We start from the raw sequence: 113,457 nt of genomic DNA on the forward strand, positions 1-113,457 counted from the left end.
GCGCGGCTGGCCCCGGTTGTACGCCGACCACGTCCTGCAGGCCGACCAGGGCGCCGACCTCGACTTCCTGATCGCACCGACCCCGGCACACCGCCGATTCGTCGACCCCGTGGTCGGCCGGTCCTGATGACCACCGACCTCACCACGCACCACGAAGGAGACACCATGACCGCTCCACGGCCCCTCGCGGGCGTCCTGCCGGTCGTCCAGACCCCGTTCACCGCCGACGGGTCCATCGACGCGGCAGTCCTCGGCCAGGAGATCGACTGGGTGCTCGACCAGGGCGCCCACGGCATCACCACCGGCATGGTCAGCGAGATCCTGCGGATGTCCGCACTCGAACGCGACCAGCTCGCCGCCCTGGTCTGTGAGCGCACCACCGCCCGGGGCGCGCAGAGCGTGATCAGCGTCGGCGCCGAGTCGACCTACGGGGCGGTCGCCGCCGCCCGCCATGCCCAGTCGGTGGGCGCCGACGGCCTGATGGCCATCCCGCCGATCACCGTGCAGCTCGACGACGACGCGCTGTTCGGCTACTACTCGGCGATCATCGAGGCCACCGACATCGGGGTCGTGGTCCAGGACGCCTCCGGGTACGTCGGCCGGTCGCTGTCGATCGACCTGCAGATGCGTCTGCTGGACAGCTACGGCGAGCGGGTGTTCTTCAAGCCGGAGGCCGCCCCGATCGGTCAGCGCCTGACCCTGCTGCGCGAGGCCACGGACGGTCGGGCACGGGTGTTCGAGGGCACCGGCGGCGCGGCGCTGATCGACTCCTACCGGCGCGGCATCGTCGGCACCATGCCCGGCTCCGAGGTGGTGTGGGCGATCGTCCGGCTGTGGGACCTGGTCAGCACCGGCCGCTGGGACGCCGCCTACGAGATCAGTGGACCGCTGTCGTCACTGGTCGCGCTGCAGACCTCCATCGACGTGTTCGTCGCGATCGAGAAGCACCTGCTGGTCCGCCAGGGCGTGCTGCCCACCGCCCACACCCGGCCGCCGCACGGCTTCGTGCTGGACCCGGAGACCCGGGCCGAGGTCGACCGGCTGTTCGACCTGCTGCGTGAGCGCACGGTGATCGCCGCTAGCGTCTGAGACATGGCCCCGTTCGATCTGCGGGACGCCGCCGTCCCCGCCGTCCGCCACGACCTGCACCGGCTGCTCGCCACCCTGCCCTCCGTCGACGTCGATCCGGTTCCGCTCGGTTCGGTGCGCGCGCGGCTCGGCGAGCGCCCGGTGCGGGACCCGGCCACCGGGACGCTGCTCTGGGTCGACGTCGAGGCCGGTCGGGTGCACCGCTGGCCGCGAGCCGACCCGGTGCTGGCGCTCGACCCGTGGCAGGCGGACTCGCCGGTCGGGATCGCCTGGCCGACCGAGTCCGGTGGTGTCCTGGTCGCGGCGGCGTCCGGGCTGCGGGTGCTCGGCGGCGGTCGGGATGCGGGGTCCGTCGGCACGGACACCGGTGAACCGCACGCCGGGCACACCCCCACGCGGTCCGTCTGGCAGCATGCGGCACCCGCTCCTGGCCACCGCTGGAACGACGGCGCGACCGACCCGGCGGGCCGACTCTGGCTGGTCGCCATGCCCATCGAGGACGCCACCGCCCCCGGCACCGTGCACCGGATCACCGCGACCGCCGACGATGTGGTCCTCACCCAGGTGACCTGCGGCAACGGGATCCAGTTCAGCCCCGACGGCCGCTGGCTGTACCTCACCGACTCGGTGCGCCGGGTCCTGTACCGCCTGCCCTTCGATCCGGACACCGGCGAACCCGGCACCCCCGAACCGTTCTTCGCCACCGCCCAGGACGGCCCGATCCCGGACGGCACCACCGTCGACGCCGACGGAGCGCTCTGGGTCCCGTACTGGGCGGCGGGCGCGGTGCTGCGCCTGGACCCCGCCGGGCACCCGGTCGACGCGTTCAGGATGCCGGTGCCGCTCGTCACCTGTCTGGGCATCGGCCCGGACGGCGACGGGTGGGTCAGCACCGCGGGCGACCCCCATCCGCGCCTCGGCGACCCGGGGGCCGCAGCGGACGGGGGAGCGGTGTTCCGGGTCCGGCTGCCCGACGGGGTACGGGCGGGGGCGATCCGGCCGGTGCGCGGCCTCTGATCGCACCGACTCAGCGCAGCACGACACCCAGCTCGTCGACCTCGCCCTCCGGCGACACCGGCCCGGCCGCCCGGCCCGACAGCCAGATCACCGCCGCCCCGGACGCCACCACCAGCACGATCCCGCCCAGCATCCACCCGGTCAGCCGGTCACCGAGCAGCGTCGCCCCGACCAGCGCCCCCATTACCGGATCGATCGCGAACAGCGTCCCGGCCACCCGCGGCGACGTCAGCCGCACCGCCAGGAAGTCCAGGCTGAACGCCATCGCCACCCCGAGCAGCCCCGAGGCGACCAGCGGCAGCACGTCCCCGCCCTCGATCAGCGGCACCGACGGCACCGAGAACGGGGCCAGCAGCACCGCACCCACCGCCACCGACAGCGCGAGCCCACCCAGCCCGGAGTCGTCGTCACCGACCCGCCCCGCCAGCACCGTGTACCCGCCGAACGCCGCCGCCGCACCCAGCCCCGCCAGCACGCCCACCGGGTCCAGATCACCCTGCGGCCCCGCGACCAGTGCCACCCCGACCAGCGTGAGCACCGGCAGCAGCCGCTGCGCCCCCCGCGCCCCGACCGCCGCCACCGCCAGCGGTCCGCAGAACTCCAGCGTCACCGCCACCCCCAGCGGGATGCGCTGCACCGCGTGGTAGAACAGCACGTTCATCGCGGCCATCGCCACGCCGTAGAGCACGATGCCCAGCCACGCCGAGCGTGACCTGCCGCGCAGTCGCGGCCGGGTCAGTAGGAGCAGCACCACCGCCGCCACCGCCATCCGGAACCCGGAGACCGCCGGGATCGGCAACCTCCCGAACAGGCCCTCGGCCAGGGCGGCGGACACCTGGATGCCGGCGGAGCCGAACAGCACGCAGACGGTGGCGATCAGGGCAGAACGATGCGAGCGCATGGGGATTTCCTCACGATGAGCGAGCGGCTGGGTCTGAGGGCAGCACTCGGACCCCGCACCAGGTGCGGGTCGGGAGTGCGGCGGTCAGACCGCCGACGGGCCGCGGCGTGCCGCGCAGCCGAGGAAGCTCATCGGATCCATGGGCGCGACTGTAGACACGCCGCCGACCGGCGCGGACCCGTGTCTCACGCTTCGAGGTACACCAAGGTGACCGGGGTGTCCTGCCCGGGCCAGGTGCCGGTCAGTGCCCCGGTCGACCGCTGCTCGGTCCCCGGACGCCGCACCACGACGACCGTCGACCCCGCACCGTCACCACTGCCCCGCACCAGCAGCCACGGCTCGCGCTCCACCACGCCGTCCGCCGTCTCGACCATCACCCGCGCCTGGGAGTCGGCCTCCCGGATCACCCGGCTCACCTCCGCGCGGTACACCGGGTCGCCGACCGCGTCATACGCCCACCGCGTCCCCAGCACCGAGTGCTCCATCGTCCCCAGCAGCCACGGCTCGGCCTCCGGCAGCGGAGCACCCCGGTAGGTGAGCGGCACGTGCACCAGCTCACCGTCCACCTCGAACAGGTGCGACTCGATCCCCACCTCGCCCGCCGGGTCGTCGAACCGATACGCGGCGATCGGCTTCAGCTCGGTCACAGCGCGGTCGAACCAGGGTTGAGCGGGCAACCAGGCGGCGACCAGTTCGGCCTTGGTGGGGGACAGGGTCGCGCGGTGGATGAGGGCCATGCAGGCAATGTACCCGCCCTGGTGGGACCTTCGTCTTCACCCGTTCGGTCGCTATTCTGGACTATCACTGAGGACCTATTTTCCTCACAGATCGCGCACAGCCGACATTGTGCTAGCTGGCCGCGATTTCGGCACGGCATTCGCCGCGTCGTTGTCGCACCCGCCAGCCGGGTCTTCCAGGGGGAGCCGCACGTCGTGCCCAGTCGTGCCCGGAATCGTCGATCCGCGATCATCGCAGCCGTCGTGAGCAGCGGATTGTTGCTACCGACCTCGGCCGCCATGGCCACCGACCCGGACCCGGCTGCCGCGGCGAGCGCCCCCGATCCGGCTGCCGTCAGCTGCGTCGACGAGACCGCCGACAGCGCCACCGCGAGCACCGTCGCCGTGGCCTGCGACCAGGACGTCGAGGTGGTCGGCGAGCGCACCGAGTGGAACACCGTGTACGCGCAGGCCGACGGCACCATGCGACTCGACGTGTCCGCACTGGCCGTCCGCACCCAGGTCGACGGCGACTGGGGCGCGGTCGACGCCACCGTGGTCGCGGCCCCGGAGGGCATCGCCGTGGCCGCTCCGGTCCGACCGATGACCTTCAGCGACGGATCCGACGGCATGCCGCTGGCCCGGATCGAACGCGAGGGACACGAGCTGACCTTCGACGTCCCCTTCGACCTCCCGGCACCCCGGCTGGACGGCGACCAGTTGACCTACGACCAGGTCCTGCCCGGCGTGGACCTGGTGGTGTCGGTGAACGACGACGCGACCGGCTTCTCCGAGGTGTTCCGGGTGGACAGCCCCGAGGCGGCGGCGAACCCGCAGCTCAGCCAGCTGACGTTCCCGGTGCAGACCACCGAGGGCCTGGAGCTGCAGGCCGACCAGGGCGGCTTCGTCGCGGTGGACGACGCGGGCACCGAGATCTTCACCAGCCCGACGCCGGCGATGTGGGACTCCCGCGAGGCGACCCCGATGCCCCAGGTCCGTGCCCGCAGCAGCCTGCTCGGCCAGGCCGACCCGGCGGTGTCGGCCGCTGAGGCCTTCGGCGATGAGGTGGTGGACCTGGAGCGTTCGCCGTCGCTGGCGAGCACCGTCGCCGACATGCCGGCCTCGGTCGTCGACGATCAGGTCAGCATCACCCCGGACCCGGCGATGATCGAGGACGACTCGACGGTGTGGCCGATCTACATCGACCCGGCGATCAGCGGGTCCTTGAACGACTGGACGGCCGTCCGCGACGCCTTCGGTCAGTCCTACCGGTTCAACCCGGACGAGGGCGTCGGCCTGTGCAACCGGGCCACGTCCAGCACGTGCTCGGCGACCTTCCGCAGCCGCATCCTGTGGAAGTTCGGCGGCTTGGAGGCCATCGGCGCGATGAACGGCGCCGACATCAACGGGACCACCTTCGCCGTGGTCGGCACGCATTCCTACGACTGCACGCCGCGGCCGATCAACCTCTACCGGGTGGACAACTGGAACTCGGCGACCGCCTGGCCCGCGAACAACTACTACTTCCAGAGTTCGCTCACGGTCGCGCACAAGTCGAGCTGCGCCGGTCAGCCGGTGCGGTGGCTGGAATTCCCCGCGCTCGAGGCGGGTCAAGCGGTCGCGGTCGCGAATTCCAACCAGCTGACAATGGGTCTGGCCACGGACGAGTCGAGCATGGCCTACTGGAAGCGGTACCGGAACGACGCCGGGCTGTCGATCTCCTACAACCGGGCGCCGACCATCCCCACCGGCGTGAAGTTCAGCAACCCGGCCGCAGCCTGCGTCACCGGTGCCGGACGCCCGGTGCTGCGGACCACCACCCCCGTGCTCTACGCCGTGCTCAGCGACCCCGACGGCCAGGCGGTACAGGCCAACGTGGACGTGTACGCGGTGAACACCAACACGCCGATCCTGTGGCACGCCCGACCGGCCGCCCAGGCATCGGGCGTCGGCCAGACGGTCCAGCTCGGCGGGATGAGCGGCGGCAAGATCTACCGGGTCCAGATCAACGGCGTCGATCCCAACGTGGTCGGTGGGCCAGCGGTCGCCTGTGAGATGGAGATCGACCTGACGCCCCCGGCGCCCCCCACCGTCGCGCCAGCACCGGTCACCGGGCAGCCGCTGTACACCAGCGCCTCCCCGGCCGGCGGGATCGGGCAGACCGGGTCGTTCCGGTTCGGCAACGGCGGATCGACCGACGTGGTCTCGTACAAGTACTCCTTCGGCAGTTCGGCGCTGAACCAGACCACCACCGCCGCGGCCCCGACCATCACGTTCGCACCGAAGCAGGCGGGCTTCCAGACGCTCTACTACCAGTCGGTGGACCGGGCGGGCTGGACCAGCCCGATGCAGACCTACACCTTCTCGGTCGCTTTCCCGGAGACCACCGTCTGGCGGCTGGACGAGACGACCGGCGCCGCAGCCGCCAGCTCAGGAGACCCGGCCAACGGTCTGCCGATCATCTGGACGGGCCCGGTGACCCGGGTCGACGGCCCGTTCGCCGAGGCCGGGATCGACCCGGCCGACCGCGCCGTGCTGATCGGCCCGAATGCCGCCAGCGGTGCCACAGCTGTACCGGTGATGCGCACCTCGGACAGCTTCGCGGTGCAGGCGATCGTCCGGGCGGATGCGGTGGACGGCACCGCGGCGGTGGCCTACCAGAGCGGCACCTACCGCGCGGGCTACACCCTGGGCTACCGGCCGTGCGCCGACGGGCAGAGCAGTTGCTGGTCCTTCGCGATGCCGGGCACCGACGCCTACGAGACCTCGATGGACGAGGCGATCTCGCCCATCAAGGTCGAGCCGGGACAGTGGACGCTGATCAGCGGCGTGCACGACGCAGGCCAGGACCGGATCTCGATCTGGGTCTGCACCATCGGGGACGAGCCCGGCGACTTGGAGCCCACCGGCAACGTGACGGTGCCGCACGCCAATGCCTGGTCGGCGACCGGACCGCTCCGGCTCGGCCTGACGCCCTTCGTCGGTGCTGTCAGTGAGCTGCGCACCCTGACCGGCGCCATCGACGACACCACCGTCAACCGGGCCTGCAACCAGCCCGCCGCCTGACCCGCACAGCATCAGGGAGCAGCAGATGAACGCATGGGGTCCGGGCGTCAGGGCCGTGGGGTTGGTGGTCACCACCGCCCTCGCCGTGACACTGTCCGTCACGACGTCTCAGGTGGCGGCGGCGATCGACCAGCGCCCGATCCCGGACGCCGAGCGGCTGGCACACGGAGCCGAGGTGGCGCCCGACCTCCCGGAGACGGCACCCCTGCCCAGCCGGGACGGTGCGGTCGCCGAGCCCGAACCCCTGCCCGTGATGCCGCCCTCGACCGCCGATCCCGCCTCCTGGCCGACCGCCGACGATGTGGCGTTGACCGCCGAGCAACCGCAGGCCGAGGGCTCTGTGGTGAGCCTGGCGTGGGCACCCGGGTCGGAGGAACGCCGCGCGGAGCTGGTCGCCGATCCCGCTCCCACCGCTGTCTGGTCGGACGCCACCTCCGCCGCAGCGGCACCCGCCCCGACGCCCGCGGACACTCCGACGGCGGAGCCGACAGCCACCCCCGAACCGACACCCACTCCGACCACGCCCGCCGTCCCGGCACCCACCGCACCGGCCGTCAGTACCGACAGCCCGGATTCGGTGAGCGTCGAGGTGCTGGACCGGGCGTCCGCCACCGCGCTCGGTGTCGACGGCGTGCTCATGGCGGTGCGCAGCGACGACGCCATTGCGGACATCCCGGTCGACGTCACGGTGGACTACTCCGGCTTCGCTGAGGCGTTCGGCGGCGACTGGGCGAACCGGCTCCAGCTGACCACCCTGCCCGAGTGCGCGCTCACCGACCCGGAGTCGGACGACTGCCGGACCCGGACCCCGGTGGACAGCAGCAACGACGCCGCGGCGGGCACCGTCACCGCCACCGTCGCGCCCCGTGCGGCGCGGGTGATGGCCCTGGCGGCCTCCGCCTCCGGGTCCACCGGGAACTGGTCGGCGACCCCGCTCTCGCCGTCGGCGACCTGGCAGGTCTCCGGGCAGACGGGTGACTTCAGCTGGTCCTACCCCATGCGGGTCGCCCCGGTCTCCGGTGGGCCGACCCCTGAGCTGGGCTTCTCCTACTCCTCCGGGTCGCTGGACGGCCGGGTCGCCTCCACCAACAACCAGACCTCGTGGGTCGGCGACGGATGGAACCTGGACTCCGGGTATGTCGAGCGCAAGTACCAGTCCTGCTCGGACGACATGGGCGGCAACGCGAACAACGCGGGCCGTCGAACCGGCGACCTGTGCTGGTACAGCGACAACGCCGTGCTGTCGTTCGGCGGGTCGACCACCGAGCTGGTCAAGGACGCCGCCACCGGGACCTGGCGCGCCCAGTCCGACGACGGTTCCCGGATCGAGCACCTCACCGGCGGCTGGAACGACGACAACGACGGCGAGTACTGGCGGGTCACCACCGGTGACGGCACCCAGTACTACTTCGGCCGAGGCAAGCGGGCGGCGAACGACCCGCTGGAACTGAACTCCGCGTGGTCGGTGCCGGTCTACGGCAACCACCCCGGTGACCCCTGCTACGCCGGTGACTACGCCTCCTCGGTCTGCACCCAGACCTGGCGCTGGAACCTGGAGTACGTCGTCGACACCTCCGGCAACACGTTGACCTACGTCTACGACAAGGAGACGAACAACTACGGCCGGAATCTGAACCAGGCGGTCTCCAGCTACGTGCGCGGCGGCTACCTGAACCGGATCGAGTACGGGCAGCGGGCTGGTTCTGAATCCGCGTCCCCGGCACCGGCTCGGGTCGACTTCACCGTCGCCGAACGCTGCCTGCCCTCCGGTGCGATCACCTGCGACCCGGCCCAGCTCACCGAGGCCAACGCCAAGTCGTGGCCGGACGTGCCCTTCGACCTGATCTGCACCTCCAGCACCAGCTGCCCGGAGCAGACCTCACCCTCCTTCTTCACCCGCAAGCGCCTCACCAGTGTGAAGACCCGCGTGCTGGTCGGCTCGGCCTACCAGGACATCGACGCCTGGAACCTGCGGCACACATTCCCGGACACCGGCGACCGCACCAACTCCGCGCTCTGGTTGGACGGGATCACGCACCAAGGGCTGGTGGGCTCCACCATCACGCTGCCGGAGGTCACCTTCCGCGGTGAGCAGATGGCCAACCGGGTCGACACCCTGGGCGACGCCGGACCGCCGATGAACCGTTACCGGGTGACGGCGATCAGCTCCGAGGCCGGCGCCACCACGACGATCAACTACTCCGCGCCGGACTGCACCTCCGGTGACCTGCCTGCGGCTGCCGACAGCAACACCCGGCGTTGTTTCCCGGTGTCCTGGCAGCCGGAGGGCACGGGCCCGGAGATCCAGGAGTACTTCCACAAGTACGTGGTCGACACCGTGGTCGAGAACCCGAACGACGAGGTGAGCGCGGCGGTCGAGACCGCGTACCGCTACCTCGGCGACCCTGCGTGGCACTACGACGACAGCCCGTTCACCTCGGCCGCGCACCGCACCTGGAGCGAGTTCCGGGGCTACGCGGCGGTCGACGTCATCACCGGATCGGCCATGCAGCAGCGGTCCCAGGTGCGGACCCGGTACTTCCGCGGGATGGACGGTGACCGACTCGCCTCCGGCGGCACCCGTCAGGTCGCGGTGGACGGCATCACGGACACCGAGCGCCTGAACGGCTTCGCCCGGGAGGAGATCACCTACAACGGCCTCGACGGGCCGGAGATCGGCGGGACCGTCACCACCCCGTGGATCTCGGCCGCCACCGCGACCGGTGCCGACGGGACCCGGGCCGCCTTCCTGCGCCCAGCCACCGTCGAGGAGCGCACCGTCGCCCCGTCGTTGCCCGGCGGGGTCCGCACGACCCGGACCGTCACCAGCTACGAGACCGCGTACGGCCTGCCCACCCAGATCGACGACCAGGGCGACATCAGCACGGCCGCCGACGACCGGTGCATCCGGACCGAGTACGCCCAGAACCCGAGCGTCGGCATCGTCTCCACCGCGAAGCGGGTCGAGACGGTGTCGGTGAACTGCGCGACCGCACCCACCCGGCCACGTGACGTGATCTCCGACGAGCGCACCTTCTACGACGGAGGCGCCTTCGGAACCGCCCCGACCCGTGGCCTGCCCACCACCGCCCAGGTCGTCTCCGGGTTCTCCGGCACCACGCCGACCTACGTCACCACCAGCACCACGAGCTACGACGCCCTCGGCCGCCCGACCGTCGCGACCGACGCGATGGGACGCGCCTCCACCACCGCCTACACCGGCACCGGCGGCGTGGTCACCGGCACCACGGTCACCGCCCCCGACCCGGACGGGAGCGGCCCGATCGCCGCCGGTGTCACCACCGCGGTGCTCAACCCGGCCTGGGGGTCGATGGTCAAGACGACCGACCCGAACGGCAAGGTCACCTCGGCCACCTTCGACGCCCTCGGCCGGACCACCGCGGTGTGGAACCCGGGCCGTGCGCAGGGCAGCGCCAGTGCGCACACGCTCTACGAGTACACGATCTCGAAGACGGCACCCAACACGGTCACCACCAAGACCCTCGCCGCCGACGAGACCTACCTGACCAGCGTCGCCCTGTTCGACGGCATGCTCCGGCCCCGCCAGACGCAGTCGCCGTCGGCCGCCCGGGACACCCCGGGCCGGATCATCACCGACACCTTCTACGACAGCCGCGGCAGCGTGGCCTGGTCCAACGGGTCGTGGTTCGCCAACGGTGCCGTGAGCACCACCCTGGTGGTCCCGACCACCGCCGTGCCCAGCCGGACCCGGTACCTCTACGACGGCGCGGGCCGCGGCACCGTCACCATCACCGACGTCGGTGAGCAGGAGCGCTGGCGGACCACCACCAGCTACGGCGGCGACCGGGTCACCGTCGATCCGCCGCAGGGAGGCACGGCGCAGACCACCATCACCGACGCCCGCGGCAACACCACCGAACTGCGCCAGTACCTCGGGGGACACCCCACCGGCGACTTCCGCACCGTCAGCTACGGCTACGACCCCGCCGGGAACCTCACCTCGGTCAAGGACTCGGCGGGCAACACGTGGTCGTACACCTACGACCTGCGCGGGCGGCAGCTCACCGCCACCGACCCGGACAAGGGCGCGACCACCACCACCTACGACGAGGCAGGACTGATCCGCACCACCACGGACGCGCGCGGCGTCACCCTGTACACCGTCCGCGACCAGCTCGGCCGTCAGACCGAACTCCGGGACGGCAGCGCCACCGGTGCCCTCCGGGCCAAGTGGACCTACGACACCCTGCTCAAGGGTCAGCTCACCTCCTCCACCCGGTACAGCGGCAGCAACGCCTACGTCACCGCGGTCACCGGTTACGACGAGGCAGGTCGCCCGCTCGGGGCCTCGGTCACCGTGCCGGCAGCCGAGGGCGCACTCGCCGGGACCTACACCACCGGCTACACCTACACCGCCGACGGCCAGGTCAAGGCGACCAAGCTCCCCTCCGCGGGCGGACTGGGTGCCGAGACCGTCACCACCCGCTTCGACGGACTGTCCCGCCCGGAATGGATGTCCGGTGGGCTCGGCTGGGGTGTCTACGTCGCCGACGCCACGTACGACGTCTACGGCGAACCGCTGCGCTACGACCTCGGCAACACCTACGCGTTCTTCCTCAACTACTCCTACGAGGAGGGCACGCGTCGACTCCAGAAGACCTGGGTCGAGCGTGAGGGCGTCGGCGGTCTCGACATGGACCTCACCTACACCTACGACGCGGCGGGCAACCCGACCTCCATCGTGGACCGCCCCACCGGCAAGCCCGTCGACGCCCAGTGCTTCGGCTACGACGGCCTGCGGCAGCTGACCTCGGCCTGGACCCCGGCCAACGCCAACTGCACCAGCCCCAAGGCGGCGACGGCACTCGGCGGACCGGCACCGTACTGGACCGACTACACCCTCGACGCCTCCGGCAACCGGTCCAGCGAGACCACCCACACCACCGCCGGTGACACCACCCGCACCTACGCCTATCCGGCCACCGGGGCCGCCCGCCCGCACGCGGTGTCGACCGTCAAGCAGACCGGTGCCGCAGGCGCCGCCACCAGCTCCTACGCCTACGACGCAGCGGGCAACACCACCACCCGCAACGTCGCCGGCAAGACCGGTCAGACCCTCAAGTGGGACGCCGAGGGTCGCCTCGAATCGATCACCCAAGGCACCAGCACCACCACGCAGGCGCTATACACCGCCGACGGCGACCGGCTGATCCGGCGCGAGAACGGTGTTGTCACCCTCTACCTGCCCGGTGGCCAGGAGCTCGCCCTCACCACCGCCACCAAGGTGGTCAAGGCGACCCGCTACTACGGCTTCAACGGCCAGCAGGTCGCGATGCGCACCGGCGTCTCCGGCGCCACCGTCAGCTCGCTGATCTCCGACCCGCACCAGACCGCCACCATGGCGATCGCCAACACCACCAAGGCCATCACCCAGCGCCGCACCGACCCCTACGGGAACGCCCGCGGCGCGGCCACCGCCTGGCCCGGTGACCACGGCTTCATGAACAAGGTGCAGGACGCCAGCGGCCTCACCCAGGTCGGCGCCCGCTACTACGACGCCCTGATCGGCCGTTTCATCTCCGTCGACCCGGTGTTCGACCAGAGCGCGCCGCAGTCGTGGGGGTCGTACTCGTACGCGGACAACAACCCGGTCGCCTACTGGGACCCGACCGGTATGTGGTCGTGGAAGAACGCCTGGAACAAGGTCAAGCGCACCGCCAGCTCGGCCGCCCATGGGGTGAACCGGTTCGTCCACAAGTACCAGGCGGAGATCGTCGGAGCGGTGGTCGGCGGCGTCGTCACCTTCGGATGTCTCGCTGCCACCGCGGGGACGGGATCGGTCGGCTGCGCAGCACTCGGGGGCGCCGCAGGCGGCGCTGCCACAAACCTCTGGCGCTCGAAGGTCCAGAAGACCCAACCGTTCTCCTGGCGGTCACTGGTCAGGGACACGGTCGTCGGTGGTGTCGTCGGGGCGGTGGCCGGACCGGTGTCCGGTGCGGCTCGAACGGTGACCTCCGCGGTGGTCAGCAGAGTCGCTCCAACGGTGGCAGCTCGGATCGCCGCCCAGCGAGCGGCGAGCACGGTCCTCACGGGGCAGGTGAGTCGAACCGCTTTGAACGCCGGCGCCCGGACATCGATCACGAGTGCGGGAGCGGGTGGGGCGTCCCGGAGCGAGGTGTCGCAGGTCGCGCAAGGCGCGGCGCAGCGGGCCACTGGCGCAGAGTCCGCCACCGCTGGGCGCGACCTCGCGCGGCGGCTTGCCAGCGAACAGCAGATGGGCGAGGAAGGAGTCGTGATCGCTGGCCGCGGGCATCGTCGATCGATCGACGTCGCGGACCGCTTGGTAGATCGCTACGGTGGTGAAGCCAGCGACTGGATGAAGATGTCGAGCTCCTCGTATACCGGCGCGGATGGGCTGAAGCAGCAAACGCACTGGTACGAGAGCGCGGCGACGGGCGAACGTGTCGAGTTCAAGACCAAGTTGGAGTGGACCTCGAGTGCTCCCCTGCAGTGATCTTCCGTACGAGGCAGCAGTGATGAGGGCATTGCGCTACTTCGACCTGATCGACCCGATAGCGGTGATGCGCTGGGCGGAGCTATGGGCGTCGCGCGATGAGGGCACCGGGGCTGTGATCGATCTCGCCGCCATGTCGGCGCCGCTGGCCCAGGAGGTCGACAGCGCGCTGGAGGATCTGTGCGAGCAGCTCGGCCTGCCACCGGTGTCGACAGAGGCTGCGGCGATGACCGCAGCGGTTGATGCGGCTCGAGACTTGGTGGAAGGTCGCGTGGACCCGACCGAGGCCGCACACCGGATCTGGACCATCGCGGACCTGGGGCCGATCGCAGCACCGCGATTGCGCGTCTTCATTGGTCTAGCCAGCGAGTGGGACGACAACCCCGAGTTTCGCGACTCCTACGACGCCCAGATCAGGCATGAGGCGGCGCTGCTGGCAGGCGAATCGTGATCGTGGGTCGCTACCGAGTCATTGCCACCACCGGGCACCCCACCAGGTGATCGTCCACCATCCCGCACGCCTGCATCGCCGCATACGCCGTCGTCGGCCCCACGAACCGGAACCCGGCCTTCTTCAGCTCCTTCGCCAACGCGGTCGACGCCGGGGTGACTGCCGGGACCTCGGCGAACGCCCGCGGCCGCACCCGCTCGGCCTCCGGGGTCGCGTGTGCCCAGAAGATCGCGTCCAGGCTCCCGCCCACCGCCTGCAACGCCAGCAGTGCCTGCGCATTGGCGATGGTGGCGAGGATCTTGGCCCGGTTCCGGATGATCCCCGCGTCGGCCATCAGGCGTTCGACGTCGTGCTCGTCGTATCCGGCGACCACCTCGGGGTCGAAGTCGGCGAACGCCGTCCGGAACCCGTCGCGCTTGCGCAGCACCGTGATCCAGGCGAGTCCGGACTGGAACGCCTCCAGCGACATCCGCTCGTAGAGCGCGCGGTCGCCGTGCACCGGGACGCCCCACTCCTCGTCGTGGTAGCGCTCGTACAGCGGGTCGCCGTCGCCGAAGCAGCGCGCACCGGCGGGGTGGCCGTCAGTGGTCGCGGCGGAGACGGGGTGCTGGACGGCGTCGCTGGTCATGGACTCAGCCTGCCCTAGGCCCCTGACATTCCATATGGTGGACAGAAGCGGTCTGTCAGTTGAGACGCGACCGCTCCGGGGCTACTGTCGCAAGCCGCGCACGACACCGTTCCACGCCGCCCCCGCGGACCCGCCCGGTAGGACCTGCGATGCCGGTGCGCGAACCGTCCACGACCCGGGAGCCGCCCCGCATGTCCGCCACAGCCACCTCCGACCGTCCCGCCTCGACCCCGGTGAACTCACCCGGGCGCGTCATCGCGGCGAGCCTGGTCGGCACAACGATCGAGTTCTACGACTTCTACGTCTACGCGACCGCCGCGGTGCTCGTCTTCCCGAAGCTGTTCTTCACCGCCGCCGACTCCAGCACGGCGCTGCTGCTGTCCTTCGCCACCTTCGGTGCGGCGATGGTCGCCCGGCCGATCGGTGCGATCTTCTTCGGTCACCTCGGCGACCGCAACGGCCGGAAGTCGACGCTGGTCGCGTCGCTGCTGACCATGGGCGTGGCGACGTTCCTGATCGGGGTGCTGCCCACCTACGGCAGCGTCGGTCTGCTCGCGCCGATCCTGCTGCTCGTCATGCGCCTGGCGCAGGGCTTCGCGCTCGGCGGTGAGTGGTCCGGTGCGGCGCTGGTCGCCACCGAGAACGCCCCGGCGGGCAAGCGCGCCTGGTACGGCACCTTCCCGCAGGCGGGTGCGCCGATCGGCTTCATCATCGCCAACACCCTGTTCCTGATCATCAACGGGATCCTCGGCTCGGACTCGCCGGAGTTCCTGAGCTGGGGCTGGCGGATCCCGTTCCTGTTCTCCGCGGTGATGGTGATCGTGGGCCTGTGGGTCCGGCTGAAGCTGGTCGAGTCCGCGTCGTTCAAGGCCGCCGAGAAGACCGGCAAGATCACCAAGCTGCCGCTGGGCACCACGCTGCGGCACCACTGGCGTGCGGTCATCCTCGGCACCTTCATCATGCTGGCGACCTACGTGCTGTTCTACCTGATGACCACGTTCGCGCTGACCTACGGCACCGCGGCCACCGAGACCTCCGACGCCGGGACGCACGGCCTGGGCATCCCCTACGTGCACTTCGTCCTGATGCAGGTCATCGGTGTGATCTTCTTCGGCATCTTCACCCTGCTGTCCGGCCCGCTCGCCGACCAGATCGGTCGCCGCAAGCTGCTGATCTGGGTGACGTCACTCATCGCGGTCTTCGGTCTGACCTTCGACGTGTTCCTGATGGTCCGCGACGACATCGCCTTCACCGGTGCGCTCGCGCAGGCGTTCCTGGTCATCGGCTTCACGTTGATGGGCGCCACCTTCGGCCCGATGGGCGCGATCCTGCCGGAGCTGTTCCCGACCAACGTCCGGTACACCGGCTCCGCGATCGCCTACAACGTCTCCTCGATCCTCGGCGCGGCACTCGCCCCGATCATCGCGCTGGAGCTGTGGAAGATCGCCGATGGTTCCACGTGGATCGTCGGGGTGTACCTGACCGGTGCGGCGGTGCTCACGCTGATCGCGCTGGTGTTGTCGAAGGAGACCAAGGACCAGGACTACTCCCGGGTCTCGCACGACTGAGGTGGCGGGTCAGCTGACCATGCGGTGCAGTGAGCTCGTCACGGTGGCGGTGTCGTGCTGCACATCCCGGGAGCGGCGGGCGAGCGCGCGGACCATCGCCCCGGCGTTGCCGGACAGCTGGAAGTCGGCCTCCCCGAACGTGAGTGCCGTGCGTTCGTAGAGGTTGCGGCACATGGTCAGCGCGTCGTACACCTGCTCGATCTGCTCGTCGCCGAAGATCCACGATTCGATCTGCGGTTGCAGCGACATCACCAGGGACGGCAACTCCTCGACAGCGCGCAGCACCGCCTGAATGCCCTCGATCCCGAGGTCGAATCCACGGGTGCAGGTCATGCGCAGCTCCTCCAGCTGGGTGAGGAACGCGCGCGCGTCGTCGGAGACCAGTGCTGCCAGACCGACGACCGCCTCCGCCTTGGTGGTCACGCCGGTGAATGTGCGGTCGATCAGCTCCAGGGCGAGCCGGATCTGCGTGAGCGGCGGCACGATGCCTCCGGCAAGCGCCGAGGAGAGACCGCCGGCGAGGAGGGTCAGCGCGGTGCTCGCCCCGTCGGTGCGCAGGGTCATCACTGTCTGCGCGATGTGCTGGCTGAACTGCTCGTCCGCGACCTGCACCGTGCCGGCCGGCCATGCGGGCATGGTGGGTGGGAGCGGGTTCTTCAGGCCCCGGCCGGTGACCCCTGCTGCCATCGCCTGATCGACCTGGATCATCCCCACCGCGACCCTGGTGGACATCTCGATGACGGTGCGCCACTTGTCGTCCACGAGCCTCGCGTCGTCGTCGAGGGCGTCGACCTGATCCAGGAGGCCGCTGATGATGTCGTGCGAGGCGCGCAGGAAGACGTCCTGGTAGATCGACCAGGTGGCCTCCGCCGCCGCCCGACTCTGGTACCCGGCGATCACCTGCAGGCCGTCGACGATCGTGTTCACGGCGTCCAGGACCACGGTGGCGATCGCACCCCAGAACGGCCGCAGCGGCAGCGGGACACTGATCCGTCGCAGCGCCGGACGGAGGGTGTCCACGAACTCCTGCACCTGATCCACCGCGCGGCAGGCCCGGGCATACTCTTGCGCGAACCACTCGACGATGGCTTCGTGCACCGCCCGCTCGCGCGCGGCGAGCGTCCCCGCGTACGCGTCCAGCGACAGCGCCGTCTCCCGCAGCTTCGAGCGCGCCACACACCGCACGTCCCGGCGTTCGCTCTCCAGGCCCACCGCCATCAGAATGAGAGTCTCGGTCCGGATGTCGACCGGTTCGCCGAAGGCCCCGGCGCTGACCACGGCGTCGTCGTGGAACAGGGAGAACGGCACCACCATGCTGGCGTCGTACCCGCCCTCGACCCGCTCGCTGCCGATGTGGTTCGGACCGAAGATGTCGTTGACGTACGTCCCGTTGACGGTGCGCGTCTCGCCGATGATCCGATCGCTCAACCCACCGGCGACCACCAGCTGGTGCAGCATGTCGTTGTCGACGATGTAGTTGCGCACGTTGTCGACGTTCCTGCCCGCCACCTCCGCCGGGACCGGCGCCGGATTCACCGTGACCGCCCGGACGTTCGGGTTCTTTGCCGCCACATCCGCCGCGAGACCGCCGCCGAGGGAGTTGCCGCACACGAAGTCGACCCGTGGCTGGCTGGCGACGTAGTTCTCCGCGGCGGTGAACTGCGCGGGGGTCAGCGAGGTGATCAGCACGGCGTTGTTCTGCCAGTCGGTGCTGCCCTGCGAGCCCTGGAAGGCGACGGTGACCTCGTGGCTGGCGGTGTTCTCGAGGGTGAAGGCGTCGAGGCCGGTGACGGTGTCGTGGACGAAGTCGGTGACCTGGTATTTCACGCCGTTGACCTTGACGATCTCCCACCGGTCGAGGACCTGGTAGGCGATCCGGCTAGCGAGGTCCATCAGATCGTCATCGGTGGTGTCACGTTGTGTGCTCATAGCGTGCCACCGTCCCGCCACTCATTGACGTCCCATCCGACGTCCCCGTCGTCCAGGTGGTACGAGATGTCGAACTGACGGTGGAAGCCGTTCTTCTCGCGGAGCACCAAGTTCGTGTGGGTGAAGATGGCCCACCCATTGAAATCGAGAGGAAGCGTTGCATTTTTGACGTCTTCGGCGATGCGAACGGAGACAGACTCCTCGATGTCATGATCAGGATCGGCGAGGACCAAGTGAACGCTGACTTGAAACTTCCGGCCGCCCGCAGCCTGGTCGAAGATCGCCCGCCATTCGGCGTCCGTGCGCTTGGGCTGTTCGAGGTAAGCCGCGTAGAGCGCGTCCTCTGCAGCCGCGTCGGCCTCGGCCTTCTCCCACGGCCCGCTGTTGAAGTTCACCGTGAACACCGGGTCGGCCATCTGGTGCGCGGCGACGTAGCGCTCCGGCAGCACGGTGAACTCCGGGTACGTGGCGAGCAGCGTGTCGCGCAGCTGGTCGAGCTCGGTGCGGTAGGCGATGCGCAGCAGGCTCTGCACGGTGCGCAGCTCGGTCTGCTCGTCCATGTAGACCCTCGCCCCGGCGACCGGTGCCCCGTCGGCGTCGATGGCGATGTCGGCCGCGTCGGCGATGATCGGTTCGTCGACGGTGCGGTAGGTGACGGTGATGGTCTGGGTCGGGTAGGTGGCGTCGAGTTCGATGAGGTCGACCTCGCGTCCGAGTGCCTTCTCGACCTGGGGTTTCACGGCGGCGAAGATCTCGTCCTGGTGTCGGAGGGCGAGTTTCTGCCGGGCGGGGAAGTTGGTCTCGGAGGGTTGGTCGTAGCCGAGCAGCTCCTTCTCGGCGATGGGGATGAGGTCCGGCCCGGTGCTGGTGGTCAGGGTGTCCGGGCGGTGGTTCGGGGGTGTGGGCACGGCGCAGCCTCCGAGCGCGATGGTGGCGAGAAGGGCTGCCATGAGGGCATGCGCGGGTAGGCGGCGAGCGGATGACACGGTTCCCCCTGCTGGCGCGACATGTGAAAGTGTCGCGAAACTAGCAAGGCCGAACGGCGTCAGTGAATTCTGTGGTTTACGCGTTTACAGCGCTTTCGGCGGTTTGGGGGATCAGCCGATTCCTGCCAGCGCCTTGCGCACCCGCTTGTCGCTCACCGGCACCGGCGTCCCCACCTGCTGGGCGAACAGCGACACCCGCAGCTCCTGGATCAGCCACCGCACCTCGTCCAGCGCGGCGAGGTCGGCGGGCACCGGGGTGCGGGAGGTGACCCGGGCGCGGGTCTGGCCGAGCAGCTGCTCCAGGTCGTGCACCTGCCAGGCGAGCTGCTCGTCACGGGACGGGTTGTCGCCGGCCTTGTCCAGTCGCACCGTGGCGGCGCGCAGGTAGCGCGGCAGATGGGGCAGCCGGGTGGCGCCGACCTCGCTGACGAACCCGGGGTGCACCAGGTCGGCGAGCTGGTCTTTGACGTCCTGGACGGTGCCGAGCAGGGCGAGGGACCGGGTGCCGCGGATCGCGGTGTCGAGCTCGCGGGCGGCGGTGAGCACCTGGACCAGGGTGCCGACGAGGGTGTGCACGGTGTCCTCGAGTCGGTCGCGGACGAATGACCGCAGTGCCGCGTAGCTGTCGGCGGTGTGGATCGTCGTGGCCGGTCGCCCGGCGAGGTGGTCGTCCAGCAGGTGGTCGGCGGCGGCGAGCTGGATGTCGGTGACCAGGGCGTCGGTGTTCGGGTATGGGCTGGCGGCGAGTGCCAGTGCCTGCTGCCCGGTCCAGCGGGAGGTGATCCGCCCGGCCGCCAGCCCGATGTCGAGGACCAGGAGCCGTCGCAGGCCACGGCGGTGCGCGGCGGCCTGTTCTCCGGCGTCGGCGAGCACCTGGACCCGGACGCTGCCGGCGGGCTGCTCGACCAGTGCCGGGTAGCCGCGCACGGTGAGGCCCTCGGCCGCCTGGGCCTCGACCCGCTCGGGCAGCGCGCCGTCGGGCAGCCCAGCCGGCCAGGTGGTCAGGTCGGTGTCGGTGACACCGGGGACCACCGGCAGGTTCGCGCTGGGGGCGGTCGGCGTCGTCGGTCGGCGGTTGCCCGGTCGGCCCGATGCGGGCCGCTGATCCGGCGCACCCACCGCATCCGCCATCGCCGAACGCACAGCGCTGCGCACGGCGGTCGACACCGCGTCCTGGGTGCGGGCGGCGAGTCGTCGCTGCAGCACGGCGAGGTCCTTGCCCTCGTCGACCACCCGTCCCCGGTCGTCCTCCACCCGGAAGGTGACGCGCAGGTGGCTGGGCAGCCGGTCGTCGTCGAAGGCGTCCTCGGGCACGACGACGTCCCGCAGCGCCCGCACCGCCTGGCGGAAGCTGGTGCGGAAGGACGGTGCGGCGTCCCCGGCCCGCACGGTGTCCTCCCAGGAGGCGCTGTGCCCGTCGATCCAGGCGACCACGTCCCGGGCGACATCGGGCGCGGGCACCAGCTGCACCCGGACCGGCTTCGGCAGCGCGCGGATCGTCGCGGTGGCGAGCTCCTCGCGCAGGCCGGGCACCAGCCAGTCGAAGCCGTCGGGCTGCGCCCGGGCGAGCGCGACCAGCGGGACGTGCACGGTGATGCCGTCGGCGTCGGCGCCGGGCTGGAACTGGTAGGTCAGCGGCAGCGACAGGTCGCCCTGCGGCCAGCTGGACGGGAAGTCCGACTCGTCGACTCCGGCATCCTCGGCGACCAGGAGCTCCCGGGTGAAGGTCAGCAACTCGGGTCGGTCGCGGCGGGCGGTCTTCCACCACTGGTCGAAGTGCCGCGCGGAGACCACCGAATCCGGGATGCGCTCGTCGTAGAAGTCGAAGAGCGCGTCGTCGTCGATCACCAGACCGCGTCGCCGCGACCGGGCCTCCAGGTCCTCGGCCTCTCGGAGCAGCCGCCGGTTCTCGGCGAAGAACGCGTGGTGGGTGGTCCAGTCGCCCTCGACCAGGGCGTGCCGGATGAACAGCTCGCGGGCCTGCTCCGGGTCGACCTTGCTGAACAGCACGCGCCGACCGGTCACGATCGGGATGCCGTACAGGGTCACCCGCTCCACGGCCATCGCCGCGCCCTGCTTGCTGGACCAGGACGGCTCGGAGTACGACCGCTTGACCAGGTGCGACGCCAGGTCCTCGGCCCACTCCGGTTGGATGCGTGCCACGTCCCGGCCCCACAACCGCGAGGTCTCGACCAGTTCGCCGGCCATCACCCAGGCCGGTGGCTTCTTGGCCAGCGCCGACCCGGGGAAGATCGCGAACCGGGCGCCGCGGGCACCCAGGTACTCGTTGCGCGGACGGTTCCGGTCCGGGCGGGTGTCCTTGCGGGCACCGGTGCTGCGCACTTCGGTGATCTCCTGCATCCCGAGCTGGGACAGCAGCCCGGCGAGCAGGGCGACATGGATCCGGTCGCCGTCCCAGTCCAGGCGCAGCGACCCCTTGGCCAGGTCCCCACGAGCGGATGCGGGCCCTGTGAGGGTGTCGGCGTCCCGGTCGGACCGGCGCGGCGGGGCCAGGGTGATGCCCAGCGGCTTGGCGAGCTCCTTGAGCTGGGTGACCACGTCCTGCCACTCGCGCAGCCGGAGGAAGTTCAGGTGCTCGGCCTTGCACAGCCGTCGGAACGCGGAACTGGAGAGTTCCCGCTGGGCGTCCCGGACGTACTGCCACAGGTTCAGGTACGACAGGAAGTCCGAGCTGGGGTCGGCGAACCGCCCGTGCATCGCATCCGCCTGCGGCCGGAACTCCACCGGTCGTTCCCGGGGGTCCTGGATCGACAGCGCGGCGGCGATGATCATCACCTCGCGGGCGACGTTGCGACGACCGCCCTCGACGATCATCCGGGCCAGCCGCGGGTCCATCGGCAACTGGGCCAGCGCCCGGCCGGTGTCGGTCAGCCGCGTGCCGCGGGCCGTCGATTCCAGTGCGTTCAGCTCGGTCAGCAGTTGCACGCCGTCGCGCACCGCCCGCACGTCCGGCGGATCGACGAACGGGAACTGTGCGACATCCTCCGGTCCGGCGGCGACCCCGACCGCGACCATCTGCAGGATCACCGACGCCAGCGAGGTGCGCAGGATCTCCGGCTCGGTGAACCGGGGCCGGGACTCGAAGTCGTCCTCGGAGTACAACCGGATCGCGATGCCGTCGGCCACGCGCCCGCACCGGCCGGAACGCTGGTTGGCCGACGCCTGGGAGATCGGCTCGATCGGCAGCCGCTGGACCTTGGTGGCCTTGGAGTAGCGCGAGATGCGCGCGGTGCCCGGGTCCACCACGTACCGGATGCCCGGCACCGTCAGCGAGGTCTCGGCGACGTTGGTGGCGAGCACCACGCGCCGGGTGCTGTGCGCCTGGAACACCCGGTGCTGCTCCGCCGCCGACAACCGGCCGTAGAGCGGCATCAGCTCGACGGCATCGGGTCGCCGCAGGTCGGTGGCCCGAGCACCCAGGTGGCTGCGCAGCGCGTCCTCGGCGTCCCGGATCTCCCGCTCACCGGACAGGAAGACCAGCACGTCGCCCGGTCCCTCGGCGGCGAGCTCGTCCACCGCCTCGCAGATGCCGGTCATCAGGTCCCGGTCCTCACGCGGCGGCCGGGCCGGGCCCTTGGCGGTGGGCCGCTCGTCCGGGTCGTCGCTCGGGTCGTCGGGGGACAGCGGGCGGTAGCGCACCTCGACCGGGTAGGTCCGCCCCGTCACCTCGACCACCGGCGCCGGCTCGCCCGACGCATCGGCGAAGTGCTCCGCGAACCGGGCCGAGTCGATGGTCGCCGAGGTGATGATCAGCTTCAGATCCGGTCGCCGCGGCAGCAGCCGAGCGAGGTACCCGAGAATGAAGTCGATGTTCAGCGACCGCTCGTGCGCCTCGTCGATGATCAGCGTGTCATAGGCGCGCAGCTCCGGGTCGCGCTGGATCTGGGCCAGCAGGATGCCGTCGGTCATCACCTTGACCAGCGTGCGTTCCGAGGACTCGTCGGTGAACCGGACCTGGTAGCCGACCAGCTCGCCGATGCTGGTGCCCAGCTCGTCGGCGATCCGCTCCGCCACCGTGCGGGCCGCGATCCGGCGCGGCTGGGTGTGCCCGATCTGCCCGTCCCGGCCCCGGCCGAGCTCCAGCACGATCTTGGGCAGCTGGGTGGTCTTCCCCGAGCCGGTCTCACCGGCGACGATGACGACCTGATGGTCGCGGATGGCGTCGGCGATCTCGGACCGGCGCGCGGAGACCGGGAGCTGCTCGGGGTAGACGATCGGCGGTACGGCGACGGCGCGACGGGCGTCGGCCAGGGCGGTCATGCGGCGGGTGCGGGCTTCGGCGCCGCGGGCCCCGGGCGCGGTGGAGTCGGAACGGTCGCGGCGGGTGCTCGGCCGTCCGGATCGAGTGCGCTCGTCGTCCCCTCGCCCGGTCGCGCGGGTGGAGCCGTCAGCTGCGCCGCGCGCGTTCTGGCCCCCGCGGGAGCGACCACCACGACGCCGACGGCCCTGCCGGCCACTGCCAGCCGAATCCGGCTGGGCGTCGTTCGCGGAGCCGGGGGCGACGCCCGGTGTCGAGAGGTCGCCGATGGGACCACCGGGGGCGGCGGTCGACGGAGTGGGATCGGCGGGGGTCACGACATCCCATTGTCACCGCTGCCGCGCACCGCACGCGAACGGATTCGCGCGCGGCGGAAGCGTTCCGGCCTCGCTCCCGACCGGCACGGGCCTGAGCATGCTCAAGCCCCACCGCAGCCCGGTACGCCATCGGTCGGTTCCGGACGCCGAGTGTCAGCTGAGGCCGATGACCGCCTTGTCGCCGTCGCGGTTGATGTCACCGCTGGGGTGTTCAGCCCACAAGGAGGCGTAGGGCGGCGGCCGCGTGCTCACGTGCCTCGGACATCGAAGGAGCCGGTGCCAGCCCCAGCAGCCGACGGCGGTGCGGTTCGCCCAGGAGCAGGCTGTACAGGGCCTCGGCGCGAAGCTCGGCGTCGGGCAGGCCGTCGGCGGTCAGAACTCTCGCCAAGGCGGTGATCGAGCTCTGCGGTCCGCGGGCGTAGAACGTCGCTGCCAGTTCAGGGAACTGACGGGCTTCGGCCACCACCAGACCGTGCAGGGTCACGGCGTCGTCACCGTGCAGCGTGTGAACGATCTGAGTCGCCACCGTCTCGAGGTCCTCGTCGCCGCCGGCGCGCTCGACCTCGTGGGCGTGCAGGCGGTCGATCGCCGCGGCGAAGAGCCCGGCCTTGTCGGTGAAGTGGGCGTAGATGGTCCGCTTGCTCACGCCCGCCTCGACGGCCACGGCGTCGATGGTCGTCGAGGCGTACCCCCGGGCGGCGAACAGCCGCACCGCCGCATCGAGCAGTGCGTTGTGGCGAGCCTCCCGCTCGTCGCGGCGGGGGCGGCCGGGGCGGCGTGGACGTGTCGTCGCGGCGTCGTGGGCGGCGTTGTCGGTGGCGTCGTCTGTCACGAGCGTAATGATACGGTGCAGTTTCATTTTTGGGTGAAGGAGAAGTCGGTGGGTGGAAGCAGGGTGCTGCACGTGGCGTTCAGCGATGACTGGGAGGCCTGCCAGCGGTTCGGGGAGTACGACGTCGCCACCCGCAACACGCTGTACGAGACGCTCGGGTACATCCACGCCACGACCCGGCAGGGCGTGGCGGATGTGTTGGCCGACGTCTACCGCGACGCATCGGAGCCGCTGGTCCTCGCGGTCATCGACGAGGAAGCGCTGGCCGACAACGGTGTGCCGCTCGTGTGGGAGGCGACCGCCCCCGATCGGCCGGTCACCCCGCGCATCATGGGGCCGCTGCCGATGGACGATCGCACGATCGTCGCGGTCCTCCAGGTGCCGCGAGACGGTGACCACTGGGGCGTCCCGGAGCTCTCCGGGCTCCAGGTCCGGGACCACGCTCCCAGCTCGTCGTAGGTGCATCCGTCTCCTGGAGGCCGTCAGCGGAGTCGGGCGCGAAAATGACCTCGACACCGCCGCGATCCCGGCCCTACCGTCGTCCCCATGTGGAACTGACCGGCCCCGAGTCCCTGTCCTGACTCTCGCCGACCCCCTGTGTGCGGGTCGGCAGCCGGTGGTGATCCCATGTCTCAGCCTTCTTCCGCGACCGCACCCGTTCTCCGCGCCTCCGGGCTGTCCCGCGCCTACGGCGACCGCCGGGTGCTGACCGACCTGTCCTTCGCCGTCGATCCGGGGCACCGGCTCGGCCTGGTCGGGGAGAACGGCATCGGCAAGTCCACCCTGCTGCGGCTGCTGGCCGGGGTCGAGGAACCGGACACCGGCGACGTCGCCCGGCCCGCCGACCTCGCCTATCTGGCGCAGGAGCCGCCGTTCGGTGCCGAGGCGACGATCGCCGAGGTGATCGGTGACGCGCTCGCGGAGGTGCGTGGCATCGCCGCCGCACTCGAATCGGCCGCGGAGGCCCTCGCGGATGGCACGCCGGAAGCGGCGACCCGGTACGACCAGGCGCTCGCCCACGCGGAGGCGGCCGAGGTGTGGGATGCCGATGCCCGAGCACAGCGAGTGCTGGCGGGTCTGGGGCTGGGGGACCTGGAACCGGGTCGACGGTCGGGTGCGATGTCCGGCGGGCAGCGGTCCCGGTTGGCGCTCGCGGCGGTGCTGGTCCGGCGACCCCGCGCGGTGTTGCTGGACGAGCCGACGAACCATCTGGACGATGACGCGGCGGACTTCCTGGCGGCGGCGCTGGCCGAACTGCCGGGAGCGGTGGTGCTGGCCAGTCACGACCGGGTGTTCCTGGACGAGGTGGTCACCGAGATCCTGGATCTCGATCCGGGACTCGACGGGCCACGGGTGATCGGCGGGACGTACACCGATTTCCGGGCGGCCAAGCGGATCGCCCGGGAGCAGTGGCAGCAGCGGTGGTTGGCCGAACGGGAGGAACTGGCGGCGTTGCGTGCGGCCGTGGCCCCCGACGGCAAGGCTCGCCAGGTGGTGCACGGTCGCCCGATGAAGGACCGGAACAAGATGTCCTACGGCATCCACGGCGACTCGGTGCAGCAGCAGGCCGGGCGCCGGGTGCGCAACGCCCAGCGCCGGCTCGACGAGCTGGAACGCGAGCAGGTGCGCCGCCCACCCCGGGAGTTGCGGTTCGCCTCCGCGCTGACCGGCCGGGTGCAGCACGACGGCACGCTGATCTCGGTGCGGGACGCGGTGGTGCCGGGCCGGATCAGTGTGCCAGCGCTGGACGTGCACCCCGACACGGCGCTGCTGGTCACCGGGCCGAACGGGTCCGGCAAGTCCACCCTGCTGCACCTGCTGGTCGGTGATCTGGCCCCGGCCACCGGCACCGCCTGGCGGGCGAAGGGGGTCACGGTCGCGCTGCTGGAACAGGACGTCGGGCTCGCCACCGACGACCGCACCCCGCGCGCCGTCTACGACCTGGTCACGGAGCGCCTCACCGCTGCGGTGCCGTTGCAGGAACTCGGCCTGGTGGCGCCGCGTGACCTGGATCGGCCGCTGCGTGACCTGTCGGTGGGGCAGCGCCGCCGGGTGGTGCTGGCACTGCTGGTGGCGCAGACCCCGGACGTGCTGCTGCTCGACGAACCGACCAACCACATCTCCCTGGCGCTCGCGGACGAACTCGGGGAGGCGCTGCGCACGACGCCCGGTGCGGTGGTGGTCGCCTCGCACGACCGGTGGCTGCGTCGCCGGTGGCACGGCGATCAGATCGAGGTGGTCGACGGGCGGCTGCGGGCGGTGCCTACCCTGGGCGCATGAGCGAGGAGCGCGCAGCGCAGGCACTGGCCGAGTCGGGGATCGCCTACACCATCACCCGGCACGGCCCGGTCGGTTCGCTGGCCGAGGCGGCGGCGGCCCGGGGCGTGCGACCGGAGGACATCGTCAAGACCCTGGTCGTGCGCCGGGGCGAGGACGACTACCTGTTCGTCCTGGTGCCCGGCGGCCGGGCGATCTCCTGGCCCAAGCTCCGCGAACTGCTGGGCGTGAAGCGGATGTCCATGCCGGACGCCGCCACTGCCAAGGAGGTCACCGGGTACGAGCGCGGGACCATCACCCCGTTCGGCTCGTTGACCGCCTGGCCGGTGATCGCCGACGCCACGGTGCCCGGTCGGACGGTGTCGATCGGCGGTGGGGCGCACGGGGTCGGCGCCACCCTGGACGCCGACGACATGATCCGGGTGCTCGGTGCGACGGTCGCGGATGTGACGGAGCCGGAACCCGAGCACTGACGGTCCGACCAGGTCGGTCATCCGCCCGTCTGGTCGCCGCGCCAGTCATCCCGCCGTGAGCGCAGCGATCTCGTCCGCGAAATCGTCGGCGACGACCGCCTGTGCCGCCCACAGTTCCTGGTCGTAGCGGTGGTCGTACGAGGTCGACGCTCGGCAGTCGAGGTCGGCCACCGCCAGCGCGACCTCCTGGGTGCGCAATGCGGTCAGATCCACCGTGTCGGTCAGTTGCGTCTGGATCGACGCGCGGGCAGCTGCCGGTGAGGCCAGCTCGGGGAACTGCGCATCCGCCATGCAATCGGCCCACTCGGCCTGGAGTGCCAGGACGGCATCCGACCCGTCGACCTCGGCCTGAGCCGATTCGACCGCTGCGAACAGCGCGGTGAACCGCTCATCCCGCATCACCTCGTCGGCGCCCTGCGTCGCCTGGTGATACGCCGAGCCGAGGCAGCCCTCCTGCTCCCAGTCGTAACTGCCCTCTTCGGAGCCGGTGCCGTACAACGCCTGGTCGTACGCGGTCTGTTCGGCCGCTGACCGGTGGCTGGTCGCCTCCGAGGGTTCGACTACGGTCAGCGTGCTCAGGCCATAGCCGTACTGGGCCGCCCAATCCCTCGGGTCGGTCTCGGCGTCCACCACCGGCTCGTCGGCGACGTAGGGCAGCTCGTAGTCGAAGCCCTGCTCCTTCAGGCAGACAGCGATCAGCCGGGCGGCTTCACGATCGATCTCGGCCTGTGCCGCCTCGCCGAGCGAGAGCAGCGGGACGGCGTCGCCGAGTGGGCTGGCGGTGTAGGTCGTCGGTGTGGGGGTGGGGTCGGCGGCGATGTCGTCCTCGGCGCCGCATGCGGTGAGCAGCAGTGCGGCGGCCATGGCGGCTGCGACGGGCAGCAGGGGGCGGGTCATTCGGTTGCTCCGTCCGTGCCGGGCCAGGGGGCGAGCGGGTCATCCATCACCGGGTTGTCGTGCTCGTCAAGGGCGTACGCCATCCGGTAGTGCATCTGCCATGCCTCGTCGGACATGTCGATCTCGGGTCCGCCGGCCTCGAAGACGCACTGGCCATAGGCGCGCATCCACCGCTGGCTCTCCCATTCGTCCGCTGCGTCGCGTGGCGGTTCGGCGGCCAGATCGGCATCGACCCAGGCCTGGGTGAGCTCCCGGCCGAGCTTCTCGGACGAACAGAGTCGCAACGCCTCATCCATCACCCAGGGCGTCTCCGACGGCGTCGGTTGATCGGCGTGGGGTTCCGGCCCGGTGCCGCAGCCCGTGCAGATCGACAGGGCCACCACGAAGAGCGATGCTCGGCGGATCGGGACTCTCAACAGTTCACCGGGTTGGAGTTGGTGTGCTGGTACTCGGTCTTGCCGGGCGTCATGGACGCTCGTCGCCCGAGGAAGTTGTCGGTCCGCTTCCACCACAACGCCCCGTGGGTGTGGCTCGCGGTGCTGCATCGCGAGTCCGCGGTTGCCGCTGGCGCGAGGGCGACGAATCCGCCGGTCAGCAGGGCTCCAGCGAGGGTGACAGCGGTGAGTCGGCTGGTCAGATGGGTGCGCACAGTTCTTCCTCCGGTCGGTCACGCCCGTGATGTGGCGTCACGACGACCCTGACAGGCGGCCTCGCCGCACGGTGGGGGAACGGGCGAAGTTGAGTGCCGACCGGGCGCGATTGAGGGTCACCGATCCTGAGGTTGAGTAGGCCTGGACTACAGATGAGTAGCGTCGGTGATCGACCGTGTGGCTCTCCCTCAGCGCTCGTGATGTTCATGTGCAGGTCAACGATTGGTTTGGCGAGCGGGGAACGTTCGCGCGGTCGGACGCGTTTGGCTGGGTGTGTCAACGGCGGCCGCCTGGGTCTCCGGGGCGGCAGGGCCAGCGGATGCGGCTCGACCGTGTCGGGGGCATGATCCTCCGGCCGCACCTTCCGAAAGAGCCGAGGACCGATGGACCCGAATGACGACCCCACCCGTGTCGGTGGGATCGACGTGAGCACTTCGAAGGGGTGCACGCTGGTCCGCTTGTGGGGCGAAGTGGACGGGGCGCTGCGGGCGGATGCGAGCACGTCGATGGCGCAGGCGCTGGTCGCCGATCAGCCGATCCTGGTGGACGCGAGTGGTCTGAGCTTCATCGACTCCTCCGGTCTCGCCTTCCTGCTGCAACTGCACCTGGCGGCGGCCGAGACCGGACTGCACGTGACCCTGCGTGACCCCGAGCGGCAGGTCGTCGACCGGTTGGCCCTGATCGGGATGGATCGGGAGTTCGAGCTGGAGAACACCGTGGCCACCCCGGAGCTGCGGTCCGGTGTCGTCTCCGGTGCGATGTCGGTGGTCCCCGCTCCCTGACGAGTGCGGCGTCTTCGACTGTCCACAGTGAGCCGGCGCGCGACTGGTCCCCAGGCCAGGGTGCGGCGCATCGATGGTGTCGGTGCCGACCGCTAACTTCGGGGCATGCAGCTCTTGCACACCTCCGACTGGCACCTCGGGCGCACCCTGCACGGGGTGGACCTGACGGCGCACCAGGCGGCGTTCTGCGAGCACCTCATCCAGGTGGTCGCGCAGGAGCGGATCGACGCGGTGCTGATCGCGGGGGACGTCTACGACCGCGCGATCCCACCGGTCGAGTCGGTGGAGCTGCTGTCCGGCACGCTGCGGCGGCTGGCGGAGCTGACCACGGTGATCCTCACCCCGGGCAACCACGACTCGGCGGTGCGGCTGGGCTTCGGTGCCGATCTGCTCGCCGACCGGGTCCGCATCCTGGCCGATCAGCACCGGATCGACCGGCCCGTGCTGCTGACCGGGGCCGAGGGCGAGCGGCTGGCCGTCTACGGCCTGCCCTACCTCGACCCGGATGTCGCCCGGCACACCCTGGCGGCGGACGGCGAGGTGCTGGCCCGGTCACACGCGGCGGTGCTGGCTGCCGCGATGGAGCGGGTGCGGGCCGATCTGGCCGGACGCGAGGGCGTGCGGTCGGTGGTGCTGGCGCACGCCTTCGTGGTCGGCGGTGAGGCGAGCGAATCCGAGCGGGACATCCGGGTGGGCGGAGTCGACCACGCACCGGCTGGGACGTTCGACGGCATCGACTACGTGGCGCTCGGTCATCTGCACGGGCCGCAGCGGATCGCCGAGCACATCCGGTACTCCGGGTCTCCGCTCGCCTACTCCTTCTCCGAGGCGCGGCACACCAAGTCGCTCACCCTGGTGGACCTGGACGCATCCGGTCCCGCCCGCATCCACCTGCTGCCGACGCCGGTGCCCCGCCGCATGACCGATCTGACCGGAACGCTGGACGGCGTGCTGGCGACGGAGGGCCACGACGACGACTGGTTGCGCGTGACCATCACCGATCCGGCCCGACCGGAGGATCTGTACCGGCGGGTCAAGGCCCGGTTCCCGCATGCCCTCGTGATCCAGTACCAGCCGCCCGTCACCGCCCTGACCCGGCGGAGCGCGGAGGTGGGGCCGGGCCGTGATCCGCTGGACGTGGTGGCGGACTTCCTCACCCACGTGGGCGGTACCCCGCCGACCGAGGCGGAGGCGGCGGTGCTCCGCGCCGCGTACGAGCAGGTCGTCGCCGCGGATCGGAGCGCCTGATGCGGCTGCACTCCCTCACCCTGCAGGCGATCGGCCCGTTCGCCGAGCGGTACACGGTGGACTTCGCCGCGCTGTCGGCGGGTGGGCTGTTCCTGCTGGAGGGGCCGACCGGCGCCGGGAAGTCGACGCTGATCGACGCTGTGGTCTTCGCGCTGTACGGCAAGGTGGCCGCGGCCTCGGCGAGTGAGGACCGACTGCGCAGCGCCTTCGCGTCGGAGGACACCGAATCGGTCGTGGACCTGTGCTTCGAGACCGCGCACGGGGTCTACCGGGTGCGTCGCACCCCGGCCTACGACCGGGCGAAGAAGCGCGGTTCCGGCACCGTGCGGCAGAACAGCACCGTCAAGCTCTGGCGGCTGACCGCGGTGCCGGACGACCCCGAGCTGGAGCCGGTGGGGGAGATCGTCTCGACCCGACTGGACGAGGCCGGCGCCGAGCTGACCGCGATCATCGGGCTGGACCGCACCCAGTTCGTGCAGACGATGGTGCTGCCACAGGGCGAGTTCGCCGGGTTCCTGCGGGCCGAGCCGGAGCACCGACGTGTCCTGTTGCAGCGGATCTTCGGCACCGAGGTCTACGACCGGCTCGAGCACCGGCTGGACGAGGAGCGCAAGATCGCACAGCGCGCCGTCGAGTCGGGTCGACAGGCGGTGCAAGGCGCTGTCGACCGCTTCACCGGTGCCGCCGGGACCGAGGCCGAGGCGGCGACGGCCCTGCGCGAGTTGGTCGACACCGACGTGTCCGCCGCGGTCGACCGGGTGGTCGAGTGGGTCGCCGAGGTCGAGGCGTGTGCCGACGAGGCCGCGGCGGAGGCAGTCCGGGCGGGTGCGCGTGCTCAGCGGTCCGGCGAGCGCGCTGAGGCGGCGGCCGAGCGGGTCCGGCGGGTGGAACGATGGTCGGCGCTGATCGCCGAACGCGAGCTGCTGGACGGTCTGGCGGACCAGGCGGCCCAGGACCGGGAACGGTTGAGCCTCGCACAGCGGTCAGCGGCGGTGGCACCGCTGCTCACCGGATGGGACGAAGCGCGCGAACGGCTGGCCGCCGCGCTCAAGGACCGTGACGCGGTGCTGGACCGGGCACCGGATGAGCTGCCGTCCGCCGCCGACGAGGTGCTCGCCTGGCGTGACCGGGCACGCGAGACGGTGGCGACCCTGACCCGGGCGGTCGACCTGGAGTCCGGGCTGGACCGTCGCGCCGTGACGTTGGACGGCCTGCACACGGAGCTGGTGACCTGCCGGGCCACGGTCACCGAACTCGACCTGCTGCTCGCGGCCCGGCCGGAGGAACGGCAGCTGCTGGTCGCCGAGCTGGCGCGACTGACCGAGCTCGCGCACACGGTCGGATTGCGAGAACACGCCTGGCAGGCGGCGTCCGCGGTGCTGGACGCGGTGCGGGAGGCGGCCCGGATCGACGCCGAGCGAGGACAGGTTGAGGCGGATCGCTCCGCCGCGGCCCGGGACGCGCTCGGTGCCGCGGAACGGGAGTCCGCGCTGCGGGAGGCCCGGCTGCGTGGGATCTCGGGCGAACTGGCGGGTGCGCTGGAGCCCGGTGAGCCGTGTCCGGTGTGCGGGTCGGTCGAGCATCCGCAGCCCCGGGAGCTGACCGACGGGCACGTCACCCCCGAGCAGGTCCAGGTGGCCGAGCAGGCGCGGATCGACGCGGAGCTCCGGCTGCGGGAGGTCGAGGCGACACTCAGCGCCCTGGTCAGTCGCGCGGAGGCGGTGGCGGAGCGCACCGGGGGCCGGCAGCTCGCCGACGCCGAGCAGGAGGTGACCGCGGCGGGGCTGGCGCTGGACGAGGCTCGGTCGGCCCGGACGGACCAGGAGGCATGCGCCGAGCGGGTGCGGGAGCACGACCGCGCCACCCAGGCGCTGGACGACCGGCGCGCGGCGGCTGTGGAGGCGGCCCGTGCGGCGGAGCAGGCGGTCGATCACGCGGCACGTGAGCTGGATCGGGACCGCGCGGAGGTGGCGGCAGCCCGTGCCGGCCACCCGACCGTGGCGGCACGGCAGAGCGTCGAACGAGCGCGGGCGGAGGCGGCCGACGCGGTGCTGGACGCGCGGGCCCGGGTGCGCGCCGCCGACGACAGCGCCCGCGACTGGCAGGACCGGGCGGCGGCGGCGCTGGTGGAACACGGCTTCCTCACCGACAGCGACACCGACGACCACCTGACAGCCGCCGTGGAGCGCGCGCGGGCAGGGCAGCTCGGCGCCGGGGCACTTGCCACGTTGGAGGCGACCGTCCGGGCACGGCAGACAGCCGTCGACCGGGTGGCCACCGGGCTCGCGGACCCCGAGCTGGCCGACCTCGACGTCGGCACGGTGAGCCTGGCCGCCGATCGGGACCGACTCGCCGCCGCCCGGGCCGAGGCCGCCGAGCACCGGCAGCTCGCCGACGCCGCGACCGGTCGGGCCGCAGCGGATCGTCGTCGGGCCGAGCAGTGCCTCGCCGCGCAGACCCAGGTGGTGCAGGCGGCCGCCCGGGCCGGCGATCTGCTGCGGGAGGCTGCGCCGATCACCCGGGTCGCCCGGCTCGCGTCCGGCCAGGGCGAGCAGGGGCTGTCCCTCGGCACCTACGTGTTGCAGCGCCGGTTCGAGGACGTGGTGGCAGCGGCGAACGACCGGTTGCGGCAGATGTCCGACGGGCGGTTCGAGCTGGTCAGCTCCGAGGAACGCGAGTCGCGCAGTCGACGACTGGGCCTGGCGCTGAAGGTGATCGACCACCAGAGCGGAGATGCCCGCAACCCCAAGACGCTCTCCGGGGGCGAGACCTTCTACGTCTCACTCTGCCTGGCTCTGGGCCTGGCCGACGTGGTGACGGCGGAGGCGGGCGGCATCGAACTGGGCACGCTGTTCATCGACGAGGGCTTCGGCAGCCTGGACCCGCACACCCTGGACGCGGTGCTCACCGAACTGGGCCACCTACGGGCGGGCGGCCGAGTGGTCGGCCTGGTCTCGCACGTCGAGGCGATGAAGTCGGCCATCGCGGAGCGGATCGCGGTGCGGCGCCGTGCGGACGGGTCGTCGATGCTGACGGTGGTGGCCGGATGAGCTCACCAGGTCCAGCCGCGGGCCGTCAGTTCGACCTCCTCCCGCAGCCGCTCCCACGGATCACCCTTCGCCCGGGGCAGCACCTCCACCCCCGCGAGACGGCACGCCTCGGCCAACAGGGCGTCGTAGGCGAGCTGACCCGCGATGATCCGCTCGGCCCGGGCCCAGGCGCGCGGATCGTCCTCCAACCGGCGCAGGTGGTCGGCGACGATTGACAGCCGGGTCTGCACCAGCAGCGCATCGAACGGGTCGGGAAATCGAGCCCGAGCGCGGTCGGTCCGTCGCCGGTGTCGGCGCACGCCGAGCAGACCGCTGGCCACCGTCAGCGGGACGAGCGTCAGGAGCAGCCAGGACCACGTCATCGTCAGACCCCGGCTTCAGGGTAGGTCCGGGTCGGAGCGGAGGCGCGACGAGCGTGACGTCGCAGGTCAGCGAAGTACCAGGGTGCTCTCGGGGTCGACTCGGGGGGTTCCCTGATGGGCTGGCTGGGAGGCGGCTGAGTAGCGTCGGTGTGACCTGCTCCACCCGGTGAGAGAGAGACGTTGATGACCACGACAGAGGCGATCGCGACAGCGCGCGGCTTGGTGAAGACCTACGGTGCCGGTGAGGCCGCCGTGCGCGCCCTCGACGGCGTGGACGTCGACTTCGAGCGCGGGCGGATGACCGCGATCATGGGACCGAGCGGTTCGGGCAAGTCGACCCTGATGCACTGCATGGCGGGCCTGGACCGAGTGGACGCCGGTGAGGTGATCGTCGACGGCGAACCGGTGTCCCGGATGCGGGAGCGCGAGCTGACCAAGCTGCGGCGCACCCGGCTCGGCTTCGTGTTCCAGGCGTTCAACCTGGTGCCGACCCTGACGGCGCTGGAGAACATCACGCTGCCGCTGGACATCGCCCGCCGACCGGTGGACAAGGACCTGCTCGCGCAGGTGGTCGAGGCGGTGGGTCTGTCCGACCGGTTGTCGCACAAGCCGGGGCAGCTCTCCGGTGGTCAGCAGCAGCGGGTCGCGTGCGCCCGCGCTCTGGTCACCCGCCCCGCCGTGGTCTTCGCCGACGAGCCGACCGGCAACCTGGATTCCACCTCCTCCGGTGAGGTGCTCGGCTTCCTGCGTCGCTCGGTGGAGGACCTCGGACAGTCGGTGGTGATGGTCACCCACGACCCCACCGCTGCCTCCTACGCGCACCGGGTGCTCTTCCTCGCGGACGGTCGACTGGTCGCCGAGGTCGTGGACCCGACGCCGGAGACCGTGCTGCACACCCTCGGTTCGCTCACCTCGCAGCGCACCGCGACCGAGATCGCCCTCTGATGCTCCGGGTGGGCTGGCGGTCGGTGCGATCGCATGTCGGCCGGTTCCTGCTGTCGCTGCTGGCGGTGGCACTGGGGGTGGCATTCGTCGCCGGGACGTTCTCGCTGCGGTCGATGATGTCCGGCTCCTTCTCCGGGATCGTGGACTCCTCCGCACCGGGTGACGCCTATCTGCAGCCGCCGCCGGAGGAGAACGCCTCCGCGATCACCGGCAGTGCGGCGACGGTGCCGCTGTCCCTGGTGGACGAGGCGGCGGCGATCGACGGGGTGGCGGTGGCCCTGCCGACGCTCAGCGCGCCGGTGGTGCTGGTCGGCGCGGACGGCACCGCGGTGCAGAGCACCCAGGCGCCGAGCATGGCGATGCTCTGGAGCGAGGACGACCCGAAGTGGGGCACCGTCACCGAGGGCCGCGGACCGCGTGACGCCTCGGAGATCGCGCTGGAGCAGGCGACCCTGGAGGCATCCGGTCTGCAGATCGGCGACCCGACCACGATCGTGCTCGCCGGGCAGCTCACCGACGTCACCGTGGTGGGCGCCATCGACCCGGAGGCCGCGATGCTGGGCGCCACCATCGTGATGCTGGACGCGGACAGCGGTCTCGCCCGGCTGGCCCCGGACGGTCGGATCGGCAGCGTGGAGATCTACGGCGAGGACGGGGTGGACCCGGACACGCTGGTGGCGCATCTCGCGCCGCTGACCGGCGACGATGTGCAGGCGGTCACCGGCGACACGCTGCGTGCCGACGCCAAGGCCCAGATCGACGACATGCTCGGCTTCGTCGTCACCTTCCTGCTCGTGTTCGCCGGGATCGCCCTGTTCGTCGGGGCGTTCATCATCTCGAACACCTTCGCGATGGCGGTGCGGCAGCGGATGCGCGAGTTCGCGCTGCTGCGGGCGGTCGGCGCCTCGCCGGCGCAGGTCTTCGCCTCGATCCTGGGGCAGGCGGCGATCGTGGGTCTGGCCGGGTCGGCGCTGGGCATCCTCGGCGGCCTGGGCCTGGTGCAGCTGCTGCGCGGCATCCTCGGCTCGGTCGGCATGGAGCTGGCCGGGGACCTGCCGGTGGACACCCTGACCATCGTGGTGTCGGTGCTGGTCGGCACCGTGGTGAGCGTGCTCGCCGCGGCGATCCCGGCCCGGCGCGCGGCCCTGGTGCCGCCGGTCGAGGCGATGCGGGACGAGGTCGTCACCCCCGAACGCTCGCTGCGGCCGCGTGCCATCGGTGGTCTGGTGCTGGTCGCGCTCGGGTTGGCGGCGGTCGGCGGTGCCCTGGCACGGTCGGAGGCCGACTGGGCGCTGACCGCCGACGGGATCGGTGCCGGTGCGGTGCTGATCGGCGTGCTCATGCTGTCCCCGGTGCTGGCCCGGGCCGTGATCGGGGTGTTGGCCTGGCCGGTGGTCCGGGTGCTGCGGCCGGTGGGTCGGTTGGCCCGCGGCAACGTGGTCCGCAATCCGCGGCGCACCGCCAACACCGCTGGTGCGCTGATGATCGGGATGGCGCTGGTCGGTGCGGTCTCGGTGATCGCGCTGTCGGCCAAGAGCTCGGTCGGGTCGATCATCGAGCAGCAGACCGACGGCGACTTCGTGCTCAGCGAGATCTCCGGTGCGATCCCGAACGACCTGATCGCCGAGGTCGACGGCCTGCCCGACGTCTCGGCGGTGGACCCGGTGCGGTTCGGCATGGTCCCGGTCGACGGGAGCACGAACTACCTGATCGGACTGCCGGACGGGGTGTTCGGCCGGTCGATCGACGTCGAGGTCGTGTCCGGGTCGTTGGCGGCGCTGGGCGAGGGCGAGCTGGTGCTCAAGCGGGAGACCGCCGAGGCCGACGGATGGCAGGTCGGTGACCGGGTGACGGTCGGTGACCGGGAGCTGACCGTCGGGGCGATCATCTCCACCGAGGTGCTCGGCCAGCCGTGGATGGTGCAGCAGTCGATCCTCGACCAGCTGGTGCCGACCGTGCAGCAGGGGTCGGATCTGGTGATCGTCCATGCGACCCCTGGCGCGGACCTGGACGCGGTGCGGACCGAGCTGACCGACGCCGCCCGCCCGTTCGTGGTGGTCGCGGTGATGTCGGCGCAGGAGTGGACCTCGTCGATGGCGGACCGGGTCGATCAGATCCTGGTCATCATGTACGCGCTGCTCGGCCTGTCGGTGGTGATCGCGGTGCTCGGCATCGTGAACACCCTCGCGCTGTCGGTCATCGAACGAACCCGGGAGATCGGCCTGCTGCGGGCGGTGGGGCTGGGCCGGTTGCAGCTGTCCGGGACCGTGGTGGTCGAATCGGTGCTGACCGCCGTCTTCGGCACCGTGGTCGGCCTGGTGATCGGCGTCGGCCTGGCGGCCACCCTGCCCAGCCTGCTCGAGGACCAGGGCTTCAGTTCGCTGTCGATCCCGTGGGGTGACCTGGCCGGGATGATCGTGCTCGCCCTGGTGGTCGGGGTGGTCGCGGCGCTGTGGCCCGCCGCCCGGGCGGCCCGGATGAAGGTGCTGGACTCGATCGGTTACGAGTGACCCCGATGGGAGGGCCGCGAGAAAAACGGCCGGTGTCGGCTGATGCGCCCTGAGTGACGCGTCGCAGCGGCCACACGGGGCGGGACCGGCTACCCCAGCCGGCCCCGCCCCGCTTCGTCAGTCCTCCGGGTGCGGGTTCGACCGGTCGCCCAGCACCCAGCCGTCCGGCCCGGCGAGCCGGTCGGCCGCCGCCGGACCCCAGCCGCCCGGCGCGTACTCCTCCGGTGCTGGGCGGCCCGGCCCCTGCAACGGGGCGAAGGCCCGCCAGGCGGAGCGCAGCCCTTCCGGGGTGGTGAAGAGCGACCGGTCGCCGACCAACACGTCGTGCAGCAGCGACGCATACGCCGTCAACGGGTGACCGTCGACGTCGTCCAGGGCGAGCGAGGCGGTGCCGGTCGCCAGTCGCAGCTCGGGTCCGGGCCGCTTGACGGTGGTGGTCACCTCGATCGCGCCGTCGCCGGCCAGTGACAGGCTGATCCGCCCAGGACCGGCCGGTTCGCCGAACAGCTCGTCCGGCGTCCGCAGCACCAGCGTGACCTGCTGCGCCGAGCGGGCCATCTTCTTGCCGGTGCGCAGCAGGAAGGGCACCCCGCGCCACCGGTCGTTGTCCACCCACAGGCGGGCGGCCACGAAGGTGTCGGTCTGCGAGTCGTCGGCCACCTCGTCGATGTCCCGGTAGCCGCGGAACTGCCCGAGCACCACGTCCTGCTCCGGGTCCAGCGGCCGGAAACAGGCGATCACGTCCTCCCGCGCTGCCGCCAGGTGCTCGGCGTCGAACCGGGCCGGCGGCTCCATCGCGACCTCGGCGGCGACCTGGAACAGATGGGTGACCAGCATGTCGAGGGCGGCACCGGTGGCGTCGTAGAACTCGGCGCGGTCGGCGACGTCCAGCGTCTCCGGCAGGTCGATCTGCACCTCGGTGACGTGCCGGTTGTTCCACATCCCGCCGAAGAGCTCGTTGCCGAACCGCAGCACGTGCAGGTTCTGGGTCGCCTCCTTGCCGAGGAAGTGGTCGATCCGGAACACCTGCTCCTCGTCCAGCACCTCGTGCACCAGGGTGTCGAGCTCCTCGAAGGACTCCGGCGAGGTGCCGTAGGGCTTCTCGTAGACCACGCGGATGCCGTCGGTCAGGTCGTGGGTTCGTAGACCGCGGGTGGTGGGCTCGAAGGCACTCGGCGGGACCGCGAGGTAGTGCACGACGGTCGGGGCCGGGTCGCCGTCCAGGTCCGCGGTGGCCTGGGCGATGGCGTCCACCAGCTCGCCCGGGTCGTCGCCGTCGAAGCTGCGCGCGTAGCGCAGGTGTCCGTCCAGGGCGTGCGGGTCGGTGTCGTCCGACCCGAACTCGCGCAGGGCGTCCTGCACCAGCGCGGTGAAGTCGTCGTCGCTGACGTCCCGGCGGCCGGTGCCGAGCAGCAGCCATCGGTCGGACAGCAGCCCGGCGGACGCCAGGTCGGCCAGGGCCGGGAGCACCAGCCGCTTGGCGAGGTCCCCGCGGGCGCCGTGCAGCACCAGCAGGACCGGAGGCAGCGGATCGGGTGCGGGGGTGGTCGAGGTGGACGTGCTGGTCTCCGCGTGCTGGTGCTGCACGGGGCCTCCGTTCAGGTCAGTGCGTGGTGCCGGGACGGTCGGTGTCCGTGCTGTCGGCGTGACGGCCGGGCGTGGGCGGTGTGGGGCCCGGGTTCGCGTGCGGGTGGGTGGCGCCGGGCGCGTCGTCGGGCGTGCTGTGCGTGCCGTGCGCGCCGGTCTGATTGGGCGCACCGGTCTGGTTGGGCGTCGCGGCGTCCCGGTGACCGTCGGCCTGCTTGCTCAGGAAGTCCTTGGCCTTGTCGACGGCGGAGTCGATCTTGCGATCGGTCCCCGGCGAGGTGCGGGACTTCACCGCGTCCGCTGCCTTGTCCAGCGCCCCGGCGACCTGCTCCTCCCGGCCCGCGAGCGCGTGCTTCGCCTTGTCCACGTAGTCGCCGATGCCCATGACCTGCTCCTCACTGGTGGGGAACGCCGGCTCGGCGCCGACGTGGATCGAGTCAACGCGTGGGCGGCGACACCCGCAACCGCTGTCAGGACCGGCTGGGGACCACCGGTCGGGGAGGTCGGATGGGGACAGGTGAACGTCCCGGGAAGATCACCCCTGGGGATCGGACGCCCCGTACGCTCGGGGCCGTGTCTGCCGAACGTCGCCGCCGTCGCGGGTGCCTGGTCACCTTCGTGCTCGCCCTGCTGCTGCTCGGCGGGGGAACGCTGCTCGCCGAGTACGCCAGTCGGTCGCTGGTCCAGAGCGTGGCCACCGATGCGCTGCGCAACGGCCTGCACACCGACACCAGCATCGATGTGGAGGTGCCGGAACACCCGGTGCTGCCGCAACTGATCCGCGGCGAGCTGACCGACGTCCGGGTGCAGGCCGACACCGCGCGGATCCGAGGCATCGACATCGTCGACCTGCAGGCGCAGGCGTCCGGGGTACGGATCCGCGGGGAGCGTGGGGCCGACGACGTGACCGTCACCGGGACGTTGCCGACGGACACCCTGCAGTCGTTGCTCGCCGAGCGCACCGGATGGGATCTCGACCTGGCCGAGCAGGACGGGCAACTGGTGCTCTCCGGCGAGGCGCTGGGCGTGCCGGTCACCGCGTCGTTGCAGGTCGGCGCCGTCGACGGCGCCCTGTCCGCCACCATCACCCAGGCCACGCTCGGCGGGTTCACCATCGACGCGTTGCAGCTGCCGCTCGGGCTGAACGACCAGCTGGGCGACCTGGCAGGGATCACCGATCAGCTCGCGGCGCAGGCGACCATCACCGACGCACAGGTCGTGGCCGGTGGCCTGCGGGTGACCCTGACCCTGCACGACGTCCTGCTGGCCGACCTGTGACGGTGGCCCACCCTGACGACTCCGTGCGCCAGGGGTCGACCGTGCCGGAGCCTGCCCGTGTGCCGCCGACTCCGCCGTCGGGCGAGCGACGGTGACCGACCTGCTGGCCGAGATCTGGCGCCGGGCGACCACGGTGCAGCCCACCGCCGACCCCGCCGTGGTGCTCGGCACCTTGGCCGTCGTGCTGGTCGCGCTGCTGCTGCCCCGGGCATGGCATCTGACCCGGCATCTGCTGACGATCGTGCACGAGGCGTCGCATGCGCTGGTCGCCGTGCTGTCGGGTCGTCGCCTGGCCGGGGTGCGCCTGCACTCGGACACCTCGGGGCTCACGGTGTCGGTGGGCAGACCGCGGGGACCGGGCATGGTGGCGACCGCCTTCGCCGGGTACCCGGGTCCGGCGGTGCTCGGGCTGGGGGCCGCGTGGCTGCTGGGTCGGGGCTACGCGGTCGGGCTGCTCTGGCTGCTGCTGATCGCACTCGCGCTGCTGCTGGTGCAGATCCGGAACTGGTACGGGCTGTGGGCGGTGCTGGTCACCGGTGTGCTGCTGGTCGCGGTGAGCTGGTGGGGGACGGCGGCGGTGCAGGTGGGGGTCGCCTACGCGGTGACCTGGTTCCTGCTGCTCGGTGCGCCACGGGCGGTGCTGGAGATGCAGGCGGGGCGCCGACGGGGTGGGCGCGGCGCCGGAGGATCGGATGCCGACGTGCTGGCCCGGATCACGCCGTTGCCCGGCGGATTCTGGGTGGTCGCGCTGCTGATGGTGTGTCTGGCGGCGCTGGCGGTGGGCGGCTGGTGGCTGCTCACCGGCACGGTGCTGCCCTGACCGGACCGAGCCTCAGTCCACGGTGACGCAGGAGTCCAGCTGCCGGTCCATCGCGTCCGCCTCGGCCTGGGTGACCCACAGGCCGTAGGCGGCCTTCACCCGGATCTGCTGCACGACGTAGGCGCACCGGAAGCCGGTGCTGGGCGGCAGCCAGGTCGCGGCGTCACCGGCCCCCTTGGCCTGGTTGATCGGGCCGTCCACCGCGAGCAGGTTGGCCGGGTCGTTCGCGAACCGGGTGCGGGTCGCGGTGTCCCACTGCTGGGCGCCCTTCTGCCACGCGTCGGAGAGGGCGACCACGTGGTCGATCTGCACCCGGGCGCTGTCGGGTCCGCGCTCGAAGTCGATGGTGTCTCCGCCGTAGGGGTCGTCCAGCGTCCCGGTGAGGACCACGCAGTCGTGGGTGCCGTCCTCGAAGGTCAGGTCGGTGAGGTCGCGGGCCAGGATGTCGTTGCGGGTGTCGCAGCCGTTGTGGTCGACATCCGCCCACGCGGCGCCGAAGGCGTCCCGGCTGTACCCGGTGCTGGGTGCCCGGCCCTTGATCGCGAGCCCGGCGAGTTCCTGCTCCGCCCGGTGGAGGTCGGCGGCGGCGATCGGGAACCGCGCGGAGTCCTGATGCTCCTGCCAGGCGGGCACCCCGGCGCCGGCGGCGACCGCCACGACCAAGAGGAACAGCAGCCAGCCGAGGCGGGTTCGGGAACGGGCGGGCCGGGGACGCGGAGCACGGGTGGAGCGAGGCACCGGCGAACCCTGACACACGTCGCCCACATCCCCGTACGCGCATCCGGTCGGCGCACTCACCCCGCGCCCCCGCCAGGACCGGCGCGCGCCGACCGGCTCCGAGCGACGCGGGTCGACCGCTCGGGGTGCCCCCACACCGCATCTGCACCGCGACGGCCCAGGAGGCGCACCCGTGGCCGTATCCGCCTCCGTAGGGTCCTGGCCATGACACCACCGCCGCGCGGCCGCGCTGTTCGACAGCGGACCGCTGTGGCGCTGCTGCTCGTGGTCGGACTCGGACTCGCCGTCAGCCGCGTGCCCGGGGCCGGATTCGCCGGTGACGCGCTGTACGCGGTGATGGCGGTCGTGCTCGCCCGCTTGCTGCTGCCGGGCCGGTCGTGGCGCTGGCACGCGGCGCTGGGGTGGGGGTGGTGTGTGGCGGTGGAGTTCCTGCAGGCGACCGGGATCCCGGCGACGATCGCGGCCGCGGTCCCGGCCGCGCGCCTGGTGCTGGGCACCACCTTCGTCCCGGTGGACCTGGTGGCGTACACGGTGGGCGCTCTGGGGTGTGCCGCGGTCATCGTGCGGTCCTCCCGGTGGTCGTCGGTCCCGAGAGCGTGGCGGCGGTCAGCCGAGCAGGTCGACCCCCGGCACTGACAGCCTGGGGACGACGGCCGCTCGGCCGCACCGGTGGACAACGGCTCGATCGCTACCGCCGCGACCCCGCCCCGGTCACCGCAGCAGCCAGTCCGGTGTCCGCAGGTACCGCTCCGCGACCAGCACCGCCCCGTCGCCGACCGCTGCCCCGCGCCCCAGCAACTGGAGCTGCCGCATCACCACCAGCGCACACGCCACTTCGATGTCACCTCCGGTCAGGGGCCGGACCCGCTGGTACCCGGTCGCCCACGCCTGGGCGAGATCGGTCGCCGACCCCGACGCCGCGAGGCCCGACAGCGCCGCCGCGAGGTCGAACATGAACCAGCTGAACCCGCAGTTCTCGAAGTCGATCACCGCCACCCCGTCTGGCCAGAGCATCACCTTCTCCGGCCGCAGGTCGCCGTGCACCAGCCCCCAGGAGTCCGGTGCACGGGAGGCGTGGCGCAGCACGTCCAGCGCCTGCTGCTCGGCCCGCAGCAGCACCGGGTCCACCCCGTCCCGGCGCCAGTTGCCCCAGCGCGCGTCCGGGCCCACCAGATCGACGGTGTCCCAGGTCGGTCGGACGAAGTCGCGTGGCCGGTGGAAGCCGAGGGCGTGTTCGTGCATCCGGGCGGCGGTGCTGCCCAGCAGGGCGAGTGCGGCCAAGGGGTCTGCTGCCCGGTCCACCTCGTCGCGCAGCGAGTGGTCGCCCGCCCAGGTGGTGGTCAGGCACACCCAGTGCCGGTCGTCGTCGTCGGCGAGCAGTGCCACGTCCCGGCCGTCGCAGGGGGTGATCACGGCGGGCACGTGCACCACCCCGGCGGCGTCGAGGTCGGTCATCCAGGCGACCTCGGACTCGGCGACCGCGGTGTCCTCCATGTAGGGCGGCACCGAGATCCGGGTGACCGCCACCGGCTGCCCGTCGACCAGGATCAGGAAGCTGGCGTGCAGGTCGGCGGCGATCAGCCGGAGCCGGGTGCGTCCGGGCTCCCACCCCCAGGCCGCGCACAGTCCGTCCCGCAGCCAGCCCGGTGGTCGGCCTCGGGCGACCAGCCCGGCCACCGGTCCCGCCCGGTGTGGCACTCGCCCCGTCGTGGTGCTCATCGTCGACCCCCCGCTCGCCCGTCGGTTGCGCCGAGTGTCCGGACCGTGGGCCGGGATGGACAAGGCGCCGACGGCCGATTTCACGCAGGTGTTACCCCATCCCGGCGGGGTGACGCTGGGGAAACACGGTGGACGCACGCGCCCAACACGGGCGGTTCCGCGCGCGGACCCGAGGGGTGACGGTGGCGGCCGGTCGTGCCGCGCCGAGGACCGGGTGGCGGCCTGCGGGTCGGTGATGATGTGCGGCCCCGGTCGCCCCACCTACGCTGGCGCGGTGACCGCCCAGCACTCGTTCCGCGACCTGCCGCCGCACCGCCTCCGCGAGCACGTGATCACCGTCCCGGTCGACCACGCCGAGCCGTCCCGCTTCGGTAGCCTCCAGATCTTCGCCCGCGAGGTGGTGGACCCGGCCCGGGACAGCGAGGACCTGCCGCTGCTGCTGTTCCTGCAGGGTGGCCCCGGTGGCGCGAGCCCGCGGCCGGTCGCCGGGGGCTGGTGGAGCACCGCGCTGCGCACCCACCGGGTGGTGTTGCTGGACCAGCGGGGCACCGGCCGGTCGACCCGGGTGGACGGACGCACGGTGTCCGCGATGGACCCGGCCACCGCGGCGGAGTACCTGGCCTGTTTCCGGGCGGATGCGATCGTCGAGGACGCCGAGCTGCTCCGGCACCGGATCTACGGTGGACGGCGCTGGTCCACCCTGGGCCAGTCCTACGGCGGGTTCTGCACCCTGACGTATCTGTCCCGGCGCCCCGAGGCGCTGACCGCCTGCTACGTCACCGGCGGGCTGCCCGGCATCACCGCCACCGCCGAGGACGTGTACGCCCGCACCTTCACCCGCCAGCAGGCGCGCAATCGGGCGTTCGCCCGGCGCTACCCGGAGGACCAGCGGCTGATCGAGGCGCTCGCGGACCGGCTGGCCGGGGCCGACGTCCGGCTGCCGAACGGTGACCGGCTGCACGTGGAGCGGCTGCGCACGCTGGGGATGTCCTTCGGGATGAGCACCGGGGTGGACGCCCTGCACTGGGCGCTCGATCTGATCGACCTGGACCGGGACGGCATCCCCTCGCCCGCCTTCCTGCAGTGGCTGCAGACCGAGACCGGCTTCGACGGCAATCCGCTGTACCTGCCGTTGCAGGAGGTGATCTACCACCAGGGCGAGCGGGCGGGTGGCTGGGCGGCCGAGCAGGAGCGGGACCGACGACCGGAGTTCGACGCGACGGCGCGGCCGCTGGCGCTGACCGGCGAGGCGGCTTTCCCGTGGATGTTCCGGGACATCGCCGCGCTGCGACCGTTCCAGGGGGCGGCCGAGCTGCTCGCTGCCCGCACCGAATGGCCGACGCTGTACGACCCGGAACGGTTGGCGTCGAACGAGGTGCCGGTGGCGGCCGCGCAGTACCTCGACGACCCGTATGTCGACATCGAGCTCGCCCAGGACACCGCCGCCCGGGTCGGCAACACCCAGGTGTGGGCGACCAACGAGTACCTGCACGACGGGCTGCGGGTGGCCGGTGACGTGATCCTGCCCCGGCTGATCGACCTGGCCGCCGGTCGCTGGACGGTGACGGCCCCGTGAGCTGGAACGACGACGACACCCCGTGGCGGCAGTCCGAGCGGCAGCGCAAGGCCGACGACCTGCTGGAGGAGTGGGTCGGCGAACCGGCCGCCCCGCCGACCAGCGCCTACCCGGCCGAGTGGCAGCAACCGCCGCTGGATGCCGCACCCCCGAAGCGCCCCGGCCGTCGCCGTCGGCGCCAGGAGGCCCGGGAGCGGAGTGCGGCCGGGACCGCCGACCAGGCGGTGGTGGTCCGCGAGGTGCGTCGCCCGCGCCAGGAGTTCCCGCTGCCGCCGGACGGCCCGCGGACGACCACCCGGGAACCGCGGGCCGGTTCGACGCCCCGACGGGCGACCCGCCCGACCACGCGGCGGTCCCCGGCCCGTCGGTCCCGGGGTTCCTGGGTCGGTGGCCTGATCGGCTTCGGCGTGGTGCTCGTGATCGCCATCGGCGGCGCGATCTCGAACTCCTCCGGTGGCGGTGGCGGCGGCGGGTCCAGCGACATCGCCGACATGGGGAACGACCTCTCGCCCTACGGTCTGCCGATCGAGCTCACCGACCTCGGCACCCTGCCCGCCGACCACGTCTTCACCTTCCAGGGCGACCCGGACCTCTGGGACTCCGCGGTCGACGGCTGGCGCACCCCTGGCGAGATGCTCCGGGTCTACCTCGACCCCGCGCTGACCGTCCCCGCACCGGACGCCTGGGTGGGCCGGTACTACGAGGACGACACCGACTCGACGCTGCAGGTGTCCCCCTCCTACGACACCGTGCTCACCGAGTCCGGCAGTGACGTGCAGATGGACCTCGCGGTGGGCGAGCGATGGGGGGCGGCGGCCGAGTACTACCTGGTGCAGCTCGCGGACCTGACCACCGGCGAACCCCTCGACACCCTCCCGGTGCAGCGCTTCACCGTCGACGACCAGCGACCCCGGCCCGTGGTGACCAGCGCGGTCGACGACCAGGGCGTGCTGCACCTGGACTGGGAGCGGGTGGACGGCGCGGTGCGCTACGACGTGCTCGACCCGGCCGCCGGCTTCCGGTCGCTCGGCCAGGCACCCGACCTGAGCTGGACCTCCGACCTGGACGACACCGACGACGGCTACCGGCAGAACGAATCGCTGAGCTGGTTGAGCGGCATCTCCGAGGACGCCCTGCAAGGCGCGCCGGATACCACCGGCGCACGGGAGGTCGGCGGCCTCGCGGTGTCGGCGGTGTTGCAGGGCGGCCGGGTCGCGGTCACCCCGGTGGACTCGTCGCTGCTGTCCCGGGTGCCCGCCCGGCAGGCGTCGACGGCGTGGAGCCAGGAGGACCTCTACGGCACCTTCGACGCCGCCGAGCTGCCCGGCGCCCTGCCCTACGAGATGGCGGACGGATCGACCGCGCTGCTCCCGGTGACCTACGAGACGAACAGCATCGCGGAGATCTACAGCGGCATCTACGCGGTCCGGTACACCGTGCACGGCGCGCGGAGCACCGGCGCCGACCCGCTGCGGGTGAGCGCCACCAGCCTGAACGACGCCCAGCGCCTGGTCGGGCAACGGAACACCGCCCTGGACGCGGAGCGTGACCCGAACGGGCCGCCGACCCCGTACACGTACTGAGCGCGCCACGTCCGAGGGTCGCGGGGCCGCACCCGTGGGGCAGGTGCGGCCCACCGACCTCACCCGTGGGGCAGCCACACCCGCATCGTCGACGGCCCCCGGTTGCCCCACGCCTGATACGGCACCAGCGCCACGTCGCGCACCTCGCCCGGCGTGGTCTCGGCGGTCGCCCCGTACGGCCAGTCGCGCGCGGGCACCTGGTCCACCCGAGCCCGCACCAGCACCCGGCCGTCGGCGTCCCGCCGTGGGGAGTCAGCCGTGACCCGTGCGGTCGCCACGTCGGCACCGAGGTCGACGCTCTCCAGCGCGTAGACCAGCGGACCTGCCTCCACGGCGACCTGACCGCGCACCGCGTCCACCCGGGGGTCGGCGACCGTGAACCGGGGGTCCACCGGCAGGTCGAGGGTGACGGTCTCACCGGCGCGGGGTCCGGGGACGGTGCTGTACCCGGGGTCGACACCGAGTTGGGTGCCGTCGGCTCGGGTGAGGACCGCGCCGACGGCCCAGGACGGCACCCGGAGGGTGAGGGACCAGGCGTCGGGCGCGCTGACCGCCGACACCTCGATCCGGCCGTCGAGCGGGTAGCCGGTGGCGACGGTCAGGTGCAGGTCACCGGTGCGGATCGTGGCCGGTGCGTACTGGTGCAGCTGGATCCCGTGGTCGTCGGCGGTGGCGAGGTAGCTGCTGAGGGTGGCGACGGTCCGGGTGACGTTGGTCGGGCAGCAGGAGACGTGGAACCAGGGGGCGCGCAGCGAGGACGACGCGCGGGGGCTGGCGACGTCGGGGTCCGGCACGTCACCGGGCAGGCGCTGCTGCAGCGGGTTGGTGTAGAAGAACGCGGTGCCCTCGGCCGACGGCGACGCGGCGAGCACGTTGAACAGGGTGCGTTCGACGGCGTCGGCATGCCGGGGGTCGGCGGTCTGCAGCAGCAGGCGGTGGTTGGTCATCACCGAGGCGATTCCGGCGCAGGTCTCGGAGTACGACCGGTCCGGCGGCAGCTCCCAGTCCTGGCCGAAGGACTCGCCCTCGTGGTGGGCGCCCATGCCACCGGTCAGGTAGGTGCGCCGCGCCAGGGTGGTACGCACCTGGCGGGTGACGGCGTCCAGCAGCTCCTGGTCATCGTCCTCGACGGCCAGGTCGGCGGCGCCGGAGGCCAGGTACAGCGCCCGCACCGCGTGACCGCGCAGGACCGTGGCCTCCCGGACCGGCTCGTCGTCCTGGAAGTAGGCCCGGCCGAACTCGATGTCCGCCAGCACCCCGTGCCCGCGCCGGTCGACGAACTGGCGCGCCTGGTCCAGGTAACGCCGCTCGCCGGTGACCCGGAACAGTTCGACCAGGGCGACCTCGATCTCCGGGTGGCCGCAGACCCGCTGGTCGCCGTCGGGGCCGAACACCCCGCACACGTGGTCGGCAACCCGGAGGACCACCCGCACCAGCGGATCGGCCGACCAGTCGTCGACGGTCCGCGCCCGGGCCACCCCCGCCTGGATCAGGTGGCCGGCGCAGTAGAGCTCATGGCCCCACTCCAGGTCGGACCACCGTTCACCCTGGCCGGGCCGGCCGAACATGGTGTTGAGGTAGCCGTCCGGCTCCTGCGCGGCGGCGATCCGGGCGGTGAGGGCGAGCAGCCGGGACTCCAGCTCCGGGTCGCCGGTGCGTCCGACCTCCCAGGCCATCGCCTCCAGCAGCTTGTAGATCTCCGAGTCGGAGAACTCCCGGCCTCGGCGGTCGGCGGGCAGTCGTCCGTCGACCGCGGCGTCGAAGTTCCCGGACCAGCCGAGGGTCTCGATCCAGCGCTCGCAGTGGTCGATCATCGTGCGGGCGTTGCGGTCCTGGAGGTCGGCCCAGAAGCCACCGGTGATCCGGACCTGGTCGAGGCCGAGCGGCTGCCACCGGGCGCGGGACGGGACGACGGGGCGACCGCTCTGGGCGGTGGGGGACAGGCTCATGGGGAACTCCCGGTTCACTTGACCGCGCCGACGGTGAGGCCGTCGCGCAGCAGTCGGTAACTGGCGGAGAAGACGATCAGGATCGGGATCGAGGTGAGCACGGCGAGGGCCATCAGGCCGGGCCAGTTGATCCCGAAGGCGCTGACCTGCTGGGCGAGGAGCGCCGACAGCGGGTACTTGCCGGGGGTGAGGTAGAAGTTCACCGCGTACAGGAACTCGCCCCAGGCCAGCAGGAAGGTCAGGGTGCCGACGGTGGCGACACCGTTGCGGGCGACCGGCAGTACCACCGACGCGAAGGTGCGCAGCATCCCGGCGCCGTCGATGGACGCCGCCTCCTCCAGCTGCGGCGGCACCGCGCGGAAGAACGGGCGCAGCAGCAGGGTGGCGAAGGGGGTGAGCAGGGCGGTGTCGGCCAGGATCACCGAGGCCGTGGTGTCCAGCAGCCGCCAGCCGCTGAACGTCTGGAACAGCGGGATGACCGTGGCGGTCTGCGGCATCATCTGCAGCACGATCAGCAGGCCGAGTCCGACGGTGGGCAGCCAGCCCCGGGTGCGGGCCAGGCCGTAGGCCGCCGGGATCGCGATCAGCAGCACCAGGATGGCTGTGCAGCTGGCGATGATCACCGATTGACCCAGCGCCTGGAACAGGGTGGCGTCCATGGCCTCCACGTAGGCGGTGGTGACCGGGCGGAACAGGAACGTCCGGGACGGGTCGAAGACGTCGCCGCTGGCCTTGAAGCTGGTCAGCACGATCCACAGGATCGGGATGCCGTACATGGCGGTGAGCAGGATCTTGCCCAGCACCGCCACCAGGCCTGCCTTGGGGGTCACGAGTCCGCCTCCTCACGTCGGATCGAGCGGGCGTAGAGCACTGCCAGGACCAGGACGCCGACCACGGCGACCACCGACGTCGCGGCGCCGAGTCCGTAGTCGTAGCGGACGAACGCCTGCAGATAGCCCAGGAACGGCAGGGTGTTGGTGGCGGTGCCGGGTCCGCCGTAGGTCATCACGTAGATGAAGTCGAAGCTCCGGAAGCCGTAGACCAGGGTCAGGATCAGCAGCACCAGGCTGGTCGGGCGCACCGACGGGATCATGATGTGCCGGATCTGCTGCCACTTGGTCGCGCCGTCGAGCTGCGCCGCCTCGAAGACCTCGGGGTCGATGGTCATCAGCGCCGCGCGGTAGACCAGGGTGTTGAACGGGATCACCGCGAAGGAGTTGACGAAGGCGACCGCGAACAGCGCCCAGTACTGGTCGTAGAGGAACGGGACCGGGGTGTCGCGCAGGCCGATTCCGGTCAGCACGGTGTTGAACAGGCCGTTGTCGTTGAGCAGGAACTTCCAGACCGAGCCGTTGACGACCGGTGGCAGTGCCCACACGAAGACCATCAGCGCCAGCAGCGCCCCGGACCACCAGCCCTGGGTGCGCAGCGCGACCGCCGCCCCGAAGCCGACCACCATGCCCAGCACGGTGACGATCACGACGAAGACCACGGTGCGGCCGAGTGCGGCGCCGGTCTCACCGGAGTCCAGGCCGCGTTGCAGGTTGTCCAGCCCGGTGAACACCCAGTCGGCGTTCAGGGTCGCCGAGGTGACGGCGCTGACGCTCATCCGGATCAGCTGGATCAGGGGATAGATGCTGAACAGGCCGAGGAAGACGGCGGCGGGCAGCAGGAACAGGAGTCGGCGTTGTGCCATCGGGAGACCTCACGGGTCCGGGGTCCGGGGTCGACGACCTGCGCCGACCCCGGACCGTGTGGTCAGTCCAGCAGGCCGGAGAGGGTGTCGACGGCGGAGGTGGCGGCGTCGTCGGCCGACTTCTGGCGACCGATCACCGCGCTCCAGGCCTGGCCGACGGTGAGCTGGACGTCGGCCACGGACTCCGGCGGGATGACCCCATCGGGGTAGTTGGCCCCGAAGTCGGCGATGGTGGTCGCGAACGGCTCCAGCAGGGCGTTGCCGGTGACCGAGGCGTCCTGGGCGGCGTCGGTGCGCGACGGGATGGAACCGACCAGCTCGGGGGCGAGCAGCTGCCCGTCCTTGTCGAGGTAGGTGCTGGTCAGGTAGTCCCAGGCCAGCTCCGGGTTCTTGGCGTGGGCGCCGATGCCCTCACCCTCACCGCCGAGGTAGACCTTGCCGGTGTCGCCGAGCGGGAGCGGGGCGACGCCGTACTCGAAGTTCGCATCCGACTCGGCGGTGCCGAGCTGCCAGTTCCCGTTCGCGGCGAAGGCGGTCTTCCCGGCGGCGAACTGCTGGAAGGGCACCGTCTGGTCCCAGGTGACGGCCTCCTGGGTCAGCCAGCCGTTGTCCACCCAGGTGCCGACCCGGGACAGTCCGGCGGCGAGGTCGTCGGCCTGCGGGTCGGCGTAGTCGAAGCCCGCGTCGGTGATCCACGGGTAGGCCTGCCATTCGCCCTGCGACTGCGGGAGGCCGGACAGGGTGATCCCCGCGTACCCGGCGTCCTTGGCGGCGGCCATCGCCGACTCCAGCTCGTCCATCGTGGTGGGCGGCTCGACGCCGATCTCGGCCAGGATGTCGGCGTTGTACCAGAGGCCGAGCAGGTTGACGTAGCCCTGGACGGCGTAGGTGGTGCCGTCGACCTGGTGGATCACCGAGTCCGGGAACTGGTCGGCGTCGGCGAAGTCCGCCCACTGGTCGTCCAGCGGGGCCAGGACGTCGGCCAGTGCCAGCGTGGAGGCCTCGGCGCCGTTGAACACCACCACGTCCGGGCCGGTCCCGGCGCCCGCGGCGGAGACCAGCTTGGAGTTCAGCTGGTCGTAGGGGACGTAGACGTTCTCCACCGTGGCGCCGTCGTGCTCGGACTCGAATCGGTCCTTGTAGGCGTCCATCAGGGCGACCTGGTTCGGGTCGGAGAAGTAGTGCCAGACGGTGACGGTGTCGCCACCGGAGCTGGTGTCGTCGGAGGATCCGCCGCCGGCGGAGGTGCCGCCGGAGCAGGCGGCCAGTCCCAGGGCGGTCGCGGCGGCCAGGGCGATCAGGGGAATGCGTCGAGTGGTCATGCCAACCGTGCTCCTCATCGAGTCGGGTGGTGCAGGGGACGAAACTGGTCGAAACCGGTTTCGGGAACGTAGCATCGGGCCATGGGGGCGTCAACGCTACGATCCAGCCGTCACCTTTTCGTGACGGAGAGGCAGGGGGACAGGTGAGCACTCGGCAGGTCACGCTCCGCGATGTGGCGCAGGTGGCGGGGGTCTCCGTGGCGACCGCGTCCAAGGCGATCAACGGCAAGGCCGAGGTGCACCCCGACACCCGCGAACGGGTGCTGGAGGTCGCCCGGCGGCTGTCCTTCACCCCCAACGCGCTGGCCCGGGCGATCCTGGAGGGCCACACCGGCACCGTCGGGCTGCTCACCCACGACCTGGTCGGCCGGTTCTCGCTGCCGATCCTGATGGGGGCCGAGGACGCGTTCGCCGGGCGGACCAGCGTCCTGCTCTGCGACTCCCGGGGCGACGCCATCCGCGAGCAGCACCACCTGAGCACCCTGCTCGCCCGCCGGGTGGACGGGCTGATCGTGGTCGGCTCCCAGACCGACGCCCGCCCCTCGCTCGGCCACGAGGTCCCGGTGCCGGTGGTCTACGTGTACGCCCCCTCCGAGGACGAGGCCGACGCGTCCGTGGTGCCGGACAACGTCACCGCCGGACGACTGGCCGTCGAGCACCTGATCGCGACCGGTCGACGCCGGATCGCGCACATCTCCGGTGATGTCAGCTACGCCGCCGCCACCGACCGCGCACGCGGGGCGGACGCGACGCTCGCGGATCACGACCTGGCCCCCGCCGGTGCCGTGCGGTACGGCTCCTGGTCGGAGGCGTGGGGGCGCACCGCGACCCCGGCCCTGCTGGACGAGGCCGAGGTGGACGCGATCGTCTGCGGTTCGGACCAGATCGCGCGCGGGGTGCTGGACGCGCTGCGGGACCGCGGGGTGCGGGTGCCCGAGGACATCGCCGTCATCGGTTTCGACAACTGGGAGCCGATGACCGCCGGTGCCCGGCCAGGGCTGACCACGGTGGACATGAACTTCCAGCAGATGGGCCGGCGGGCCGCCGAACGGCTGGCCGAGGCCGTCCGCGGCGAGGTCACGCCGGGCATCGAGGCGGTCATGCCGCGCGTCGTGGTCCGGGGCTCCACGATCGCGTGAACCGAGGGGTCGCCCCTACCCTCAACGGGTGTCGACGCTCACATCACCCGAGAAGACGTTCTTCGGACATCCCCGCGCGCTGTCCACGTTGTTCTTCGTCGAGATGTGGGAGCGGTTCTCCTACTACGGCATGCGCGCCCTGCTGGTGCTCTACCTGGTGCAGCCCCTCACCGACCAGAACCCCGGCCTGGGGATCGACGACGGCGTGGCCAAGGCAATCTACGGCAGCTACGCCGGGCTGGTGTACCTCACGCCGGTCGCCGGAGGCTGGATCGCCGACCGGCTGATCGGCCTGCGCCGGGCGGTGCTCTACGGCGGCATCGTGATCGCGGCGGGGCACTTCCTGATGGCGGTCCCGGCCGAAGGCACGTTCTGGCTCGGGCTGGTGGCGATCGCGCTGGGCACCGGGCTGCTGAAGCCGAACATCTCCGGCATGGTCGGCAAGCTCTACACCGAGGGCGACGACAAGCGCGACGCCGGCTTCTCCCTGTTCTACATGGGGATCAACATCGGCTCCTTCGCCGCCCCGTTGATCTGCGGCGGGCTCGGCCAGCAGTACGACTGGCACCTGGGCTTCGGGGTCGCGGGCATCGGGATGACCCTCGGCCTGGTGCAGTACGCCATCGGTCGTCGCCGCCTGCACGGGGTCGGCGACGAGCCGGACATGCCCGCCACCGCGGCCGAGCGGCGGTCGATGTGGGTGATCGCCGTCGTCGTCGTCGTGCTGGTCGGCGCCCTGGTCGGCCTGTTCAGCCTGCTCGGCCAGCCGCCGGTGACCGCGGTGACCAGCTCGGTCACCGTCCTCATCCTGCTGGTGCCGATCTGGTACTTCTGGCGGGTCCTTCGCACCAGCCGGGAGTCCGACGACCCGCGTGCGCGCCCGAAGGTCACCGCCTTCATCTGGCTGTTCCTCGGCGCCGCGGTGTTCTGGATGATCTTCGAGCAGTCAGGGTCGACGCTCAGCCTGTTCGCCGACAATGTGACGAACCTGGCGGTGACCAGCGGGTTCAGTATCCCGGCATCCTGGTTGCAGTCGATCAACCCGATGTTCATCGTGATCTTCGCGCCGGTGTTCTCCGCGATCTGGTTGCGCTGGGGCGAGCGGGCACCGCGGACGCCGGTGAAGTTCGCGCTGGCACTGCTGATCGTCGGCGCGTCGTTCCTGCTGCTGATCGTCCCGATGTCGGCATACCAGGACGACGGCACCAAGGCGACCGTGTGGTGGCTGGTGGTGGTCTACCTGCTGCAGACCTGGGGCGAGCTGCTGCTGTCGCCCAACGGGTTGTCCGCCACCACCCGGCTGGCACCGCAGGGCGCGCTCGGCCAGTTCCTCGCGCTGTGGTTCCTGGCCACCTCGGTCGGCACCACCGTGGGCGGGCAGATCGCCGCCGCGACCTCCAGCGACCCGGTGCTCTCCTTCGCCGTCTGCGGCGGAATGGCGGTGGCCTTCGGCGTGGTGATGTTCACCGCGGTGCGCCGGATCAACGCCCTGATGGGCGAGGTGCACTGACCCGACGCCACCCCGAAGCGGCCGCCCGGGTGCCCGGGTGCCCCGGTTCCCCGGTGCCCGGGGTGCCCCGGGGAACCGGGGCCCGGGTGTCCGCCCGAGATCGGCAGTTTCGGCCGCTCAGGGCCTGGCGAACTACCGACTTCGGGTGCGGACTGCCGACTTCGGGCGCGGAGTGCCGACTTCGGGCGCGGAGTGCCGATCTCGGGCGCGGAGTGCCCACCCCCGGCCCCTGGTCGGCAGTTTCGGCCGCTCAGGGCCTGGCGGAGTGCCGACTTCGGGCACGGAGTGCCGATCTCGGGCGCGGAGTGCCCACCCTCGGCCCCTGGTCGGCAGTTTCGGCCTATCACGGCCTGGCGGAGTGCCGACCTCGGGTGCGGACTGCCGACTTCGGGCGCGGAGTGCCGATCTCGGGTGCGAACTGCCGACTTCGGGCGCGGAGTGCCGACTTCGGGCGCGGGGTGGCGTGTTCCGGGTCAGCCCCAGCTGCCGCGCCCGTACTGCGGGACCCAGCCGGTGGGCTGACCCTCGACGATCCGCGCGTCCGGCGACCCCGGCTCGTGTGCCAGGACCGGGGTGTCGTCGCCCAGTTCGCGGGCTGCACGCAGCGGCCACGAGGGGTCGAAGAGCGCCGGGCGCCCGAGCAGCACCACGTCGGCGTCGCCGCCGGTGAGCACCTTCTCGGCCTGGTGCGGGGTGGTGATCATGCCGACCGCACCGGCGGCGATCCCGGTGTCGCGGACCTGGCGGGCGAAGGGCACCTGGTAGCCCGGTCCCACCGGGATGTCGGCCAGCACGTTGCCGCCGGTGGAGACGTCGACCAGGTCGACCCCGTGCTCGCGCAGCCATCCGGCCACGGTCGCGGTGTCATCGCCGGTCAGACCACCGTCGGTCCAGTCGGTGGCCGAGACCCGGACCAGCAGCGGGTCCTGCTCCGGGAGCACGGCGCGCACCGCGTCCACGGTGTCCAGCAGCAGCTGCGCCCGACCGGCGAGGTCGCCACCCCAGCGGTCGGTGCGGGTGTTGGACAGCGGGGACAGGAACTGGTGCAGCAGGTAACCGTGCGCTGCGTGCACCTCGACCACGTCGAATCCGGCGGCCAGTGCCCGGCGCGTGGCGTCGGCGAACTGGCCGGGCACCGCGAGGATCTCCGCCTCGGTCAGCTCGTGCGGCGCCGCGTAGCCCGGGAAGGCGTCCCCGGTCGGGCCGACCGCGGTCCAACCGCCGTCGGTGGTCGGGACGGAGCCACGACCCTCGCCGAACGGTCGGTAGGTCGATGCCTTGCGACCGGCGTGCGCCAGCTGGATGCCGGAGTGCGCGCCGCGAGCCCGGATGAAGTCGGTGATCCGGCGCCAGGCGGTGACCTGTTCGTCGTTCCAGATCCCGACGTCCTGGGGGCTGATCCGACCCTCCGGCACCACGGCCGCCGCCTCGGTCAGCACCAGGCCGAAGCCACCGACAGCACGCGCACCCAGGTGCGCCAGGTGCCAGTCGGTGGGCAGACCGTCGTCGGCGGCGGAGTACTGGCACATCGGTGCCAGCCAGACCCGGTTCCGGAAGGTGGTGCCGCGCAGGGTCAGGGGGCTCAGAAGGAGGCTCACGACCGCCCAACACGCTCGGGTGCTGGTGTGTTCCGCTCAGGTGCCGAGCAGTGCCAGCACCACGTTGACCACGGTCGCCACCACCAGGCCGAGGGTGCCCCAGCGCAGTAGCCGGTCGCTGAGCCGTGGTGGTGCGGGTGTCGGCGGTGCTGCGTCGCTCGCCTCCCATGCCTGGGCCAGCAGCAGTGCGTGCGCGACGCTCGGTTCCGCCGATGGCGGGGTCTTGGCCAGGACGTCGTCCACGGTGAGCTGCTCGGGACTGGTGTCGTCACCCAGTTCGGCCGTCAGATAGTCGACGACGAGCGGCAGCTCGGCCAGCGGCAGCGCCGGGGCCATGCCGCGCACATAGGCCGCCAGCTGGCGTTCGCCCACCGCGACCGCACCGCCGCGCACCGGGGTCGGTGCCAGACGCTGGCCGGAGAGCACCAGCACCGATCGCACCAGCCGGCGGTGTTCGGGGGCCAGCAGGGCCGTCACCGCCCCGGCGGCATCCGCCAGGGCCGTCACGTCCGGGGTCCGGGCGTAGCCGCGCACCCGCAGTGTCCCGTCGGCGACGGTCACCTCGCCGTGGCCGGGCAGGGTCTGCACCACCAGGATGCCGCCCGGGCCGACCACGATCCGCTCGATGTCCGCCCAGGCCGAGCCGGGTCGGTGCAGGTCGTGCAGCACGCTCCAGCCGTCCGGCTCCACCTCGGCCAAGGCCAGGCAGGTGCCGCTCAGGACCGGGTCGTTCAGCTGCGCGGCGGACGCCATCGGGTCCGGTCGGCTGTCCCACCGCTCGGATCGTCCCGCTGTCTGCCCGCTCATCGGGTTCCCCATCGGAGGCGGGCCACCGGTGCTGAGCCGATCCACAGAATTCGCCCGGATCAGCGAGGTGACGGGGATGGCGACGTCAGGACCGGGGAGCCGGGTGCGACGGGCGACGCCGGTCGATCGAGCGCCTCCGACCGGAAGCTGAACCGCCGCACCAGGCCGGCCAGCCACGGCACCCGGGTCAGACCCGCCAGCACCGCGTAGCCGAGCGCCCCGCCCAGCACGTTGAACAGGAAGTCATTGATGTCGGCCAGGTGCCCGCCGCCGAGCAGGTGCGCGGTGACGTACTGGGTGACCTCGATGCCCAGGCTGACCGCGGTGGCGATCAGCACCGTGCGCCACCAGGAGAGCCGGCCGGTGAGCAGCGGCAGCATGATGCCCAGCGGGATGAAGACCGCGATGTTCATCAGCGCGTCGTCGACCTCGTACCCGGCGATCGGCACCAGGGCCAGGTGCGCGGACCAGGGTGCGTCGGAGGACGGCTTGTCCAGGAAGATCGGGAAGATCGTGTTCGCCACGATCCCGGCACCGTAGACGCAGAGCGCGGTCGCCAGGGCGGCCCGGGGCAGCGTGAGGGCGGCCCGACGGTGCAGCCGCCACAGCAGCACGGCGAGGGCGACGAGGGCGAGCGGGGCGACGACCGGGAGCACCGGGACCTGGTGGAACACGGTGCGAGTGTGCTGCCGGGCCGCGGCGGTGGGCATCCACCCGTGGTCGGACCGGGGGTATGACGGCGTGCTGCCCGGTCCGTGCGCCAGATCGCGGCGGCAGCGCTCAGCCGGTCGGCAGCGCGACCGTGACCACCAACCCGCCACCGGCCCGCGCGGCCACGTCCAGCGTCCCGCCGTGGGTCTGGGTGATCCGCTGCACCAGGGCGAGGCCGAGACCGTAGCCACGGTCCCCGGCGACCCGTCCGGCCCCGCGCAGGAAGGGTTCGACCAACCGGGCCGCGGTGTCGGGGGCGATCGGCGTGCCGGTGTTCTCGATCCTCAGGAGCGCGCTGCCCACCCGCTGCGTGGTGCTGATCCACGCGTCACCCGGGCTGCCGCCGTGCCGGACAGCGTTCTGCACCAGGTTGGTGGCGAGCTGGGCCAGCAGCGCCGGGTCGCCGAGCGCCGTGGTCGGCGCGAGCTGGGCGGTCACGGTGATCGAGCGGCGTGCGGCCTCGGCGGCGTTCTCCGTCAGGCAGGTCCGCAGGATGTCGTCCAGGGCGACCGGCCGGGCGGCCGCCTCGACAGCGGCGGCGTCGGCGAGCCGGAGCAGGGACTCGGTGAGGCCGACCGCGCGGTCGTTGGTCTGGCGGAGCCGGGACAGCAGGGTCGGGTAGTCCTGCCGGTCGGGGTGGCGGGCGGCGACGTCCAGCATGGTCGCGGTGACGGCCAGCGGCGTGCGCAGTTCGTGGGAGGCGTTCGCGGCGAAGCGTTCGTGCACGTCCAGGGTGCTGTGCAGCTGGTCGAGCATGTGGTCGACGCTGTCGGCGAGCTGACGGAACTCGTCGTTGCGGCCACCGAGTCGGATCCGGTGTGTGCGGTCCCCGGTGGCGGCGATCAGCACCGCCTCGTTGATCCGGCGCAGCGGCTTGAGCACCCACCCGGCCAGGAACCAGCCGCCGACCACCCCGATGATCGCCAACCCGATCAGCACCGCGGCCGACACGCCGACGACCGCCCCGAGGATCTCCTCCCGGGAGGCGGCATAGCTGGTGCCGCTGTCCCGGGGGTTCGCGGCGGTCAACGGGTAGTCCGGCACGTAGCGCAGCACCACGTAGACGGCGAACAGCAGCACCGCCCCGGCGGCGACCAGGAACAGCGCGTAGCTCAACGCCAGTCGCAGGCGGGCGCTGACCCGCACCCCGGGTGCGCGATCCGGGGTCACGCAGTCGGCTCGGTGATCCGGTAGCCGACCCCCGGCACCGTGGTGATCAGGTCCGGGGAGCCGAGTGCCTTGCGCAGGGTGGAGATCGTCACCCGTGGCGCGCTGGTCAGCGGGTCGGCGTGCTCGTCCCAGGCCTTCTCCAGCAGGGTCTCGGCGCTGACCACCCCACCCCGGGCCTGCATCAGCAGACGCAGCACCGCGAACTGCTTGCGGGTCAGGCGCAGATAGCGCCCGGCCCGGTAGGCCTCCTGCCGGAACGGATCCAGCCGCAGGTCGGCGACCTCCAGCACCGGGGGCAGGGCGGTGGCCGGTCGACGGGCCAGGGCGTGCAGCCGGACGATCAGCTCCTCGACCGCGAAGGGCTTGGTCAGGTAGTCGTCGGCGCCGAGCTCGAAGCCGCCGATCTTGTCCTGCAACCGGGCCGCCGCTGTCAGCATCAGCACCCGCACCCCCGGGTGCTCCCGGGCGATCACGGCGCAGACCTGGTCGCCGTGGGTGCCGGGCAGGTCCCGGTCCAGCACCACGACGTCGTAGTCGTTGACCGCCACCCGCTCCAGGGCCTCGTCGCCGTCCAGGGCGATGTCGGCAGCGATCGACTCGTGCTGCAACCCCGCCTGCAGCGCTTCGGCGAGGAACAGCTCGTCCTCGACCACCAGCACGCGCATCGTCGTCTCCTCCACCTCGGACGGGGCGAGTCTAGGCAGCGGGATGTTGCGGAATTGTTCGGCGGACGCCGCATACTCCCGCAACACCCGCTCGTGTGGTCTGGGCGGCATGAACCTCCGCGCCACCCTCGCCACCCTCGCCCTCACCGCCACCGTCGTCCTGGGCCTCACCGCCTGCGCCGCCACCGAGGCCGCCCCCGGCCTGCGCGCCTCGTCGGACTCCGATCCGTCCCCGGTGACCGCCGAACTGTCCATCGAGGACGGTCGGCTCCCCGACGGTGATCCGGTGTCGCCCTTCGACGTGGATCTCCCGGCGATCGCCCGTCTGGATCCCGCCCTGCTCGCCGCCACCCAGGCCGCCGCCACCGAGGCGAAGTCGGACGGGGTGGAGATGGTGGTGACCTCCGGCTGGCGCAGCGCTCGGTTCCAGCAGTCGCTCGTCGACGACGCCGTGCAGAAGTACGGCAGCAGCGAGGAGGCGGCGCGCTGGGTGAAGTCGCCGGAGGAGTCCAGCCACGTCAGCGGGAAGGCCGTGGACATCGGCTACACCGACGCGGCCAGCTGGATGATGCAGCACGGCCCGGACTACGGCCTGTGCCAGACCTACACGAACGAGATGTGGCACTTCGAGCTGGCCACCGAGCCGGGCGGCACGTGCCCGGAGCAGCAGACCGATGCCGCTGGCTGACCCGTGCCGCCCGGCGTGGCGGCGCTCAGCCCACCAGCGCGGGTTCGCGTGCGAGCTGGGCGCCTTCCACGTCGACGTCCGGCACGATCCGGTGCAGCCAGCGCGGCAGCCACCACGCGTGCCGGCCGAGCAGGTGCATCACCGCCGGGATCAGCAGCATCCGCACCAGGAACGCGTCGACCAGCACCCCGAAGGCCAGGCCGAAGCCGATGGTCTGGATCATCACCGAATGCGCGAAGACGAAGCCGCCGAAGACCGAGATCATGATGATCGCGGCCGCGGTGACCACGACCCGGCCGTGCCGCAGCCCGTGCTGGACGGCGAGCCGGGCGGGCACCCCGTGGGCGTAGGCCTCGCGCATGCCGGTCACCAGGAACAGCTGGTAGTCCATCGCCAGGCCGAACAGGATCCCGACCAGCAGGATCGGCATGAAGCTGAGCACCGGACCCGGATGGTGGATGGAGAACAGGTCCGCCAGCCACCCCCACTGGAAGATCGCGGTCACACCACCGAACGTGGCCAGCACCGACAGCAGGAAGCCGAGGGTGGCGGTCACCGGGACCAGCACCGAGCGGAAGACGACGACCAGGATCACCAGCGACAGGCCGATCACCACCGCCAGGTAGAGCGGGAGCACGTCGGCGAGCTTCTGGCTGATGTCGATGTTCGCGCTGGCGGTCCCGGCCACGCCGAGGGTCACCCCGGACAGCCCCGCCGATCCGTCGCGCAGGCCGTGCACCAGGCTCTCGGTCTCCACCGTGTTCGCCCCGCGGGTCGGCACCACCTGGAACGCGAGCAGCTGGGAGTCGGTGGAGACACCGGCCGGTGCCACCCCGCTGACGTGGTCGACGTCGGCGATCGCGCTGCCGATCCGCGCCTGCGTGGCCACCAGATCCTCCTCGGACACCGGCGCACCCAGGTCGGCGACCACGAGCAGCGGGCTGGTGGCACCGGGGCCGAACGCGTCCTCGACCAACGAGTAGGCCCGGTAGGCGTCCGAGTCGACGGGTTCGGAGCCTCCGTCGGGCAGCCCGAGCCGCATGTCCAGCGCGGGCACTGCCATGACCAGCATCGCGCCCAGCCCGGCGACCAGGGTGATGACGGCACGGCGGGTGCTCATCGGGGTGGTGGGCAGCGGCTTGCGCCGCGCCGGACGCTGGCCGCGCCGCTCCCTGGCGGGGGTGATCCGGTACCCGGCCAGACTCAGCAGCGCCGGGGTGAGGGTGACCGCCACGGCCATCGCGATCACGACGCAGGCGGCGGCGACGGTGCCCATCAGGCCGAGGAACGACACCCCGGTGACGTTGAGCGCGAGCAGCGCGATGACCACCGTGATCCCGGCGAAGATCACGGCGTTCCCGGAGGTGCCGTTCGCCCGGGCGATGGACTCGTGCAGCGGCACGCCGTCGCGCAGCTGGGTGCGGTGCCGGTTCAGGATGAACAGCGAGTAGTCGATCCCCACCGCGAGGCCGAGCATCAGTCCGAGCACCGGGATGACGGTGTTCATCTCGATCACGTCCGACAGGGCGAGCGACCCGGTCAGCCCGATCCCGATGCCGACCAGGGCGTTGACCAACGGCAGGCCCGCACCGATGAACGTGCCGAGCATGACGAACAGCGTGATCGCGGCGACCAGCAGCCCGACCGCCTCACCGGGACCGAACACCGACATCTGCGGCGGCTCGGCGGCGGCGCCGGCGCGCTCGACCAGGACCCCGTCGATGGGGTGCCCGTCGATCACACCGGCCACCGCGTCCAGCACCTCGGGGTCGACCGGGTCGTCGTCGAACTGAACGGCCGCGATGGCGGCCTCGCGGCTGTCGGAGACCGGGGTGACGGTGTTGGCGAGGTCGAGCAGCGTGGTGCCGTCGGCGAGAGCGGTCGCCTGGGCGTCGAGTGCGGCCCTGCCCTGCGTCAGGTCCTGCTGTTGAGCGTCCAGTGCGGCGAGCGCCGCCGCCTGCCCCGCGTCCTCGGCCTGTGCCCGCGCGCCGTCGAGCTGCTGCTGGGCGGCGTCCAGCGCGCCGCGTGCGTCGGTGAGCTGGGCCGCTCCGTCGGTGAGCTGCTGTCGCTGCTGTGCCATGGTCTCGGCGGAGGCGAACGGATCGACGGCACCGGCGACGCCGTCCAGGGCGGCCACGTCCTCGACCAGGGCGCCGATCGCTGCCTCGTCCCGCTCGTCGAAGCCCGATCCGTCCGTCGAGGCGAACACCAGCTGGCCGGATCCACCGCCGACGTCCGGGAACCGGTCCTGGAGCTCCTCGGTCACCTGGGTGGTCGGGGTGTCGGCGATCTCGAAGGAGGAGACCAGCGGGCCGCTGAACGCGAGATAGGCGCCGACCGCGAGCACCAGGGCGACGACCCAGGCGGCGATGACGGCGCGCGCTCGGGTGGCGGCCCGCAGCCCGAGTCGGTACAGGAACGTTGCCATGCGAAGGACCTCGTGGGGGTAGGGGGGTCTGGTCGGGTGGCGCAGCCCTCCGCCGCGCCACCCGCATCCCGAGTCTGTGCGGGCAGCCCCGCCCACCGCGTCGTCCCCTGGCACGCACCGGCTACCGCAGGTGCAGTAGGCGTCAGGCCAGCCCGGCCCGGTGCGCGAGCACCACGACCTGCGCCCGGTCGCGCGCACCGAGTTTGGTCATCGCGCGGTTCAGGTGCGTCTTGACCGTGAAGGGCGAGATCACCATGCGCGCGGCGATCTCCTTGTTGTCGGCGCCCCGGGCGGCGGCGGTCACCACATCGCGCTCCCGCGCGGTCAAGGACGCGATCCGGCGCGCGAGTTCCTCGTCCTGGGTCTCCCGGGCCTGCCGCCGGGAGACGTCCTCCACCACGACGCTCAGCGCGTGCGCCGACAACGCTGCTCGCCCCTGCGCCACGTCCAGCACCGCGGCGACCAGCTCCTCCGGTCCGGCGCCCTTGCCCAGGAAGCCCGAGGCTCCGGCCCGCAGCGCCGCCACCGTCTCGGTGTCGCCGTCGAAGGTGGTCAGCACCAGGACGCGGGTGTTCGTCAACCGGGGGTCGCCGCGCAGACGACGGGTGGCCTCCACCCCGTGCATTCCGGGCATCCGCAGGTCCATCAGCACCACGTCCGGCACCAGGTCGACCGCCAGCCGCACCGCCTCGGCACCGTCGGTCGCCTCGCCCACCACCTCGATCCCGCCCGCGCCGTCCAGGATCGCGCGCAGACCGGTCCGCATCATCACCTGGTCGTCGACCAGCAGGACCCGGGTCATCGGGTCGCGTCCGTCGCGTCCGACCGTGCGGCCGGGTGCCGGGTCCGGGGCAGCCACGCGCGCAGGGTGAAGACGTCCGCCGCCGCGCCGACCTCCAGGCGGCCACCGGTCTGCTCCACCCGCTCGCGCATCCCCACCAGCCCGTAGCCGCCGACCGGCCGAGCAGCCCGCACCGCCACCAGGTTCACCACCACCAGCACGATCGCGTCGCCCTCGTCGTGGATCGTCAGCGTCACGTCACCGTCGCCGTGCCGATGGGCGTTGGTCAGCGCCTCCTGCACCACCCGGTAGAGCGCGGCCCCGGTCGCGGGGTCCACCCCGTCCAGCTCCAGATCGACGTCGGCGCGGACCACATCGCCCCGCGACCGCGCGTCGGCCAGCAGCGCCGGGATGCCGCTCGCCGATGCCCGGCCCGCCAGGTCGTCGTCCTCCGCGGGCTGGGTCGACCGGAGCACCGCCACGATGTCCCGCAGCTCCGACAGCACCGCCCGACTCGCCCCGCGCACCTGCCGCAACGATTCCTCGGCCCGCTCCGGGTCCTCGCGCAGGTGCCGTTCGGCAGCACCGGCCTGCATGTTGATCGCGGCGATGGAGTGCGCCACCGCGTCGTGCAGGTCGCGGGCGATCCGCAGGCGTTCATCGGTGATGTGCCGGGCGGTCTCGCTCGCCCGCGCCGCACGGATCGCGGCAGCCTCGTGTTCCAGGGCCAGCACGTGGTCGCGGTTCGCCCACACGGCCGAGCCCAGACCGAGGGCGAGTGCCGTCCAGGTGCCCACCGTCAGGAGCGCCACCGGCAGCGGTTGCCCGTCACCCGCCCGGGTCATCGTGGGGGCCAGCACGACGAGCACACCCGCCGCCAGCACCAGCACCGAACGCCGGCGCGCGTACATCGCCGCGTTGAACAGCGCCGCGCAGGTGAGCACGGCGTACACCGTCGGGTCGGCCCCCACCGCGGCGGCGACCACCGTGAGGCCACCGACCACGGCGGTGGCCAGCTGCGGATGCCGATGGCGCAGCGCCAGCGTCACCGTGACCGCCGCCAGGACCACCAGCTCGGCCACCGCGCCGTCGCGGACCACCAACCAGCCGCGCACGACGATCGCGATCAGCAGCGCGAGATCCAGCAGACCTTCCCACCAGTCGCCACCGGCCCGGTGCCCCGGGATCCACCGGTACCAGGCGGTCGACCGCTGCCCGCTCGGCGCGTTCGCATCGTCCAGGGGATCGGCGGTCGCCATCTGCCCCCTGTCGTCGTGGTCGGACCGAACACCGGCACCCCGTGCGGTGCTCGGCGTGGTCCAGCATCCACGTCCCCGCCCGGGACGTCACGCATCCGGCGCCTCGCGGCGCGGGAATCAGCTCAGCGGCGTAGGCGGCTACTGCGGTCGCAGTAGCGGCGATGGTTCACCCCGGGTCGGCGCCATGGTGTGCTGCCTCGACCGGCCCCGGACACCGCGTCGCCGAGGGAGCGTGGCGGCTGCTGCGTCCTGCTCAGACCGCGAGCGTGTCCAGTCGTCGAGCGAGCACCTCCAGCCCGTGCAGCACGCCCGGGCGGTTCTTGGCGCTCAGCAGCCAGCCCGGGAGGCGATGGCCGAGCTGCCGGTCCGCCGGGCGGGCGCCGTTCGGCCGGTTCGGGGTGCCCAGGAAGTCCCGCAGGTAGTCGAGGTGGGAGCGGTTCGCCACCCACAGCTGGTGGCCCGCGCACGGGGTGGTCAGCCAGAACGGCAGTCCGTACGGCGCGTCCACCCCGTCGGCGACGTCGATCAGCGGCTCGACGGTCTCGACCTCACGGCGCCCGCCGCACGGACACGGCTCTGCCGCGGGATGACGCCCGGCGACCAGCCAGGACACCGCGGTGCTGCGTCGGCCGCAGGTGGCGCAGCGCCGCACCACGTGGGCGGAGAAACGGCCGATCGGGGACGGTCGATCCCCTTCCCACTGCCGACAGCACGCGCACCAGTGGCCCTGGGCGCCGCCGGTGCGCGTCCAGGTGCATCGGGTGCACCTCACCACCCCCCGCAGGAGGTGCGCGGGACCAGCACACCGGGGACAGGTCAGCCAGACATCGTCGCGGGGCACCGCCCGCAACGGCCGCACACTGTTCACCGGCCGAGCGTAGAACCGATCGACGGCAGGCCGCGCAGCTACCGCCCCGACCGCCGCGCGTAGGCCCCGGCGTCGATCCCGCGCAGCTCGCAGAACTCCCGCACCGGCCCGGTGATCAGCAGATCGGTCTGCCGCAGCTCCGCGGGGGTCCGGGCGCCGACCAGCGTCATGATGTCGCCGATCTGGTGCAGCCAGGTCTCGATCTTCGTGACCAGGGCGACCTCGCCGTCGGTGAGCAGGGTGCGCAGGAAGCCGCCCGCGACCCCGACCGCCAGGGCGCCGAGCGCCAGCGCCCGCACCACGTCCAGCGGGTGCCGCACACCACCGGAGGCGAGCAGGTCCACCCCGCAGTCGGCGGCGTCCAGCAGGCCCTCGGGCGCCGACTGGCCCCAGTTCGCCAGGTAGCCCATCCCGCCGTCGGTGCGCCGGTCGGACTCGATGGCGGTGAAGTCGGTGCCGCCCCGGCCGGAGACGTCCACCGCCGCCACCCCGAGGTCACGCAGGGCGGTGACGGTGCCGCGGGACATCCCGGCGCCGACCTCCTTGGCGATCACCGGGACGCCGACCGCCTCGACGATGGCCGCGAGGTTGTCCGACCAGCGGGTGAAGTCGCGGTCGCCCTCCGGCATGACGATCTCCTGCGCCGGGTTCAGGTGCACCTGCAGCGCGTCGGCCTCCAGGATCTCCACCGAGCGGCGGGCCTGGGCGGGGGACAGGTTCGGGTTGATGTTGGCCAGCACGAAGCCGTCCGGGTTCGCCTCGCGCAGCACCCGGAAGGAGGGGATCGCGGCCGGTTCGCGGTGCAGGATCCCGGTGGAGCCGCTGGCGATCGGCACACCGGTCTCCCGGGCGGCGCGGGCCAGGGCCCGGTTGATGGTCCCGGTGTGCTGGGTGCCGCCGGTCATCGCGTTGATGTAGAGCGGCACGCCCCAGTGCAGGACGCGGCCGTGCACCGCGAGGTCGACCTCGGCCCGGTTCCCCGCGGCGAGGGCGTGGTTCATCGGCCGCACGAAGTCGAAGTCGTGGCCGCGCGGCTCGGCGTGCTGCTCGGAGGCCAGCCGCACGTGGTCGGCCTTGCGCACGGCATCGCGCTCGGCGGGTGTGTGGCCGGTGTTCGGTGCGGTGTCGCTCCCGCCCGAGGTGGTGGGGAAGTCGCCGGTCACGGGGTCGGCTCCGCCACGTGCAGGTCCAGGTGCCGCACCCCGGTGGACTCCCAGGCCCGGATCATCGGACCCAGGTCGCTGCCCCGGTCGACCAGCACGATCCCGCAGTCACCGCCACCGGCGCCGGAGGACTTCGCGGCGGCCCCGACGGTCTCGGCGCCCTCGCACAGCGCGCGCAGCGCGGGCGTCTCCACATCGACCCCGGCGGCGCCCGCCAGGGAGGTGAGCAGCCCGCGCGCCCGGCGCAGCTGGACCTTCGCGGCCGGTGCGTCGTCGTGGGCGATGGCGTCGGCGAGGGCGTCGACGCAGTCCCGGGACTCGGCCAGGAAGTCGGGGTAGTGCGACTCGGCGGCGCCCTTGCGGGACTGCATCGCCTCGACCAGGCGGGTGGTGGACGCGGGCTGCCCGGTCCAGCCGACCACCAGGTCCATCGTCCGCGGGGTGGGCAGTCGGCGCACCGACAGGCCGGGCCAGTCGGCGGCGAGCAGGTCGGTCAGCGGGGTGCCGGTCTCCAGGCGGAGCCGGACCCATTCCCGGTCCAGGGCGGCGTAGCGGATCCACCCGCCGTAGAGGCTGGCCGCGACGTCGCCGCCGGAGCCCATCGGGTTGACCCGCATGGTGGCCAGCAGCGCCAGCTTCAGCAGCGACGAGGTCGGCAGGTGCAGCTGGTAGAAGGTGTCCAGCGCACGCACGGTGGCGGCGGTGACGGCCGCCGAGGACCCGAGGCCGAACTTCCGCCCGGAGTCGTCGTCGAGCTGGCTGCTGATCTCGATGTCGTAGAAGGACAGGCTGCGACCCTGCTCGGTGGCGAATCGCTCCACCACGGCGATGGCCGCCAGCACGTAGTCGAAGGGCCGCGAGTCGTGGTCGAGCACCACCCGGTGGCCGTTGCGCCGCCAGACGATCGGCAACCGGCCGTACTGGTCGGAGGTGATCGACCCGGCGTCCTCGGCCGGGGCCAGCCGGACGGTGATGTCCCGGTCGACGCCGATCAGGATCGCCGGGTACCCGGCCTCCACCACCGCGTACTCCCCGGCGACGAACAGCTTGCCGTGCGCGTGGGTCTCGATCATGCGACCGCCCCCGCCACGCTCAGCGCCGGACCCGGCCGGGCGGTGATCACCAGGCGGTCCAGCTCACCGTCCGGGCCCTTGGACAGTGCGGCCGCCACCCGGTCCAGGTCGGCGGCGGCGCACAGCACCTTGACGTTCGGCCCGGCGTCCATCGTGGCCCAGCAGGGCAGACCGGCGGCGCGCAGGGCCGCCACCTCGTCCAGCACCGCGACCGTCTGGCCGGTCCAGTACCGCACCGGGGGCCGGGCGCCGAGCATCGTGGCGTGCATCCGCAGCGCGTTCGACTCGGCCAGCTCACCCAGCCCGGCCAGGTCACCGGCGGCGACCCGGTCCAGCATCAGCGTGACGTCCTGTTCGGTGGACTCGACCCACCCGGCGAAGAACGGCGAGGTCTGCACGGTCCGGCGCATCGCCTCCCGGCTGGACACCGACTTGATCCCGGGGTTCAGCACGACCACCGCCATCGCCGGGTCCAGGGCGCCGCCGGGCTCGCCGCCGGGCACCGGCTCGGCGTAGCTGCTGGCGTCGTCCTCGCCCGCGTGCCAGACCACCAGACCGCCGAACACCGAGCGGCAGGCCGAACCGGAGCCGCGCCGGGCCAGTCGGGACAGCCCCCGCGGGTCCGGGTCGAGGCCGTAGGCGCGGGCACCGGCACCGGCCAGCGCGGCGAAGCCGGAGGCGGAGGAGGCGAGACCGGCACCGATCGGCACGGTGGAGGTGGAGGTGACCCGGGCGAACCCGCCGCCGCCCGCCTGCTCGCGCACCAGGTCCAGGAAGCGACGCACCCGGTCCAGCGAGTTCCCGGTCATCGGTGCCCCGTCCAGGGTGGCGATGTCGGCACCGGCGGCCTGCGCCTCCGGGTCGTCCGGCACCACGGTGGTGGTGCTGCGGAACGCGTCCAGGGTCAGGGACAGCGACGAGGTGGCCGGCAGGGCGAGCGTCTCGTCGCGCTTGCCCCAGTACTTGGCGAGCGCGATGTTGGCGTGCGCGACGGCGGTCGCGGGAGCAGTCATGCGAGGGGCACCTGGGTGGGGGAGGGCTGACGCGCGTCGATCCGGTGCAGCCGATGCAACCACGTGCGCGGTGCGCCCGAGCGGCGCAGGGCAGCGGCGATGCTACCAGCGGAGTCGGCGTCGGCGGCGAGGGCCAACAGGCATCCGCCCTGGCCGCCACCGGTCAGCTTCGCGCCGAGCGCCCCGGCGTCCAGGGCCGTGCGCTGCAACCTGTCCAGCTCCGGCGAGGACACCCCCAGCTCGGAGAGTGCCTGGTGGGCGCGGGTCAGTCGTTCGCCCAGCAGCACCGGCCGGTCGAGGCGCAGGTCCTCCACGGTGGCCCGGGTGATCTGCCCGAGCTCGGTGATCAGCTGCGCGCCCCGGGCCGGGTGCCGCTCCCGGAACGACCGCACATCGGCGACCGCGACCCGGGTCCGGCCGTGCACCCCGGTGTCGGCGACCACCAGGTGCGCGTTCAGCCGCAGGTCCAGCGGCCGCATCGCCCCGCCCTGGAACCACACCGGCACCGTGGAGGCGGTGGTCCGCGCGTCCAACCCGGACGGGCTGCCGTGCGCCACCCGTTCCCCGACCTGCACCAGGTCGAAGTGCTCCTGCGCGGTCAGGGTGCGACCGGCCAGGTCGGCCAGCGCCAGGGCCAGGGCACCGGCGGTCGCCGCCGACGACCCCAGACCGCGGGCGGCCGGGATGCTGGACTCGGTGCTCAGGGTGAGGTCGCGGTGCGGCAGCCCGAGGTGGTCCAGGGTGGCCTCGATCGCGGCCCGGGGCGCGAACAGCTCCTCCGGGGCGTCGGCGAGCGGACCGGAGTACAGCACCGACTCGATGGCCAGCGGACCGGGTTCGTGCCGGGCGGTGGCACGCATGGGCAGGCTGGCGAGGGGCAGCGCGATGGCCGGCTCGCCGTAGACCACGGCGTGCTCCCCGGTCAGGATCACCTTGGCGCGGGTGTGCCCCGTACCGGTGCGGTTCTCGATCATCGGCTCCTCACATCAGCTGGGTGATCAGCCACGGGCCGGCGTACAGCGACATGAACTGCACCCCGTAACTGACACCCATCCGGTTCAGGGTGCCGCAGGTCAGGCCGACCAGCAGCACGGCGAAGACATTGATCCACCCGGCGTCCAGGAACGCGAGCAGCAGCACGAACACCAGGAACAGCGCCAGCACGGCCTCGTGCGGGACCCGGCGGGTCACGATGGCGGTCAGCCGGAAGGAGTAGCGGACCGCCAGCACGTAGGACAGCACCAGGCTGATCACCCCACCGATCAGCACCGCGAGGACGAACTGCGGGGTGCTGAGGATGTGGTGCAGGTTGTGGTCGAGGGTGAACACCGGCGGGGCGTTGAACAGGGCGTTCGCCGGTCCGATCGCCACCGGTGACAGCGGCAGGCCGATCGCCAGCAGCGGGATGATCAGCCCGGCCAGGTAGGTCGAGTGCGCGAGCGCGGCCATCGCGGTGATCGCCCGGCTCGACCGCTGGCTCTGCTGGTGGCGACCCTTGGCCGTGGACCCGGCCGCCTCGCCGAGCAGCAGGGTCAACGCCACCGGGCTGAGGAAGAACAGCGGGGTGGAGATCGCCGAGACCCCGGCGCTGGTGCCCAGCTCGGCCCGGGTCAGCAGCTTGCGCGGGCTGAGCGACTGCCCCTTCATCTCCTCCCGGGTGATCACGACCGGCGTGCGACCGGACCGGGGCATCGCCGCCCGCAGCGCGGGGTTCAGCACCTCGAACAACGACACCAGCAGCGGCCCCGCGGTGATCGACAGGAAGAAGGAGACCGTGATCGTCTGGTCCGGCTCGATGATCCCGATGCTCCGGTACAACGACTGCACGCCCTGGAACAGCAGGATCAGCGGCACGATCGACAGCAGCGACAGGAACCGGTTCTTGCCGATCAGGGCCAGGACCACGGCGCCGATCACGAACAGCAGTGACCCGTGCTGGCGCAGGCTGTCGGCGTAGGGCGCGATGGCACCGGCGATCAGCAGCGCCAGGGGGACGGACACCAGGGTGCCGATCACCGACCCGGCCGCCATCTTCCGGATCGTCTGCGCCGCCAGGCCCTCCCGTTTCAGGGTCAGGGCGTGGTCGATCATCGGCGCCGACAGCACACCGCCGGGCAGGCCGACCAGCGCGGTCGGGATCGAGTTGGTCAGGTTCAGCGTGATGACCGCGGCGATGAAGAACGCCAGCACCACCTGCGGCTCCACCCCGGCCAGGACCAGCGTCAGGGTGACCGGCAGCAGCACCGACGTCTCGTCGGTGCCCGGCACGAAGCCGATCAGGGTGTACAGCACGACGGCGCCCAGCGAGGCGAGCACCATCGGCAGCAGCAGGGTCAGTTCCACGCGGCTCTCTCGGGTTCAGGGGGCACCAGGAGTTCGGTGCCGTGACGGCGACGGATGGGTGGGGATCAGTCGGTGCCGGGATCGTCGACGATCCGCACATCCCGCTTCGGGGTGATCACCAGGCAGGCGATGGCGAACCCGATGGCAGCACCGCCCAGCCCCCAGAACAACGACTCGCCGCCGACGGCGCTGCCGAGCAGCACCGCACCGATCGTGGGCACCGCCACGGCCACCAACCCGATCACCAGGTCGCGCAGGGAGACCCGGTCACCCCAGATCTCGACGTAGTCGCCGTCCGTGCCCATCTGTCCTCCACGAGGTCCGTCGCGGGCTCACGGGTCCCACGCCGCGACAACCCTAGGCGGCACATCGCGAGTGCGCCGTGGCACGAGTGTGTCTGGCCTGTGCAGACGCCGGTGATTCGCGTCACCAGTGGCGGGACCCGCCCAGGTCCGGAGGATGGACGAGTATGAGCGACCAGACCACACCCCAGGACCCCCGCACCCAACATCCCACCCCGGAGCAGCCGGCCGAGACCATCGAGCACCCCGGTCTCACCGACGACATGCCGCAGCAGCCGGACCACGGCGAACAGAGCTATGTCGGCTCCGGGCGACTCGACGGCAAGCGTGCCCTGATCACCGGCGGCGACTCCGGCATCGGCCGAGCCGTGGCCATCGCCTTCGCCCGGGAAGGTGCCGACGTGGCGATCGCCTACCTCCCGGAGGAAGAGGAGGACGCCCAGGAGACCGCCCGGTGGGTGCGCGAGGCCGGCCGTCGCGCACTGACCCTGCCCGGCGACATCCGCGACGAGTCGCACGCCCGTTCGCTGCCGGATGCCGTGGTCGCCGAGTTCGGCGGCCTGGACATCCTGGTGAACAACGCCGCGTTCCAGATGGCCCAGGACGGCGGCCTGATGGACATGACCACCGAGCAGATCGACCGCACCTTCCGCACGAACCTGTACGCGATGTTCTGGATCACCCAGGCCGCGGTGCCGCACCTGAACGAGGGCGCGAGCATCATCAACACCACCTCGGTGCAGGCATTCGAGCCCAGCCCGCAGCTGCTCGACTACGCGGTGACCAAGGCCGGGATCTGGAACTTCACCAAGGGACTGGCCCAGCAGCTCGCCGAGCAGGGCATCCGGGTCAACGCCGTCGCCCCGGGGCCGATCTGGACCCCGCTGATCCCGGCCACGATGCCGGAGGAGAAGGTCGAGAAGTTCGGCGCCGACACCCCGCTCGGCCGGGCCGGCCAGCCCGCGGAGCTCGCTCCGGCCTACGTGTTCTACGCCTCGCAGGAGTCGAGCTACATCACCGGCGACCGGATCGGCGTCACCGGCGGTCGTCCGCTGCCCTGATCCCGATCCCGCACGGAGTGCAGAAGGTCGCTCCTCTTGACTCCCGGACCCGGCGCGGCACCCGCTGCGCCGGGTCCGCCGCTGTCCGGTCGCTGTCCCTAGGCCGCGAGCTCCCGCGCCCGGGTGAGGACCTCGCCGATCATCGCCGGGGTGAGCCGCCCGGTGAAGGTGTTCTGCTGGCTGACGTGGAAGCAGCCCAGCAGGGTCAGGGACGCCTCGCCGCGCTGCAGGGTCACCTCGGCGCCGTGACCGAACCTCGGCCGTGGTCGGGGGACCGCCCAGCCCTGTTCCGCCAGGGTGCGCAGCAGCGCGTCCCAGCCGAAGCCGCCGAGCACCACCGCGACCCGGGGCCGGACCAGCTCCAGCTCCCGGGACAGCCACGGTCCGCAGCGTCGACGTTCCTCCGGGGTCGGCTTGTTGTCCGGCGGTGCGCAGTGCACCGGCGCGGTGATCCGCACCCCGGTCAGCCGCAGCCCGTCGTCGATGTGCGTGCTCGTCGGCTGGTTGGCGAGCCCGGCGGCGTGCAGCGCGGCGAACAGGAAGTCACCCGAGCGGTCGCCGGTGAACATCCGGCCGGTGCGGTTCGCGCCGTGGGCAGCGGGTGCCAGGCCGACGATCATGATCCCGGCCGTCGGGTCACCGAAGCCGGGTGCCGGTCGACCCCAGTAGGTCTGGTCCCGGAACGCCGCCCGCTTCTCGGTGGCGACCTGCTCGCGCCAGGCGACGAGGCGGGGGCAGGCCCGGCACTCGGCGACCGCGTCGTCCAGCTCGATCAGGTCCAGGGCGACGGGTGCGACGTCGGCCGGGTAGTCGGCGTCGTCCGGTCGGGCGGTCATGAGGCGGTCATCGGGCACAGTCGGTCGTCCTGTGCGGCGTCATCGGGCGGTCTCAGGCGAAGCGGTCCGGGTCTCCGGCGCCGACCCGCACCACCTCGGGGAAGCCCTCCGACCAGTCGACGACCGTGGTGGGCTCAGTGCCGCACTCGCCGGTGTCGACCACGATGTCCACCTGGTGGTCCAGCTCCTCCTTGACCGTCCAGCCGTCGATCATCGGGGCGTCCTCGCCCGGCAGGATCAGGGTGCTGGACAGCAGCGGCTCGCCGAGTTCGCGCAGCAGCGCCTGCACCAGCCGGTTGTCCGGGATCCGCACGCCGACCGTCTTCTTCTTCGGGTGCGCCAGTCGCCGCGGCACCTCTTTGGTGGCGGGCAGGATGAAGGTGTACGGCCCCGGCGTCGCGGACTTGATCGCGCGGAACGGTCCGTTGTCCAGGTGCACCAGCTGCCCGAGCTGGGCGAAGTCGCTGCACAGCAGGGTGAAGTGGTGCTTGTCGTTCAGGTGCCGCAGCGACCTGATCCGGTCCGGTCCGGTGGGCGAGCCGATCCGGCAACCCAGCGCGTAGCCGGAGTCGGTGGGGTAGGCGATCAGCGCGTCGTCGTCGCGGAGCGCGGACACGATCTGCGCCAGGGCACGCGGCTGCGGGTCGTGCGGGTGGACGTCCAGGTAGCGAGCCATGCCTCCGAGCGTAGGCCCGCCCACGGACACCGGCTCGGGATCGCCGGGCGGTCCTGGCCTGCGCGACCACCCTCGGCCGGTCCGCGGATTTCACCCGCTCGGCGTCCTGATCTGCGTCATCACACCGGGCGGGTGACCGATGAGGGCCTCGACGCCTGCCCACGCCCTGGAGGACACGATGTCCGATGCACTGCCCCGTCACTGGTTCAACGATCGCAGTGTGCGCACGCGCATCCTCGCCATCGTGGCGGTGCTCCTGCTCGGGCTGGTGATCGTGGCCGCCACCGCGCTGAGCGGCGCCCGGAGCACGTCGCAGCTGCGCCACCGGGTCGACGACGCGGTGCAGGTGCAGGCGCAGGTGGAGAAGGGTCGCTACGGCATGCTCTGGGCCGCCGACTACCTGGCGATCATGGCCTGGTCCTCCCGGGTCGACGGTGGTGCTGTCGGCGCCGCCGAGGACGGGGACAACATGGCGGGCTACCAGGAGGGCATCACCGCCTTCTCCGACAATGTGCTGGACCTGGCCGCCGACGACCTCACCCCGGACGGGCAGGCGGCGCTCGCGGACATCACCGCGGCGTGGCAGACCTACGTGGACGCCGACCAGAAGGTCTTCGCCGCCTGGCGGGCCGGTGATCTGGACGCCGGGGACGCGATCTGGTCCGGCGAGCGCTGGGACGCGTACTTCGTGGTCTCCGGTGCGCTGGACGACCTGCGCGAGGCGGCCGGGACGGAGGTCGACAGCCTGCGCGATCGGGCGGCGGCCACCGATGCCCGCAACCGGACGATCACGCTCGCGGTGACCGGGCTGTCCATCCTGGCCGGTGCCGGTCTGGCCTGGCTGGTCGCGCAGGGCATCATCCGTCGCCTGCACGCGGTGGGCGGCGCGCTGCGCCGACTGGCCGACGGTGACCTGACCGTCCGGGTCGCGGTGGACTCCGCCGACGAGACCGGGCAGATGGGCACCGCGCTGAACGAGGCGGCCGGGAACGTGTCCACCCTGGTGCGGGAGATCGCGCACACCACCACCACGCTGGCCGGTGCCGCCACCGAGCTGGAGGCGGTCGCCGTCGCGGTGGCCGAGGCGTCCGAGCGCGCCTCCGACCGGGCAGCCGAGGTCACCCACGCGGCGGCGGACGTGTCGTCGAACGTGTTCACCGTGGCCGCCGGGTCGCAGGAGATGGAATCGGCGATCCGGGAGATCTCCCGCAACGCCGCCCTCGCCGCCCAGGTGGCGGAGACCGCGGTGCACACCGCCGACCGCACCGACGCCAGCGTGGTGAGCCTGGCCGAGTCCACCGACGAGATCGGCAACGTGGTCCGGCTGATCACCGCCATCGCGAACCAGACCAACCTGCTGGCCCTGAACGCCACCATCGAGGCGGCGCGTGCCGGTGAGGCGGGTCGCGGCTTCTCGGTCGTCGCCGGTGAGGTCAAGGAGCTGGCCCAGCAGACGGCCCAGGCCACCGACGAGATCGGCCGTCGCATCGAGGCCATCCAGGCCGATTCGCGGGGCGCCACGGACGCGATCAAGGAGATCGGGGAGATCGTCGCCTCGATCAACGACTACCAGACCACCATCGCCTCGGCCGTCGAGGAGCAGACCGCGACCACCAACGAATCCGGTCGCAGCATCACCGAGGCCGCCAACGGTTCGGAGCGGATCGCGGCGCACATCGCCGCCGTGGCCTCCTCCACCGACGAGGTCGCCTCCGGCATCACCCAGGCACGGGAGGGCATCCACGGTCTCGCGGCGCTGTCCCAGCAGCTCAGCGCCCAGGTGACCCGCTTCAGCTACTGACGCACGCAGGACACGGCCCGGTCACCGATCCCTCGGTGGCCGGGTCGCCTCACGCCTGGCGGGACAGGACGGCGACCAGGAAGTCCGATTCCGGACCGAAGGGGCGCAGATCCCAGGTGGCGAACCGGCTGTCGATCCGCAGCCCGGCCGCCTGCGCGTCCTCGGTCAGCTGGTCGACGGCGTAGCCGCGTCCGGCGCCGAACCCGATCACCAGTCGGCCCTCCGGGGTCAGCACCGCACCGATCCGGCGCAGCACCTCGACCTCGGTGTCCTCGGCGACGAAGGTCAGCACGTTCCCGGCCATCACCGCGATGTCGAAGCGGTCGTCCAGCCGCAGTTCGGCCAGATCGCCGACCAGCCACTCGCCCTCCGGGTGGTCCGCCTGGGCCGCCTGGATCAGCATCGGGTCCACATCGACCCCGACCACCGTGTGCCCACGGCGCAGCAGTTCGCCGCCGACCCGGCCCGGCCCGCAGCCGGCGTCCAGGATCCGCGACCCGCGGGGCACCATCGCGTCGATCAGCCGCGCCTCACCGGCCAGGTCGGCACCCTGCGCGGCCATCGACCGGAAGCGCTCGATGTACCAGGCCGAGCGGTCGGGGTTCGACTGGCCGATCTGCTCCCAGCGGGTGGGCTGGCGCATAGGTGGTCCTCCGTGGGTCTGGTCGGGCGGAGCGAGCGTATCCCCCGCCCGACCAGCGCACGTCAGCGGTGCAGGGCCTTCGACGCCTTCTTCGACGCCTTCTTGCCGGCCTTCTTGGCGTTCGACCCGAGGGCGTCCAGCAGGAAGCTCGCGGCGGCGCCCAGCATGATCACGTCCTTGGCGATGCCGATGCCGTCCGGGCTCGGTCGGTAGTCGCCGGGTCCGCGGTGCAGCGCCGGGGTGCGCAGGTACAGCCCGACCAGTGCGGCGGAGAACGCGGTGAACCCGGTGGCGACCACGGTCTTGGGCAGCACCGGCACCAGCAGCGAGGCACCGAGGGCGACCTCGGAACCGGCCAGCACGGTGGTGAAGGTCTTCGGGTCCACGTTCTTGAACACGGGGTAGGCGTTCGCGGCCATGCCGTGATAGCTCGCGGCGGCGTCGTCGTCCGCGGACAGCTTGTCCAGTCCGGAACTGAGGATGTACGCGCCTGCTCCCAGGCGGAGCGGCAGGTGGCGGAGCTTCACTCGATCTCCCTCGTCAGGGCCCCGGAGGGCGGGTGGACGGGGCTGTGCGCCCCGCCCACCCGACGCTACGGCGATCGGGTCCCGCCCGCAGCCGTTCAGCTCCCGGCGAGGATGTCCACCACGAAGATCAGCGTCGACCCGGCGGGGATCGAACCGTTGTCCTGGTCGCCGTAGCCCAGGTCCGGCGGCACGATCAGCAGCACCTGGCTGCCGACCGGCTGCCCCGCCAGTCCCTGGGTCCAGCCCGGGATCACCTGGTTCAGACCGAAGGAGCTCGGCGCCCCGCGCGACCAGGAGGAGTCGAAGGAGGTGCCGTCCCACAGCCAGCCGGAGTAGTTCGCGACCACGGTGCCGGTGGCGGTGACCTCGGGGCCGGTGCCGGTGATCAGCGGCTGCACGACCAGATCGGTCGGGGCGTCGCCACCGGTCGGGGTGATCGACGGTTCGCCGTCGTCGGCCAGCGTGACGGTGGGCAACCCCTCGGCCGGAGCGACCGCCTCGCCGGAGGGAGCGTCGAGCACGTCCTGGGTCGCCATCACGTCCACCACCCAGATCAGCGAGCTGGCCTCGCCGGAGTCCAGCGTGCGCGGCCCGGCGTAGAGCACCCGCACGCCGACCTGCTGGCCGACCACCGCGTTCAGCAGCGCCTCGGGCAGCGTGCTGCTGGACTGGTCGCTCAGCCAGTAGCTCTGCGGGTCGCCGGAGTAGGTGCCGCCCTGATCCGCGCCGTCGGTGCCGCTGACTGCCCGCAGGTGCAGGCTGACCAGCTGACCGTCCGCGATCTCGGCGCCGTCGCCCGCGTCCAGCACCTTCGCCGCGTCGGCGCCGATCTCGAATGGCCAGTCGGCGGTGATCTCCGGCTCGGTGCCGGGGTCGCCGGTCACGGTGATCTCCTCCAGCGCCGCCTGCGCGTCGGCGGCGGAGGCCGTGGACGAGGCGCTGCTGGTGGGTGCGGGGTCGTCACCGCCGCCGGAGCAACCGGCGAGCAACAGGGTGGCGGCGATGATGGCGGCGGCCGTACGGCGCACGGTGGATCCTCACGTCGGGGGCGGGCCGCCGGCGGTCGTGCGCCGGGGCCGGGCGGGTCGATGGTAGACCGGCGGGCTGTGGCGGCTCCGGGTCGGGGCGCTCAGCTCAGGCGGGCCAGGCCGAGCGCCGCCAGCAGGTGCGCCAGGGCCTCGGACATCTCCCCGCCGCACGCGGCGATCGGCTCCACCATCATCAGCGCCGACTGGGTGTGGCACTCCCGTTCGATCGGCACCGGGGCACCGTCCCGCGCGCTGGCCCGCTGCCACTGGTCGAGCTGGCGCAGGCCGCGGTGCAACGCGCCCGCCTGCTTCGCCGACACCGGGACCACGCCGCGATGGGCGGGTGGCAGCGTGACCCGGGTCGTCGCGCTCTGCCGTGTGTCCATCCGTCCGCCTCCGCACCGTGTGACACGGCGGGGGCGCCGAGTCCTCGGCCAGTGTTGGGACGCGCAGTCGGTCAGGTCGATGGTTCGAGCGGAAGTTGAGTGGTGCCACCGGTGCCATTGAGTGGTGACACCGGGGGACTGAGTAGCGTCACTCGGCCACGATGTGTCGAGCGTTGCGTGCCACCCAGCCGACCAGCGGCAGCAGCACGGTCGCCAGGTCCTCGCCGAGCGGGGTGAGCGAGTAGTCCACCCGGGGCGGGATGGTCGGCTGCGCCTCGCGGTGCACCAGCCCGTCCTGTTCCAGCGTGCGCAGGGTGGAGGCGAGCATCTTCTCGCTGATCCCCTCCACGGTGCGGCGCAGCTCGCCCCAGCGCTGACCGCGCTCGGCGAGGGCGACCAGGACCAGCACCCCCCACCGGCTGGAGATGTGGTCCAGCACGATCCGGCTCGGGCAGCTCGCGGGCAGCACGCCGTCCACCATCAGCTCGGCGAGCAGGGTTCCGCGGGTGTCGATGACCGTCATACCGATCAGGGTAGGCCGCTGTGACCTGGATACTTACCATCGGCCCAGTACCTGACCGGAAAGTGGGCACCCGCCGGACGGAAGGTTTCCGGGTGGGTGCCGCGTTGTCGCTGGTCGTCGGATCGTCCGGCACTGATCTGGAGGAAAGTCATGTCGATCGTCGTCACCGGAGCCACCGGCCAGCTCGGCCGCCTCATCGTCCAGCACCTGCTCGCCGACGGGGTGTCGGCAGCCGACATCGTCGCCACCGGTCGCCGGGTCGAGCGGCTCGCCGACCTGGCCGAGCAGGGTGTCCGGGTCGTCGAGTCGGACTACACCCGGCCCGAGACGCTGGTCGAGGCCTTCACCGGCGCCGACACCCTGATGCTGGTCTCCGGCTCCGAGGTCGGGCAGCGCACCGCCCAGCACCGCAACGCCATCGAGGCGGCGCAGACCGCCGGTGTGCGCCGGATCGTCTACACCTCCGTGCTGCACGCCGACCGCAGTGCGCTGCCGGTCGCCCCGGAGCACGTCGAGACCGAGGCGCTGCTGCGCGAGTCCGGTCTGGTCGTCACCCTGCTGCGCAACGGCTGGTACACGGAGAACTACCTGGGCGATCTGGCGCAGGCAGCCGAGTCCGGGGTGATCGTCTCCGGCGTCGGTGACGGTCGGGTCGCCTCGGCCACCCGCGAGGACTACGCGGCCGCTGCCGCCGCCGTGCTGAGCTCCGAGGGCCACGACGGCAAGGTCTACGAGCTGACCGGTGACGTGGCCTGGGACTACGACGACCTGGCAGCCGCCGCCACCGAGGTGCTGGGCCGCCCGGTCAGCTACCAGCGGGTCACCGTCGACGAGCACCGTGCCGGGCTGGAGGCCGCCGGCCTGGACGCCGGGACGATCGGCTTCGTGATCGCCATGGACGAGAACACCGCGAACGGCGAGCTGGCGGACGTGACCGGCGACCTGCGCACCTTGATCGGTCGCCCGACCACCCCGCTGGTCGACGCGCTGCGCGCCGCCCAGGGCTGAACCCCGCGTTGCGCACGCCCGAGCAGCAGCGACGGCGTGCGCACGGGGCGTTCCGGGCGCACCCTCGGAGCATGACGCGATTCGGCTACACCCTCATGACCGAGCAGTCCGGGCCCAAGGAACTGGTCGGCTACGCAGCGCAGGCCGAGAAGATCGGATTCGACTTCGAGGTCAGCTCCGACCACTACTTCCCCTGGATCGACGAGCAGGGACACGCGCCCTACGCCTGGTCGCTGCTCGGTGCGGTGAGCCAGGTGACCTCCCGGGTCGACCTGATGACCTACGTGACCTGCCCGACCCTGCGCTACCACCCGGCGGTCGTCGCACAGAAGGCGGCCACCCTCGGCGTGCTCTCCGACGGTCGGTTCACCCTGGGCCTCGGTGCCGGGGAGAACCTGAACGAGCACGTCGTCGGTGAGCGCTGGCCCGCGGTCGGCGAGCGGCACGACATGCTGGAGGAGGCCATCGAGATCATCCGCTCCCTGCTGGACGGCGAGCGCCTGACCTACGACGGCGTCCACTTCCGCACCGACTCGGCGAAGCTGTGGGACATCCCGGCCGGTGGTGTCGACCTGGCGGTGGCGGTGTCCGGCGCGCAGTCGATCTCCCGGTTCGCCCCGCTGGCCGACCACCTGGTGGCCACCGACCCGGAGGCGAGCATCATCCAGCAGTGGGACCAGGCGCACGAGGGACCGTCGCGGAAGATCGGCCAGATCCCGATCTCCTGGGACCGGGACGTCGAGGTCGCCACCCAGCGTGCCCACGAGCAGTTCCGGTGGTTCGCGGGCGGCTGGAAGGTGAACGCCGATCTGCCCACCACCGAGGCCTTCGACGGGGCGACCCAGTTCGTGCGACCGGAGGACGTCGCTGAGACCATCCCCTGCGGCCCGGACCTGGACGCGATCGTCGAGGCCGTAGCCGCCTACTGGGAGGCGGGCTTCACCGACATCGCCCTGGTCCAGGTCGGGGACGCCGCCCAGCAGCAGTTCCTGGACGAGGCCGCCGGACCGCTGCTGGAGAAGCTGCGCGCCGCCGCCCCGACCGACTGAACTGTGCCCCGGTGTTCCGGTGCTCCCAGGCACCGGCGCACAGCTGGAAGAATCGTCGCCATGACGCGAACCGCCGCCCCGACGTCCCGCCAGGTACGCCGGTGGCGGCGGTACCTCGCCGACGAGCGCGCCGAGGCGGCCGTCTACCGGGACCTCGCCTCCCGTCGGACCGGTGAGGAGCGGGACATCCTGCTCGCACTGGCTGAGGCCGAGGGGCGGCACGAGCAGCACTGGCTGGACCTGCTCGGCGACCGGGCCGGACGACCGTTGGCCGGTGACATCCGGTCCCGGATGCTCGGCTGGCTGGCCCGGCGGTTCGGCGGGGTGTTCGTGCTCGCGCTCGCCCAGCGGGCCGAGGCCAGGTCCGACTACGAGAGCGACGCCGACGCCACCGCCTCGATGGCCGCCGACGAGCGGATCCACGGCGAGGTGGTCCGGGCGCTCGCGATCCGGGGGCGCAGCCGCATCTCCGGCACCTTCCGGGCGGCGGTGTTCGGCGCGAACGACGGCCTGGTGTCCAACCTCGCGCTGGTGCTCGGCATCGGAGCCTCCGGGGTCGGTGCCTCGACCGTCCTGTTCACCGGACTGGCCGGGCTGCTGGCCGGTGCGCTGTCGATGGGCGCCGGTGAGTACGTGTCGGTGCGCTCCCAGCGCGAGCTGTTGGACGCCGCCCGACCCAGCCCCGAGGCGCGGGCAGCGCTCGGCGCCCTGGACATCGACGCCAACGAACTCGCCCTGGTCTACCGCGCCCGCGGTCTGGACCCGGAGGCTGCCAGCGCCCGTGCCGCCGCCGTCCTGCACCGGATCGGCCAGGACCTGCCGGCCGAGCTCGCGCTGACCAACGGCGAGCCGCACGAGGTCGACCAGCACGAGACCGTCGGCAGCGCGATGGCGGCCGCGGTGTCGAGCTTCTGCTTCTTCGCCTCCGGCGCGCTGATCCCGGTCCTGCCCTACCTGTTCGGGCTCACCGGCTTGGTCGCGGTCGCGGTGGCCAGCGGTCTGGTCGGCATCGCCCTGCTCGGCACCGGTGCCACCGTCGGCGTGCTCTCCGGCGCGTCGCCGGGCAAGCGGGCGCTGCGGCAGCTCGCGATCGGCTTCGGCGCGGCCGCCGCGACCTACCTGCTCGGCCTCGCCTTCGGCACCTCGGTATCGTGATCTGAGTCACATCGCTTGCGGGATCAGGTGAGGCTTCCCTTACCGTGGTGCCATGACCGCCGTTGCCGCCGAGGTGGCCCAGCCGACCGTCCTGCCGTTCAGGACCTTCGACGTCCGGGTGTCCCGCATCCAGGACATGTGCCCGTCCTTCCGCCGGATCACCTTCTCCGGCGACGACCTGCACCTGTTCGCCGACAACGGCTTCGACCAGCGGATCAAGCTCTTCCTCCCGCTGCCCTGCGGCTACGACACCCTGCCCACCGGCCCGCAGTGGTACACCGAATGGCGCGACCTCCCCGAGGAGGTGCGGCACCCGATCCGCACCTACACCGTCCGGGCGGTCCGCCAGGAGCTCGGTGAGATCGACGTCGACCTGGTGCTGCACGGCTCCACCGGCCCCGCCTCCCGCTGGGCGACCGAAGCCCGCATCGGCGACCCGCTCGCCATCCTCGGCCCGAACGCCGAGCACGACGGCCACGCCGGCGGCATCGACTTCATCCCGCCCGCACACACCGACCGCCTGCTGCTCGCCGGCGACGAGACCGCCGTGCCCGCCATCGCCAGCATCCTGGAACGGCTGCCCGCCGACGCCCGCGGCGAGGTCGTCCTCGAGGTCCCGGTCTCCGGCGACTTCCTCGACCTGCGCGCCCCCGAGGGCATCGCCATCACCTGGCTGCCCCGCGACGGCGCCGCCCACGGCTCCCGCCTCGTCCCCGCTGTCCAGGCCGCCTGCGTGCGCCTGATGCCGCGGGAGGCCCCGCGCCCCGAGGGCATCGAGCTGGAGGACGTCGACATCGAGAACGGCCTGCTCTGGGAGCTGCCGGTCGACGCCGACGGCCAGCCGCTGCGCCAGAACGCGGCGCTGTACGCCTGGCTCGCCGGGGAGGCCGGGGCGATCAAGACGCTGCGGCGGCATCTGGTCGCCGAGTGCGGGGTGGACCGCAAGGCGGTGGCGTTCATGGGGTACTGGCGCGAGGGGCGCGCGGAGAACTGACGCCGGTCCGAGTGGCGCCTCGCGGGACCACTCAGGCCACGCAGAACTCGCGCCCGTCCGGGTCACGGAGCACCGTCCACTCCCCGTGGGAGTCCGCCCGTCGCTCCTCCAGCGTGCCGCCGTGCGCCAGGACGCGGGCCACGACCACGGCCGGATCGTCGGCGCGCAGATCCAGGTGCACGTCGGTGTCGACGCGTGCCGAGCGGGCGGGCGCGGGCTGCACGATGAGCAGTAGCGTCGAGCTGCGAACGTGGATGAAGCCTTTCCCTCCGTCCACTGCCTCGCCATCCAGCACCGCCGCCCAGAAGGCTGCTGTCCGCCCGGGGTCGGCGCTATTGAGTGTCACCGCTGAGACGCACACCGTCATGCCAAGAACCTACGGGTGGCCGGTCGTGTCGCCAGGTGACCTTCGGTCCCGGCGCGGGACGGCATCGGACGCCTCGTCAGCCCCGGTGCACGTCCGCCACGTGCAGATCCACCGTCACCCGCTCCGCCTCGAACGCCGTCCCCAGGCTCCGCCGCACCTCGGCCACCACGGCGGCGCGCGCCGCCTCGGCGTCGGCGGCGACCGAGCTGCCGTAGGCGACGCTGATCCGCAGGGCGATGCCGAGCAGCTCACCGTCGGCGTCCACCTCCGGGCGCAGGTCGAGCACCCGGGCCTCGGTGACGGCGTCGACCGCTCGCCGGATCCGGTCGGTGAGCACCGGGGTCGCCAGGGTGAACGTCCCGTCGGGGTGGCGTCCGGTGACCGCGACCGAGGGTCGAACGGCCCGACGCACCCGGTCGAGCACGGAATGGCGGGCGCGCACCCACCCGCTGTCGGTCAGCTCGCGCAGGGTCTCGGCGGCGCGGTCGAGGAGTGCGTCGTCCGGGTCGTCTACCGCCACGGCGCCAACCTCCTTCCCAGGGTGGTCCGGGCGCGGGCGATCGCGCCGCGCACGGCTCCGACGGTGGTCGCCTGCACGCGGGCGATGTCGGCGTAGGACATTCTCTCCACCTCCGCCAGGATCCAACAGGCGCGTTGCATCGGGGGCAGGGCCGCCAGGGCGATCTCCAGGGCCGCGCGCAGGTCCTGGGCCTCGGCGGCGGTGATCGGGTCGGCGCCGCCGGGCAGGTCGTAGTCGTCGGGCAGGGGTGCGGCGGGGTGGCGGGCCTCGGTGCGGACCCGGCGCCGGACGGTGTTGGTGAGGATGCCGAACAGCCAGGTGCGTACGGCGGCGTCGCCGCGGAAGCGTTCGATGGACAGCCAGGCGGCGACCAGGGCGTCCTGCACGCAGTCCTCGGCGGTGCCGTCGTCCCGGAGCATGCGCCGGGCGAACCGGTACATCGCGCTGCCGTGCTGTTCGACCAGGGCCGAGAACGCGTCCTTGTCGCCGAGCCGTGCGCGTCGTACCAGCTCGGCGTCGTCCTCACCGGCGGTCACGGCGCCACGGTAGGACGTGATCTGGTTCACAGCGACTGGTGCGTGACGATTCGCCCGCGGCGGGCACTCACAGGTGTCAGCGAGGGTGGATCGGGACCTGACGGGCTCAGCAATCGGCGAGCCGACCGACCCCTCGCGCTCAGGAGGACGACATGGCTGGCACCACGCAGACCACGACCACCACCGGCAACGACGCCCGCGAGCTGACCACCAAGGACGGCGCCCGCACCTCGGCGCTCACCACCGAGCGCGGCTCGACCACCATCGCCGACGTCGTGGTGAGCAAGATCGCGGGCATCGCCGCCCGTGAGGTCACCGGCGTGCACGGACTCGGCGGCGGCGCCCAGCGCGCCTTCGGGGCGCTGCGGGAGCGGATCCCGGGCGGCTCGACCAACTACTCCCAGGGCGTCAGCGTCGAGGTCGGCACCGCCGAGGCGGCGGTGGACGTGGAGATCGTCGCCGAGTACGGGGTCGCGATCGCCGACGTCGCGGAGGCGGTGCGGCGCTCCATCGTCACCGGCATCGAGCGGATGACCGGTCTGCGGGTGATCGAGGTGAACGTCAACGTCAACGACGTGTGGCTGCCCCAGGACGACGAGCAGGACGACGAGGCCGCCCCGTCGCGGGTGCAGTGACCGAGCAGGGGGCGCGGGCGCTCGCGGGGGACGGGCACGACCCGGATCCCGGCGAGCGGGCCCGCGCGATCCGGGACGCGGTGCTCGCCCTGCCGGAGGTCGCGCGACTCAGCGCGGGTGCCCTCGGTGAGGTGGCCACCTACCTGCCCGGCGACCGGGTGCCCGGCATCCGGTTCACGCCGGACGGCACCCAGGTGCACGTGGTGCTGACCGCAGCGGGCGCCGAGGCGATCCCGGCAGCGGCCGGGACGATCGCTCGGGCCGCCGGGCCGGGGCCGGTGCACGTGCACATCGAGGACGTGGAGACGAGCAGGATCGGGAAGGACGCATGATGGGATCGATGACGACGACCGGACTGCTGGTCGGACTGCTGCTGACCCTGGCGATCACCACCGGTGGGCTGGTCGGGTTCCTGTTGGCACTGGTGCTGGGCGGGATCGGCGTGGCCGTGGGCGCACACCTGGACGGTCGGATCGACTTGGGTGCCCTGCTCGGGGGTCGGCGCCGTGGCTGACTCGGCCGTCCTGGAACGTGTCGCCGGGCGGGTCACCATCGCGGACCGGGTGGTGGCCAGGATCGCCCGGCGCGCAGCCGAACACGCCTCCACCCGGGTGCACCGCAATGTCGGCACCGATCTGCCGCGGGTCGAGGTCGAGGTGGCGGGGCATCGGGTCCGGGTCGAGGCCCGGGTCGCCGCGTCCTGGCCGGAGCCCGCCGCGGCCGCCGCCTCCCGGGTCGCCGGCGCGATCCGCGAGGCGTTGGAAGGGCTGGTCGGCGTCCGGGTCGACGACGTGCTGGTCACGGTCGAGGCGGTGGTCGCCACCGCCGAGCCGCGCCGGAGGGTGTCATGACCCGGCGGGCGGCGGTGCCACGCACGGTCGCGGCGCTGGTCGCCGTGCTGCTGATCGCGGCCGGGGTGATCGCTGGACGCGAGGCGCTGGCCGCCGGTTCCCTGCTCGGTCTGCGACCGGCGGATGCCTGGCTGCCCGGCCTGCTCGACGCGGTGGACGGCCGGGCCGTCGACCGTGGTGCGGCCGGGATCGGCGCGGGTCTGGTCGTGCTCGGGCTGCTCCTGCTGTGGGCCGCCTGGCACCGCGGCGCCGCCGATGTCGTGCTCGGGGACACCGCGACGGTGCGGCTGCGGCCGCAGGACGTGGCACGACTGGCCTCCGCCACCGCGGCCGATGTGGACGGGGTGCTGGCAGTGACCAGCACCGCCTCCCGGCGCAGCGTGCTGGTCCGGGTGTCCGGCACCGGTACGCCCGAACTGGCCACCGAGGTGCGGAACACCGTGGGTGACCGACTGTCCGAGCTGCGACCGCAGCCCCGCCTGCGGGTACAGGTCGCCACCAGGGAAGGAGACGCAGGATGAAGGCGCGACGGGTGACCGCTGTCGACCGGGTGCTGCTGACGGTGCTCGCCCTGCTGGTGCTGCTGCCTGGCGCCTGGGCCGTGAGCGAGGGCATGGGCTGGACCTCCTGGGGCCCGGACACCCTGCGGCTGTCCAGCGCGTTCACCACGCGGAGCTGGTGGCCGGGTGCCTGCGCCGGTGCCGCCCTGGTGCTGATCCTGCTCGGACTGTGGTGGCTGCTCGCCCACCTGCCCACCCGGGGACCGGCGGCGCTGCCGCTGCCCGGTTCGCGGACCGGTGACCGGCTGCGCGTGGTGCCGGAGGGTGTGGCCCGCGCCGCCGAGGACCGGCTGACCGCCGATCCGATGATCCACGGCGCGCGGCTCGCCATCCGCCGCGACCGGGAGGGCCTGGTGCTCGCCGGGTCGGTCCGGGTGGACGCCCGGGTCGATCTGCCCGAGGTCACCGCGCTGCTCGATCAGGTGGTGCGGGAGGCCGGAACGGTGCTCGGTGCCGACCTCACCGGCCGGATCGGCCTCCAGGTGGCCCGCCGCCGCAGCACCACCCGGGTCACCGGGTGACCCCACGAACGCCCGGTCACGCTGGCCCCCCTCCGGCGTGGCCGGGCCCGGCCGCCCGTGCGGCGTCGGTCGGTACAGCTCGCGCCCCGACCAGGACGGCGACCGCCGCGACCGCCGCCGCGAGGCCGAAGGTCGCCGGGTGTCCGACCGGGCCGGTCAGCGCGCCCCACCCGGCGGCGCCGATGGCCTGACCCAGCACCAGCGTGACGAACAACGCGGCCGTCCCACTGCCCGACCGCTCCGGGTCGATCCGCCCGGTCCAGGTGATCAGGACCCCCGACGCGGCGGTGTACCCCCAGCCGAACACCGCGCACACCGCACCGGTCGTCGTCGGATGGGTCCCCACACTCGGCAGTGCGATCGTCGCCACGGCGACCGCACCCCCGGTCACCGCCCAGGCCGCCCCGATCCGCCGCGCTACCAGCCATCGGCTGGTGGCCAGCACCGCTGCCCCGCCGACGCCGAGGGCGATCCAGGCCACCGTCGACGCCCGGTCGTCGGCCCCCAGCTCGACCAGCAGACTCCGGCCGTAGGACCAGACGGCCGCCGACCCGATCCCGAGCAGCAGCGCCACGGCGAACGGCCGACGGTGCGCGGCGCGCCACTGCCGCGGTGGGACACCAGGGACACGCCGGGCAGCGCTGCCTGCGGTGGGACCGGTGCGCCCGCGGACGGTCGTGCGCGCACCGCTCGACCACGAGTCGGCCGCCAGCACCAGCGTCGTCGCCAGCACGGCGAGCCCCGCCGCGATCCACCAACCGGCGCGCCACAGCGGCAGCAGCAGCGACGCCAGCGACCCCGCGACGATCAGCCCGGGACCGGTTCCGGCGTTCGCCACCGACTGCGCCCGGTCGAGCAGGTCGCCGGGTGCGTGACGGCGGATCAGTTCGACCACCGCCGGTGATGCCAGGCCCGCGCCCGCCGAGCTGAGCACCGCCCCGAACCCGAAGGCCCCGGCATCGCCGCCGACCGCCATGCCGACGCAGCCCAGCGCCGCGGTGGCCCCGGCCAGCAGGACCAGCGTGCGGGGGTGGCGGTCGGACAGCAGGAACCCGCAGGCGGCGCCGAGGCAGTAGACCACCGACGCCAGGGCCGCGATCAGACCGGCCGCTCCGGTGCTCAGGCCGAGGTCGTCCTGGACGTTCGGCAGGTACAGCCCGTAGGCGAGCCGGACCAGGCCGTAGGTCGTCGCAATGAGCCCGGTGGCTGCCGCGACCAAGAACAAAAACGATCGTTTCACTTTGCCAGCCTAGGATGACCCCATGCCGATCCGCACCAGCACCGAGGCGAAGCTGCTCGACGCCGCCGAGGAGTTGTTCTTCACCCGGGGCATCGCAGCGACCCCGGTCGATGCCGTGCTGGCCCGCGCCGGGGTGTCGGCGGCCACCCTCTACCGCGGCTACCCCAGCAAGGAGGCGCTGGTCGCCGCGGCGCTGGACCGACGCCACCGCGCGTGGGTCGACTGCTGGGAACGCGCTATCGCCGGGCAGGAGGCGCCCGAGCGCCGACTGCTGGCCGTGTTCGACGCGCTCGACGCGTTCCGCTCCCGTCCCGACGGTGCCCGGTGGTGCGCCTTCCTCGCCTCCGCGGCCGAATACGCCAGCGCGCCGCCGGAGGTCGCCGCCGCCGTCGAACGGGACACCAGCACTCTGCGCGACCGGCTCACTCAGCTGGCCGAGCCGGTGGTGGGCGCGGATGCCGCCGAGCTGGCCGAACAGCTGCTGCTTGTCGTCACGGGGTCGCTCGCGATGCGCCTGCGGGCACCGGGAACCGACACCCAGCGTGCCCGTCGGGTCGCTGCCCGTCTGCTGCCGGCCACCTGAACGCCTCGGGCCGGCCCCGCTCGTCCATGGCCGGGGCGGGCCGGGAGGTGGAGGCGGCCTAGGCTCTCCGGGTGCCGCCCCGCTCCCCGCTCCCGCCCCGTCACGGCCTGAGCGCCGCCTGGCTGCGCACCCCCGACCACGACCGCGCCGACCCGCACGCCACCGCCTGGCCGACCATGGCCGACTGGCTGCACCACCGCCTGCCGGAGCACGTCGACGTGGACGCGATGCTGGCGGACGGCCGGTTCGTCGCCGAGGACGGCACCCCGGTCCGGGCCACCGATCCGTTCCGCCCGCACCTGTTCGTGTTCTTCCACCGGGACCTGCGCGAGGAGCCCTCCGTGCCCGGGACGATCCACGTGGTGCACCGGGACGAGCGCCTGGTGGTGATCGACAAGCCGCCGTTCCTGTCATCGATCCCGCGCGGGCGGCACGTGATGCAGAGCGTCGTGGTCAAGCTCCGGGCCGAGTTGGGGTTGCCGGAGCTGTCGCCGCTGCACCGGCTGGACCGGGTCACCTCGGGGCTATTGCTGCTGGCCACCGAGCGGCGCTGGCGGGGCGCCTACCAGTCGGCCTTCGAACGTCGCGCGATGGCCAAGACCTACTGGGCGCTCGCCCCGATCCGGCCGGAGCTGGAGTTCCCGCTCACCGTGCGCAACCACCTGCACAAGGAGCGCGGCGAGCTCCAGGCCCGGGTGGTGCCGGACGCCCCGGTGAACGCCGAGACCCTGATCGAGCTCGAGTCCGAGGTCGACGGCCTCGGGGTGTACCGGCTGACGCCGCGCACCGGGCGGACCCACCAGCTGCGGCTGCACCTGCACCAGCTGGGCATCCCGATCGTCGGCGACCCGCTGTACCCGGAGGTGCTGGACGTGCCGGTGGACGACTTCAGCACACCGTTGCAGCTGCTGGCGGGCGAACTGGCCTTCACCGACCCGGTGGACGGCGCCGCCCGACGGTTCCGCAGCGTGCGCCGACTGCCGATCGGTGTCCACCCCACGGCGTAGATCCAGATACGCCTCGCGGCCGATGTGTCGCCGCGGGTCGGCCGGGCACGATGGAATCTCAGTCGTTCCCCACCCGGAGGTCATCGTGTCCTGGCAGGTCCTGATCGTGCTGGCGGAGTTCGCCGTGGTGTGCGCGGTGATCGGCGCGGGCACCCTGGTCCAGCGGGTGCGGCAGCGGGTCAAGGTCCGCCGCTAGTCGTCGGCGCTCAGCGGCCCTCGGCGGTCTCCCGCCGTTTCTGTTGCACCGGTCGGGCGGGCAGGTTCGGTCCGTTCCACACCTGCACCGCGCCCCAGACCGAGGCGGCGACCGGCACCGAGAGCACGGCACCGGTGATCCCGGCGAGCACGGTGCCGACGGTGACCGCGACCAGGATCACCAGCGGGTGCAGCGCCAGCGACCGGGCCATCACCACCGGCTGGAGCAGGTTGCCCTCCAACTGGTTCACGGCGATCACGATGGCGACCACGATCAGAGCGTCCACCCAGCCGTTGGCGACCAGGGTGACCAGGGCGGCGAGCACCCCGGCGAGCGTGGCGCCGACCAGCGGGATGAACGCGAGCAGGAAGACCAGCACCGCCAGCGGGATCGCGAGCGGCACACCCATCACGACCAGCCCGACCCCGATGCCGACCGCGTCCACCGCGGCGACGATGGCGGTGCCCCGCACGTAGCCGCCCATCGTGCTGACGGTCCGGCCGCCGACCCGCTTGCCGCGTGCATAGGCGTCGCCCTCGAACGGGCGGAGCAGGAACTCCCAGATCCGCGGACCGTCCTTGAGGAAGAAGAACAGCACCACCAGGGTGAGGACGCCGCCGGTGACGAAGTTCGCGCCCTTGGAGAACCCGGCGATCGCCCCGCTGCCGAAGCTGCTGGAGGTCAGGAAGGACGTCACCGCGTCCTTGGCGTCCTCGATCTGCTGGTCGGAGATCTGGATCGGCAGGTGGCTGATCGACTCCTGCAGCTCACCGAGCCCGGCCACGGCCTGATCGGCGAGGTCCTGCCACTGGTTCGCCACCGCGTAGACCACGGCGGTGATCACCGCGCCGAACACCGCCAGGATCGCGAGCAGGGCGGTCCAGGTCGCCGCCAGCGACGGGAACCCGTGCCGCCGCAGCCAGGACACCAGCGGGTGGATCGCGCTGGCCAGCACCAGGGCGATCAGCACCGGGATCACCACCAGGGTGAGCTTGGTCAGGGCGAAGACCGCCACCGACACCAGGGCGAGCAGCGCCAGCGCCTGGACGGCGCGGGTCCCGGCCCGGCCGAAGCCGTCCGACCACAGGCCGGCGGCGCGGGGCTCGTGCGGTTCGGGTGCGGGGGACTGCTGCTCTCGCCTCGACCACCACATGTGCGCCTTCGACCTCCTGGATACCGGCTGTGAGCAGCGAGGCTACGGGGCGATCGGGGTCGGTGCGCGACGAGTGTCGGCCGGGTGGGGGGTGAGTAGGCGTGAGCCCGTCGTCCCCCGGCACCACCCGGTGGCTCGGCGCGTCCTACTCAATGCCATCGCGCGCGCCTCTGGGTGGCACCGGTCGAACCCGATACTCGGCCGGTCGGGAGTCGCTGAGGGGGTCGTCATGGTCGGCATGGACGAGCGCATCGCCGCACGGTTCGGGTTGCTCCCGCGCGGGCGGACGGTGCTCGACGCGGCCCGTGACCGGATCGCGCAGGTGTTCGACGTCTTCGACAACGTGGTGGTGGCGTTCTCGGGCGGCAAGGACTCCGGGGCGATGCTGCACCTGGTGCTCGACCACATGCGGACGCACCGGATCGCCCGCCCGATCCACCTGTTCCATCTGGACTACGAGGGCCAGTACTCGGCCACCACGGAGTACGTCGACTCGGTGATGGCCACCCCCACGGAGCTGATCGTGCCCTGGCGGGTGTGCCTGCCGGTCGCCGCCGGGTGTGCGGCCACGATGTTCGCCGACCACTGGCAGCCCTGGCACCCGGCGCAGCGCGACCTGTGGGTCCGTCCGCTGCCCGATCATCCGGGCGTGGTGCACGCCGACAACGTGCCGCCGGGCTTCCCCGACTTCGACGGGGTCTGGGACTACGAGTTCCAGGAGACGTTCGAGACCTGGTTGCACCAGACCACCGGCGCCAGGCGGACCGCGGTGCTGATCGGCATCCGTGCCGAGGAGTCGCTGCACCGCTACGCGACCCTGCATGCCGAGAACCGCCGCTCGACGTTCCAGGGGGTGCGCTGGACCTCGGTGCTCGGCTCCGGGCTGGTGAAGGCGTACCCGATCCACGACTGGCGGCTCTCCGACGTCTGGCACGCGCACGCTCGGTTCGGGTGGGCGTACAACCGGCTCTACGACCTGCTGTACCAGGCGGGCGTCCCGGCGCACCAGATGCGGGTCTCCTCGCCGTTCATCGGTCAGGCGATCCGCCAGCTCCAGCTGTACCGGGTGATCGAGCCGGAGCTGTGGTCCACGCTGGTGGGTCGGGTGAACGGCGTGAACTTCTCGGCCCGGTACGGGGCGACCGCCGCCATGGGGGCCCGCGCGACGGAGCTGCCACCGGGCCACACCTGGGCCAGCTACCTCCGGCTGCTGTTGCGGACGCTGCCCCGCGACACCCGGGAGCGCTACCTGGCGAAGTTCGCCACCTCGGTGCGCTACTGGACCGGGAAGGGCGGTGCCGTCCCCACCCGGACGGTGGACGAGCTGCGGGCCCTGGGCGTCCCGGCGGACTATCTCGGGAAGCCGCCGGGCCGACGCACCTACACCCGCCCGCACGAGGTGGTCCGCTTCCACGCCTACCCGGACGCGCCGCCACCGGTGGTCGGGGCGTCGGCCCTGCCGTCCTACAAGCGGATGTGCATCACGGTGCTGCGCAACGACCACACCTGCCGCTACATGGGGTTCAGCCCGACCAAACGCGACCGCGACCGGCAACGGGCGATCATCGAGCAGTACCAGGAGGTCGGATGACATTCACGTCCCCGGTGTACGGCGTGCGGGCGGTCCCGATCGAGCGTGTGCGTGCCAATGCCTACAACCCGAACGTGGTCGCGCCCCCGGAGATGGCGCTGCTGGAGCGGAGCATCTGGGAGGACGGCTACACCCAGCCGGTGGTGTGCTGCCAGGACGAGGTCACCGGCGACTACGAGATCGTCGACGGGTACCACCGGTACCGGGTGATGGTCACGTCCGAGCGGATCCGGGCGCGCGAGCGGGGACTGCTCCCGGTGGTGGTGCTGGACAAGCCGCGGTCGGACCGGATCGCCTCCACGGTGCGGCACAACCGGGCGCGCGGGACCCACGCGGTGGAGCTGATGACCCAGATCGTCGCCGAGCTGGTCGACGCGGGCATGGACGACGACTGGATCATGCGGCACATCGGGATGGACCGCGACGAGCTCCTGCGGTTGAAGCAGATCTCCGGCATCGCCGCGGTGTTCGCCGACTGCGGCTTCACCGGCGCGGCCGACGACGACGATCCGCTCGGGGCGTTCTGACATCCGAGTTCGGAGCGCCGATCTTCTTCATAGGGGTATCGCCTTTCTGAAATAGGGAAATCACGATCTTTGCGCAATTCGGGGAATGGTCCGTAATGTGCCGCCGTCGTTGTTCCGTTCGAGAGGCACCGCCCCCATGCGTGAGACCACCCCGCCGCTGCGGGTGCTGATCCGCTCCCTGCTGATCGCCGTCCTGATCGCCGCCCCGGCGGTCGTGCTGCGCCTGTCGGGGAGCCACCCGGACCCGCTGATCCAGCTCGCGCTCTACGGCGCGGCGGTGGTGGCGGCCTCGTTCGTCCTGGCCTGGGCGGCCGAGGCGGCGCAGGTGGACGTCTCGGGCGGCTTCGCCATCGCGGTGCTGGCGCTGATCGCCGTGCTGCCGGAATACGCGGTCGACCTGTTCTACGCCTACACCGCGGGCTCCGACCCCGCCTACGTGCAGTACGCCGCGGCGAACATGACCGGGTCGAACCGGCTGCTGCTCGGCCTGGGCTGGCCGTTGGTGGTGCTGGTGTCGATCTACGTCGCCAACCGGGTCGCCAACCGGGTCGGCAACCGCCCGGCCACCACATCCCTCGCCCTCGAACCGGGCAACCGGATGGAACTGGGCTTCCTGCTGGTCGCCGGTGTGGCGGCGTTCGTCATCCCGGCGACCGGGCAGATCCACCTGGGGTTCGGCCTGGCGATGATCGCGTGGTTCGGCTTCTACCTCTACCGGCTCACCCGGGGCGAGGCCGAGGAACCGGACCTGATCGGCACCGCCGCCGTGATCGGCCACCTGCCGCGCGCCCGCCGTCGCCCGCTGGTGATCGCGCTGTTCGTCCTGGCGGCGGCGGTCATCCTGGTCAGCGCCGAGCCCTTCGCCGAGTCGCTGGTCGCCTCCGGCACCCGGCTCGGTGTGGACGAGTTCCTGTTGGTGCAATGGCTGGCCCCGCTCGCCTCGGAGGCGCCCGAGTTCATCGTGGCGATCCTGTTCGCCTGGCGCGGCAAGGGCACTGCCGCGATCGCCACCCTGATCAGCTCCAAGATCAACCAGTGGACGCTGCTGATCGGCTCGCTGCCGATCGCCTACCTGTTCGGCGGCGGCTCGACGGCACTGGTGCTGGACACCCGGCAGGTCGAGGAGATGCTCCTGACCGCCACCCAGACCCTGATGGGTGTGGCCATCCTGATCTCGTTGCGGTTCCGGCGTTGGTCGGCCTGGACGCTGCTCGGCCTGTTCGCCGTGCAATTCGTCGTCACCGGCACCACCGCGCGGTTCGCGCTCTCCGCCGTCTATCTGGTGATCGCCGCCGTGGTCCTGGCGAGGCACTGGCGCCAGCTGGTGCCGACCCTCACCGCACCGTTCCGGCGCCCCGACCCCGGCGCGCAGCAGCCCGAGCGGCCGGAGCCGCGGCATGCTCTGATGGGCGGATGACAACAGGACGTGGACGCACCCTCGCGCGGGTGCTGCTCGGCGGGTTCCTGGTCTTCGCCGGGACCAGCCACCTGACCTTCGCCCGGCAGGAGTTCCAGGCCCAGGTGCCGGAGTGGTTCCCGGTGAACGAGGATGCCACCGTGCTCGGCTCCGGCGTGGCCGAGATCGCGCTCGGCAGCGCGCTGATCGCCGCCCGCAAGAAGCACCGCGGTCTGGTCGGCTGGGTGGCGGCGGCGTTCTTCGTCGCGATCTTCCCCGGCAACATCTCGCAGTACCTGACGCACACCGACGGCTTCGGTCTGGACACCGACACCAAGCGCGGCGTGCGGCTGCTGTTCCAGCCGGTGCTGGTGCTGTGGGCGCTGTGGTCCACCGGCGCCTGGGCCGACCGCCGCCGGAAGCGCGACCAGTGACCGTCCGCGGGGCCGCCGACCGGGCCGGTGACCACCCGGTGATCGAGAAGGGCGCCCGGCTCGGGTACGCGGCCAGCGGTGTCCTGCACCTGCTGCTCGCCTGGGTGACGGTGCGGCTGGCCTTCGGCTCCGGCGGCGAGGAAGCGGATCAGCAGGGGGCGCTGTCCCAGCTCGGCTCCGAGGGCGCGGGCCGGGTGCTGCTGGTCGTGCTGCTGATCGGCTTCGTGCTGCTGGCACTGTGGCAGGCGGTCGATGCGATCGCCCACGGCTCGGCCGGTGAGCGGGTCAAGGCAGCGGCGAAGGCGGTGGTGTACGCGGTGCTGGCGGTGACCACGATCCAGGTGCTCTCCGGCTCGGGATCCAGCGGCGGCAGCCAGCCGACGGCCGGGCTGCTCGGCTCGGGGATCGGGCGGGTGCTGGTCGGTCTGGTCGGCCTCGGGATCGTCGCCGTCGGCGGGTACCACGTGGTGAAGGGGTGGAAGCGGAAGTTCCTCGCGGACCTGCGCCAGCATCCGGGCCGCGCGGTCGAACGTGCCGGTCAGGTCGGGTACATCGGCAAGGGCATCGCGCTCGCGGTGCTGGGTGTCCTGGTGGTCACCGCCGCCGTCACCGCCGACCCGGAGCGGGCCGAGGGGATGGACGTGGCGCTGCGCACCCTCGCCGAGCTGCCGTTCGGCGCCGTCCTGCTGTGCCTGATCGCGCTCGGCTTCGCCGCCTACGGGGTCTACGCCTTCGGCCGGGCGCGGTACGCCAAGGTCTGAGACCCCCGCCGCTCAGTCGTCCAGGTCGACGTCCCGCACGGCGCCGGTGTTCGCGTCGATCTCCACGTCGTCGCCGTTGCTGAACTCGATCTCCCAGGTCAGCACGGTGTCGTCATTGCTCAGCTCGACACTGGTGGCCGTCGCGTTCGGCCGGACGGCACCCTGACCGATGGTGACGGCCTCGCCGGCCGAGATCGCCAACCCGCTGGCCGTGACGGCGCTGTTCTCCCCGAGCCACAGGTCGGTGCGGTCGATGGCCCGCTTGGCCTGGACGAAGGTGCTCAGCAGCGTGCGGAACTGCTGGTCGTCGCGCAGGTTGCCGGGATGGACCTGGGCGTAGGCCACCAGCGCGTCCAGCGCGTCCACGAAGGTCTGCACCTGCGGATCGGTGCTGATGTCGCTCGGGGCGGGGGAGGTGGCCGGTGCCGACCCGGTCGCACCATGCGTCGGGTCGACTGTCACCGTCACCGTCGGCACCGGGGTGCCGACCACCACCGGGTCGCCGCCGCACGCGGTCAGCAATCCGACGACGACCAGGGCGGCGGTCGGGGCGACCAGATGGCGACGACGGATCATGGCGGGGGACTCCTCAGGCATGGCGGCTGGTGGGCGCAGCGAGACTAGGCAGCCCCGCAGGGCACTCACCGCCATCCGGTCGTCAGTGAGTGGTGTGGCGTCCGCGACTGAGTAGTGCGGCGTGGTCCGGCACGGTGGTGAACTCCTCGCGCGGGGGCCGTCGGTAGTCGCCCGACCCGGCCGGTCGCTCCGGCAGCTCGACCGGATCGTGCGGCACGTCCACGTACGGGATGGTGGACAGCAGGTGGTGGATCATGTTCAGCCGGGCTGCCTTCTTGGAGTCCGACTCGACCACGAACCACGGGCTGTCGGCCGTGTCCGTGTGCGCGAACATCTCGTCCTTCGCCCGGGAGTAGTCCTCCCACCGTCGGATCGACTCCAGGTCCATCGGGCTGAGCTTCCACTGCCGCAGCGGGTCGTCCAGCCGGGACCGGAACCGCTTGAGCTGCACCGTGTCCGACACCGAGAACCAGTACTTGCGCAGCAGAATGCCGTCCTCGATCAGCATCTGCTCGAAGGTCGGTGCCTGGCGCAGGAACCGGGCGTGCTCCTCCGGGGTGCAGAATCCCATCACCTTCTCCACCCCGGCGCGGTTGTACCAGGACCGGTCGAAGAGCACGACCTCCCCGACGGCCGGCAGATGCTGCACGTAGCGCTGGAAGTACCACTGCCCGCGCTCCCGATCGGTCGGCGCCGGGAGGGCCGCGATCCGCACCACCCGCGGGCTGAGGTACTCGGTGATCCGCTTGATCGTGCCGCCCTTGCCCGCCGCGTCGCGCCCCTCGAAGATCACCGCGACCCGGGCCCCGGTCGCCTGCACCCAGCGTTGCAGGACGACCAGCTCCGCCTGCAATCGGTACAGCTCGGCCTCGTACACCTCGGTCGACAGCTTCGTCATAGCGGGACGGTAACCGTGCGCGGGGCCCGGCCACCTGCTGGACGCGCGGCCACGGCACACCTCGCCTAGCGTGGAAGCTCGACGATCAGGGAGGTCACCCGATGAAGGCCAAGAGCGCGTTCGTGGTCGGTGCGACGCTGGGCTACGTGTTCGGCACCCGCGCCGGTCGCGCCCGGTACGAGCAGATCAAGGGCTGGGCATCCAGCCTGTGGCACGACCCGCGCGTGCAGTCCCGGGTCGACGACCTGGAGGCCGGTGCTGCCCAGTTCGCCAAGGACCAGGCCGGTGCCCTCAAGGACAAGGCCGTCGACGCGGTGAAGAGCACCGTCTCGCGCAGCTCCGACCCGGACCCCCGCACCAACCCCGGCGCCGGCATCTAGCGCCCCGAGCCCGGGCGGCTGGACGCCGGTCTGCCCGGGACGCTGGAACGCCCGGAACGCCCGGAACGCCCGGAACGCCCGGGACGCCCGGGACGCTGGGCCGACCGGGACGCTGGGCGGCTGAGCCGTCCGTCCGTCCGCTGGGCCGCCCGTCCGCTGCCCCGCCCGGCTGCCCGCCCGCTCAGCCGCCGAGGTCGGCACTACGCGCCCGAGGTCGGCACTACGCCACGCAGCATCTGGCCGGAAGTGCCGACCTCGGCGCGTGGGGAGCCCCCGGGGGTTCGGTATCAGCGCGTGGCGAGCGTGACGGCGACAGTGACAGCGCCGACCGCAGGTGGCCACACGGCGACCTGGACCAGGGTGTGTGCGCCGAGTCGCCAGCGCGACCATCCCGCCAGCGCACCGGCGCACGCCACGACGGTCCCCAGCAGCGGCTCTCCCACCATCAGCGTTCCGGCGAACAGGGCGAACACGCTCGTGTGGGCGCTGACACCGGTCGGGTGCAGCAGGATCAGCGCCGCCACGCCGCCGAGCAGCCCCACGAGCGCGGCGCGGAGCGGTGCTGGCGCTCCCAGCAGGGTCAGTCCGGTCACCGCGATCACCTCCCAGGCAGCGCCGCCCGACAGCAAGAGGAGTCGTCTTCGGCCGGTGATCCGCAGCGTCTCGACCACGCGGGTCGCCCGCAGCAACAGCACGCCGATGATCGGCGCCGAGGCCGCGAGCATCGTTGCGACAGCCCAGCGGGCATCGGCGAGGGTCCAACCGAGCAGCAGGCAGCCGATCGGGATGCCCACCGCAGGCTGTCCGACGGCGCTGACCCACCGGGCGAAGCGGTCCGGGGCGACGTCTGCGGCTGACGTGGCCCCGCGGGTCACCGCAGCTGGTCGGCGGGTGCCGCGTAGTGCAGCGGGCGCGGGTGGGCGCGGGCGACCTGGGCCACGCAGTCGGCTAGGTGGTCGTACAGGTCGGCGTGCACGTAGGCCGGGACGCCCTGTTCCAGGTCGTCGGCCAGCGGCTCGGGGACGGCGGGGTCCGGGTAGTCGGCGTCGCGGGCCCAGGCGGGCTTCAGCGCGTAGGCGACCCGCCCGTAGCGGCGCAGGACGTCCAGGTCGCGGCAGACGGCGGCCCACTCGTCGGCGGGCAGTGCGCCGTCGTGCAGGTGGGTGTGCAGCAGGTCGCAGAACCGCTCGAAGTCGCGGTCCCAGTTGATGTTGCCGTGCTGCTGCGCCTCGTCCGCGAGGGCCTGGACCGCCCGGAGCATCTCGCCCTGGAGGACGGAGCAGGTGCCGCGCTCGGGGACCAGCTCGGTCCAGATGCTCTGGCACTCGGTGGTGAAGCGGGGGCGGTACCCCAGGTGCAGCTGGTCACCGGGTGCGGGGAGCGACTGCGGTTCCTGACGGCGCAGACGATCGAGAAGAGACATGCGGGCCAGCGTGCACCATTCGTGGGCCCGGATGCGAGTCGGTCGGGGTGTCGGCGTGTGGCCGACACCCCGACCACCGCTAGACCACCAGGCTGAGCAGCAGGATCGCGATCAGCGCGGTGACGGAGAGCACGCACTCCATCAGCGACCAGGTCTTGAACGTCTGGCCGACCGTCATCTTGAAGTACTCCTTGACCAACCAGAATCCGGCGTCGTTCACGTGGCTGAGGAACACCGACCCGGCGCCGATCGCGAGCACCATCAGGGCGACGTGGCTGGCGGGCAGGCCCTCGGCCAGCGGCGCGACGATCCCGGCGGCGGTGACCGTGGCGACCGTGGCCGACCCGGTGGCGACCCGGATCAGGACCGCGACCAGCCAGGCGGCCAGCAGCGGGGAGATCGGTGCGCCGTCCAGGCCGTTGGCGATCACGTCGCCGACCCCGGTGTCCACCAGGGTCTGCTTGAACCCGCCGCCGGCGCCGACGATCAGCAGGATGCTGGCGATCGGCGCGAAGGAGGAGTCGACCAGCTTGCTGATCTGTCCGCGGCCACGACCCTGCAGGGTGCCGAAGGCGACCAGGGACACCAGCGCGGTGATCAGCAGCGCCTCCAGCGGGGTGCCGATGAAGTCGAGCACGGAGCCGACGCCGGTGTCCTCGAAGCCGACGGTCTCGGCCAGGGTCTTGGCCAGCATCAGGACCACCGGCAGCAGCACCACGGCCAGGGCGAGGCCGAAGGAGGGCCGCTTGGCGTCCTCGTCGCGCTCCCCGGCGCCGAGGATCTCGGTCGGCGGCTCCAGCGGCACCCAGCGGCTCAGCGGCTTGGCCAGCAACGGGCCGGCGACCGCGACGGTGGGGATCGCGACCAGCAGGCCGAGTCCCAGGGTCAGACCCAGGTCGGCCTGGAGGGCGTCGATGGCGATCAGCGGTCCGGGGTGCGGCGGCACCAGGCCGTGCAGCGCCGATAGTCCGGCCAGGGCCGGGATGCCCACCGCGATCATCGACAGCTTCGACCGGCGGGCGACCAGCATGACGACCGGGATCAGCAGCACGACGCCGACCTCGAAGAACAGCGGAATGCCGATGATGAACGCGGCGAAGGCCAGCGCCCAGGGCAGTCGTTTGGCCGGGGTCTTGGCCAGGACGGTGTCGACGATCTGATCGGCGCCACCGGAGTCGATCAGCATCTTGCCGATGATCGCGCCCAAGGCGATCAGGATGCCCACCCCGGCGACCGTCTCGCCCAGCCCGCTGGTGAAGGAGCTGAAGGCGTCGGTGTAGGGCAGTCCGGCGACCACGGCCAGCACCGCGGCGCCGATCATCAGCGACAGGAACGGGTGCAGCTTCAGCCAGACGATCAGGGCGACCAGCACCACGATGCCGACGATCGCGGCGGTGACCAGACGGCCGGTGGAGGCGACCGGGCCCTCGGCCGCGGCGGCGACCAGCAGGGCGGTGCTCATCGGGCCACCTCCAGCCCCAGCTCGCTCAGGGCGTTGTCCACCACCGACTGCGGCGAGGCGCCGACCTGCACGACCACGCCGTCCTCGTCGTCGCCGAGGCGCTGCAGGGTCTCGAACTGGGACGGCAGCAGCGAGGGCGGCATGAAGTGGCCGGAGCGACCGGACATCCGCTCGCCGATCTGGTCGATGGTGCCGTCCAGGTGCACGAAGGTGACGCGGCCCTCCGCCTCGCGCAGCACGTCGCGGTAGGCGGTCTTGAGCGCGGAGCAGGTGACGATGGCACTGCGTCCGGCGCGGGTCTGCTCGGTCAGCCAGTCGCGGATGGCCTGCAGCCACGGCCAGCGGTCGTCGTCGGTCAGCGGGGTGCCGGCGGACATCTTGTCGATGTTGGCCTGCGGGTGGAACTCGTCGGCCTCGGCGTAGGGCCGGTCCAGGCGGTCGGCCAGGATCTGCGCCACGGTGGTCTTGCCTGACCCCGCGACCCCCATCACCACGAGGTGCTGGACGTCGGACATGGGTGTCCTCCTCAGAACGTCATTGTCCGGGCGGTGCGTCCGGTGTCGGTCACTGTGACACAAAAATACGATCTTTGGAACCGGAAGGTGCTACGAGTGGCGTCGCCCTCCGTTGGGCGTCACACCAGCGACCCTGGCATGCTCGTCCGAGCCCCGCCCGCCGAGGGCGCGATCGCGCTGGTGAGCCCGCGCAGGAACAGGAGGATTCGTGGCCGAGGTGTTGCACAGCGGTGTCACGGACGTCCTCGGCGCGGAGATCACCTCCGGCGACCTCGCACCCGGCGCCACGCTCACCCTGGATGGCCTGCAGCAGCGGTTCGGCATCTCCCGCACCGTCGCGCGGGAGGCGATGCGCGGCCTGGAACACCTCGGGCTGGTCACCTCCAAGCGCCGGGTGGGGTTGGTGGTCCGGCCCGCCGCCGACTGGGCGGTCTTCGACCCGCAGGTGATCCGCTGGCGACTGGCCGGTCCGCACCGGGTCGCTCAGCTGCGCTCGCTGACCGAACTGCGGGCAGCCGTCGAACCGGTCGCCGCCGCCGCTGCCGCGCAGAACGCGGACGGCGCGCAAGCCGACCGGCTCGTGGCCCTGGCGGCCCGGCTGCGTGAGCTGAGCGAGGCGGGGGAGAGCGACGACTTCCTCTCCGCCGACATCGAGTTCCACCGGCTGATCCTGACCGCCAGCGGCAACGAGATGTTCGGTGCCCTCACCGATGTCGTCGCCGAGGTCCTGGCCGGACGCACCCGGCACGGCCTGATGCCGCACCACCCGCACGAGGAGGCGCTGGCCGCGCACGAGGCGGTCGCCGCCGCCATCCGGGCCCGCGACTCGGGCGCCGCCGAGCGGGCGATGGGCCGCATCACCCGCGAGATCCGCGACGCCCTGACCACCTGACCCCGGCCTCTGCGCCTTGCCACCTGACCCCGCGCCCGCGCCCGCGCCCGCGCCCGTGCCCGCGCCGAGACTACGGAACATGACGCAACTAGCGCCGTGAACCGACGATTTCCGTAGTTTCGGCGAGCGGGCGCGCGGTTGCGCGGGCGGGCGAGCGGGCTCGCGAGGGGTCAGGCAGGAGCGCGAGCGGGTGCCCGCGCGAGCGGGCCAGCACGGCCGGGGCGAGAGGGTCAGGGGCGGGGGATGTTCCGCAGGTTCGAGCGGGCCATGGACATGACCTCGCCCATGCCGCCGCCGAGGATCTCCTTGCTCATCGCGGCGGTGAAGCCGGTGACCTGCTGCCGGGTGATCTTCGGCGGCAGGGACAGGGCGCGGGGGTCGGTGACCAGGTCGATCAGCGCCGGGCCGTCGTGGCTGAACGCCTCGCGCAGCGCGGTGCGGATCTGGGTGGGGTCCTCGACCCGGACCGCCGGGATGCCGACCGCCTTCGCGACGGCGGCATAGTCGATCGACGGTGAGTCGGTGCCGAAGCTCGGCAGGCCGTCGACCAGCATCTCCAGCCGGACCATCCCGAGGGTGGCGTTGTCGAACAGGATGATCTTCACCGGCAGGTTGTAGTGCACCAGGGTGATCAGCTCGCCGAGCAGCATCGACAGGCCGCCGTCACCCGCGATCGCGACCACGTGCTTCTGCGGCGCATCGGCGTCGCCCCGCTGGGCGAAGGCGGCACCGATGGCGTGCGGCACGGCGTTCGCCATCGACCCGTGCAGGAAGGACCCGATCACCCGGCGCTTGCCGTTCGGCGTCAGGTAACGCGCGGCCCAGACATTGCCCATCCCGGTGTCGACGGTGAACACCGCGTCGTCGGCCGCCTCCTCGTCCAGCAGCACCGCCGCGTACTCCGGGTGGATCGGGGTGTGGTGCTCGACGTCCTTGGTGTACGCGCCGACCACGCCGGACATCGCCTTGTGGTGCTTCTTCAGCATCGAGTCCAGGAACCGACGCGACGACTTGCGCTGGATCTGGGGCAGCAGCAGGCGAATGGTCTCGGCGACGTCACCGACCACCGCCAGGTCCATCCGGGTGCGACGACCGAGGCGGGTGGGGTCGATGTCCACCTGGGCGGTGCGCACGTCGGCGGGCAGGAACTGGTCGTAGGGGAAGTCAGTGCCGAGCAGCAGGAGCAGATCGGCCTCGTCCATCGCGGACTGCAGGGCGCCGTAGCCGAGCAGCCCGGTCATCCCGACGTCGTAGGGGTTGTCGTACTGGATGACCTCCTTGCCGCGCAGGCTGTGCCCCACCGGGGCGCCGATCAGCTCCGCCAGGGCGATCACCTCGTCGTGGGCGTTCTTCACGCCGGCGCCGGCCAGGATGGTGACCTTCTTGGCGTCGTCGATGGCGGCGGCCAGCGCGGCGACCTCGGCGGCGTCCGGCACCACGCGCGGGCGAGCGGGCCGGGTCAGGATGTCGGTGGCCGGAGCCGGGGACTCCATGTCCGCGACGTCACCGGGCAGGGTCAGCACCGCGACCCCGGGTGCGCCGTAGGCGTGGTGGATCGCGGACCGGATGACCCGTCCAGCCTGCGCCGGGCTGCTGATCATCTCCGAGTAGACCGAGCACTCCAGGAACAGTCGGTCCGGGTGGGTCTCCTGGAAGAACTGGGTGCCGATCTGCGCGCTGGGGATGTGCGAGGCGATCGCCAGGACGGGGACCCGGTTGCGGTTCGCGTCGTACAGGCCGTTGATCAGGTGCAGGTTGCCCGGACCGCAGGACCCGGCGCAGACCGCGAGGTTGCCGGTCAGCTCGGCCTCCGCGGCGGCGGCGAAGGCGGCGGCCTCCTCGTGCCGGACGTGCACCCACGCGATGTCGACGCCGTCCTTCTGCGCCCGCCGCACGGCGTCGACGATCGGGTTCAGGCTGTCGCCGACGATGCCGTAGATGTGCCGGGCGCCGGCCGCGACGATCTGTGCGACGAGCTGGTCGGCGATGCTGATGGTCCGTGCCACGGTGTGCTCCCTCGGGTCTGCGGATGGCCTGCCCCGATAGTCATCCCATGTTTCGCCGGATGCCAGTCGAGGGGGTGTCTGGTCGGTCACGCGTCCTGCTCCACCCTGCCGCGAGTGCACCGGTCCTGCCCCCGGAACATCCGGATCGACACAGCCGGGAACGTTCGAGGCTGTGCACACTCGCCGCCGCTGCGGGGCGAACCTGAGTGGGAAATGTGTGAGCGGTCACGCTAGGTGGTCGCGGGTGGGAGCCTTCGGGCGTGCGAACTCATGCGTGGCAGACATCGTTGCGGCGTCGGCTCCAGGACTACACGCGGTGCCCGGACTGCGCCGCGCCCCTGATCGGAGCCACCTGCGGACGATGCGGTCTACGGCTCGGCGGTGACGACGGCATCCGGCTCGCGGCGGCGGCGGACGCTGTGGCGGCAGCCCTCGGCCGACATGACGACCTGGTCGTCGCGGTGCGTGAGCGCCAGGGATTGTTCCGGCCCGGGGAGAACGGCGCCGGGTGGCGGGTGGCCGAGGTGCTGCCCGATCCGGCGCTCTGGCGCGGAACGGCCGACCGGTGGGCGCCTCGACCGGACCCGGGCGGGCGGTTCGGCGGCGGGTCGTGGCCGGGTGGCGGTGCTGCCGAGGCCACCGCGGTGCGGCCGCCCGCCCCCGGGGACGCCACTACCCCGGCCAGCGCGCACCGGTCGGCGGCCGCCCCCGGCCCGGCAGGTATCCCGCACGCAGCGGCAGCACCCGGCTACCCCGGTGCCGCGCCCTACCCAGTTCCCGCGCCCCGCCACCCGGCTGCCGCCCCCTATCCCGGTGCCGCGCCCTACGCACGCACCGCCCCGCACCACCCAACCGCCGCACCGTCCCGACCCGGCTCGCCGGTCGACCTCGGCGCGGTCTTCGCGCTGGCAGGGTCGGGTCTGTTCGCCGCCGCCGCGCTGGTGTTCGCGTTCTTCGTGGTGGACCACAATCCGCTGGTCCGCGCGGCGGCGCTCGCGCTCTCGACCGGCATCTCGGCGGTCGGGACCGTCCTGCTCGGACGGCGTGGACTGCGGTCGTCCGCGCAGGCGGTGGCCTGGCTGACCGCGGCGCTCGCGGTGGTCGACTCCTGGGTGCTGGCGCTGCTGGTCCAGGGCACTGCCCGGCCGCTGGTCGCCGCCGTCACCTTTGCCGCGGTGATCGTCGGCGGCGTGGCGCTGGCTCGTCGGACCGGACTGCGTGCCTGGTCGGCGCTGGTGGTGCTCTCCCCGCTGGTGCCACTGCTGCTCGGCGTGGCCACCGACGACATCGCGGGGATCGCCGTCGGCGTGGCGGTCGCGGCGGTGGTCTCGCTGGTGCGCCGACCGTTCCGGGAGCTGATCGGGCCGCAGGTGGGTGTGCGCATCCCGGTGGAGTCGTGGCTGCTGGTCTGCTGGGCCGTGGCGTCGCTGGTGGTCCTGCCGACGCTGGTGACCGGGGCGATCGCCCGCTTCGACCCGGGGTCCTCGGTCGGCACCCCCGCACTGCTGTGGATCGGTCTCGGCGTCGGACTGGCGCTGACGGCCGTGCTCGCCGCGCTGCAGGGCTGGTCCGAGGCGGCGCCCGGATGGCTGGGCATCGCGGGGTTCCTGCTGGTCTCGGCCGCCGCGGTCGTGGGTGCGGCCGTCCCGACCCGGATCGTGACCCCGGTGGGGGCGGCTCTGGTGTGGGCGGTGCTCCTGATCGGCGGTGGCCGGTGGCGGCACGGCCGGTTGCAGCGGGCAGCGCTGATCGGCGGGGGAGTGGGAGTCCTGCTCAGTGCCGTCGCGGTCCTGGAATCCGTGCGGGTGGTGCTGGAGGTGGTGCGCCGGTCGGTGGGGGCGGGCCAGCCGGACCTGATCCCGCTGGACGTCTACGGCCCGATGGACATCGGGTCCTGGCGGGCACTGGTGGCGGCCGGCTGCCTGCTCGGTCTGGCGGTGCTGGTCGGCCGGGTGGCACCCGCGGACGTCGAGGTGCGGGTGCCCACCGCCCCGGGTCAGTTCCGGGTGGACCGGCGCCCGGCTTGGGAACGGACGGTCGCCCGGGTGCTGGCACCGGTGGCGACCGTGATCGTCGCGGGGACGCTGCCGACCCTGGTGAGCCGGTGGGCGGTGGCGTTGCTGGTCGCCGAAGCCGTGCTGGCGGTGGCGTTGGTCGAGGTGGTGCGCAGGATCCCGCGGGACAGGTTCTGGTTCCCGGTGCTGCTGACCGGGGCGTTCGGGCAGGTGGTGCTCCTGGCGCCGCTGAGCTGGGTGGCCAGGCCGTCGCTGGTGATCGGCGGCGTGCTGGTGCCGGTGCTGCTGCTCCGGTCGCGGCGGGTCACCGCCGCCGATCTGCGCTGGCTGCCGACCACGGTGGCGGTCGGGTACGGGGCGACGGTGCTGGGCGTGGCGCTGTCGTGGCTGGGGTGGTCGGCGTCGACGGTGCTCGGGTTGGTCGCACTGCTGCTGCTGGCCCTCGGGATCGCGCTCACCGGAACCCGGTTGGACACCGGATCGTGGGCGTCGGTCTGGGCGGTGGCGGCGGCGCCGGTCGCCCTGGTGCTGGCGTGGGGCGTGGGCGAGCGGGCCTGGGCGGCCGGCTGGACGGCGGCGGCGCTCGCGGCGGCCGAGGGGGTGCTGGCGGTCACCCGGCGTCGTCCGGTGCCGAACGACCTGCGGGTCCTCGCGGCCGCCGCGCTGTTGCCGACGGCCGCGCTGGGTCTGATCAACGCGGGGGCGATGGTGTTGCCCGGTTCCGCCGCGCCGGTGCTGCTCCCCGTGATCGCGGTGCTTGCCGTGACCGTCGCCCTGAGTGCCTCCGGGGCAGATCACCGGCTCGCGGCGCGCGGGATCGCCGGGGTGCGCCGCGCGGCGGAATGGTCGGCGGCGGCGACCGGCGGCATCGGATTGGCGGTCGCGCTGTTCTGGCCGACCACCGGCGCCGACACCGTGCTGGTGGTGTGCGCCCTGCTGGCTGCCGGAGCGAGCGTGGTCGCGACCAGGGCTGATCGGCGTCCGGTGTGGTGGATCGCGGCGACGCTGTGGGTCGGCGTGCTGTGGACCGCCCTGGTCTGGGGCGGCGTGGGCGTGGTCGAGGCGTACACCGTGCCGCCCGCGCTGGTCGCGGTCGGGGTCGGCGGCTGGTTGACCCGACGGCGACCGACCCGGTGGTGGCCGCTGGTGGCCTCCGGTCTGGCGTTGCTGGTCGCACCCACGCTGGTGCTGCTGGTCGCGGGGCAGTCGATCGACATGCGCGCGGTCGCGCTGCTGGTGGTCGCGACCGTGCTGGTCGGTGCCGCCTGGCCGGCCACCCACTCCGTGCTGCGCGTGCCGATGGGCTGGGCCGCGGGCGTTGCCGCGCTCGCGGGGCCGATCAGGGCGCTCTGGTTGGCGGCGGTGACGCCGGTCGGCACCGACGCCCGGAATGCCGTGGTCTTCGGCGGTGTCCTGGTGTGGGCGGTGTTCGGTGGGCTGCTGATCGCGGGTGCCGGGCTGCTCGTGGTGCGACGCGCCCGGGCCTGGGCGCTGGTTCCGGCGCTCGCCGCCGTCACGGTGGCCGGGCTCGCGGCTGTGCGACCGACCTGGACGGTGGTGTGGCTGGCGCTGGCGATCGAAGCTGCGCTGCTGGTGATGACCGCCCTCAGCGTGCGATCGGTGGTGCGAGGGCGGAACACGGTCCTGCCACCGGCCTGGTGCTGCTGGCTGATCGCGTTGGCCTGGGCGATCGGTGGTTGGAGCCTGCGCGATCTGCGGGTCGAGGTCTTCGCGCTGCCGCTCGGGATCGGACTGACCGTAGCGGGGCTGCTGGCCACGCTCCAGACCCGACGCACCGATCCCACCCGGCCGGGAACTCCCGGCACCAGGTCCTGGCCGGTCGGCTACTCCGGGTCGATGGCGACGCTGGCACCGGGCGTCGCCGCGACCCTCGGGCCGTCGCTGCTCGCGATCTGGACGGACCCCGCCACCTGGCGGGCGATCCTGGTGGTGGCGCTGTGCCTGGTGTTCATGGTGTTCGGTGCCCGGGAACTGATGCGGGCACCGCTGATCATCGGCTCGGTGACCCTCGGATTGGCGGTGCTGAGCGTCTTCGGCACCCGACTGGGCAGCGACATCTCGGCCGGACCGTGGCTGCTGACCCTGCTCTCCGCCGGAGGACTCTTGCTGGTGCTCGGCATCTACGCCGAACGCCGCAAGTCCGGTGACGGGGAGGTCGGCCGGTCGTTGCGCTGAGGCCCGGTCAGTCCAGCCCGGTCAGTCCAGCTCGGCCAGAGCGGCGTCCAGCCACGACTCGAGCTGCGCCAGGTACCCGGGGAGCTCATCGCCCTCGTACCGGCGCGGCCGCACCTCGATCCGCATGATCAGCGCCAGGTACATCCGGCACAGGGCGAGCCGCGGGCTGGTCGGATCGATCACGCCGCCCGCCGCGCGGTACCCGGCGAGCAGGTGCTCGTCCGGTGCCCCGACGCGGAGCGGGTCGCAGGCGATCAGGTCGAACATCGGGTCGCCCCAGAACGCCCGCTCCGGGTCGATCACCCCGGTGAGCGCGCCGGACTCCGGGTGCACGAACAGGTTGCCCGGCCACAGGTCGGCGTGCACCAGTGCCGGGCGGTCGACCTCGGCCAGTGCCCCCTGGTGCCGGTGCAGCGCCGCGCGGATCCGCTCGACCGGCAGCGGCACCTCCCAGGTCGCGGCATCGGTGAGCAGGGCCTCGACCATCGCGGTGAACGTCTCGACCCAGCTGTCCCCGCGCAGGTCGTCGGGTCCGGAGGGGTAGCCGAACTGGTCGCCGACGTGGCGGTGCAGGGCGGCCATCATCCGGCCCAGGTCGCGGTTCCTGAGCGGCGCGGTGGCCTCGGCCAGCTCCGGCACGGTGTCGGCCCGCACCCCGTCGATCCAGCTCGCCACCACCAGGTCGCCGGGCAGGTGTGCGCGGGACATGTCGGTGAGCACCAGCTCCGGCATCGGCAGCGCGGGGTCGTCACCGGCGATCCGGTACACCAGGGCCTCGGTGCGCAGCAGGTCCCGCTCGTAGTGCAGGAGCCGGTCGTCGTCGGCCGGGGCGGTCTTGGCGACCAGCCGTCGGCCGTCGGCCAGGTCGACCCGGACGCTGGTGGCGAACATGCCGCCGGTCAGGGGGGTCAGGTCGGCCACCTCACCCAGGGGTGCGAGGGCGTGCAGCAGGGCGGTGCGGGTCTCGTCGTCGAGCATGGTGTCCACCGTAGCGTCAGTGGCCGCTGACCAGCGGCGTCGTTCCTGCCTTGAGGGTGCGCAGCGCCGCCAGCACGGCCACCACCGCGAGCACCCCGGACCCGAGCACCACCAGGTACCCGCCGTGCGAACCGCTCGCGTCGATGATCGGACCGGCCACCGCGGAACCGGCGGAGACGCCGACCCCGAGCGAGGTGCCGACCCAGGTGAGGCCCTCGGTCAGGCGCTCGCGGGGCACGAAGTGCTGCACCAGGGCGTTGCCGTTCACCAGGGTGGGCGCGATGGCGAAGCCGGTGACGAACATGACGATCGCCAGCACCACCATCGTGTGCGCCAGCACGAACAGCGCGGTGCCCAGCACCAGGGCGACCGTGCCCACGGCGAAGCGGATCCACAGCGGGCTGGTCCAGTGCCGTGCGCCGTAGAGCAGCCCGGAGATCAGCGAACCGCAGGCGAAGATCGCGAGCAGCACCCCGGCCAGGCCCTCCCGGCCGTGCTCGGTGGCGAAGGCGACGGTGGAGACGTCGGTGGCGCCGAAGATCGACCCCATCGCGATGAACACGACGGCGAGCACGATCATCCCGGGGTTGCGCATCACCGAGCGGCGCGGGGCCGCGTCGGCGCCGGTCGGCCGAGGGTTGGCGGGCGGTTCGGTGCCCCGCTGGCCGAGGAACCAGTACCCGCCGATCAGCATGCCGACCACGGGGACGACCAGACCGGCGACCGGGGCGACGCTGGTGGCCAGGGTGGTGGCGAGCACCGGGCCGACGACGAACACCAGCTCGTCGGCGGCGGACTCCAGCGAGTACGCGGTGTGCAGCTCCCGGGGGTCGGCGATCAGGTGCGACCAGCGTGCCCGCACCAGCGCGCCGAAGGACCCGATCGTGGCGCCGACGATCACCGCGAAGACGAACAGCACCCAGGACGGCGTCCCGGCCAGCGCCGACAGGATCAGCGCGACCAGCCCGGTGGCGGAGATCGCGACCGCCGGGCGCATCACCCGGGCCTGTCCGTGCAGGTCGACGAACCGGGCGATCTGCGGCGAGCAGACAGCCTGCGCGAGGACGTACACCGCGGAGACCCCACCGGCGAGCGAGTAGGAGTCGTAGAGGGCACGGATCATCAGCACGATGCCGATGCCCACCATCGACATCGGCAGTCGGGCCAGCAGCCCGGCGGCGGAGAAGTTCAGTGCCCCCGGACGGGACAGGACGACGCGATAGGGACCCACCGGCACAGTGTGCGACATACCGCCGACACGGGTCGAATCGTTTCGGTCCTGTTCACCGGGGCGTGCGGTCGGGCAGCGCGCGGCCGGTCACCGGTCAGCCGCCGAGCGCCTCCGAGACGACCTCCTTGGCGGCGTCCTGCACCTGCGCCAGGTGCTCCGCGCCGACGAACGACTCGGCGTAGATCTTGTACACGTTCTCGGTGCCGGACGGTCGCGCGGCGAACCAGGCGTTCTCCGTGGTGACCTTCAGCCCGCCGATCGCCGCGCCGTTGCCGGGGGCCTCGGTGAGCTTGGCGGTGATCTCCTCCCCTGCCAGGGTGGTCGCCGTGACCTGCTCCGGCGAGAGCTTGGCCAGCGCCGCCTTCTGCTCCAGGGTCGCGGGCGCGTCGACCCGGGCGTACCAGGACTCACCGAACTCGCTCACCAGTTCCGCGTGGTGCTGCGAGGGGCTGCGGCCGGTGGTCGCGAGGATCTCGGACCCGAGCAGCGCGAGGATGATGCCGTCCTTGTCGGTGGTCCACACCGAGCCGTCGGTGCGCAGCAGGGACGCCCCGGCCGATTCCTCGCCGCCGAAACCGACCGAACCGTCGAGCAGCCCGGGCACGAACCACTTGAAGCCGACCGGCACCTCCAACAGCGAGCGGCCGGTGCTGCGGACCACCCGGTCGATCAGCGAGGACGACACCAGCGTCTTGCCGACCGCCGCGCTGTCCGGCCACCCGGGGCGCGCGCCGGAGAACAGGTAGCGGATCGCCACGGCGAGGTAGTGGTTGGGGTTCATCAGCCCGGCGTCCGGCGTCACGATGCCGTGCCGGTCGGAGTCGGCGTCGTTGCCGGTGGCGATGTCGTAGGGCGCGTCGCCGTCCATCGCCTTCACCAGGGAGGCCATCGCGGAGGGCGAGGAGCAGTCCATCCGGATCTTGCCGTCCCAGTCCAGGGTCATGAAGGACCAGCGCGGGTCGACCTGCGGGTTCACCACCGTCAGGTCCAGGCCGTAGCGCTCGGCGATCGCTGCCCAGTACTCCACGGACGCACCGCCCAGCGGGTCCGCGCCGATCCGCACCCCGGCCGACCGGATCGCGTCCAGGTCGATCACCGACGAGAGGTCGTCGACGTACGCGCCGAGGAAGTCGTGCCGCCGGGTGGTGTCCGCCGCCAGTGCCGCGTCCACCTGCACCCGCGGCACCCGGTCCACGCCCTCGGCGAGGATCTGGTTCGCCCGGTCGGCGATCCACCCGGTCGCCTCGGACCCGGCCGGGCCGCCGTGCGGCGGGTTGTACTTGAAGCCGCCGTCCCGCGGCGGGTTGTGCGACGGGGTGACCACGATCCCGTCGGCGAGGCCCGGACCGGTGGACCGGACGCCCTCAGCGGTGGCGGCCCCGTTGTGCAGCAGGATCGCGTGCGACACGGCGGGCGTCGGGGTCCACGAGTCGCGGGCGTCGATCCGCACCTCCACCCCGGCAGCCGCCAGCACCTCCAGCGCCGTGCGCCAGGCGGGCTCGGACAGTCCATGGGTGTCCCGGCCGATGAACAGCGGGCCGTCGGTGCCCTGCCCGCGTCGGTACTCCACGATCGCCGCGGTGATGGCGATGATGTGCGCCTCGTTGAACGCACCGTCCAGCGAGGAGCCGCGGTGGCCGCTGGTGCCGAAGACCACCCGCTGTGCCGGATCGTCCAGATCGGGGCGCCGGTCGTAGTAGGCCGACAGCAGGGCGTCGACGTCGATCAGGTCAGCGGGCTGGGCGGGAGTTCCGGCACGGGGGTCCATACCCGGTGATCCTGCCACCGGATCGGCCGCCGAGCAGGGCGGAACGCGCGATCTGGGGACCGTGGGCCGCACACCGTCGCTGTGGACAGCCGTGCACCCCGGTAGCCTGGCCCGCATGGCCTCCGCTTCCTCGATCGACTTCGTGCTGCGCCCCTTCGAGGGCCTCCCCGGCGAGCCGGACTGGGTCGCCCTGCGCGAACTCGTCCCCGCCGCCACCGCCACCGCGCGGACCACCGCCGAGCACGGCGCCCGGGACATCACCGTCACCACGGTGCTGCCGGACGGCTGGGCCGCCCTGCACCGCGCCGACGGCGTCGTGCTGCTGGCGCTGCAGACCGTGGGTGGGTCCGGCGACCCGAGCCGCGATCTGGCCGCCGCGCTGCTGGAGGCGCTCGACTCCGAGCCGGGCACCGCCATCGAGACCATCGGGCTGCCCGAGCCGGGCCCGCGCCTGCAGGACGTGCTGGACCTGAGCGTGCCCTTCGAGGTCACCGTGCTGGACACCTTCGGCTACTGGATCGCACCGGACACCGAGCTGACCGACGACCTCAAGCACGCGGTCGAGGAGGCGGACGCCGGGATCATCGACACCCACAAGGTGCCCGGGGTCGAGGCCGCCTACTGGGTCCGGATGGGCGCGAAGGAGTTCCTGCGCTGGGCCCAGCCGCACGACGAGCAGCAGGTGATCGACGCCCTGGCCCGCCTGCACGCCCGGCGTGCCGCCGGGTTCGACGGGTCCAAGTTCATCGGCTACTTCCGGTCCACCGGGCTGGTCGTGCCGGTGTGGGAGCTGGCCCGCGGGTCGGAGGCGGACGACATCGCCGCGCCGCTGAACGCCTTCGCACCGACCTTCGCCGAGGCACTGGCGAACACCGAGCCGCTGGACGCGAACGAGCGTCGCGCCCGGGCCGGCATCGTGGCCCGTCAGGTCACCCTGCGCTGACCCCGGCGCGCCCGCGCCCGCACGCACCCGGACCGGCGTCCTCCCCCGCGGAGGGCGCCGGTCCGTGCGTACCTGTCCCCGCCCACCAGGCCGGCGTCCGTGCGTACCCGTGCCCGCCCGCGAAGTCGGCAGTTCCGCCCGCCGACGGGGTGGCGGAGTGCCGACCTCGGGCGCGATCTGCCGACCTCGCCGCCGGAGCTGGTCCTGGGTGGTCCACCCACCGTCCAGCGTGGCGCGGCGGGTGAGTGGTCCGGATGGCTAGGCTTGGGCTCGTGACGGGTGACTCGGACCAGCGGACCCAGGACGACACGCGCGCGGAGTCGGCACCGGTCGCCCGCGCCGCCACCGGACGGG

103 protein-coding genes (2 of these 103 only partly in view) are annotated in these 113,457 nt (G+C 72.3%); 47 read left to right on the plus strand and 56 right to left on the minus strand.

Translation table 11 applies throughout. The features are described from left to right. The 3 genes in view from HGK68_RS00505 to HGK68_RS00515 are tightly spaced (at most 38 nt apart) and all read left to right on the plus strand, a layout consistent with a single transcriptional unit that may run on beyond the window. Positions 1-127, plus strand: the end of a protein-coding gene (locus HGK68_RS00505) for a dihydroxy-acid dehydratase domain-containing protein (protein WP_169164200.1). It extends 1,700 nt beyond the left edge of the window; only the last 127 of its 1,827 coding nucleotides appear in the window; its start codon lies off the left edge, out of view; it ends in the stop codon at positions 125-127. A gap of 38 nt (positions 128-165) precedes the next feature. After that, complete coding sequence (locus tag HGK68_RS00510) at positions 166-1,089, plus strand: dihydrodipicolinate synthase family protein (RefSeq protein ID WP_169164201.1); 924 nt, start codon at positions 166-168, stop codon at positions 1,087-1,089. A gap of 3 nt (positions 1,090-1,092) precedes the next feature. After that, entirely contained in the window at positions 1,093-2,106 is a 1,014-nt protein-coding gene (locus HGK68_RS00515) for an SMP-30/gluconolactonase/LRE family protein (protein ID WP_169164202.1), read from the plus strand. Between the two features lie 10 nt (positions 2,107-2,116). On the opposite strand, the gene HGK68_RS00520 is transcribed toward HGK68_RS00515, so the two are convergent. Together HGK68_RS00520 and HGK68_RS00525 are read right to left on the minus strand one after the other, a co-directional pair. Next, positions 2,117-3,007, minus strand: a complete 891-nt coding sequence (locus HGK68_RS00520; RefSeq protein ID WP_169164203.1) for an EamA family transporter — start codon at positions 3,005-3,007, stop codon at positions 2,117-2,119. 185 nt (positions 3,008-3,192) lie between these two features. Further along, positions 3,193-3,744 (minus strand): CG0192-related protein, encoded by a 552-nt coding sequence (locus HGK68_RS00525; protein WP_169164204.1) that lies wholly within the window; start codon positions 3,742-3,744, stop codon positions 3,193-3,195. A gap of 243 nt (positions 3,745-3,987) precedes the next feature. Between HGK68_RS00525 and HGK68_RS00530 the strand changes: the two genes are divergently transcribed. Genes HGK68_RS00530 through HGK68_RS00540 form a run of 3 tightly spaced genes read left to right on the plus strand, consistent with a single transcriptional unit; the run spans position 3,988 to position 13,736 of the window. Then, entirely contained in the window at positions 3,988-6,789 is a 2,802-nt protein-coding gene (locus HGK68_RS00530; RefSeq protein ID WP_169164205.1) for a LamG domain-containing protein, read from the plus strand. A gap of 25 nt (positions 6,790-6,814) precedes the next feature. Then, a complete protein-coding gene (locus tag HGK68_RS00535; RefSeq protein ID WP_169164206.1) occupies positions 6,815-13,285 on the plus strand; it encodes an RHS repeat-associated core domain-containing protein in 6,471 nt (2,156 codons plus the stop codon). 22 nt (positions 13,286-13,307) lie between these two features. Beyond that, entirely contained in the window at positions 13,308-13,736 is a 429-nt protein-coding gene (locus tag HGK68_RS00540) for a hypothetical protein (RefSeq protein WP_169164207.1), read from the plus strand. 10 nt (positions 13,737-13,746) lie between these two features. On the opposite strand, the gene HGK68_RS00545 is transcribed toward HGK68_RS00540, so the two are convergent. Then, entirely contained in the window at positions 13,747-14,364 is a 618-nt protein-coding gene (locus tag HGK68_RS00545; protein ID WP_169164208.1) for a DNA-3-methyladenine glycosylase I, read from the minus strand. Between the two features lie 191 nt (positions 14,365-14,555). On the opposite strand from HGK68_RS00545, the gene HGK68_RS00550 reads away from it, so the two are divergent. Continuing rightward, on the plus strand, positions 14,556-15,932 hold the full coding sequence (locus tag HGK68_RS00550) for an MFS transporter (RefSeq protein WP_169164209.1): 1,377 nt from the start codon (positions 14,556-14,558) through the stop codon (positions 15,930-15,932). A gap of 9 nt (positions 15,933-15,941) precedes the next feature. On the opposite strand, the gene HGK68_RS00555 is transcribed toward HGK68_RS00550, so the two are convergent. The 4 genes from HGK68_RS00555 to HGK68_RS00570 all read right to left on the minus strand — a co-directional run bounded on the left by HGK68_RS00555 (position 15,942) and on the right by HGK68_RS00570 (position 24,275). After that, positions 15,942-17,861: an SA1320 family protein gene (locus HGK68_RS00555; RefSeq protein WP_169164210.1), complete on the minus strand. Its 1,920-nt coding sequence runs from the start codon at positions 17,859-17,861 to the stop codon at positions 15,942-15,944. Next, positions 17,858-18,811: a hypothetical protein gene (locus HGK68_RS00560; RefSeq protein WP_169164211.1), complete on the minus strand. Its 954-nt coding sequence runs from the start codon at positions 18,809-18,811 to the stop codon at positions 17,858-17,860. The genes HGK68_RS00555 and HGK68_RS00560 overlap by 4 nt, the downstream gene beginning before the upstream one ends. Positions 18,812-18,958: 147 nt before the next feature. Further along, positions 18,959-23,128 (minus strand): ATP-dependent RNA helicase HrpA, encoded by a 4,170-nt coding sequence (gene hrpA, locus HGK68_RS00565; protein ID WP_169164212.1) that lies wholly within the window; start codon positions 23,126-23,128, stop codon positions 18,959-18,961. A gap of 526 nt (positions 23,129-23,654) precedes the next feature. Then, positions 23,655-24,275 (minus strand): TetR/AcrR family transcriptional regulator, encoded by a 621-nt coding sequence (locus tag HGK68_RS00570; protein ID WP_246260461.1) that lies wholly within the window; start codon positions 24,273-24,275, stop codon positions 23,655-23,657. A gap of 33 nt (positions 24,276-24,308) precedes the next feature. Between HGK68_RS00570 and HGK68_RS00575 the strand changes: the two genes are divergently transcribed. The 3 genes from HGK68_RS00575 to HGK68_RS00585 all read left to right on the plus strand — a co-directional run bounded on the left by HGK68_RS00575 (position 24,309) and on the right by HGK68_RS00585 (position 27,025). Next, a complete protein-coding gene (locus tag HGK68_RS00575; RefSeq protein ID WP_206155775.1) occupies positions 24,309-24,734 on the plus strand; it encodes a DUF952 domain-containing protein in 426 nt (141 codons plus the stop codon). A gap of 168 nt (positions 24,735-24,902) precedes the next feature. Continuing rightward, positions 24,903-26,555: an ABC-F family ATP-binding cassette domain-containing protein gene (locus tag HGK68_RS00580; RefSeq protein WP_169164214.1), complete on the plus strand. Its 1,653-nt coding sequence runs from the start codon at positions 24,903-24,905 to the stop codon at positions 26,553-26,555. After that, entirely contained in the window at positions 26,552-27,025 is a 474-nt protein-coding gene (locus tag HGK68_RS00585) for an aminoacyl-tRNA deacylase (protein WP_169164215.1), read from the plus strand. Before HGK68_RS00580 ends, HGK68_RS00585 begins: the two co-directional genes overlap by 4 nt. A gap of 45 nt (positions 27,026-27,070) precedes the next feature. Here the strand turns inward: HGK68_RS00585 and HGK68_RS00590 are convergent, their stop codons facing one another. The 3 genes from HGK68_RS00590 to HGK68_RS00600 are packed head-to-tail and all read right to left on the minus strand — an operon-like array spanning position 27,071 to position 28,571. Beyond that, entirely contained in the window at positions 27,071-27,922 is an 852-nt protein-coding gene (locus tag HGK68_RS00590) for a hypothetical protein (RefSeq protein WP_169164216.1), read from the minus strand. After that, on the minus strand, positions 27,919-28,305 hold the full coding sequence (locus HGK68_RS00595; RefSeq protein WP_169164217.1) for a hypothetical protein: 387 nt from the start codon (positions 28,303-28,305) through the stop codon (positions 27,919-27,921). The genes HGK68_RS00590 and HGK68_RS00595 overlap by 4 nt, the downstream gene beginning before the upstream one ends. Before the next feature lie 29 nt (positions 28,306-28,334). After that, positions 28,335-28,571, minus strand: coding sequence for a hypothetical protein (locus HGK68_RS00600; RefSeq protein ID WP_169164218.1), 237 nt, complete (start codon positions 28,569-28,571; stop codon positions 28,335-28,337). Between the two features lie 426 nt (positions 28,572-28,997). Between HGK68_RS00600 and HGK68_RS00605 the strand changes: the two genes are divergently transcribed. From HGK68_RS00605 to HGK68_RS00615, 3 genes are all read left to right on the plus strand, one after another. Continuing rightward, on the plus strand, positions 28,998-29,354 hold the full coding sequence (locus tag HGK68_RS00605) for an STAS domain-containing protein (RefSeq protein ID WP_246260463.1): 357 nt from the start codon (positions 28,998-29,000) through the stop codon (positions 29,352-29,354). Between the two features lie 105 nt (positions 29,355-29,459). Then, the gene (locus tag HGK68_RS00610) at positions 29,460-30,602 is read left to right on the plus strand and encodes an exonuclease SbcCD subunit D (protein WP_169164220.1); all 1,143 of its coding nucleotides are present in this window, start codon (positions 29,460-29,462) and stop codon (positions 30,600-30,602) included. Next, complete coding sequence (locus HGK68_RS00615; RefSeq protein ID WP_169164221.1) at positions 30,602-33,652, plus strand: AAA family ATPase; 3,051 nt, start codon at positions 30,602-30,604, stop codon at positions 33,650-33,652. The genes HGK68_RS00610 and HGK68_RS00615 overlap by 1 nt, the downstream gene beginning before the upstream one ends. 2 nt (positions 33,653-33,654) lie before the next feature. Here HGK68_RS00615 and HGK68_RS00620 read toward each other — a convergent pair whose 3' ends face one another. Continuing rightward, positions 33,655-34,014, minus strand: coding sequence for a hypothetical protein (locus HGK68_RS00620; RefSeq protein ID WP_169164222.1), 360 nt, complete (start codon positions 34,012-34,014; stop codon positions 33,655-33,657). 183 nt (positions 34,015-34,197) lie between these two features. On the opposite strand from HGK68_RS00620, the gene HGK68_RS00625 reads away from it, so the two are divergent. Both HGK68_RS00625 and HGK68_RS00630 read left to right on the plus strand, forming a co-directional pair. Then, the gene (locus HGK68_RS00625) at positions 34,198-34,959 is read left to right on the plus strand and encodes an ABC transporter ATP-binding protein (RefSeq protein WP_169164223.1); all 762 of its coding nucleotides are present in this window, start codon (positions 34,198-34,200) and stop codon (positions 34,957-34,959) included. 23 nt (positions 34,960-34,982) lie between these two features. Continuing rightward, positions 34,983-37,469, plus strand: coding sequence for an ABC transporter permease (locus HGK68_RS00630; RefSeq protein WP_343036960.1), 2,487 nt, complete (start codon positions 34,983-34,985; stop codon positions 37,467-37,469). A gap of 117 nt (positions 37,470-37,586) precedes the next feature. Here the strand turns inward: HGK68_RS00630 and HGK68_RS00635 are convergent, their stop codons facing one another. Together HGK68_RS00635 and HGK68_RS00640 are read right to left on the minus strand one after the other, a co-directional pair. After that, positions 37,587-39,056, minus strand: coding sequence for a glucose-6-phosphate dehydrogenase (locus HGK68_RS00635; protein ID WP_246260465.1), 1,470 nt, complete (start codon positions 39,054-39,056; stop codon positions 37,587-37,589). 16 nt (positions 39,057-39,072) lie between these two features. Continuing rightward, positions 39,073-39,441 carry an antitoxin gene (locus HGK68_RS00640; RefSeq protein ID WP_169164225.1) on the minus strand — a complete coding sequence of 123 codons (369 nt, stop codon included), beginning with the start codon at positions 39,439-39,441 and terminating at the stop codon, positions 39,073-39,075. 188 nt (positions 39,442-39,629) lie between these two features. Between HGK68_RS00640 and HGK68_RS00645 the strand changes: the two genes are divergently transcribed. Both HGK68_RS00645 and HGK68_RS00650 read left to right on the plus strand, forming a co-directional pair. Further along, complete coding sequence (locus tag HGK68_RS00645; RefSeq protein WP_169164226.1) at positions 39,630-40,334, plus strand: LmeA family phospholipid-binding protein; 705 nt, start codon at positions 39,630-39,632, stop codon at positions 40,332-40,334. Between the two features lie 91 nt (positions 40,335-40,425). Beyond that, a complete protein-coding gene (locus HGK68_RS00650) occupies positions 40,426-41,154 on the plus strand; it encodes a M50 family metallopeptidase (RefSeq protein WP_425483656.1) in 729 nt (242 codons plus the stop codon). Positions 41,155-41,166: 12 nt separating this feature from the next. Here HGK68_RS00650 and HGK68_RS00655 read toward each other — a convergent pair whose 3' ends face one another. After that, positions 41,167-41,892 (minus strand): HNH endonuclease family protein, encoded by a 726-nt coding sequence (locus HGK68_RS00655; RefSeq protein ID WP_169164227.1) that lies wholly within the window; start codon positions 41,890-41,892, stop codon positions 41,167-41,169. Between the two features lie 249 nt (positions 41,893-42,141). Between HGK68_RS00655 and HGK68_RS00660 the strand changes: the two genes are divergently transcribed. After that, a complete protein-coding gene (locus HGK68_RS00660) occupies positions 42,142-42,528 on the plus strand; it encodes a ribosomal maturation YjgA family protein (RefSeq protein WP_169164228.1) in 387 nt (128 codons plus the stop codon). A 75-nt stretch (positions 42,529-42,603) separates the two neighbouring features. Here HGK68_RS00660 and HGK68_RS00665 read toward each other — a convergent pair whose 3' ends face one another. Further along, positions 42,604-43,611, minus strand: coding sequence for a phosphotransferase enzyme family protein (locus HGK68_RS00665; RefSeq protein ID WP_169164229.1), 1,008 nt, complete (start codon positions 43,609-43,611; stop codon positions 42,604-42,606). Between the two features lie 274 nt (positions 43,612-43,885). Between HGK68_RS00665 and HGK68_RS00670 the strand changes: the two genes are divergently transcribed. Further along, positions 43,886-45,187: an alpha/beta fold hydrolase gene (locus HGK68_RS00670; protein ID WP_246260466.1), complete on the plus strand. Its 1,302-nt coding sequence runs from the start codon at positions 43,886-43,888 to the stop codon at positions 45,185-45,187. After that, on the plus strand, positions 45,184-46,770 hold the full coding sequence (locus HGK68_RS00675) for a hypothetical protein (protein ID WP_169164230.1): 1,587 nt from the start codon (positions 45,184-45,186) through the stop codon (positions 46,768-46,770). The genes HGK68_RS00670 and HGK68_RS00675 overlap by 4 nt, the downstream gene beginning before the upstream one ends. A gap of 59 nt (positions 46,771-46,829) precedes the next feature. On the opposite strand, the gene HGK68_RS00680 is transcribed toward HGK68_RS00675, so the two are convergent. The 4 genes from HGK68_RS00680 to HGK68_RS00695 all read right to left on the minus strand — a co-directional run bounded on the left by HGK68_RS00680 (position 46,830) and on the right by HGK68_RS00695 (position 51,737). Next, positions 46,830-48,719 carry a glycoside hydrolase family 127 protein gene (locus HGK68_RS00680; protein WP_169164231.1) on the minus strand — a complete coding sequence of 630 codons (1,890 nt, stop codon included), beginning with the start codon at positions 48,717-48,719 and terminating at the stop codon, positions 46,830-46,832. A 14-nt stretch (positions 48,720-48,733) separates the two neighbouring features. Further along, positions 48,734-49,549, minus strand: coding sequence for a carbohydrate ABC transporter permease (locus HGK68_RS00685; protein WP_169164232.1), 816 nt, complete (start codon positions 49,547-49,549; stop codon positions 48,734-48,736). Then, positions 49,546-50,415, minus strand: coding sequence for a carbohydrate ABC transporter permease (locus HGK68_RS00690; protein WP_169164233.1), 870 nt, complete (start codon positions 50,413-50,415; stop codon positions 49,546-49,548). Before HGK68_RS00690 ends, HGK68_RS00685 begins: the two co-directional genes overlap by 4 nt. 62 nt (positions 50,416-50,477) lie before the next feature. Then, positions 50,478-51,737 (minus strand): sugar ABC transporter substrate-binding protein, encoded by a 1,260-nt coding sequence (locus tag HGK68_RS00695; RefSeq protein WP_169164234.1) that lies wholly within the window; start codon positions 51,735-51,737, stop codon positions 50,478-50,480. A 143-nt stretch (positions 51,738-51,880) separates the two neighbouring features. Between HGK68_RS00695 and HGK68_RS00700 the strand changes: the two genes are divergently transcribed. Further along, positions 51,881-52,876, plus strand: coding sequence for a LacI family DNA-binding transcriptional regulator (locus HGK68_RS00700; protein ID WP_169164235.1), 996 nt, complete (start codon positions 51,881-51,883; stop codon positions 52,874-52,876). Between the two features lie 28 nt (positions 52,877-52,904). After that, positions 52,905-54,386 carry a peptide MFS transporter gene (locus HGK68_RS00705; protein WP_169164236.1) on the plus strand — a complete coding sequence of 494 codons (1,482 nt, stop codon included), beginning with the start codon at positions 52,905-52,907 and terminating at the stop codon, positions 54,384-54,386. 473 nt (positions 54,387-54,859) lie between these two features. Here the strand turns inward: HGK68_RS00705 and HGK68_RS00710 are convergent, their stop codons facing one another. From HGK68_RS00710 to HGK68_RS00730, 5 genes are all read right to left on the minus strand, one after another. Next, positions 54,860-55,984 carry an NADH:flavin oxidoreductase/NADH oxidase gene (locus HGK68_RS00710; protein WP_169164237.1) on the minus strand — a complete coding sequence of 375 codons (1,125 nt, stop codon included), beginning with the start codon at positions 55,982-55,984 and terminating at the stop codon, positions 54,860-54,862. Between the two features lie 36 nt (positions 55,985-56,020). After that, on the minus strand, positions 56,021-56,791 hold the full coding sequence (locus HGK68_RS00715; protein WP_169164238.1) for a nuclease-related domain-containing protein: 771 nt from the start codon (positions 56,789-56,791) through the stop codon (positions 56,021-56,023). A gap of 59 nt (positions 56,792-56,850) precedes the next feature. Beyond that, positions 56,851-57,501: a VanZ family protein gene (locus HGK68_RS00720; RefSeq protein WP_246260468.1), complete on the minus strand. Its 651-nt coding sequence runs from the start codon at positions 57,499-57,501 to the stop codon at positions 56,851-56,853. Positions 57,502-57,571: 70 nt separating this feature from the next. Continuing rightward, the gene (locus HGK68_RS00725) at positions 57,572-58,672 is read right to left on the minus strand and encodes a sensor histidine kinase (RefSeq protein ID WP_169164239.1); all 1,101 of its coding nucleotides are present in this window, start codon (positions 58,670-58,672) and stop codon (positions 57,572-57,574) included. Next, positions 58,669-59,337 carry a response regulator transcription factor gene (locus tag HGK68_RS00730; protein WP_169166855.1) on the minus strand — a complete coding sequence of 223 codons (669 nt, stop codon included), beginning with the start codon at positions 59,335-59,337 and terminating at the stop codon, positions 58,669-58,671. The genes HGK68_RS00725 and HGK68_RS00730 overlap by 4 nt, the downstream gene beginning before the upstream one ends. A gap of 109 nt (positions 59,338-59,446) precedes the next feature. Between HGK68_RS00730 and HGK68_RS00735 the strand changes: the two genes are divergently transcribed. Further along, positions 59,447-60,025 (plus strand): M15 family metallopeptidase, encoded by a 579-nt coding sequence (locus HGK68_RS00735; protein ID WP_169164240.1) that lies wholly within the window; start codon positions 59,447-59,449, stop codon positions 60,023-60,025. Positions 60,026-60,050: 25 nt separating this feature from the next. Here HGK68_RS00735 and HGK68_RS00740 read toward each other — a convergent pair whose 3' ends face one another. From HGK68_RS00740 to HGK68_RS00785, 10 genes are all read right to left on the minus strand, one after another. Then, on the minus strand, positions 60,051-62,453 hold the full coding sequence (locus HGK68_RS00740; RefSeq protein WP_169164241.1) for an MMPL family transporter: 2,403 nt from the start codon (positions 62,451-62,453) through the stop codon (positions 60,051-60,053). Between the two features lie 142 nt (positions 62,454-62,595). Further along, on the minus strand, positions 62,596-63,255 hold the full coding sequence (locus HGK68_RS00745) for a response regulator (protein ID WP_169164242.1): 660 nt from the start codon (positions 63,253-63,255) through the stop codon (positions 62,596-62,598). Continuing rightward, complete coding sequence (locus HGK68_RS00750) at positions 63,252-64,493, minus strand: sensor histidine kinase (protein ID WP_169164243.1); 1,242 nt, start codon at positions 64,491-64,493, stop codon at positions 63,252-63,254. The genes HGK68_RS00745 and HGK68_RS00750 overlap by 4 nt, the downstream gene beginning before the upstream one ends. Before the next feature lie 253 nt (positions 64,494-64,746). Further along, positions 64,747-65,106, minus strand: a complete 360-nt coding sequence (locus tag HGK68_RS00755) for a hypothetical protein (RefSeq protein WP_169164244.1) — start codon at positions 65,104-65,106, stop codon at positions 64,747-64,749. A 293-nt stretch (positions 65,107-65,399) separates the two neighbouring features. Next, positions 65,400-66,524: a type 2 isopentenyl-diphosphate Delta-isomerase gene (gene fni, locus HGK68_RS00760; protein ID WP_206155777.1), complete on the minus strand. Its 1,125-nt coding sequence runs from the start codon at positions 66,522-66,524 to the stop codon at positions 65,400-65,402. Then, positions 66,521-67,597 (minus strand): phosphomevalonate kinase, encoded by a 1,077-nt coding sequence (locus tag HGK68_RS00765; protein ID WP_169164245.1) that lies wholly within the window; start codon positions 67,595-67,597, stop codon positions 66,521-66,523. The genes fni and HGK68_RS00765 overlap by 4 nt, the downstream gene beginning before the upstream one ends. Further along, complete coding sequence (gene mvaD, locus HGK68_RS00770) at positions 67,594-68,610, minus strand: diphosphomevalonate decarboxylase (protein WP_169164246.1); 1,017 nt, start codon at positions 68,608-68,610, stop codon at positions 67,594-67,596. Before mvaD ends, HGK68_RS00765 begins: the two co-directional genes overlap by 4 nt. Further along, positions 68,607-69,584 carry a mevalonate kinase gene (gene mvk / locus HGK68_RS00775; protein WP_169164247.1) on the minus strand — a complete coding sequence of 326 codons (978 nt, stop codon included), beginning with the start codon at positions 69,582-69,584 and terminating at the stop codon, positions 68,607-68,609. Before mvk ends, mvaD begins: the two co-directional genes overlap by 4 nt. 7 nt (positions 69,585-69,591) lie before the next feature. Then, a complete protein-coding gene (locus tag HGK68_RS00780) occupies positions 69,592-70,953 on the minus strand; it encodes a tripartite tricarboxylate transporter permease (protein ID WP_169164248.1) in 1,362 nt (453 codons plus the stop codon). A gap of 65 nt (positions 70,954-71,018) precedes the next feature. After that, positions 71,019-71,258 carry a hypothetical protein gene (locus tag HGK68_RS00785; protein WP_169164249.1) on the minus strand — a complete coding sequence of 80 codons (240 nt, stop codon included), beginning with the start codon at positions 71,256-71,258 and terminating at the stop codon, positions 71,019-71,021. Between the two features lie 164 nt (positions 71,259-71,422). On the opposite strand from HGK68_RS00785, the gene HGK68_RS00790 reads away from it, so the two are divergent. Continuing rightward, entirely contained in the window at positions 71,423-72,316 is an 894-nt protein-coding gene (locus HGK68_RS00790; protein WP_169164250.1) for an SDR family oxidoreductase, read from the plus strand. 98 nt (positions 72,317-72,414) lie between these two features. Here the strand turns inward: HGK68_RS00790 and HGK68_RS00795 are convergent, their stop codons facing one another. Beyond that, on the minus strand, positions 72,415-73,152 hold the full coding sequence (locus tag HGK68_RS00795) for a uracil-DNA glycosylase (RefSeq protein WP_169164251.1): 738 nt from the start codon (positions 73,150-73,152) through the stop codon (positions 72,415-72,417). Between the two features lie 52 nt (positions 73,153-73,204). After that, a complete protein-coding gene (locus HGK68_RS00800) occupies positions 73,205-73,828 on the minus strand; it encodes an L-threonylcarbamoyladenylate synthase (protein ID WP_169164252.1) in 624 nt (207 codons plus the stop codon). Between the two features lie 220 nt (positions 73,829-74,048). Here HGK68_RS00800 and HGK68_RS00805 point away from each other — a divergent pair, with 220 nt between their 5' ends. Continuing rightward, positions 74,049-75,629, plus strand: a complete 1,581-nt coding sequence (locus tag HGK68_RS00805; protein ID WP_169164253.1) for a methyl-accepting chemotaxis protein — start codon at positions 74,049-74,051, stop codon at positions 75,627-75,629. 49 nt (positions 75,630-75,678) lie between these two features. Here the strand turns inward: HGK68_RS00805 and HGK68_RS00810 are convergent, their stop codons facing one another. The 5 genes from HGK68_RS00810 to HGK68_RS00830 all read right to left on the minus strand — a co-directional run bounded on the left by HGK68_RS00810 (position 75,679) and on the right by HGK68_RS00830 (position 78,736). Further along, positions 75,679-76,272, minus strand: a complete 594-nt coding sequence (locus HGK68_RS00810) for a class I SAM-dependent methyltransferase (RefSeq protein ID WP_169164254.1) — start codon at positions 76,270-76,272, stop codon at positions 75,679-75,681. Between the two features lie 62 nt (positions 76,273-76,334). Continuing rightward, on the minus strand, positions 76,335-76,799 hold the full coding sequence (locus HGK68_RS00815) for a hypothetical protein (RefSeq protein WP_169164255.1): 465 nt from the start codon (positions 76,797-76,799) through the stop codon (positions 76,335-76,337). A gap of 95 nt (positions 76,800-76,894) precedes the next feature. After that, entirely contained in the window at positions 76,895-77,827 is a 933-nt protein-coding gene (locus HGK68_RS00820) for an FKBP-type peptidyl-prolyl cis-trans isomerase (RefSeq protein WP_169164256.1), read from the minus strand. 101 nt (positions 77,828-77,928) lie between these two features. Then, positions 77,929-78,213, minus strand: coding sequence for a hypothetical protein (locus HGK68_RS00825; protein ID WP_169164257.1), 285 nt, complete (start codon positions 78,211-78,213; stop codon positions 77,929-77,931). 148 nt (positions 78,214-78,361) lie between these two features. Continuing rightward, positions 78,362-78,736, minus strand: a complete 375-nt coding sequence (locus tag HGK68_RS00830; RefSeq protein ID WP_206155778.1) for a winged helix-turn-helix transcriptional regulator — start codon at positions 78,734-78,736, stop codon at positions 78,362-78,364. Between the two features lie 150 nt (positions 78,737-78,886). Between HGK68_RS00830 and HGK68_RS00835 the strand changes: the two genes are divergently transcribed. From HGK68_RS00835 to HGK68_RS00850, 4 genes are all read left to right on the plus strand, one after another. Beyond that, positions 78,887-79,744 carry an SDR family oxidoreductase gene (locus HGK68_RS00835; protein WP_169164258.1) on the plus strand — a complete coding sequence of 286 codons (858 nt, stop codon included), beginning with the start codon at positions 78,887-78,889 and terminating at the stop codon, positions 79,742-79,744. Between the two features lie 71 nt (positions 79,745-79,815). Continuing rightward, complete coding sequence (locus HGK68_RS00840; protein ID WP_169164259.1) at positions 79,816-80,793, plus strand: TIGR03557 family F420-dependent LLM class oxidoreductase; 978 nt, start codon at positions 79,816-79,818, stop codon at positions 80,791-80,793. Positions 80,794-80,853: 60 nt separating this feature from the next. After that, the gene (locus tag HGK68_RS00845; protein ID WP_169164260.1) at positions 80,854-81,948 is read left to right on the plus strand and encodes a VIT1/CCC1 transporter family protein; all 1,095 of its coding nucleotides are present in this window, start codon (positions 80,854-80,856) and stop codon (positions 81,946-81,948) included. Positions 81,949-82,000: 52 nt separating this feature from the next. After that, complete coding sequence (locus HGK68_RS00850) at positions 82,001-82,942, plus strand: siderophore-interacting protein (protein WP_169164261.1); 942 nt, start codon at positions 82,001-82,003, stop codon at positions 82,940-82,942. 31 nt (positions 82,943-82,973) lie between these two features. Here HGK68_RS00850 and HGK68_RS00855 read toward each other — a convergent pair whose 3' ends face one another. The 3 genes from HGK68_RS00855 to HGK68_RS00865 form a co-directional block, all read right to left on the minus strand. Next, positions 82,974-83,309: a VOC family protein gene (locus HGK68_RS00855; RefSeq protein ID WP_169164262.1), complete on the minus strand. Its 336-nt coding sequence runs from the start codon at positions 83,307-83,309 to the stop codon at positions 82,974-82,976. Positions 83,310-83,385: 76 nt separating this feature from the next. Next, entirely contained in the window at positions 83,386-83,829 is a 444-nt protein-coding gene (locus tag HGK68_RS00860) for a hypothetical protein (protein ID WP_169164263.1), read from the minus strand. Then, positions 83,820-84,365, minus strand: coding sequence for an RNA polymerase sigma factor (locus HGK68_RS00865; RefSeq protein ID WP_206155779.1), 546 nt, complete (start codon positions 84,363-84,365; stop codon positions 83,820-83,822). The genes HGK68_RS00860 and HGK68_RS00865 overlap by 10 nt, the downstream gene beginning before the upstream one ends. A 152-nt stretch (positions 84,366-84,517) precedes the next feature. Between HGK68_RS00865 and HGK68_RS00870 the strand changes: the two genes are divergently transcribed. The 6 genes from HGK68_RS00870 to HGK68_RS00895 are packed head-to-tail and all read left to right on the plus strand — an operon-like array spanning position 84,518 to position 86,932. Beyond that, a complete protein-coding gene (locus tag HGK68_RS00870) occupies positions 84,518-85,000 on the plus strand; it encodes an Asp23/Gls24 family envelope stress response protein (RefSeq protein WP_169164264.1) in 483 nt (160 codons plus the stop codon). After that, complete coding sequence (locus tag HGK68_RS00875) at positions 84,997-85,332, plus strand: hypothetical protein (RefSeq protein WP_169164265.1); 336 nt, start codon at positions 84,997-84,999, stop codon at positions 85,330-85,332. Before HGK68_RS00870 ends, HGK68_RS00875 begins: the two co-directional genes overlap by 4 nt. 8 nt (positions 85,333-85,340) lie before the next feature. After that, positions 85,341-85,514 carry a DUF2273 domain-containing protein gene (locus HGK68_RS00880; protein ID WP_206155780.1) on the plus strand — a complete coding sequence of 58 codons (174 nt, stop codon included), beginning with the start codon at positions 85,341-85,343 and terminating at the stop codon, positions 85,512-85,514. Beyond that, on the plus strand, positions 85,507-85,851 hold the full coding sequence (locus HGK68_RS00885) for an Asp23/Gls24 family envelope stress response protein (RefSeq protein ID WP_169164266.1): 345 nt from the start codon (positions 85,507-85,509) through the stop codon (positions 85,849-85,851). The genes HGK68_RS00880 and HGK68_RS00885 overlap by 8 nt, the downstream gene beginning before the upstream one ends. Then, a complete protein-coding gene (locus HGK68_RS00890) occupies positions 85,848-86,372 on the plus strand; it encodes a DUF6286 domain-containing protein (RefSeq protein WP_169164267.1) in 525 nt (174 codons plus the stop codon). The genes HGK68_RS00885 and HGK68_RS00890 overlap by 4 nt, the downstream gene beginning before the upstream one ends. Continuing rightward, the gene (locus HGK68_RS00895; protein WP_169164268.1) at positions 86,369-86,932 is read left to right on the plus strand and encodes a hypothetical protein; all 564 of its coding nucleotides are present in this window, start codon (positions 86,369-86,371) and stop codon (positions 86,930-86,932) included. Before HGK68_RS00890 ends, HGK68_RS00895 begins: the two co-directional genes overlap by 4 nt. A 16-nt stretch (positions 86,933-86,948) precedes the next feature. Here the strand turns inward: HGK68_RS00895 and HGK68_RS00900 are convergent, their stop codons facing one another. Next, the gene (locus HGK68_RS00900; RefSeq protein ID WP_169164269.1) at positions 86,949-88,172 is read right to left on the minus strand and encodes an MFS transporter; all 1,224 of its coding nucleotides are present in this window, start codon (positions 88,170-88,172) and stop codon (positions 86,949-86,951) included. A gap of 22 nt (positions 88,173-88,194) precedes the next feature. Here HGK68_RS00900 and HGK68_RS00905 point away from each other — a divergent pair, with 22 nt between their 5' ends. Further along, the gene (locus HGK68_RS00905) at positions 88,195-88,755 is read left to right on the plus strand and encodes a TetR/AcrR family transcriptional regulator (RefSeq protein ID WP_169164270.1); all 561 of its coding nucleotides are present in this window, start codon (positions 88,195-88,197) and stop codon (positions 88,753-88,755) included. A gap of 71 nt (positions 88,756-88,826) precedes the next feature. Beyond that, the gene (locus HGK68_RS00910) at positions 88,827-89,762 is read left to right on the plus strand and encodes a pseudouridine synthase (protein ID WP_169164271.1); all 936 of its coding nucleotides are present in this window, start codon (positions 88,827-88,829) and stop codon (positions 89,760-89,762) included. Positions 89,763-89,968: 206 nt separating this feature from the next. On the opposite strand, the gene HGK68_RS00915 is transcribed toward HGK68_RS00910, so the two are convergent. Beyond that, the gene (locus tag HGK68_RS00915; RefSeq protein ID WP_169164272.1) at positions 89,969-91,111 is read right to left on the minus strand and encodes an AI-2E family transporter; all 1,143 of its coding nucleotides are present in this window, start codon (positions 91,109-91,111) and stop codon (positions 89,969-89,971) included. A gap of 238 nt (positions 91,112-91,349) precedes the next feature. Here HGK68_RS00915 and HGK68_RS00920 point away from each other — a divergent pair, with 238 nt between their 5' ends. The 5 genes from HGK68_RS00920 to HGK68_RS00940 all read left to right on the plus strand — a co-directional run bounded on the left by HGK68_RS00920 (position 91,350) and on the right by HGK68_RS00940 (position 95,820). Next, on the plus strand, positions 91,350-92,702 hold the full coding sequence (locus HGK68_RS00920) for a DUF3440 domain-containing protein (protein ID WP_169164273.1): 1,353 nt from the start codon (positions 91,350-91,352) through the stop codon (positions 92,700-92,702). Then, complete coding sequence (locus HGK68_RS00925) at positions 92,699-93,229, plus strand: IbrB-like domain-containing protein (protein WP_169164274.1); 531 nt, start codon at positions 92,699-92,701, stop codon at positions 93,227-93,229. The genes HGK68_RS00920 and HGK68_RS00925 overlap by 4 nt, the downstream gene beginning before the upstream one ends. Positions 93,230-93,365: 136 nt before the next feature. After that, positions 93,366-94,646 (plus strand): sodium:proton exchanger, encoded by a 1,281-nt coding sequence (locus HGK68_RS00930; protein WP_169164275.1) that lies wholly within the window; start codon positions 93,366-93,368, stop codon positions 94,644-94,646. Further along, the gene (locus tag HGK68_RS00935; RefSeq protein ID WP_169164276.1) at positions 94,643-95,059 is read left to right on the plus strand and encodes a DoxX family protein; all 417 of its coding nucleotides are present in this window, start codon (positions 94,643-94,645) and stop codon (positions 95,057-95,059) included. The genes HGK68_RS00930 and HGK68_RS00935 overlap by 4 nt, the downstream gene beginning before the upstream one ends. After that, entirely contained in the window at positions 95,056-95,820 is a 765-nt protein-coding gene (locus HGK68_RS00940; protein WP_169164277.1) for a DUF1206 domain-containing protein, read from the plus strand. Before HGK68_RS00935 ends, HGK68_RS00940 begins: the two co-directional genes overlap by 4 nt. A gap of 12 nt (positions 95,821-95,832) precedes the next feature. Here the strand turns inward: HGK68_RS00940 and HGK68_RS00945 are convergent, their stop codons facing one another. Next, a complete protein-coding gene (locus HGK68_RS00945; RefSeq protein ID WP_169164278.1) occupies positions 95,833-96,417 on the minus strand; it encodes a PepSY domain-containing protein in 585 nt (194 codons plus the stop codon). Positions 96,418-96,478: 61 nt separating this feature from the next. After that, on the minus strand, positions 96,479-97,294 hold the full coding sequence (ppk2, locus tag HGK68_RS00950) for a polyphosphate kinase 2 (RefSeq protein WP_169164279.1): 816 nt from the start codon (positions 97,292-97,294) through the stop codon (positions 96,479-96,481). A gap of 101 nt (positions 97,295-97,395) precedes the next feature. Here ppk2 and HGK68_RS00955 point away from each other — a divergent pair, with 101 nt between their 5' ends. Next, positions 97,396-97,674: a YtxH domain-containing protein gene (locus tag HGK68_RS00955; RefSeq protein WP_169164280.1), complete on the plus strand. Its 279-nt coding sequence runs from the start codon at positions 97,396-97,398 to the stop codon at positions 97,672-97,674. A 287-nt stretch (positions 97,675-97,961) separates the two neighbouring features. Here the strand turns inward: HGK68_RS00955 and HGK68_RS00960 are convergent, their stop codons facing one another. The 4 genes from HGK68_RS00960 to HGK68_RS00975 form a co-directional block, all read right to left on the minus strand. Next, positions 97,962-98,549 (minus strand): hypothetical protein, encoded by a 588-nt coding sequence (locus HGK68_RS00960; protein WP_169164281.1) that lies wholly within the window; start codon positions 98,547-98,549, stop codon positions 97,962-97,964. After that, entirely contained in the window at positions 98,546-99,097 is a 552-nt protein-coding gene (locus HGK68_RS00965; RefSeq protein ID WP_169164282.1) for a hypothetical protein, read from the minus strand. The genes HGK68_RS00960 and HGK68_RS00965 overlap by 4 nt, the downstream gene beginning before the upstream one ends. A gap of 79 nt (positions 99,098-99,176) precedes the next feature. Then, the gene (locus HGK68_RS00970) at positions 99,177-100,559 is read right to left on the minus strand and encodes a GntT/GntP/DsdX family permease (protein ID WP_169164283.1); all 1,383 of its coding nucleotides are present in this window, start codon (positions 100,557-100,559) and stop codon (positions 99,177-99,179) included. Further along, the gene (locus HGK68_RS00975; protein ID WP_169164284.1) at positions 100,556-101,074 is read right to left on the minus strand and encodes a gluconokinase; all 519 of its coding nucleotides are present in this window, start codon (positions 101,072-101,074) and stop codon (positions 100,556-100,558) included. The genes HGK68_RS00970 and HGK68_RS00975 overlap by 4 nt, the downstream gene beginning before the upstream one ends. Before the next feature lie 208 nt (positions 101,075-101,282). On the opposite strand from HGK68_RS00975, the gene HGK68_RS00980 reads away from it, so the two are divergent. After that, positions 101,283-101,966 (plus strand): FadR/GntR family transcriptional regulator, encoded by a 684-nt coding sequence (locus HGK68_RS00980; protein WP_343036967.1) that lies wholly within the window; start codon positions 101,283-101,285, stop codon positions 101,964-101,966. A 230-nt stretch (positions 101,967-102,196) separates the two neighbouring features. Here the strand turns inward: HGK68_RS00980 and HGK68_RS00985 are convergent, their stop codons facing one another. Continuing rightward, positions 102,197-103,972 carry a pyruvate dehydrogenase gene (locus HGK68_RS00985; RefSeq protein WP_169164285.1) on the minus strand — a complete coding sequence of 592 codons (1,776 nt, stop codon included), beginning with the start codon at positions 103,970-103,972 and terminating at the stop codon, positions 102,197-102,199. 260 nt (positions 103,973-104,232) lie between these two features. Here HGK68_RS00985 and HGK68_RS00990 point away from each other — a divergent pair, with 260 nt between their 5' ends. After that, on the plus strand, positions 104,233-108,183 hold the full coding sequence (locus tag HGK68_RS00990) for an SCO7613 C-terminal domain-containing membrane protein (RefSeq protein ID WP_169164286.1): 3,951 nt from the start codon (positions 104,233-104,235) through the stop codon (positions 108,181-108,183). A gap of 21 nt (positions 108,184-108,204) precedes the next feature. Here the strand turns inward: HGK68_RS00990 and HGK68_RS00995 are convergent, their stop codons facing one another. The 3 genes from HGK68_RS00995 to pgm form a co-directional block, all read right to left on the minus strand. Beyond that, entirely contained in the window at positions 108,205-109,161 is a 957-nt protein-coding gene (locus tag HGK68_RS00995; RefSeq protein WP_169164287.1) for a phosphotransferase family protein, read from the minus strand. A gap of 16 nt (positions 109,162-109,177) precedes the next feature. Then, positions 109,178-110,392, minus strand: coding sequence for an MFS transporter (locus HGK68_RS01000; RefSeq protein WP_343036968.1), 1,215 nt, complete (start codon positions 110,390-110,392; stop codon positions 109,178-109,180). Between the two features lie 94 nt (positions 110,393-110,486). Continuing rightward, positions 110,487-112,160 carry a phosphoglucomutase (alpha-D-glucose-1,6-bisphosphate-dependent) gene (pgm, locus tag HGK68_RS01005; protein WP_169164289.1) on the minus strand — a complete coding sequence of 558 codons (1,674 nt, stop codon included), beginning with the start codon at positions 112,158-112,160 and terminating at the stop codon, positions 110,487-110,489. 115 nt (positions 112,161-112,275) lie between these two features. Between pgm and HGK68_RS01010 the strand changes: the two genes are divergently transcribed. Both HGK68_RS01010 and HGK68_RS01015 read left to right on the plus strand, forming a co-directional pair. Continuing rightward, positions 112,276-113,103 carry a DUF5926 family protein gene (locus HGK68_RS01010; protein WP_169164290.1) on the plus strand — a complete coding sequence of 276 codons (828 nt, stop codon included), beginning with the start codon at positions 112,276-112,278 and terminating at the stop codon, positions 113,101-113,103. A 272-nt stretch (positions 113,104-113,375) separates the two neighbouring features. Beyond that, positions 113,376-113,457: the beginning of a glycosyltransferase family 2 protein gene (locus HGK68_RS01015; protein WP_425483657.1), read on the plus strand. It continues 716 nt past the right edge of the window; only the first 82 of its 798 coding nucleotides appear in the window; it begins with the start codon at positions 113,376-113,378; the stop codon falls past the right edge of the window.

Origin of the sequence: Cellulomonas taurus, from assembly GCF_012931845.1 — a bacterium.
Taxonomy (GTDB): domain Bacteria; phylum Actinomycetota; class Actinomycetes; order Actinomycetales; family Cellulomonadaceae; genus Cellulomonas; species Cellulomonas taurus.

Bases quoted from the DNA above. Each gene is read 5' to 3' on its own strand.
- HGK68_RS00510 (WP_169164201.1), top strand. From the start codon at position 166: ATGACCGCTCCACGGCCCCTCGCGGGCGTCCTGCCGGTCGTCCAGACC.
- HGK68_RS00515 (WP_169164202.1), top strand. From the start codon at position 1,093: ATGGCCCCGTTCGATCTGCGGGACGCCGCCGTCCCCGCCGTCCGCCAC.
- HGK68_RS00520 (WP_169164203.1), bottom strand. From the start codon at position 3,007: ATGCGCTCGCATCGTTCTGCCCTGATCGCCACCGTCTGCGTGCTGTTC.
- HGK68_RS00525 (WP_169164204.1), bottom strand. From the start codon at position 3,744: ATGGCCCTCATCCACCGCGCGACCCTGTCCCCCACCAAGGCCGAACTG.
- HGK68_RS00535 (WP_169164206.1), top strand. From the start codon at position 6,815: ATGAACGCATGGGGTCCGGGCGTCAGGGCCGTGGGGTTGGTGGTCACC.
- HGK68_RS00540 (WP_169164207.1), top strand. From the start codon at position 13,308: ATGAGGGCATTGCGCTACTTCGACCTGATCGACCCGATAGCGGTGATG.
- HGK68_RS00545 (WP_169164208.1), bottom strand. From the start codon at position 14,364: ATGACCAGCGACGCCGTCCAGCACCCCGTCTCCGCCGCGACCACTGAC.
- HGK68_RS00550 (WP_169164209.1), top strand. From the start codon at position 14,556: ATGTCCGCCACAGCCACCTCCGACCGTCCCGCCTCGACCCCGGTGAAC.
- HGK68_RS00555 (WP_169164210.1), bottom strand. From the start codon at position 17,861: ATGAGCACACAACGTGACACCACCGATGACGATCTGATGGACCTCGCT.
- HGK68_RS00560 (WP_169164211.1), bottom strand. From the start codon at position 18,811: ATGGCAGCCCTTCTCGCCACCATCGCGCTCGGAGGCTGCGCCGTGCCC.
- hrpA (WP_169164212.1), bottom strand. From the start codon at position 23,128: ATGACCGCCCTGGCCGACGCCCGTCGCGCCGTCGCCGTACCGCCGATC.
- HGK68_RS00580 (WP_169164214.1), top strand. From the start codon at position 24,903: ATGTCTCAGCCTTCTTCCGCGACCGCACCCGTTCTCCGCGCCTCCGGG.
- HGK68_RS00585 (WP_169164215.1), top strand. From the start codon at position 26,552: ATGAGCGAGGAGCGCGCAGCGCAGGCACTGGCCGAGTCGGGGATCGCC.
- HGK68_RS00590 (WP_169164216.1), bottom strand. From the start codon at position 27,922: ATGACCCGCCCCCTGCTGCCCGTCGCAGCCGCCATGGCCGCCGCACTG.
- HGK68_RS00610 (WP_169164220.1), top strand. From the start codon at position 29,460: ATGCAGCTCTTGCACACCTCCGACTGGCACCTCGGGCGCACCCTGCAC.
- HGK68_RS00615 (WP_169164221.1), top strand. From the start codon at position 30,602: ATGCGGCTGCACTCCCTCACCCTGCAGGCGATCGGCCCGTTCGCCGAG.
- HGK68_RS00620 (WP_169164222.1), bottom strand. From the start codon at position 34,014: ATGACGTGGTCCTGGCTGCTCCTGACGCTCGTCCCGCTGACGGTGGCC.
- HGK68_RS00625 (WP_169164223.1), top strand. From the start codon at position 34,198: ATGACCACGACAGAGGCGATCGCGACAGCGCGCGGCTTGGTGAAGACC.
- HGK68_RS00640 (WP_169164225.1), bottom strand. From the start codon at position 39,441: ATGGGCATCGGCGACTACGTGGACAAGGCGAAGCACGCGCTCGCGGGC.
- HGK68_RS00665 (WP_169164229.1), bottom strand. From the start codon at position 43,611: ATGAGCACCACGACGGGGCGAGTGCCACACCGGGCGGGACCGGTGGCC.
- HGK68_RS00680 (WP_169164231.1), bottom strand. From the start codon at position 48,719: ATGAGCCTGTCCCCCACCGCCCAGAGCGGTCGCCCCGTCGTCCCGTCC.
- HGK68_RS00690 (WP_169164233.1), bottom strand. From the start codon at position 50,415: ATGGCACAACGCCGACTCCTGTTCCTGCTGCCCGCCGCCGTCTTCCTC.
- HGK68_RS00695 (WP_169164234.1), bottom strand. From the start codon at position 51,737: ATGACCACTCGACGCATTCCCCTGATCGCCCTGGCCGCCGCGACCGCC.
- HGK68_RS00715 (WP_169164238.1), bottom strand. From the start codon at position 56,791: ATGAGCGGGCAGACAGCGGGACGATCCGAGCGGTGGGACAGCCGACCG.
- HGK68_RS00720 (WP_246260468.1), bottom strand. From the start codon at position 57,501: ATGCCCACCGCCGCGGCCCGGCAGCACACTCGCACCGTGTTCCACCAG.
- HGK68_RS00730 (WP_169166855.1), bottom strand. From the start codon at position 59,337: ATGCGCGTGCTGGTGGTCGAGGACGAGCTGTTCCTCGCCGAAGCGCTG.
- HGK68_RS00735 (WP_169164240.1), top strand. From the start codon at position 59,447: ATGAACCTCCGCGCCACCCTCGCCACCCTCGCCCTCACCGCCACCGTC.
- HGK68_RS00740 (WP_169164241.1), bottom strand. From the start codon at position 62,453: ATGGCAACGTTCCTGTACCGACTCGGGCTGCGGGCCGCCACCCGAGCG.
- HGK68_RS00745 (WP_169164242.1), bottom strand. From the start codon at position 63,255: ATGACCCGGGTCCTGCTGGTCGACGACCAGGTGATGATGCGGACCGGT.
- HGK68_RS00750 (WP_169164243.1), bottom strand. From the start codon at position 64,493: ATGGCGACCGCCGATCCCCTGGACGATGCGAACGCGCCGAGCGGGCAG.
- HGK68_RS00765 (WP_169164245.1), bottom strand. From the start codon at position 67,597: ATGATCGAGACCCACGCGCACGGCAAGCTGTTCGTCGCCGGGGAGTAC.
- mvaD (WP_169164246.1), bottom strand. From the start codon at position 68,610: ATGACTGCTCCCGCGACCGCCGTCGCGCACGCCAACATCGCGCTCGCC.
- mvk (WP_169164247.1), bottom strand. From the start codon at position 69,584: ATGATCGAGAACCGCACCGGTACGGGGCACACCCGCGCCAAGGTGATC.
- HGK68_RS00785 (WP_169164249.1), bottom strand. From the start codon at position 71,258: ATGGGCACGGACGGCGACTACGTCGAGATCTGGGGTGACCGGGTCTCC.
- HGK68_RS00790 (WP_169164250.1), top strand. From the start codon at position 71,423: ATGAGCGACCAGACCACACCCCAGGACCCCCGCACCCAACATCCCACC.
- HGK68_RS00795 (WP_169164251.1), bottom strand. From the start codon at position 73,152: ATGACCGCCCGACCGGACGACGCCGACTACCCGGCCGACGTCGCACCC.
- HGK68_RS00800 (WP_169164252.1), bottom strand. From the start codon at position 73,828: ATGGCTCGCTACCTGGACGTCCACCCGCACGACCCGCAGCCGCGTGCC.
- HGK68_RS00810 (WP_169164254.1), bottom strand. From the start codon at position 76,272: ATGCGCCAGCCCACCCGCTGGGAGCAGATCGGCCAGTCGAACCCCGAC.
- HGK68_RS00825 (WP_169164257.1), bottom strand. From the start codon at position 78,213: ATGGACACACGGCAGAGCGCGACGACCCGGGTCACGCTGCCACCCGCC.
- HGK68_RS00830 (WP_206155778.1), bottom strand. From the start codon at position 78,736: ATGACGGTCATCGACACCCGCGGAACCCTGCTCGCCGAGCTGATGGTG.
- HGK68_RS00835 (WP_169164258.1), top strand. From the start codon at position 78,887: ATGTCGATCGTCGTCACCGGAGCCACCGGCCAGCTCGGCCGCCTCATC.
- HGK68_RS00840 (WP_169164259.1), top strand. From the start codon at position 79,816: ATGACGCGATTCGGCTACACCCTCATGACCGAGCAGTCCGGGCCCAAG.
- HGK68_RS00845 (WP_169164260.1), top strand. From the start codon at position 80,854: ATGACGCGAACCGCCGCCCCGACGTCCCGCCAGGTACGCCGGTGGCGG.
- HGK68_RS00850 (WP_169164261.1), top strand. From the start codon at position 82,001: ATGACCGCCGTTGCCGCCGAGGTGGCCCAGCCGACCGTCCTGCCGTTC.
- HGK68_RS00855 (WP_169164262.1), bottom strand. From the start codon at position 83,309: ATGACGGTGTGCGTCTCAGCGGTGACACTCAATAGCGCCGACCCCGGG.
- HGK68_RS00870 (WP_169164264.1), top strand. From the start codon at position 84,518: ATGGCTGGCACCACGCAGACCACGACCACCACCGGCAACGACGCCCGC.
- HGK68_RS00880 (WP_206155780.1), top strand. From the start codon at position 85,341: ATGACGACGACCGGACTGCTGGTCGGACTGCTGCTGACCCTGGCGATC.
- HGK68_RS00890 (WP_169164267.1), top strand. From the start codon at position 85,848: ATGACCCGGCGGGCGGCGGTGCCACGCACGGTCGCGGCGCTGGTCGCC.
- HGK68_RS00895 (WP_169164268.1), top strand. From the start codon at position 86,369: ATGAAGGCGCGACGGGTGACCGCTGTCGACCGGGTGCTGCTGACGGTG.
- HGK68_RS00905 (WP_169164270.1), top strand. From the start codon at position 88,195: ATGCCGATCCGCACCAGCACCGAGGCGAAGCTGCTCGACGCCGCCGAG.
- HGK68_RS00915 (WP_169164272.1), bottom strand. From the start codon at position 91,111: ATGTGGTGGTCGAGGCGAGAGCAGCAGTCCCCCGCACCCGAACCGCAC.
- HGK68_RS00920 (WP_169164273.1), top strand. From the start codon at position 91,350: ATGGACGAGCGCATCGCCGCACGGTTCGGGTTGCTCCCGCGCGGGCGG.
- HGK68_RS00925 (WP_169164274.1), top strand. From the start codon at position 92,699: ATGACATTCACGTCCCCGGTGTACGGCGTGCGGGCGGTCCCGATCGAG.
- HGK68_RS00930 (WP_169164275.1), top strand. From the start codon at position 93,366: ATGCGTGAGACCACCCCGCCGCTGCGGGTGCTGATCCGCTCCCTGCTG.
- HGK68_RS00935 (WP_169164276.1), top strand. From the start codon at position 94,643: ATGACAACAGGACGTGGACGCACCCTCGCGCGGGTGCTGCTCGGCGGG.
- HGK68_RS00945 (WP_169164278.1), bottom strand. From the start codon at position 96,417: ATGCCTGAGGAGTCCCCCGCCATGATCCGTCGTCGCCATCTGGTCGCC.
- ppk2 (WP_169164279.1), bottom strand. From the start codon at position 97,294: ATGACGAAGCTGTCGACCGAGGTGTACGAGGCCGAGCTGTACCGATTG.
- HGK68_RS00955 (WP_169164280.1), top strand. From the start codon at position 97,396: ATGAAGGCCAAGAGCGCGTTCGTGGTCGGTGCGACGCTGGGCTACGTG.
- HGK68_RS00965 (WP_169164282.1), bottom strand. From the start codon at position 99,097: ATGTCTCTTCTCGATCGTCTGCGCCGTCAGGAACCGCAGTCGCTCCCC.
- HGK68_RS00970 (WP_169164283.1), bottom strand. From the start codon at position 100,559: ATGAGCACCGCCCTGCTGGTCGCCGCCGCGGCCGAGGGCCCGGTCGCC.
- HGK68_RS00975 (WP_169164284.1), bottom strand. From the start codon at position 101,074: ATGTCCGACGTCCAGCACCTCGTGGTGATGGGGGTCGCGGGGTCAGGC.
- HGK68_RS00995 (WP_169164287.1), bottom strand. From the start codon at position 109,161: ATGCTCGACGACGAGACCCGCACCGCCCTGCTGCACGCCCTCGCACCC.
- pgm (WP_169164289.1), bottom strand. From the start codon at position 112,160: ATGGACCCCCGTGCCGGAACTCCCGCCCAGCCCGCTGACCTGATCGAC.
- HGK68_RS01010 (WP_169164290.1), top strand. From the start codon at position 112,276: ATGGCCTCCGCTTCCTCGATCGACTTCGTGCTGCGCCCCTTCGAGGGC.